Raw genomic sequence first — 111,614 nt, 5'->3', positions numbered from 1 at the left:
GCGTCCCGCATCGCTCGGCAAGCCGTCTCACCATGAATCAACTGCAAGCGATGCGCGTCTTCCTCAAAGTCGCCGAAACCGAGTCGTTCGGGCGCGCGGCGGCGGCGCTCGATCTTTCGAACGCGGTCGTCACGCGCTATGTTTCGCTGCTCGAAGCGCATCTCAATACGCGCCTGTTGAACCGCACGACGCGCAGCGTGTCGCTGACCGAGGCCGGAAGGAGCTACGCCGATGGCTGTCGCGCGGTCATCGAACAGGTGGAGACGATCGAGGCATCCGTTGCGAACAGCTCGGTCGATCCGTCGGGGACATTGAAGCTCGTGGCGTCGGCATCGTTCTCGTTGCTGGAACTCACGCCCATGTTGCGCGCCTTTCGCGACCGCTATCCGAGCGTGAAGCTGCGTCTGACGCTGCTGCACCGTCCGGTCGATCTCGTCGATGAAGGCTTCGACGCCGGCATTGTCGTGCCGCATCTCGTCAACAGCGGAACGCTCATCAGCCGACCGCTCTTCAAGGTCGCGGCGGCGGTCGTCGCGTCGCCGGACTATCTGGAGCGCCACGGCACGCCTGCGCGGCCGTCATCGCTCGCCAAGCACGACTTCCTTGCGCCGTCAGCGGACATACACGGCTCGACGTGGACCTTCGCTGGTCCTTCGGGCGTGCCGGAAGAGGTCTCGCTGGATCCGGCGTACACGGTGAACAGCTCGCCGATGTTGCGTCAGGCTGCGATGTCCGGCATGGGCATCGCCGTGCTGCCCGAAAGCTACGTGGAACGCGATATCCAGGCCGGTGCGCTCGTGCGGCTCTTCGCCGGCTATCGGCTCAAGGATGCCGACAAGGAAGTTTCCATCGTCTATCCGGGCCGCAGGCACGTCTCGGCGAAGACGCGTTCATTCGTGGACTTCGCCTTGTCGTACTTTCGGGACCGCGCGCCTATGGAAGCGGGTCCCGTCCCTGCATCGGAATGAGCATGTTTACTGGATAGCGGCGCACTGCGCCTCGATGCGCCCGAGGAGTTCGGTGCATCGCGCGATCAACGCGAGCCCTTCGCGCCGTCTGACTTCACGGCTCTTGTTCGGCAGATCGCGCCGGGATTCTTCGATCGCGTCCAGCAACGGCCTGTATTGCAGCACGCTCGCCGCGCCCAGCACCCGGTGATGCCATTCGCGCAGATGCTCGACCGTGCCGCGCTCCAGCAACGGCTCGAGCGCCTTGAGGTCGTCGCGGAACGAGGTGACGAAGGCATCCAGCAATGCCTTTACGGTAGCCTCGCTGCCCCAGAGTTGCGCCATGCCGCTCAGGTCTATCTCGGCGTCGCGGTCGAGGGTTGCTTCCACCGCGCGTTGCTTCTGCGCTTCGTGTCTGCGCTCCGGACGCGTCGACGCCTTCCAGCGATTCAGATGCTCGCGCAATGTCGCGAGCCGCGTCGGTTTGATGAGGAAATCGTCCATCCCGGCTTCGCGGCATCGCGTCGCCTCGCTGGAACATGTACTCGCGGTGATGGCGAGAATCGGCAAGTGATGCGACGTGCCCTGTTCTTTTGCCCGCACGCGCCGCGCCAACTCGTAGCCAGTCATGTTCGGCATGTGGCAATCGGTAATCAGGAAGCCATAACGCGTCGTCTCGAGGGCGGCCAGCGCTTCGGCACCGTCTTGCACGACATCGCACGCGAATCCAAGTAGCGAAAGCTGATGCCGTATCAGTTCCTGATTCACGGGATGGTCTTCCGCCACAAGCACGAGCTTGCCGTTGTGCAGCGCGTCTTCGCGGCCGGGCGCTTCCATGCGCGCCTCCTGGCCGAGCGTGCCGTGCGCCGCGACCTGCGGCATGCCGGTGAGTGCCGCCACGCACGCGGCGCCCAGGCCGCGCCACGATAGCGGATTCACGCTGACGCGAATGTCGTCTTCGAGAATGCGATAGCCCGTGGGCTTTGGCTTCTCGGTCACATGAATCACGCGCGAGCCGAGCGGCAGCGCGTCCTTGCGCGTATCGTTGAAAAAGACCAGATCGACGCCATCGAACGTTTCGAACCGGCGCAAGCGCGGATCGTCAGGTTCCATACGTTCGAGCTCGATTCCGAGCGCCTGGCCGTGCCCGAGCAAGGCCGCCGCGACGCGCGTGTCGTCGATCGCGACGATGCCACGCCTTCCGCGCAGGCCTTCCATCTGATACTGCTGAGTCTCGACCGGCATCTTGAGGCGAACAATCATCGACGTTCCGACGCCTACTTGGCTTTGCAGCGTGAGCGTGCCGCCCATCAGGTCGACGAGCCGGTGGCAAATCGTGAGACCGAGCCCCGTGCCGCCGAAGCGGCGCGTAATGGACGTCTCCGCCTGCACGAACGGTTCGAAGAGCCGCGCCTGCGCTGCGGGATCAATGCCGATGCCGGTATCGCTCACGCACAGCTCGATGACCTGTTCTGTCGGACGCTGCTCGACCGCTCGCACGTGGAGCGACACTTCGCCCTTGATCGTGAACTTGATCGCGTTACTCATCAGATTGAAGAGAATCTGACGCAGGCGCACGCTATCGCTGCGAACGGACGCCGCGACTTCCGGCGCGATGTCCACGCGCACCCGCAAGCCTTTCTCGTGCGCCCGCCCGGCCAGCAAGCCGACGGCACTGTCGACGAGTTCGCGCAGGTCGATCGGCGTCGATTCGATGATCAGCCGCCCCGCCTCGATCTTGGTGTAGTCGAGCAGGTCGTCGAGGATTTGCAGCAACGCGCTCGCCGAATCCTGGATCATGCCGAGCATTTGCGACTGGTCAGGATTGAGCGGCGTGTTCTCGATGACCTCGACGAGCCCCAGCACGCCATTCATCGGCGTGCGAATCTCATGGCTCATCATCGCGAGGAAGTCGTCCTTTGCGCGCGAGGCGGCTTCGGCGGCGTCGCGCGCACGGGCAAGCTCCTCGGCACGCGCGTGTTCGACGCTGGCATCGGCCCAATAGCCGCTCCAGACGACGGAGTCGTCGTCTTCGCGATGCGCGACCAGATCCGCGCGTATCCAGCGCGTGACGCCCTTCACGGTGGAACGGAATTCGGTGTGCACGGGATCCAGCGTGCGCGACGACGCCTCGATCTCGCGAAAGAGCCGCCCGCTGTCTTCTGCGTCGACGTGCCGCAGGATCGTGGTCGGATCGGCGGCGAGCGCTGCCAGATCGAGGTCGAGCAGCTGCCTCGTGTCACCGTCGATATAAGGGAGGCTGTATTTGCCGCTGCTCGTGCGGCGCAACTGGAAAACGACCGCAGGCAGGGACCGCGTCACGTCATGCAGGCGCTGTTCGGTCTGGCGCGCGTGCATTTCGGCGTCGCGAATATCGGTGATGTCGATCATCGTCCCGACGACCCCCATGCGCTCGCCGTTGGCCGCCGAGAAGGCGCCTGTCCAGAAGAGTCCGTAGCGCGAACGACCGCGATTATCGACGAATTCTGCCTCGACCTCCTGGCCTTGCCCCGACTGCAACGTGGCCGCGGATATCTTGTCCACGAGCCGGCTGTGCTTCTCGCCCCACGCGCCCGCTTCGATGCTCGTGCGCCCGATGACGTCTTCGCGCCGCACGCCGAGCGCCGCCTCGAAGGCGCGGTTCACCGCGATGTATCGGTTGCTCATGTCTTTCGCGACGAGCGGGTACGGGACGACTTCCATCATCGTCTGCTGAAAGCTCAACTGGGTGGCGAGACGCTGCTCGGTCTCGATGCGGCGGTCCATCTCGCGCTGCAGGAGGATGAAGGCCCGCAGCGTGACGACGAGCACGGCCGCGATGCCGATCAACACAGGCAGCAAACGAAGCGCGCTGATGTCCCAGGCCGCCACGAGCGGCGCGCTTGCAGGCCGCGACTGCGTTGCTTCAGCCGCGCGGCATAGCGGCGAGACTAGAAGGCTGACGACGAACCAACAGCGTGCGAGCAACGATCTCAATTCGACTCTCTCAGAAGATGCGCGTTTCGATGCGCTGCCTCATGACGCGGACTGCATCGAGCAATCGCGATGACCAACTTCAGAGTCTGATCGTGCGTGTAACAGAGGAAAATCAGAGGCGTCCGAAATACTTCTTATGACGCTCCGAAAATGCGGCTTCTTGCTTAGACGAGCCCGACCTGGCGCAAGTATTCGACGAGTTCGCCTTCCGACTCGAGCCCAAGTTTGCGCATGCCGCTGCGCTTTTGCGTGGCGATTGTCTTGCTGCTCCGGCCGAAGCGCCTGGCGATTTCATGCACCAGGAGGCCGCTCGCGTACAGCCGGAAGACTTCCCACTCGCGCTTGCTCAGTACGCCGGCCAGCGCGGGCGCCGTGCCGGGTAGCCGGGCGACCGCATCGCTCACCGAAGGCGAGAGGTAGCAGCCCCCTTTGCGCGTGGCGGCTATTGCTTCGAGAAGACAATCGAGGGAATCACGCTTGTCGACGATGCCGTCGATTCCCAATTGAATCAGACCGGCGAGCATGCGGTTATGCGACATCATGGTGACGACGATGACGCGGGGCCGGTTTTTCTGCCACAGGAAGCGCTTGAGAAATGCGATGGAATTGCTCTCGCCGTCGATGCCTTGCATGCCGATATCGGCGAAGATGTAGTCGCACGAAACCGAGTCGACCGCTTCGGCCAATTGCAACGAATTCTCGGCGGTCGCGACCACTCGAATTGCGCCGTCCCGCTCCAGATAAGTCGTGATGCCCTTGACGACCGCGGGATGATCGTCCGCAACGATGGCCGTCAGCGGCGAGTGTTCTCTCATTTCAATCTAATTGGTCTAATAGCGAGTAACCGGCCTTCCGGCGGCGCGTTGCCTCCCCGCAGTCGCTTTTATTTTCAGGCGATTACTGCTTGCTCTCAAAGCAGATCGCTGTCGGCGATGAATCGGTAAAGATCCGCGTCTGTCGACAAGTCCAGTTTGCGCATGGCCGCGCATTTTTGAGCGCTGATGGTTTTTACGCTGCGGTCCAGTTCTTTTGCGATTTCAGTCACATTCGCGCCTCGCGCGTAGCGCTCGATGACTTCGAGTTCCCGCGTCGTCAGGCGCTGCCGGATGAAGCGTGCGCGGCTTTCGACACTCGCTACCGCCATGGTTCGGCGGACGGCTGGGCCGAGATACGTTTCGTTCGCGATGGCCGACACGATGGCGACGTACACGAGATCGAGCCGGTCCTCCTTGCTCAGAAACGCATGCGCGCCGGCGTCCAATGCTTGCTTGACAAGCGCGGCATTATCATTGCGCGACAGCACGATGGTGCGAACGTCGGGATAACAATGCGCGATGTGCTGAATGAGTTGTATGCCGTCTCCGTATCGGCCACCCGGCATATGAAAGTCTACGAGAGCGACATCGCAATCGCCGCGTGCCAGCGACTCATCCAGTTGGGTGGAATTGGCGCTTCGGCTGACGACTTCCACATTTGGAAAATTCTCCGCAAGCCGCTCAATTGCCAGAATGACAAGCGGATGGTCGTCCGCTATTGCCAACCTTATCCGCCTTGCACGCGAGAAGACCTCGCTACCATTCCCGAATTCCATCGACACAAACCCTTAGTTATGAAGTCCGACACGCAGACCTGATCCCGAATATAAGCATCGGGCACTACCCCCCCAAAAGACATAAGATGCATCCGAATTGGAAATGCGGTCCTACGCAAATCAGCATAGTCCGCGTGCCCGCATGAACGCGAAGAGTCCGGGATCGTTCTTCACGCCGAGCTTGTTCATCGCATCGCGTTTTTGTCGGCTGATGGTGCGCACGTCGCGCTGCAACTCTCTCGCAATCTCGGTAATGGAGCGGCCTTTCGCGAATAGCTTCACCACTTCGATTTCCCTCGGCGAGAGGCGCGGCGCATCGGGCGAAGAATGCGCTTCGGCGCCGGCGTCCGCGAGCGCCGCGCGAAACGATGCACTCACGTAGCGGCGGCCGACGCGCGCTTGCTTCACGGCGGTCGGGACAAGTTCAATGGGCTCGGCCTTGTCGACGAGGCCCATTGCGCCGGCATTGAGGATCGAGCGAAGAATGGCGACATTGCTGACGCTGGTCAGCACGACAATGCCGATAGCTGGCCAATCCTGACGGACCTTGCGAATCAAGCAGAGTCCGTCCTGCGCGTCGCGCCCCGGCTCGGGCATGGCGAAATCGGTGACGAGCACGTCGCACGGCGTGTTGCGAAGCTCAGTGAGCAAAGTACTGGCATTTTTCGCTTCGCCCGTGACGCATAATCCGTCGTCCGCATTGATAAGCGCCCTCATTCCAAGGACTACGAAAGGATGGTCGTCGGCCAACACTACACGAAGCATCAATAGGCCCCCGGTTATATCCATGTTTTAGCGGCGCCGTTCGACGCCTACCACATCTAAACGCCCGTGAATCGCGCGCGGATTAACACCGCGACGCGCTCGGAAAACGAACGCATTCATGCGGCGTGATTCGATTGCGGTGCGCTCAGACTTGCGTTTCCGCAATAAGATGACAAAACGCAAACATAGCTCTCTCAGCATTTCAGAATATTTTTCATCAAAATAAGACGTGCGCTATTTCGAAACCATCGGACTAGTCCGATTACGCCCCATTTTGATGCATGCCATTTGACAGCGATTTACCCAGTGGCTTTTCAATCGCAGCCGATAAATAGCGAATGCTCGTCGGAATTTGCCAAAAGACACTGAGAGAAATAAAAAACGGGCCTTCTGCCAGAAGCAGAAGACCCGTTTTTCGATGCGACGCGCGCGAGCGCTTATCAGAACGGAATGTCGTCGTCCATGTCGTCGAAGCCGCCGCCGGCCGGCGCGCTCGGACGGCTCGCACCGCCACCGGAGCCACCCGCGCGTCCGCCGCCCGAGCCCGAAGGCGCCCGGCCTCCACCGCCGCCCGAGCGCTCCATCGGCGCGCTGCGGCTGTAGCCGCCGTCGTCGCCGCCGCTCGCGCCGCCGCGACCGCCCAGCATTTGCATCTGGTCAGCGACGATTTCGGTCGAATAGCGTTCTTGTCCCGATTGATCGGTCCACTTGCGCGTGCGGATGCGGCCCTCGATATACACCGACGAGCCCTTCTTCAGGTACTCGTTGACGATTTCCGCCAGCCGGCCGAAGAACGCGACACGGTGCCACTCGGTGAGCTCTTTCATCTCGCCGGACGCCTTGTCCTTGTAGCGGTCGGTCGTCGCGAGACGGATGTTGGCCACGGCGTCGCCGCTCGGAAGGTAGCGCGTTTCCGGGTCCGCGCCCAGATTGCCTACGAGAATGACCTTGTTGACAGATGCCATGATTTCTCCGGTTGATTCTTTGCCTACTGTCAGCCGTGCGGCGCTGTTCGCGCAGGCGTCGCTCTCATGCGAAGCCGGACAGCACGTCTGATTCGATTCAAATGATTAAACGTCTCGTCAAGCCGCGCGCCCGGCTTTGCGCGGCGGCGGCTTCATCCACATTGCAACGACAAGCCACGCCAGCACGAGCGCCGAGCACGAGAAGAAGACCGCGCTCGGTCCGTCCAGCTTCAGCAGCCAGCCGCCGACCACGCCGCCCAGGGCGAGGCCGATGGACTGCGTCGTGTTGTAGACGCCCGCTGCCGCGCCCTTTCGCGTGCCCGGCGCGAGCTTGGACACGAGCGACGGCTGCGACGCCTCCAGCACGTTGAAGCCCAGGAAGTACACGAACAGGATCGCGGCCACGGACCATAGCGTATGGGGAGCCGCGCCCAATAACAACTGTCCGAACAGGATAAGCCCGATTGCACCGAGCATGACGGCCTTCATCTTGCCGCGCTTCTCGGCCGCGATGATCGCCGGCACCATCATGACGAAAGCGAGCCCCATGACCGGCAGGTAGATTTTCCAGTGCGACGCCACCGGCAGCCCGCCCGCCTCCAGAATGCGCGGGACGACGAGAAAGAGCGCCGTCTGCGTCGCGTGCAGGACGAGCACGCCGAAGTTCAGGCGCAGCAGTTCGACGTTATGCAGCACTTCGCTGAAGGGCGCCTTGACGTGCACCGGGCGCGCCGGCGGATCGGGGACGATCCACAGCACCACGCCGACCGCCACGATCGACAGCGCGCCGATCACCGTGAAAAGCCCGCTCATGCCGATCCAGTGGAAGAGGATCGGCGCGCCCACGATCGCCACCGCGAACGAAACACCGATGCTGCCGCCCACCATCGCCATGGCCTTCGTGCGGTTTTCCTCGTGCGTGAGATCGGCGATGAACGCGATCACCGCCGACGACACCGCGCCCATGCCCTGAATCACGCGTCCGGCGATGATCCACGCCATGGAATGCCCGACGGCCGCGACGAAGCTGCCGATTGCAAACACCAGCAGCCCGAACGCGATGACCGGCTTGCGCCCGAGCTTGTCGGAGATCCAGCCGTAGAAGATATAGAGCATCGACTGCGTGACGCCGTAAGCGCCCAGCGCAATGCCGACGAGCAGCACGTTGTCGCCGCCGGGAATCGTTTTCGCGTAGACGGAGAACACCGGCATGATCATGAAGAGACCGAGCATGCGCAGCGCGAAGATGGCAGCGAGCGACACGGTCGCGCGCAATTCCGGCGCGGAGAGACGTGCGGACGTGGCAGACGGATTGGACATCAGAGACGGGGAATGAATGAGGGTCGCGTCTGGCCCGGCCTGTTGCGACGTCAGGCGCGGCCGCCTTGTTCTTGCTCGAAACGGCACCATATGCAGCGGACGACTCGGCGCGCATGGCCGCTGCCCGCTGCGCCGGCAAGACCGCCGCAAGGCCCGCGGCAAGCGGCCTGGGCCCGTCCGCGGCACGCGGTGCGCGGGCGCCGCGCCCTGCAAAAGTCGTTATAGTAGCAGGTTTGGCCCCCCTCATTCCCCGCTCGTCGCCGGAACAAACTCGTGGAAGAAATTCGTATTCGTGGGGCTCGCACCCACAATCTGAAGAACGTCAGTCTCGACTTGCCGCGTCACAAGCTGATCGTGATTACGGGGTTGTCCGGGTCGGGCAAGTCGTCGCTCGCGTTCGATACGCTTTACGCCGAAGGCCAACGCCGTTACGTGGAAAGTCTCTCGGCTTACGCGCGGCAATTTCTACAGCTGATGGAGAAGCCGGACGTCGATTTGATCGAAGGTTTGTCGCCGGCCATTTCCATCGAGCAGAAAGCCACGTCGCATAATCCGCGTTCGACGGTCGGCACCGTCACCGAGATTCACGATTACCTGCGTCTTCTCTATGCGCGCGTCGGCACGCCGTATTGTCCCGATCATCTGATTCCGCTCGAAGCGCAAAGCGTCTCGCAAATGGTGGACGCCGCGCTCGCGCTGCCGGAAGAAACCAAGCTGATGATTCTCGCGCCCGTGGTCGCGGACCGCAAAGGCGAGCATGTCGAACTGTTCGAGGAAATGCAGGCGCAGGGCTTCATCCGCTTTCGGATTCGCTCGGGCGGCGGCACGGCGAACGAAGGCGTCGCGAAAATCTATGAAGTCGATTCGCTGCCGAAGCTCAAGAAGAACGACAAGCACACGATCGACGTGGTGATCGACCGCCTGAAAGTGCGCCCGGACATGAAGCAGCGTCTCGCGGAATCGTTCGAGACGGCGCTGCGCCTCGCCGACGGCCGCGCGATCGCGCTCGAAATGGACACGGACCACGAGAAGCTCTTCAGCTCGAAGTTCGCGTGTCCGATCTGCTCGTACTCGCTGCAGGAACTGGAGCCGCGCCTTTTCTCGTTCAACAACCCGATGGGCGCGTGCCCCCAATGCGACGGACTCGGCCAGATCACGTTTTTCGATCCGAAGCGCGTGGTCGCGCATCCGTCGCTGTCGCTGGCCGCGGGCGCGGTGAAGGGCTGGGATCGGCGCAACCAGTTCTATTTCCAGATGCTGCAAAGCCTCGCCGCGTTCTACGAATTCGACATCGACGCGCCGTTCGAGGAGTTGCCCGAGAAAGTGCGCAAGACGCTGCTCTTCGGCTCGGGCAAGCAGGCCATTCCGTTTTCGTACATCAACGAGCGCGGTCGCGCTTCGGTGCGCGAGCATGCGTTCGAAGGCATCATCCCGAACCTTGAGCGGCGCTACCGCGAGACGGATTCGACCGCCGTGCGCGAAGAACTGGCGAAATACCAGAACAATCAGCCTTGCCCGGCGTGCGAAGGCACGCGTCTGCGGCGCGAGGCGCGGTTTGTCAAGGTCGGTTCGGGCGATCAGGCACGCGGCATCTACGAAGTGAGCGGCTGGCCGCTGCGCGATACGCTCGGCTACTTTCAGACGCTGCGTCTGGACGGCGCGAAGGGCGAGATCGCCGACAAGGTCATCAAGGAAATCGTCGCGCGTCTGTCGTTCTTGAATAATGTCGGGCTGGATTACCTGTCGCTGGAACGCAGCGCGGAGACGCTCTCCGGCGGCGAAGCGCAGCGCATCCGGCTCGCGTCGCAGATCGGCTCGGGGCTGACGGGCGTGATGTACGTGCTGGACGAGCCGTCCATCGGCCTGCATCAGCGTGACAACGACCGTCTGATCGACACGCTCAAGCATCTGCGCGACATCGGCAATTCGGTAATCGTCGTCGAGCACGACGAAGACATGATCCGCATGGCCGATTACGTGGTCGACATGGGTCCGGGCGCGGGCGAGCACGGCGGCGTGATCGTCGCGGAGGGCACGCCGCTTCAGGTGCAGAAAGACCCGAATTCCATCACGGGACAGTATTTGTCCGGCAAGCGCACGATCAGCTATCCGGAAAAGCGCAATGCGCCGGACGAGCGGCGGCTGCGCATCGTCGAGGCGCACGGCAATAACCTCAAACACGTCACGCTCGATCTTCCGGTCGGTTTGCTGACATGCGTGACGGGCGTCTCGGGTTCCGGCAAGTCGACGCTCATCAACGACACGCTCCAGCACGCGGTCGCCCAGCATTTGTATGGCTCGTCGACGGAGCCGGCGCCGTACGAATCCATCGAAGGTCTGGAGCACTTCGACAAGGTGATCGCCGTCGATCAATCGCCGATCGGCCGCACGCCGCGCTCGAATCCGGCCACTTACACCGGCCTGTTCACGCCCATTCGCGAACTGTTCGCGGGCGTGCCGGCCGCGAAGGAGCGCGGCTACGAAGCGGGCCGCTTCTCGTTCAACGTCAAGGGCGGACGCTGCGAAGCCTGTCAGGGCGACGGCGTGCTGAAGGTGGAAATGCACTTTCTGCCGGACGTTTATGTGCCTTGCGACGTGTGCCACGGCAAGCGTTACAACCGCGAGACGCTCGATATCCAGTACAAAGGCAAGAACATCAGCGAAGTGCTCGACCTCACGGTGGAAGCCGCGCACGAGTTCTTCAAGGCGGTGCCGGTCGTCGCGCGCAAGCTGAAGACGCTGCTCGAGGTGGGCCTCGGCTACATTCGCCTCGGCCAGTCGGCGACCACGCTTTCGGGCGGCGAAGCGCAGCGCGTCAAGCTTTCGCTGGAACTGAGCAAGCGCGATACCGGTCGGACGCTATATATCCTCGACGAACCGACGACCGGCCTGCACTTCCACGACATCGCGCTCTTGCTCGAAGTGATCCACCGGTTGCGAGATCAGGGCAACACGGTCGTCATCATCGAGCATAATCTGGACGTGATCAAAACCGCCGACTGGGTAATCGACCTCGGTCCGGAAGGCGGCGCGGGCGGCGGGCAGATCATCGCGCAAGGGACGCCGGAGCAGGTCGCGAAGTCGAAGGCGAGCTTCACGGGCCGCTACCTCGCGCCGCTGCTCCAGCGTCCGAAGTCGGCCGCCTGACAACCGCCGCAGCCCGGCGGCAAGAACAACCGTGGTAGGCAGCAGCGAAAAGGGAACGCAGTCATGGGGAAGCGCAACGAAGCGGCCAACGAGGAGCGACGCGTACGGGACTTGCCGGCGCGCCCCGTCAGGCTGACGAGCGACATGAGCTTGCCCAAGCTCCCCGCCGTGGAGATCGGCAGTTACATCGCGGCGTTCCTCGCCATGTTCCTCGTGCTGCATCTGAAGCTCTTGGGCGCGCTGCTCGCCGGCATGCTCGTGTTCCAGCTGGTGCACATGATCGCGCCCGTCATCGAGCGGCACGTGATGAGCAAGGGCGCGCGGCTGATCGCGGTCGTGCTGATCTCGGCCATCATCATCGGCGGGCTGACCGGCCTCACCATCGCGACCATCGAGCATTTCGAGCACGACGTTCCGAGCCTCCAGCGGCTGCTCGACCAATTGGTGAGCGTCACGTCGCATGCGCGGCTGCGCGTGCCGGACTGGATCGCCAACTATCTGCCGGTCGACGCCGGCCAGATGAAGGAGCGCGCCGCCGAACTCATGCGCAAGCACTCGGAGCAATTGCAGGAAGGCGGCCGCGACATGGCGCGCGGCTTCGGGCACATTTTGATCGGCATGATCATCGGCGCGATCATCGCGGTGGGCGCGCCGAAACAGACGCATCGGCTGCCGCTTTCGACGGCGCTCGTCACGCGCGTTTCCCGTTTCGCCGACGCGTTCCGCCGCATCGTGTTTGCGCAGATCAAGATCTCGGCGATCAACGCCGCGTTCACCGCGCTCTATCTTCTCGTCGCGCTGCCGCTCTTTCATGAGCGCCTGCCGCTCTCCAAGACGCTGGTATTGATCACGTTCATCCTCGGGCTCTTGCCCGTCGTCGGCAATCTGATCTCGAACACCATCATTGTCGCGATCTCGTTCTCGGTGTCGTTCGGCACGGCGGTCGCGTCGCTCGCGTTTCTCATCGTCATTCACAAGCTCGAATACTTCCTGAACGCGCGGATTATCGGCGGGCAGATCGAGGCGCGCGCGTGGGAACTGCTGCTCGCCATGCTGGCAATGGAAGCCGCATTCGGTTTGCCGGGCGTCATCGCCGCGCCGATTTTCTATGCGTACATCAAGCGCGAGCTGATCTATCTACGGCTCGTCTGACCACAGCCGTCCAGAAGCAAAAAGCCCGCTCGATCCGAAGATCGGCGGGCTTTCGTGCGTTTGGCGTCTAGCAGCGTCCAGCAGCGTCTAGCGGAACACGACCGTCTTGCTTCCGTTCAGCACGATGCGATGCTCCACATGCCATTTCACCGCACGCGCGAGCGTCACGCACTCGACGTCGCGGCCGATCGCCGTCAATTGATCCGGCGTCATGCTGTGGTCCACGCGCTCCACTTCCTGCTCGATGATCGGGCCTTCGTCCAGATCCGTCGTCACATAGTGCGCGGTCGCGCCGATCAGTTTCACGCCGCGGTCGAACGCCTGATAGTACGGCTTCGCGCCCTTGAAGCTCGGCAGGAACGAGTGGTGAATGTTGATCGCGCGGCCGGCGAGCTTGTCGCACATGTCGGGCGACAGAATCTGCATGTAGCGCGCGAGCACGACGAGATCGGTATCGTGCTGCTCGATGATCTCCATCACGCGCGCTTCCTGCGCGGCCTTCGCCTGCGCGGTGCCGCCGTTGAGCGGCAAGTGGTGGAACGGAATGTCGTAGCTCGCGGCGAGCTGATAAAAATCCTTGTGGTTCGAGACGATCGCCGGAATCTCGATCTGCAATTGTCCCGTGCGATAGCGGAACAGCAGGTCGTTCAGGCAGTGGCCGATCTTTGACACCATGATGACGACGCGCGGTTTCGCCAGCGCATCGTGCAATTCCCAGCGCATGCCGAACTCATCGGCGAGCGTGGCGAACGACTTGCGCAGCGCGTCGAGGCCGGGATCGCCGCCCACTTCCTGAAAATGCACCCGCATGAAGAATTCGCCGGTGCGGCTGTCGCCGAATTGCGCCGAATCCAGAATGTTCGCGCCGAGATCGAACAGAAAGCCGGAGACGGCATGCACGATTCCCGGCCGGTCCGGGCACGACAACTTCAGGATAAAACTATGTTCGGTCGACATGAACCGGTTACTCCTTCCTCAATGCGTTGATGCTCGATGATTAAACGGGCGGCGGCGCGTAGAGCGCCTCGATGCCCTGGCAGGCGTCTTCGTCGATCCAGCGATGGCGCAGCAGACAATCGAGCGTGGCGAGGCTCGCATCGACGGTCATCTCGCCTTCTTCGATCCAGCGCGCGACTTCGTCGATGCTCGCCTCGCGATGCTCGGCGACTTCACCATCCTGATTGCGCGGCGTGAAGTCCGGCGGCAGCGCGATGTCGTACACGAAGATCTGTTCGGCCTGCGTGCCTTCGGGCGCCGATTGCAGGACGTGGAACGTGCCGCCAGGCGTCGCGGTCATGGCCAGTTCTTCGGGCATGCCCGCTTCTTCCCAGCATTCTTTCGCGAGCGTCGGCATGAGGCCGTAGCCCCAGCCGATGCCGCCCGCCACCACGTTGTCCAGCATGCCGGGATCGGTCGACTTGGTGTGGCTGCGCCGCGCGATCCAGAGCCGCGGCGCGCTATCCCGATATTTTACGATGCCGTTCACATGCACCGCGTAAGTGATCGTGCCGAAGAAGCGCGAGGCCGCGCGCTCGATGAACGCGAGCGGCGCGGCGTCGAAATGATTGCGGATCGCGTACGTTTCGTCGCGCCAGCCGGGAATATTGCCCTCGGCGTGCAGCGCCGCGATGACGGTGGCGAGCGCAGCGCTGCGCTTATCGATATCGTCGAGCGACGGATTCAGGCGCACCGCGTCGTCGCCAATCACGAACGTTTCGTGCCAGCGCGCGAGCAACGGCACGTCCGTCTTGCGAATCCAGCCGACGCGTTCATCGCCGATAAAGAACGGCGCGTGCGCGGCGGCGTCGAAACGGCGGGCGGCGACGAGGCAAGGCAAAGTCATGAAAGCTCCGGCGAGACCGTGATGAACGAAGGATGCGCGCAGACGCGGTGCGGCAAAGCGAGATCAGTCGCGCAGCGCCACGCGAATGCCGAGCGCGATGAAGGTCACGCCCGCGAGCCGGTCGAGCCAGACGCCCACGCGCGGACGGCGCTTGAGCCACGCGCCGATCATCCCCGCGCCGATGCCGAAGAGCGAGAACACCGCGACGGTCTGCAACATGAACACGCCGCCCAGCTCAAACATCTGGAGCATCACGCTTTGCGCGCCGTGCGGATCGACGAACTGCGGCAGGAACACGATAAAGAACAGCGTGACTTTCGGATTCAGCATGTTGCCGAGCACGCTCTGCCGGAACACGGTCGACAGCGGCTGGCTCGGGCGCGCGTGCGCCGTCGCGAGACCGTGGCTGCGCAGCGCCTTGATGCCGATCCACACGAGATACGCCGCGCCCGCGAGCTTCACCGCCTGAAACGCGAGCGGCGACGAGCGCAAGAGCGCCGCGACGCCCAAAGCGGCGAGCGTCGTATGAAAGATCACGCCGCATGCGAAACCCAGCGCCGCGACGACGCCCGCGAGCCTGCCTTGCGAGATGCCGCGCGCGAGCACCTGGAGATTGTCGGGCCCCGGCGCGATGGTGATTGCCACCGACGTTGCGAGAAACAACAGGATGTTCGGCATCAATGGCCTCCGAACTCGCAGACCGTATAGAGCGGCAAGCCGCCGTCGCGCAGCAGCTTCGAGCCGCCGAGATCGGGCAAGTCGATGATCGCGGCCGCTTCGACCACTTCTGCGCCGAGCCGCTCCAGCAGAATCTTGCCGGCCATCATCGTGCCGCCGGTCGCCACCAGATCGTCGACGATCACGACGCGGTCGCCGGGCTGGCACGCGTCCTCGTGAATCTCGACCGTCGCGCTGCCGTACTCCAGTTCGTACGACTGCGAGAGCGTCTTGTACGGCAGCTTGCCCTTCTTGCGAATGGGCACGAATCCGAGGCTCAGTTCGTACGCGAGAATCGGCCCGATGATGAACCCGCGCGCATCCATGCCCGCGATGACATTCAGGTTCGCGTCGATGTAACGCTGCACGAACAGGTCGATGAGCGTGCGCAACGCGCGGCGGTCCTGCAACACGGGCGTGATATCGCGAAACTGCACGCCGGCTTGCGGCCAGTCTTCGACCGTGCGCACGCGCTCCTTGATGAACCGCGCCGCATCTGACGATGCAGACGGTGGGCTCGATGAAATGGTGGACATGACTTCTCCGGAAATCCGCGCTGTGAGGCCGCGCTTGCCTGATGAAGAGAACGTTAGGCTGCCCGGCGATTGCGCGAAAGCCGTTCCTCGGCCTGAGCGAGCACTTCGGGCAGGCCGCGCAACACGACGATGTCGTTCGCGCGGAGCCTGGTTTCGGGGTCCGGCTGGACGCCCCGGATGCCGTGACGGCGAATGGCGGTCACTTCGACACCGTTGCCGACGAGACCGAGATCGTCGAGCGAATGCCCGACCGCCTCCGAATGTTCGTCGATCGGTACGGATTGTAGCCGCACCTGCTCGTGGCCATCGTCGTCGTCGAGATCGTCCGCGCCGTGGAAATAGCCGCGCAACAGGCTGTAGCGCGCATCGCGCATTTCTTCCACGCGCCGCACGACGCGGCGCATCGGCACGCCCATCAGCACGAGCGTATGGGAGGCGAGCATCAGACTGCCTTCGACGATCTCCGGAATCACTTCCGTCGCGCCCGCGGCGGTCAGCTTTTCGAGATCCGCGTCGTCGACCGTGCGCACGATCACCGGCAGCGTCGGCGCGAGTTCGTGGATGTTGTGCAGCACGCGCATGGCGGACGGCGTGTTCGCGTACGTGATCGCGACCGTCGCCGCGCGGTTCAGGCCGGCAGCCACAAGCGATTCGCGCCGCCCGGCATCGCCGAACACGACCGATTCGCCTGCCGCCGCGGCCGCCGCCACGCGATCCGGGTCGAGATCGAGTGCCACGTACGAAATGCCTTCCTGTTCCAGCATGCGCGCGAGGTTCTGCCCGGCGCGGCCATAACCGCAAATGATGACGTGACCGCTCTGCTTGAGGCTTTGCGTCGCGATCTTCGTCATTTGCAGCGATTGCAGCATCCATTCCGTCGACGACAGCCGCAGCACGATTCGATCCGCGTTCTGGATGATGAATGGCGCGGCGAGCATGGAGAGCAGCATCGCGGAAAGGAGTGCCTGAAGAATGGTGGCATCGACGAGATGCGAATCCAAAATCAGGTTCAAGAGCACGAAGCCGAATTCGCCCGCCTGCGCGAGCCCGAGACCGGTGCGCATGGCGACGCCGGGCGGCGAGCCGAACAGGCGCGCGAGGCCGGTGATCATCACGGCTTTCAATAAAATGGGCACGACGAAAAACGCGAGCACGAGAAGCGGGTGCTCCCAGATCACGCGCGGATTGAGCAGCATGCCCGTCGTCACGAAGAACACGCCGAGCAGCACGTCGCGAAACGGCTTGATGTCCTCTTCCACCTGATGCCGGTACGGCGTTTCCGCGATCAGCATGCCCGCGATGAATGCGCCGAGCGCGAGCGACAGCCCGAACTTGTCCGTGATGAACGCCGCGCCGAGCGTCACCAGCAGCAGGTTCAGCATGAACAGCTCTTGCGAGCGCCGCCGCGCGACGAGATCGAACCAGCGCGTCATAAACTTCTGGCCGAGGAACAGCAAAACTGTCAGCGCGACGACGATCTTCACCGCCGCGATGCCGAGCCACATCACCAGTTGCGACGAATTGCCGTTCGCGAACGCCGCGATGATGATGAGCAGCGGCACGACCGCGAGATCCTGGAACAGCAGCACGCCGAAGATGTTGCGGCCGTGCTCCGCTTCCAGTTCGAGCCGCTCTGCGAGCAGCTTGCTCACGATCGCGGTGGAAGACATGGAAAGCGCGCCGCCGAGCGCAAAGCTCGCCTGCCACGAGATGCTCGTCCAGAAATGCGCGATCCACCCGACGACGAGCGCGAACACGATCGTCGCGCCGACCTGGCTCGCGCCGAGCCCGAAGACGATGCGCCGCATCGAGCGCAGCTTCGCGAGCGAGAATTCGAGACCGATGGAGAACATCAGGAACACGACGCCGAATTCGGCGAGGTGCTGCGCGCGCTCGGTATCCGGCGCGATACCGGCCGCGTGCGGACCAACGATGATGCCGACCGCCAAATAACCGAGCATCGGCGGCAAGTTGAAAAAGCGAAATACGACGACGCCCGCCACCGAACACAGCAGCAACAACAGCGTCATTTCGAGCGGAGAAGTCATCCGTCCAGCGTCCTCGTCGTCAGCGCGCCGATACGTGTCCGGCGCGGCGTTTTCGGTGTCGTGGGAAGCCCCTGATGCCAGGGCTCGCGGGGGCGGATAAGCGGCGGCGCGCCGCGCACCGTAAGGCGCGGCGTGGAAACGCCTTTGCTATACTCCGCGAATGATAGCGAAAATCAATGGCGACCGGGCACTGGCGCTGGCTCGCAGCGTAATCCAGATCGAAGCGGACGCGGTTCGCGGTCTCTCGGACCTTCTCGACGACAACTTCACCAACGCAGTCGAAGCCCTGCTCGGCTGTCGCGGCCGCGTGGTCGTGTCGGGCATCGGCAAGTCGGGACACGTCGCGCGCAAGTTCGCCGCCACGCTTGCGTCCACCGGCACGCCGGCGTTTTTCGTGCATCCGGCTGAAGCCAGCCACGGCGATCTCGGCATGGTCACCGCCGACGACATCTTCATCGCGCTATCGAACTCCGGCGAGACCGAAGAACTCGTCGCCATTCTTCCGCTCATCAAGCGCCTCGGCGCGAAACTCATCGCCATTACCGGCCGTCCGGAGTCGAGCCTCGCGCAACTCGCGGACATGCACCTCAACGCGCGCGTCGAAAAAGAAGCCTGCCCGATGAACCTCGCGCCGACCGCGAGCACGACCGCCGCGTTGGCGCTCGGCGACGCGCTCGCCGTCGCGGTCCTCGACGCACGCGGCTTCGGCCCCGACGACTTCGCGCGCTCGCATCCCGGCGGCGCGCTCGGCCGGCGCTTGCTGACCTACGTGCGCGACGTCATGCGCGTGGGCGACGAAGTCCCCGTCGTGCCGCTCGACGCGACCGTCTCCGACGCGCTGTTTCAAATCACGGCGAAGCGCATGGGCATGACGGCGGTCATCAACGGCAATCGTCATGTGGAAGGTATCTTCACGGACGGCGACCTCCGCCGCATTCTCCAGCGCGACGGCGATTTCCGCTCGCTCAAGCTCGCAGACGTGATGACGCGCAATCCGCGCACCATCGGTCCGGACCATCTCGCGGTCGAAGCCGTGGAACTGATGGAGCGCCATCGCATCAATCAGATGCTGGTCGTCGACGCCGATGCGACGCTGATCGGCGCACTGAACATGCACGACCTCTTCTCCAAGAAGGTAATCTGATGGCGCAGAAGCCTTTCCCCGCCGAGCGCGCGAGCCGCATCAAGCTGATGGTGTTCGACGTCGACGGCGTTTTCACCGACGGCAGCCTGTACTTCAGCGCCGAAGGCGACACCATGAAGTCGTTCAATTCCCTCGACGGCCACGGCGTGAAGCTGCTCGAACGTATCGGCGTGCAGACGGCGATCATCACCGGGCGGCAGTCGGGAATCGTCGCGGCGCGGGCCAAGGAACTGGGCATCACGCATCTTTATCAGGGCGTCGCGGACAAGACGGTGGCGCTCGCGCAATTGCTCGACGCGACCGGCATCTCCGCCGCCGAATGCGGCTACATGGGCGACGACTGGCCCGATCTCGCCGTCATGCGCCGCTGCGGATTCGCAGCCGCGCCGGCCAACGCCCATGCGGAAGTGAAAGAGCGCGTGCATTGGGTAACCGAAGCACGCGGCGGCCACGGCGCCGTGCGCGAAGTGTGCGATGCGATTCTGCGCGCGCAGAATGGCTACGACGCGCTGCTCGCGGCGGCGCTCGGAGACTGACGCCATGCCGCCGACCCGACGCCTCGCCTCGCTGTTGCCGCTTCTCGCGATGGCGGCGCTCGCGGGCATCACGTACTGGCTGTTGCAAGCCACGCTGCCTTCCGCGCCGCAAGCGCCGGAGCAGCCCAAGCGTCACACGCCCGACTACTTCGCGGATAACTTCTCCGTCTCCGAACTGGACTCCACCGGCACGACGCAGTACCGGCTGACGGCCAAATCCATGGTCCATTACGAGGACGACGAGAACAGCGACTTGACGCTGCCCGCGGTGCGCATGTTCCAGCCGCAAAAGCCTATCGTGACGGCCACCGCACAGCGCGGCACGGTGAACGGCGACGTGTCGATTGTCGATCTCTACGACAACGCCCGCATCCTGCGCGCGGCCGGTTACGGCGATCCGCAGATGCAGGCGGATTCGCAGCATTTTCGCGTGCTGGTGAACGACGATGTCATCGAAACGGAAAAGCCGGTTAAACTTCAGCGCGGTCCGTCGGTGATGACCGCCAACGGCATGAACTACAACAACGTCACCCGGGAAATGAAGCTCTTCGGTAACGTGCGCGGCGCGATCGCGGCCACGGATATCAATGGCGGCTCCTCCAAGTGAACCCGGGATTCCATCCTGATCTTGACTGCATGAACCACAGCATCTCTCGTCCCGATGGCGGCCCCGCGGGCGCAACGTTCGCGCATCGCACCTCCGCGCGCGTGAGGCGTGTGATGCGGGCCGCGCTGGCCGCCGCCGCCGCCGCGTTCGTCGCGCTGCCGCTCGCGGGCTTCGCGCCCGCCGCGCACGCCGAAAAAGCCGACCGCGACAAGCCGCTCAACATCGAAGCGGACAACATGTCCTACGACGACCTGAACCAGAAGAACGTCTTCACCGGTCACGTCGTCGCGACCAAGGGCACCATCGTCATCAAGGCGGATCGCGTGGAAGTCACGCAGGATCCGCAGGGCTATCAGTACGCGACCGGCACGTCCACCGGCAGCAATCTCTCGTACTTCCGCCAGAAGCGCGACGGCGTCGACGAATACATCGAAGGCAATGCCGTGCGCATCGACTATGACGGCAAGAACGACTTCACCAAGCTCACGACGCGCGCCGTGGTGCGCCGCCTGCAAGGTCTGACCACGGTTCAGGACGAAGTGCGCGGCAGCGTCATCACGTACGACGGGCAGAAAGACTTCTACACGGCGAGCGCCGGCAAGGACGTGGCCGGCCCCGGCAACCCGAGCGGCCGCGTTCGCGCGATGCTCGCGCCCCGCTCCGGCGGCGCCGCGCCGCTGAACGGCTCGCCCGCGACCCTCGCGCCGTCGAACACCATTCAAGGAACGCCGCAGCAGTGAATTCGCCCGCCATGTCCCCAAGCAAGCCGGACGGCAAGTCGAGTTCGCTCGTCGTCCGCAATCTGAAGAAGCGGTACGGTTCGCGCACCGTCGTGAAGGACGTCTCGCTCGACGTGAAGAGCGGCGAAGTGGTTGGTTTGCTCGGCCCGAACGGCGCGGGCAAGACGACGTCGTTCTACATGATCGTCGGCCTCGTGCCGCTCGATGCGGGCGAGATCGATCTCGACGGCAAGTCCATCAGCCTGCTGCCGATCCATCAGCGCGCGCATCTCGGGCTGTCTTATCTGCCGCAGGAAGCGTCCGTGTTTCGCAAGCTCACCGTTGAGCAGAACATTCGCGCCGTGCTGGAACTGCAGACGGACGGATCGGGCAAGCGGCTGTCGAAGGACGCCATCACGCAGCGCGCCGAGGCGCTCCTCGACGAACTGCAGATTGCGCATCTGCGGGAAAATCCGGCGCTGTCGCTGTCGGGCGGCGAGCGGCGGCGCGTCGAAATCGCACGGGCGCTCGCGACGAATCCCAGCTTCATTCTGCTCGACGAACCCTTCGCGGGCGTCGATCCGATCGCCGTGCTGGAAATTCAGAAAATCGTGAAGTTCCTGAAGCAGCGCAACATCGGCGTGCTGATCACGGACCACAACGTGCGCGAGACGCTGGGCATCTGCGATCACGCTTACATCATCAGCGACGGCAGCGTGCTGGCGGCCGGCGCGCCGAACGAGATCATCGAGAATGAGAACGTGCGACGCGTGTATCTCGGCGAGCATTTCCGCATGTAGCGCCGACGCCAGGCGCGCGGCGCATGCGGTGAATTACCGCACCGCATCGAGCGAGAACAGCAAAACTTACGTGCCGCCCTCGAGGCGGCACGCGCTTTTTTGCGCTAATTTTGGATTGGCCGCGAGGTTTCGCGCGCGTGGCAAACTCTCTACAATGAAATAAAACTTTGCCATGAAAGCCAGCCTCCAACTTCGCCTATCGCAGCATCTTGCGCTCACCCCGCAACTACAGCAGTCCATCCGGCTGCTGCAGTTGTCGACGCTCGAACTGCAGCAGGAAGTGGCGATGGCCGTCGCGCAAAATCCGCTGCTGGAAAACGACGACGACTGGATCGCGAGCCCGCTGCGCGTGGCCGCGGACGGTTCGCTGATTGCCACGGCCGGCGCGAGCAGCGCCGCGCCCGAGCCGATGATGAGCAACGGCTCCACGTCCAGTTCGTCGAGTTCCGAACGATCGGAAAGTAGCGAGCCGCAAGGCGTCGACGAGTACAACGGCCTGTCATCCGACGGCGGCACGGATTCGAGCAACTGGAATCTCGAAGACTACGGCCGCTCGAACAACGCCTCCGACGACGACGACCTCCCGCCGCTGCAAATCCACGAATCGACCACGACGCTGCGCGACCATCTCACCGCGCAACTGCGCATGACGCAGGCGAATCAGCGCGACCGCGCGCTGATCACGTTCCTGATCGAATCGCTGGATGAGGACGGGTATCTCACGTCGTCGCTGGAAGAAATTCAGGCGGATTTGCCGGACGAACTTGAAGTCGATGTCGACGAACTGAGCGCGGCATTGGCCTTGCTCCAGAGTTTCGACCCGCCGGGTGTCGGCGGCCGGTCGGCGTCGGAGTGTCTGAAGCTGCAATTGCTGCGGCTCGATCCGTCGCCCACGCGCACGCTTGCGCTCGAAATCGTCACGAACCATCTGGAATTGCTCGCCGCGCGCGACTTCACGCGCTTGCGCAAGCAACTGAAGGCAAGCGACGACGCGCTGCGGGACGCGCACGTGCTGATCCGGTCACTGGAGCCGTTTCCCGGCGCCGCGTACGGCAAGAGCGAAGCGGACTACGTGGTGCCGGACATTCTGGTGCGCAAATCCGCGAGCGGATGGACTGCGGAACTGAACCCGGAAATCGTGCCGCGGCTGCGGATCAACCATCTGTACGCGAACATTTTGCGCAACAACCGTGGCGATCCGGGCAGCGGTTCTCTGCGCCAACAGCTTCAGGAAGCACGCTGGCTGATCAAGAATATCCAGCAGCGTTTCGAGACGATTCTTCGCGTCGCGCAGGCGATCGTCGAGCGTCAGAAGAACTTTTTTGCGCATGGTGAAATCGCCATGCGGCCCTTGGTTTTGCGGGAGATTGCTGATACGCTGGGTTTACACGAATCGACGGTTTCCCGTGTGACTACCGGGAAGTACATGCTCACCCCATTCGGGACGCTTGAATTTAAGTACTTCTTTGGATCGCACGTTTCCACCGACACGGGCGGCGCCGCATCGTCCACGGCGATCCGGGCCCTCATCAAGCAACTGATAGGAGCGGAAGACCCCAAAACTCCTCTTTCAGACAGCCGCATCGCCGAACTGCTGGCGGAACAAGGCTTCGTGGTTGCGCGGCGCACCGTCGCCAAGTATCGCGAGGCGCTGAAAATCCCCGCAGTCAATCTGCGCAAGTCTCTTTGACCCGTCTCTGTGGTTCACCGCATACCGCGGTGGACTTTTACCGGCCGCATCGCGAAAGCGCGGACGAGCCGGCCAAGCGGCCCGTTCCTTGCGCGTACAAACATCGTGCACGGCGGGACGCGTAGCCGACCGGTATCGGACGAGCCGCCGTGATTCAACGGCCCTTAGCTTGGAGAGCAACTATGAATCTGAAGATCAGTGGACACCACCTCGAATTGACGCCTGCGTTGCGCGAGTTTGTGATCACGAAGCTGGACAGAGTGCTCCGTCATTTTGATCAGGTGATGGACGGCAACGTTGTCCTCTCGGTCGACACTCATAGGGACAAGGACAAGCGCAACAAGGCGGAAATCAATCTGCACCTGAAAGGCAAGGACATTTTCATCGAGAGTTGTGACGCTGATATGTACGCGGCCATCGACCTGATGGTCGACAAACTGGATCGCCAGGTGATCCGCCACAAGGACAAGATCCAGGGGCACGCGCACGAAGCCGCGAAGTACCGCGAAGAAGCGCGCGGACTGGAAGCGCCCTTGCCTTAAGCGGCAGGCGCGCGAAGCGGCGCAGCCCGCCGGGCATCGGCGGGCGCGATTCGAGGCATTCCTCGAATCGAAAAGCGCCAGAGAAACGCCCGCTTCGGACAAACGCCGCCCATTGGCGGCATTTTTGTTGCATAGTGCATGTCGGCGTGGCACAAAGCATTGATTTTCCGGGCTTTGTACTGCACATTCGATTGCGGCGACTGCAATGGCGCGCCGCACCATCGTACTTTCCCGTGTTCTATAATGAGCCGGTTATGATCGGGGTCCGCAGTACAGTACGCCGCAGGGAACGCCGCAAGCGCATCTTCCGTATCACCATCGCCGTGAGCGCTTTCAGACAGCAGCCACGATGAGGAGCTATCAGGCCACGCATCAGCCTGCCAACATGAATCGTTTAGCCAAATTTCTTCCCATCGAGAACGTGGTTCTCGGACTGTCCGTCACCAGCAAGAAGCGTGTATTCGAGCAAGCGGGCCTGATCTTCGAGAACCAGAACGGCATCGCCCGCAGCATCGTCACCGACAACCTCTTCGCCCGCGAGCGCCTGGGTTCGACCGGGCTCGGCGAAGGCGTCGCCATTCCGCACGGCCGCATCAAGGGGCTGAAGCAGCCGCTCGCCGCCTTTGTGCGCCTGGCCGAGCCGGTTGCGTTCGAATCGCCCGACGGTCAGCCGGTGTCGCTACTCATTTTCCTGCTCGTGCCCGAACAGGCCACGCAGCAGCACCTCGAAATTCTGTCGGAGATCGCGCAGTTGCTCTCCGACAGCGAAGCGCGCGAGCGTCTGCACAAGGAAGAGGACCGCGAGGCGCTGTATCAGGTGCTCACGCAATGGCAACCGTAATCGCCGCATAGACGCGGGCCGCCGCATCTCAGAAGCGTAACAAGCACGCCGCGCCGCTCGCGCGCTTTTGACGCGTCTCGCGTGCGCGGTGCTTCTGCGGCACAATCGGTCAAACGCAGCGCCATGCGGCGAATCGAAGCACAGGCTTCGTCACGCGAAGGCTGCTCCCGGCTTCCAACGGAGTTCCGGCCTCATGGATACGTCCAGCATCAACGCCCAAAGTATTTTCGACGACAACGCCGCCGCTCTGAAGCTCAGTTGGCTCACCGGGCATGAAGGCTGGGAACGCGGGTTCTCGAGCGAAACGGTGGCGAACGCAACGTCGAGCGCCGACCTCGTCGGCCACCTGAATCTCATCCACCCGAACCGCATTCAGGTGCTGGGCGACGCCGAAATCAACTACTACCAGCGTCAGTCCGACGAAGACCGCTCGCGCCACATGGCCGAACTGATCGCGCTGGAGCCGCCGTTTCTCGTGGTCGCGGGCGAAGTAGGCGCGCCGCCCGAACTCGTGCTTCGCTGCACGCGCTCGTCGACGCCGCTCTTCACCACGCGCATGTCGGCGGCGGCCGTCATCGACAGTCTGCGCGCGTATATGTCGCGCATTCTCGCGCCGCGCGCCACGCTGCACGGCGTGTTCATCGACATTCTCGGCATGGGCGTGCTGCTGACGGGCGATTCCGGCCTCGGCAAGAGCGAACTCGGCCTTGAACTCATCAGCCGCGGCCACGGACTCGTTGCCGACGACGCCGTCGATTTCGTGCGTCTCGGTCCCGATTTCGTCGAAGGACGCTGCCCGCCGCTCCTGCAAAACCTGCTGGAAGTGCGCGGCCTCGGCCTGCTCGATATCAAGACCATCTTCGGCGAGACCGCGGTGCGCCGGAAGATGAAGCTCAAGCTGATCGTGCAGCTCGTGCGCCGCCCGGACGGCGAATTCCAGCGCCTGCCGCTCGAAAGTCAGACCGTCGATGTGCTCGGCCTGCCCATCAGCAAAGTGACGATTCAGGTCGCGGCAGGCCGCAACCTTGCTGTGCTGGTCGAGGCGGCAGTGCGTAATACCATCCTGCAATTGCGCGGCATCGACACCTTGCGCGATTTCATGGACCGTCAGCGGCTTGCCATGCAGGACCCGGACAGCCAGTTTCCCGGCAAACTCATCTGAAGCACACGCATCTTCACGGAATCCGCACGAAGTCCGTACGATACGCTGGTGCTAAGATGAAGCGAACGAGCACACTTCCATGCGTATCATCCTGATTACCGGCATTTCCGGCTCCGGCAAGTCCGTCGCGCTCAATGCGCTCGAAGACGGCGGCTACTACTGCGTCGACAATCTGCCTCCGCGCTTTCTGCCCGAACTCGCCGCCTATCTCGCGAGCGAGGGGCAGCAACGTCTCGCCGTCGCGATCGACGCGCGTTCCAGCCTGTCGCTCGACGAAGTTCCGTCCATCATCGACAACCTCACGAAAGCCTACGACCTGCGCGTGCTGTTCCTCAACGCCAGCACGCAGGCGCTCATTCAACGCTTCTCGGAGACGCGCCGCCGTCATCCGCTGTCCGGTCCGCCGGGGCACGACGCGAGCGTGGGCGTGCTGAATTCGCTTGGCGAAGCCATCGAGCGGGAGCGCGAACTCGTCGCGGGTCTCGCGGAATACGGACATCAGATCGACACGAGCAATCTGCGCGCGAACGTGCTGCGCGCGTGGGTCCGGCGCTTCGTCGAAACGGACGCCGCCGATCTCACGCTGATGTTCGAATCGTTCGGATTCAAACGCGGCGTGCCGCTCGACGCCGACCTCGTCTTCGACGTGCGCACGCTGCCGAACCCGTACTACGACCGCGAGTTGCGCCCGTTCACCGGCTGCGATCAGCCGATCATCGACTATCTCTCGGGCCAGCCGATGGTCGGCGAGATGATCGACGATATCGGCGGCTTCGTCGGTAAATGGCTGCCGCGTTTTCGCGACGACAACCGCAGCTATCTCACCGTCGCAATCGGCTGCACGGGCGGGCAGCATCGCTCGGTGTATATCGCGGAGGCGCTCGCCGCGCGCTTTCGCGACGCTGCAACCGTGATCGTGCGGCATCGTGACGCGCCCATTCCCGTGGATGAGAGCGCGAGCACCACGCGAACCTGATCGCCGCGCCGGCGGTCCACCCTGGAGGGGTGCGATGTCCTCGAATCCCGCGAGTCCCGTTCTCTTCGACGTGCCGCTGTTTCCGCTGCACACCGTGCTTTTCCCCGGCGGGCTTCTGCCGCTCAAGATTTTCGAGGCACGTTATCTCGACATGGCGCGCGCCTGCCTGCGCGAGAAGACGCCGTTCGGCGTGTGTCTGCTGAAGAGCGGGCACGAGATCGCGTCGCCGGGCGATCCGTCGGTGCCCGAAAGCGTGGGCTGCCTCGCGGAAATCATCGAGTGCGATGTTGATACCTTCGGCCTGCTACTCGTGCAGGCGCGCGGCACTGAGCGATTCCGGCTGCTTTCGCATCGCGTGGAGGCGAGCAATCTGCTCGTCGGCACCGCCGAGCTATATGGCGACGACCGGCCGCTGCAAGGCGCCGAGACGCTCGCCAAGTTCGGCGCGTGCGCAGAAGTGCTGGAGCGGATCATCGACGCCATCAAGACGCGGGAGCCGGAGAACCTGCCGTTCATCGAGCCGTTTCTGCTGGACGATCCCACGTGGGTCTCGAACCGGCTCTCCGAGATCCTGCCGATTCCGATGCGCTCCCGCCAGAAGCTGATGGAACTGCTCGACGCAGGCGCACGTATCGACGTCGTGCATCACTACATGCAGCATCATCAACTGCTTTAGAGCAGCGTGCCGGTCAGCGCGTCGAGCAGCTTGCGCACGGGCGCGGGCACGCCGAACGAATCGATGCGCGAGAGCGGCGCCCAAACCGTGCGCGCGTCCTTTGCGTCCGGCGTCGAGCCGCGCATTTCGCCGAGGCGCGGCTCGATGTCGAGCTTGAAGTGCGTGAACGTGTGCGAGAAGGGCGTTAGGCGCTGCAAGTCCGTCTCGCAGCCGTTGTCTTGCGCGACTACGGCGAGCGCCGCCTCATCGGGCGCTTCGGGCAGGCTCCACAGGCCGCCCCAGATGCCCGTCGGCGGACGCTTCTCCAGCAGGATCGAATCGCCGTCCTTCAGCACCAGCATCCACGTCTTGCGCGTCGGCACCGTCTTTTTCGGGCGCGCTGCCGGCAGTTCGCGCTGCCGCCCTTCGACATTCGCGACGCAATCCGAGGCGAACGGACACCGCGCGCAGTCCGGCTTGCCGCGCACGCAGAGCGTCGCGCCGAGGTCCATCAGGCCTTGCGTGTAGGCGGTGACTTCGTTCTTGTCGGCGGCGTCGGGCAAGAGCGATTCAGCCAGCGTCCACATCGCGTTTTCGACGCGCTTCTCGCCCGGAAACCCTTCCACGCCGAAGACGCGGGCCAGCACGCGCTTCACGTTGCCATCGAGAATCGTCGCGCGCGCGCCGAACGCGAAAGACGCGATGGCCGCCGCCGTCGAGCGCCCGATGCCCGGCAACTCCGCGAGTTCATCGACCGTTCGGGGAAACTCGCCGCCATGCTCGTGCGCGACGACCTGCGCGCAGCGATGCAGATTGCGCGCGCGCGAGTAGTAGCCGAGACCGGCCCACAGCGCCATGACGTCGTCGATCGGCGCATCCGCGAGCGCGGTCACGGTCGGAAAGCGTTCGAGAAAGCGCGCGTAGTACGGAATGACGGTCGATACCTGCGTCTGCTGCAGCATGATCTCCGAGAGCCAGATGCGATAGGGATCGCGCGTGTTTTGCCACGGCAGGTCGTGCCGGCCATGAATGCGTTGCCACGCGATCAGGCGCGCGGAGAAATCGGTGAGTGCGAGCATCGGATTTAGCGTTGGCAGCGCGGACAAAAGTAAGTCGAACGCTGTCCCTGGACGATTTGGCGGATGGCCGTGCCGCAGACGTGGCACGGCAGACCCGCGCGATCATAGACGAAGTAGTCGAGCTGGAAGTATCCCGATTCGCCATTGCTGCCGACGAAATCGCGCAGCGTGCTGCCGCCTTTGTCGATCGCCGCGGCGAGCGTCACGCGCACCGCATCCGCGAGCAGATCGTAGCGCACCAGCGAAATGCGGCCAGCGGCGGTCGTCGGCCGGATGCCCGCACGAAACAGGCTCTCCGACGCATAAATATTCCCCACGCCAACGACAATGCCGCCCGCGAGCAGCGCCTGCTTCACCGAGACCTTGCGCCCGCGCGTCTCGCGAAACAGCAGCGCGCCCGAGAACTCCGGCGAGAACGGCTCGACGCCCAGACTCGCGAGCAGCGGATGCGCGAGCACGTCGCCGTCTTCGCGCGGATGCCAGAGAATCGCGCCGAAGCGGCGCGGATCGCGAAACCGCAGAATGAATTCGTCGAAGACCAGATCGACGTGATCATGCTTCGCGGCGTCAGGCGGCCGCGGCACGTTGCGCAGCACGCGCAGCGTTCCCGTCATCCCGAGATGAACGATGAGCCAGCCTTCGGCGGTCTCGAACAACAGATACTTGCCGCGCCGCTCGACCTTCTCGATTTTCAGATGCCCGAGCGTCTTCGCGAGATGCTTCGGGATGGGCCAGCGCAGCGCCGGCGTGCGAACGTCGACATGCTCGACGCGCCTTCCCGCCACGTAGGGTTCGATTCCCCGGCGGGTAACTTCGACTTCCGGAAGTTCGGGCATTTTCTGGAGAGAGACTTGCTTCAGCGGTTGTGCCGGTATTTTAGCGACCGCGTTACAATCGACCGAAACATCGTCTGGATTTCCATGAACTCGTTCGTCATGAAGCTGTTTGCGAAGCGTCAGGCCGGCTTGACGCAATCGTTCGCGATGCCAATGTCGCGCGCCGCCGGCGCGGTGGCGCTGGCACTCGCCGCACTCGCGTTTGCGCCCGCGCATGCGCAGTCGCCCAACGCGACACCCGTTCCTGGCGACGACGATTCCGCGGCCCAAACGGCCGCCGACGCGCTTACCGCGCCCGTCAGCGGCGCGGAGCAGCAAGACCTGCCGAATGTGGCGGTATCGAGCCAGATCGTGTTTCAGGTGCTGGCCGCCGAAGTCGCGTTGCAGCGCGGACAGCCCGCGCCCGCTTTCCAGACTTATCTCTCGCTCGCCCGCGACACGCACGATCCGCGCTTCGCTCAGCGCGCGACCGAGATCGCCATTGCCGCGCAAAGTCCCAACGACGCGCTCACGTCCGCCCAACTCTGGCAGCAGTTCGCGCCGCATTCGGAGCGCGCGGCGCAGCTGAGCGCATCGCTTCTGATCGTCTCCGGCAAGCCCGACGACGCGAAGCCCACGCTCGAGCGCGAACTCGCGAAGGTGTCGCCCGAGCAGCGCGGCGAGGCGCTTCTCTCGCTGCAAGCGCTGCTGGCGCGCGGCCCTAATCGCGTGGGCGGCCTCAACGTGCTGAAGGATCTCACCGCGAACGACCGCGATCGCCCGGAAGCGCAACTCGCGATCGCGCGTCAGCAGTTGCTCGCGGACGATCAGCCGGGCGCGAAGGCATCGCTCGAAAAGGCGCTGCAATTGCGGCCCGACTATTTGCCCGCCGCGTTGACGCTCGCGCGCATGGGGCCGCAGGAGCGCGCGGAAGGCATCGCTTCGTTCGAGCAGTATCTGGCGAAGAATCCGAAGTCGCATGATGCGCGGCTCGCGCTCGCGCAACTGTATCTGTCGTCCGACCGGCTCGACGACGCGCAGAAGCAGTTCGAGATCATGCGCAAGAACGATTCGAAGGACCTGACGCCGTTGATGGCGCTCGCGCTCATCGACATCCAGAAGAAGCAGTTCGACAAGGCGAAGGACTATCTGAACCAGTACGCAAAGGCTGCGGAAAGCACGCCGGGCGCGGACCCCGGTCAGGCTTATATCTATCTCGCGCAGCTCGCGCTCGAGCAGAAGGACGAAACCGCCGCCGCGCAATGGCTCGACAAGATTCCGCGCACGAGCCAGCAGTATCTGCCGGCGCAGATCACGCGGGCGCAACTGCTCGCGAAGCAGGGCAAGGTGGACGATGCCCGCGCGCTCATCAACAGTCTGCAAAGCTCTGATCCGCGCGATCTCGCGCTTCTCGCGCGCACCGATTCGGCGATTCTCTTCGAAGCGCATCGCTATCAGGAAGCCGAGGACAATCTGGCGAAGGCGGTCGCCGCGTTTCCTGACGATCCCGACCTCGTCTACGACTACGCGATGGCCGCCGAAAAGAACGGTCACTACGACGTGATGGAAACGCAATTGCGCACGCTCATGCGCACGCAGCCGAACAACCCGCAGGCGTATAACGCGCTCGGGTATTCGCTCGTCGATCGGAATCAGCGGCTCGACGAAGCGGTGCATCTGATCGAAAAGGCGGTGTCGCTCGCGCCGAACGACGCGTTCATTATGGACAGCCTCGGCTGGGCGCGCTTCCGTCAAGGAAACGCAGCAGAAGCTGAGAAGATCCTCAAGAATGCTTATGACCTTCAGCCGAATGCCGAAATCGGCGCGCATCTCGGCGAAGTGCAGTGGAAGTCCGGCCAGCAGGACCAGGCGCGCGCCACGTGGCGGCAGGCTCAGAAGCTCGAACCGGGCAACGATACGCTCGTCAAAACGCTGAAACGACTTCAGGTGAACGATCTCTAATGGCATTCGACTTCTTCGCCGGCGCGAAGCGTCCGGGGGCGCGGCGGTACGCGCTCGGATTCGCGGCGGCTGCCGCGCTGGTTTTGTCCGGCTGTGCGCTGCAACCGCGCCTGCCGACCACGTCGGAAGGCTCGACATCGCTCGCGACGCAGACGAGCCGCATGTACCACGGGCGCTTCGCCGTGCAATACGACGATCAGAACGGCGTCGCGCGTAACGCCTACGGCAACTTCGACTGGCAGGAAACGGGCGATACGGTCACGCTTCAGTTGCGCAATCCGCTCGGGCAGACCATGGCGATCGTCACGTCGTCGCCTTCGCTCGCGACGCTCGAATTGCCGAACCGCCAGCCGCTCAACGCGGACAACGTCTCCGACTTGATGCGCAACGCGCTCGGCTTCGCGCTGCCCGTCGAAGGCTTGCGCTACTGGCTGCAACCGTCGGCGGCGCCGACATCGCGCGCAGACACGACGCTCGACCCCGAATCGAACAACGGCCGTCCCAAGGAAATCAAGCAGGACGGCTGGACGATCGACTACCTCGCCTATGCCGAGCCGCCCGCCACCGGCGTCAAGCGCGTCAACCTCACGCGCAGCGAGCCGCCGCTCGACATCAAGCTCGTCATCGACCAGTAACGCTTTATCGCCTGCCGCATGTCCTCTTCCAACGATTCGATGCGCGATTGCCTCGCGCCCGCGAAGCTGAACCTGTTTCTGCACATCACGGGCCGTCGTCCGGATGGCTATCACGAGCTGCAAACCGTCTTTCAGCTGCTCGACTGGGGCGATGTCCTGCATTTCAAGCGCCGCGACGATGGCGTCGTAACGCGCAAGACCGAGGTGCCCGGCGTGGCCGAGGACGACGACCTCGTCGTGCGGGCCGCCCGATTGCTTCAAAAGCACACGGGCAGCCGTTATGGCGTCGAGATCGAGATCGACAAACGTCTGCCGATGGGCGCGGGTCTCGGCGGAGGAAGTTCCGACGCAGCGACGACTCTTTTGGCGTTGAATCGTCTATGGGGAGTTGACCTTTCGCGTGAAACTCTGCAGAATCTCGCCCTGCAACTCGGCGCGGACGTGCCGTTTTTTGTCTTCGGGCAGAATGCATTTGCAGAGGGTGTGGGCGAGGCGCTGCAGGCGGTGAAACTGCCGAAACGCTTCTTCCTGGTAGTCACGCCCGCTGTGCACGTTCCGACTGCGGCGATTTTCTCCGAAAAAAGCTTGACACGGAATACGAAAGTCGCCACAATCATGGACTTTCTTGCACAGCAAAGGTCAGACACTAACTGGCCAGACAGCTTCGGTCGGAACGACATGCAGGCTGTAGTTGCAGAAAAGTACGCGGAAGTTGCAAAGGTGCTCGAGTGGTTTTCCAATCTCGCACCGGCGCGAATGACCGGATCTGGAGCAAGCGTGTTCGCCGCTTTCCCCAGCCAGGCCGAAGCGGAGTTGGCGCAAGCCAAGCTGCCGGCAAGCTGGAGCAGCGTGGTGACAAGCAGTCTGGATTCTCATCCTCTCTTCGCTTTCGCGTCATAGATTTAGTTTTGTCGGGTATGTCCTACACTTCCCGGCAAGATTCAAGGTTAAGTGTAGGGGAGTCGCCAAGTTGGTCAAGGCACCGGATTTTGATTCCGGCATGCGAGGGTTCGAGTCCTTCCTCCCCTGCCATTCTTTCTCGCGTTTTCCTCACGCCTCCAGCCGCAGACAGGTGCACGATGAGCAGTGACGGCCTGATGGTTTTTACTGGCAACGCGAATCCCGCGCTTGCTCAGGAAGTCGTCAAGATCCTAGGAATCCCTCTCGGCAAAGCAATGGTCAGCCGTTTCTCCGACGGCGAAATCATGGTCGAGATCCAGGAAAACGTGCGAGGCAAAGACGTCTTCGTTCTTCAGTCCACGTGCGCACCGACGAACGATAACCTGATGGAACTCATGATCATGGTCGATGCGCTCAAGCGCGCATCCGCAGGCCGGATCACCGCAGCCATCCCCTACTTCGGCTATGCGCGCCAGGACCGCCGCCCGCGTTCCGCGCGCGTGGCTATCTCGGCGAAGGTCGTCGCGAACATGCTGGAAATTGCCGGCGTCGATCGCGTGATCACCATGGACCTTCACGCCGACCAGATTCAAGGTTTCTTCGACATTCCCGTCGACAACATCTACGCAACGCCCGTTCTGCTCGGCGATCTGCGCAAGCAGAACCATGATCATCTGCTGATCGTGTCGCCGGACGTCGGCGGCGTGGTGCGCGCCCGCGCGCTCGCCAAGCAGATGAACACGGATCTCGCGATCATCGACAAGCGCCGTCCGAAGGCGAACGTCGCCGAGGTGATGAACATCATCGGTGAAGTCGAAGGCCGCACCTGCGTCATCATGGACGACATGGTCGATACGGCCGGCACGCTCTGCAAGGCCGCGCAAGTGTTGAAGGATCGCGGCGCGAAGCAGGTTTTCGCCTACGCCACGCATCCGGTGCTGTCGGGTGGCGCCGCGGAACGCATCACGGCGTCGCAGTTGGACGAACTCGTCGTCACGGACACCATTCCGCTGTCGGCGGAATCGCTGGCGTGCCCGAAGATTCGTCCGCTGACGAGCGCAGGCCTGCTCGCGGAGACGTTTTCCCGCATCCGGCGCGGCGACTCGGTGATGTCGCTCTTCGCCGAAGGCTAAAGCATTGGCAATACACGCGAGGCTCAGGCTTCGCGTTCTTGCATGATCGGCGCGAACGTACGAAGGTTCGCGCCGTTTGTTATGGGATCGTCCCTTTGATGATCCGTTTTCCCTGCCTGGTCGCGGGCAGTTATAGGAGTCTGAAATGAAAGTCGTCGCTTTCGAGCGTAGCAAGCAAGGTACGGGTGCGAGCCGCCGCCTGCGTAACTCGGGCAAGACCCCGGGTATCGTGTATGGCGGTAACGCGGACGTTCAACTGGTCGAGCTCGACCACAACGCCCTGTGGCACGCCCTGAAGAAGGAAGTGTTCCATTCGTCGATTCTCGACCTGGAAGTCGGTGGCAACTCGCAGCAAGTGCTGCTGCGCGACGTGCAATATCACCCGTTCAAGCAACTCGTGCTGCACGTGGATTTCCAGCGCGTCGATTCGACGAAGAAGCTGCACACGAAGGTGCCGCTGCACTTCATGAATCAGGAAACGAATCCGGCCGTGAAGCTGGCGGGCGCCGTGATCTCGCACGTCGTCACCGAACTGGAAGTGGAATGCCTGCCGGGCGACCTGCCGGAATTCCTCGAAATCGACCTGGCGAAGATCGAAGCCGGCCAGACGATGCACGCGAAGGACATCACGCTGCCGAAGGGCGTCGCGCTTACCGCGCACGTCGAGGCGGAAAACCCGGTGGTGGCATCGGCGACCGTGCCGGCTGCGAAGCAGTCGGACGCGGCAGCCGACGCAGCGGAAGGCGAAACGCCGGCTGCCTAAGCTTCGCAAGGTGCCTGACGGCGCTGTAGTATCCTCTCGATCCGTTCACGGAACGGTCGACGTGACCCGCCGGTGTGCAAGCCCCGGCGGGTTTTTTTTCGCATGACAACACGCGGGCAGCAGCTCGCGACGATTCGACATGATCAAGCTGATCGTTGGCCTCGGCAATCCGGGCGCCGAATACACGGCGACGCGCCATAACGCGGGCTTCTGGTTCGTCGATCAACTGGCGCGCGATGCCGGCGCGACGCTGCGCGACGAACGGCGGTTTCACGGGCATTACGGCAAAGGGCGTCTGCACGGCCATGAGATTCACCTGCTGGAACCGCAGACGTTCATGAACCGCTCCGGCCAGTCGGTCGTCGCGGTCGCGCAGTTCTTCAAAATTCTGCCCGACGAGATTCTCGTCGCGCACGACGAACTCGACCTCCCGCCCGGCACCGTCAAGTTGAAGCTCGGCGGCGGCAGCGGCGGCCACAACGGGCTGAAGGACATTTCGGCGCACTTGTCGTCGCAGCAGTATTGGCGCTTGCGCATCGGCATCGGGCATCCGCGCGATCTGATTCCCGAAGGCGCGCGAGCGGGCGCGAAGCCGGATGTCGCGAATTTCGTGCTGAAGCCGCCGCGCCGCGAGGAACAGGACGTCATCGACCACTCGATCGAGCGCGCGCTCGCCGTCATGCCGTTCGTCGTCGCGGGCGAGACCGAACGCGCGATGATGAACCTGCACCGCAATTCCTGACCACGAATCTGGAGCCCAACGTGAGCCGTTTCTGGAGCGATATCGTTCATCGTCTGACGCCGTATGTGCCGGGCGAGCAGCCCGCGCTGACGCATCCGATCAAGCTGAACACGAACGAAAATCCGTATCCGCCGTCGCCGCGCGTGGTCGAGGCGATCCGCCGCGAACTCGGCGAAGACGGCGCGTCGCTGCGCAAGTATCCCGATCCGACGGCCCGCGCGCTGCGCGAGGCGGTGGCCGCGCACCACGGCGTGCGCGTCGAGCAGGTTTTCGCGGGCAACGGTTCCGATGAGGTGCTCGCGCATGCATTCCAGGCGCTGCTCAAGCGCGACCTGCCGATCCGCTTTCCCGATATCACGTACAGCTTCTACCCGGTCTACGCGCAGCTTTACGGCGTGGCGTACCAGACTGTTCCGCTCGATGCCGCTTTCGCCGTCGATATCGACGCTTACCGCGCGCCGAACGGCGGCGTGCTGCTGCCGAATCCGAACGCGCCGACCGGCCGCGCGCTGCCGCTCGCGGACATCGAAGCGTTGTTGAAGGCGAATCCGGACGTGCCGGTGATCATCGACGAGGCGTATGTCGATTTCGGCGCGCAATCCGCCGCGCGCCTGATCGACGCGTATCCGAATCTGCTCGTCGTGCAGACGACATCGAAGGCGCGCTCGCTCGCGGGCATGCGCGTGGGCTTCGCGTTCGGCGATGCAGCGCTGATCGAGGGGCTGACGCGCGTGAAGGACAGCTTCAATTCGTATCCGCTTGATCGGCTCGCGCAAGCGGCGGCGCTCGCGTCGTACGAAGACCGCGCGTGGTTCGAGGAAAGCTGCAGGAAGGTCGTGGCGAGTCGCGAAAGGCTGAACGCGCGCTTGCAGCGCCTGGGATTCGACGTGGTGCCTTCGGCGGCGAACTTCGTGTTCGCGAAGCATCCCGCTCACGATGCCGCCGCCCTCGCCGCCGCGCTCCGGCAACGCGAGATATTCGTGCGGCACTTCAAGCTGCCCCGCATCGACCAGCATTTGCGCATTTCCATCGGCACGGACGCCGAATGCGATGCGCTAACGGCTGCGCTCGAAGAGTTGATTGGCGGTTGAGTCTTATCGGCCCTTCGCCGCCATCAACGCGTGGTATTTCGTCAGCAGTTGCTCCGGCGTTTCGACGTGCGCCGGATCGCGCGGAATGCACTCGACGGGGCAAACTTGCTGGCACTGCGGTTCATCGAAGTGGCCGACGCATTCCGTGCACTTGTTCGGATCGATCACGTAGATGTCCGTACCCATCGAGATAGCGTCGTTGGGGCACTCGGGCTCGCAGACGTCACAGTTGATGCACTCGTCGGTGATGATCAGAGACATGTCGCAGCCAGCTTTGCGTTAAAAAACAAGCGATTATAACGTGCCGGCGCGTCGCGCGCCGGTGCGCGCGACCGTGAACAGCGCGCGGACCCTCAGGTTTGGCGGGCTTCCGCCGTAAACCAGCAGTGAACTATGAGTGCCCGTCGCGCGGCCGGATCGTTATAGATTTCATATCGATTCCGGCTTCGTTTTACCGATATTCATCACTGTAAGAGCGACCTATGCTTGCGCTTCTCGGTCTCGTTGGATGCTTGTCGCTGCTTTTGGTCTGCGCCACGTGCCGCCGACCCGGAGTGGCATTGTTCACCGTGATCACGTTGTCTAACCGCAAGCACACGCTTACCGCCCTGGGCAGCACGCTGTATGTCGTGTTCTGGACGTTTTGCGTGGTCATCATCACGCTTTCGCTGCTCTACCCGAACGCGTTCATGCATCACCGCGCATAGCGGCGCGTCGCCGCTAGTCTTCGAGCCGTTCTCCGCGAGGCAGCCCGTGTCTGAATACGACGGCCAGCAGCGCTTTCGCGGCGTACAGCACGATCAACGCGCCGGCCAGATCGCCTGCGACCATCACGAAAAATCGCTCGACGATATTCTGCGTGTCCCCGCGCAGCGCAAACCAGATGTGATGCAACAGCGGATTCGCGATGGAATAGGCGAGCGCGAGAGTCAACAGGCGGTTCGCGGTGAGGTTGGCCAACGACGCCTTGAGCCCGTACCACTCGCGCGCCAGCCGATACACCGCATACGGCGCGACTGTCGCGATGATGCCCCCGGCGAACGCTCGCACCGGGTCGTTCGGAAAGAAGTAGAAGAAGTCGACGAGCCAGCTCGCGATCAGCAAGCCGAGCGCGCCGTCGCCGCCCAAGAGCAGCGTGCTGAGCAGTCTCACGCCCGACGGCAGATAGATCCAGTTCACGCCCCGGACGAACTCGGTGTGCGCGAAGACGCGTTCGTTGAGCCACAAAGACAGCACGAACACGGCCGCTGTGCCGATCACGGAGACGACGTGCAAGCGCAGATTGGACATGGGAGTAGAATGGCCGCCACCCGTTGTTATCGGCTCATCTTAGCTCACACGGTTGATGCGGATCGAGCCGTCACACTGGATGAAGCACAGGCATGACCCGCCCCGCCGACATCTATCTCCGCTTTCTTCAGCTCGCCGAAGCGCTGCGCGGACTGCCCGCGCTCGATCCGCTGGAGGAGCGCATTCTCGAATTTGTCGCGCGCATGAGCCAGCAGAAAGCGCGTCTTTCCGTGCGGGACATGATGGCGCAAAGCCAGTTCGGGTCGCCCGCGACGCTGCACGCGCGCATCACGTCGATGCGCGAGAAGGGCTGGATCGTCCTCACCGATACCGAAGACGCGCGCCGCAAGCAGATCGAGCTAACGCCCGGCGCGCTACGTCATTTCGACAAGCTCGCCGAGGCATTCTCCAAAGCGGCAGACAAGCACGGCGCGCCCGACTAAGCGTCGGCCCATGCTTACGGCGCGGCGGGATCCTTTTGAGGAGCCGCGACCTTGTCGATCAGCCGCTTCTCGACGGAAGGAAACACGAACTTGCTGACGTCGCCGCCGAGTTGCGCGATTTCGCGCACGATGGTGCCCGAGATGAATTGATACTGGTCCGACGGCGTCATGAACATGGTTTCGACGTCGGGCAGCAGATAGCGGTTCATGCCGGCCATCTGAAACTCGTATTCGAAGTCCGAGACGGCGCGCAGGCCGCGCACGATCACGCGCGCATTGTTCTTGCGCACGAAGTCCTTCAGTAGCCCGGTGAAGCTGCTCACTTGCACGTTCGGATAATGCCCGAGCACGTCATGCGCGATATCGAGCCGCTCCTGCAGCGTGAAAAACGGCTTCTTCGCGCGGCTGTCGGCCACGCCCACGACCAGCGTATCGAAAATGCTCGATGCGCGCCGCACGATGTCTTCATGCCCGCGCGTCAGCGGGTCGAATGTTCCCGGGTACACGGCGACAACCATGAGCTTCTCCTCTTTTATTGACCTTGGGCCGCGCTCCGGCGACCGTCATTCCCGCGATGCCCGTTCCAGTACGCCTCGGCGCCCGGATTCGGCAGCGCATTATTCCTCATTTTGGCGGCGCAGCAAATGATACCGAACCGCGCCCGCCTTGCCCTCCCGGGCCACGGTCCAGCCGGACAGCGCGTCGATGGCGGCGGGGTCCAGCGCCTCGCCGCTTTCCACATAGATGGCGCCATCGGGCGCGGCGAGCGGCGCGGCGAGTTCGAGCGCGCGCGTGAGCAACGCTTGATCGCCGAAAGGGGGATCGAGGAAGATCACGTCGAACGAACCGGGCGCGAGGCCGGCGGCGAGTCGCAGCGCATCGGCTTCGGCCACTTCGACGTTGCGGGCGGCGAGCCGGTCCAGATTCGCGCGAAGCTGCGCGGCGGCGCGCGCGTTGCGCTCGACCATCAGCACGCGGGACGCGCCGCGCGACGCCGCCTCGAACCCGAGCGCCCCGCTGCCGGCAAAGAGATCGAGACATCGCTGGCCGTCGAGATCCTGACCGAGCCAGTTGAAGAGCGTCTCGCGCACGCGGTCGGGCGTCGGACGCAGACCTTCGAGGTCGAGCACGGGCAGCGGCGTGCGCTTCCAGTTGCCGCCGATGATGCGGATGGTATGCGGCTTGCCGCCGCGCGAAGGCGCGCGGTGAGAGGCAGCAGAAGCGGACGAGCGTGAGGCGGAGGAACGGGGCATAGAGGGAAGCGTTGGAATCGGGCGCGAGCGCCGAATGCACGGCGCGCATAGTGAAAGCCAACGTTACCACAGGCGGCTGGCGCACAAGCGCGATAGACGGCGCCTGATAAAATACGCGGCTTACCTCTTCTTGCGCGGGCCATTGCGCGGCGTTCTTCCACGAGCGCGCCGGGCCGTCGATTGACGCGCGCATCATCGTCCGAGATCATGTTCAGCTTTTTCAAACGATTCAAAAAGCCGGCTGACGCGCCGCTCGACCCATCCGCCGAGAACACGCCCGACGCCGCAGAGGACGAAGAAGCGTCCGCTCCCGTGATCGAGGCGGAGCTGGACCGCGAGCCCGCCGTCGACGCCGCCATTCCTTCGGAAGCGCCGCCTGCCGAAGTCGAGCCTGAAGCGCCCGCCGAGCCCGCTCAAGCTGCCGCGAACGACGAACCGAAGCCGTACTGGCAAGGCCGCACGCAGTCGCAATGGCTGCGCGCGCCGGAAACCGACGAGGCGAGCGAAGAAGTGCTGCCGCCGCCCGAGCCCGACGCCGCCGCGAAGAAGTCGTGGCTGTCGCGCCTGAGGAACGGCCTGTCGAAGACGAGTTCGAGCCTGACGGGCATCTTTGTCGGCGCGAAGATCGACGAGGACCTGTACGAGGAGCTCGAAACAGCGCTCTTGATGTCCGACGCGGGCGTCGATGCCACCGAATTCCTGCTCGAATCGCTGCGCGAAAAGGTGCGCGCCGAGCGGCTGACGGAGGCCACGCAGGTGAAGGCGGCGTTGCGCGAGCTGCTCGTCGATTTGCTGCGTCCGCTCGAAAAGTCGCTGATGCTCGGCCGCGCGCAGCCGCTCGTGATGATGATCGCGGGCGTGAACGGCGTCGGCAAGACGACGAGCATCGGCAAGCTGGCGAAGCATCTGCAGAGCTTCAACCAGTCGGTGCTGCTCGCCGCCGGCGACACGTTCCGCGCCGCCGCCCGAGAACAACTCACCGTCTGGGGCGAGCGCAACAACGTGACGGTCATCGCGCAGGAAAGCGGCGACGCGGCCGCCGTCATTTTCGACGCCGTGGGCGCGGCGCGCGCGCGCAAGATCGACGTGATGATGGCCGACACCGCCGGCCGTCTGCCGACGCAGCTGCATCTGATGGAAGAGTTGCGCAAGGTGCGCCGCGTGATCGCGAAGGCGATGCCGGACGCGCCTCACGAAGTGCTGCTCGTCATCGACGCGAACACGGGGCAAAACGCGCTCGCGCAAGTGAAGGCGTTCGACGATGCGCTCGGTCTGACCGGCCTCATCGTGACGAAGCTCGACGGCACGGCGAAAGGCGGCATCCTCGCCGCCATCGCGCGACAGCGGCCGATTCCGGTGTACTTCATCGGCGTCGGCGAGAAGGTCGAGGACTTGCAGCCGTTCAAGGCGGAAGAGTTCGCCGACGCGTTGCTGGGGTGATCTGGAAAGGAAGGGCGTCCGCGAGACGCCCTTTTTTTCGTCGCTTCAGCGCGAAAACACCAGCGCCGCAGCAATCCACCACATGACACAGCCGACGATTACATCGAGCACGCGCCACGACACGTCCTTCTGGAACCACGGCTCCAAAAGACGCGCCCCATAGCCAAGCGCCGTGAACCAGATGATGGACGAACACATCGCGCCGGCCGCGAACCATGCATTGCCCGGCCAAGCATGCCGCGCGCCGATGCCGCCGAGCAGCACCACCGTATCGAGATAAACGTGCGGATTCAGGAGCGAGAGCGCGACCACGGTGGACGCCGCCGCGACCGCCGTCTGCGAATCGCCGTCTGACGCGTTCAGATGCCCCGGACCGCGCCACGCCGCGATGAACGCGCGCAAGCCGTAGAGGAACAGGAAAACCGCGCCCGCCCAGCGAATCACGTCGAGTAGAAACGGCGCCCGCGCGATCAGCGCGCCCATGCCGCCGACGCCGAGCGCGATCAACATGACGTCGATGAACGCGCAGATCGACACGACGATGCCCACGTGCCGCCGCTTGAGCCCCTGCCGCAGCACGAACGCATTCTGCGCGCCGATCGCCACGATCAGGCTCGCTCCCAGTCCCGCACCCGACAAGTAACTCGACAGGGCTCCAGCAGATACCGCCGCCGTCATTCGGCGTCCGGCTGCTGCGCGGGAGCGGCGCGCATGAAGCCGTCAATCTGGTTCGCGAAATCGGCTATGCGCTCGATGGTCGGGTAAGGCGCGAGGTCGATGCCGAAGCGCCGCGCGTTGAACACCTGGGGCACGATGCACAGATCGGCGATGGTCGGCGTGTCGCCGAACGTGAGCTTGCCGACGCGCGAATCGGCCGCGAGGCGCTTTTCGAGCGATTCGAAGCCCGTTTCCACCCAATGCCGGTACCACGCGTCCTTCGCCTCGTCCGGCACCTTCACCTGATGCTTGAGGTACTTCAGCACGCGCAGGTTATCCAGCGGATGAATCTCGCAGGCAACCTGCAACGCCACCGACCGGACGAACGCGCGGTCCGAGGCGCCGCGCGGCAAAAGCGGCGGCTCGGGATGCGTCTCGTCGAGATATTCGATGATGGCGAGCGACTGCGTGAGCACGTCGCCGTCGACGACGAGCGTCGGCACGATGCCGTCCGGATTCAGCGCGCGATACTCGGGCTTCAGTTGCACGCCGCCGTCGCGCAGCAGATGAACGCCCTCGTACTCGTAGTCGAGACCCTTTAGATTCAGCGCGATGCGCACGCGATACGCCGCCGAGCTTCGAAAATAGCTGTAGAGCTTCATTGTCGGCGCGCCGCCTCAGACCACGCGCACGGAGAAGTCGCCGATGCCGTCCACGCCGCCCTTCAGCAGATCGCCCTTCACGACCGCGCCCACGCCTTCGGGCGTGCCGGTGAAGATGAGATCGCCGGGGAAAAGCTCGAAGAGCGTCGACAGATAGGCGACCGTCTCGCCGACCGACCAGATCAGCTGCGAGATGTCCGAACGCTGCTTTTCCTCACCGTTGACCGTGAGCCAGATCGCGCTCTTTTCCAGATGCCCGACCTTCGACACCGGATGAATCGGGCCGAGCGGCGCGGAGTGATCGAAGCCTTTCGCCGTATCCCACGGACGGCCGAGCTTCTTTGCTTCGGCTTGCAGGTCGCGACGCGTCATGTCGAGTCCGAGCGCGTAGCCGTACACGTAGTCGAGGCCTTTGTCGGCGGGAATGTCCTTGCCCTGCTTGCCGATAGCCGCGACGAGTTCCATCTCGAAGTGCAGGTTCTTGGTCTGCGACGGGTACGGCAACTCGCCGGTCGAACCCGGCGCGACGTACAGCACGGCGTCGGCGGGCTTGCTGAAGAAGAACGGCGGCTCGCGGTCGGGATCGTGGCCCATTTCCCGCGCGTGCGCTTCGTAGTTGCGTCCGACGCAGTAGATGCGGCGCACGGGAAACTGCTCGTTCGAACCCGCGACCGGAACGGCGGTCGCCGGCGCCGGGGGAAACACGTAAGTCATCCCGCTCTCCTGTTTGATGTTATTCGATAGCCGGCGCATCTCACGCTCGCAGCCGGAGTCGCAAAAAGCGAGTGTAACGTGCCGGCGCGAATCGTGGCGAGCCTTGTCCGGCGCGGGCGCGCGAGCTTTCGGACGGCCTGCTGCCATCCTGCGAGCCGCCGCGCAATATCGCCGGATGCCGGCCCCCGAACTTGCAAGCGGCGCTTAAATGCGATACTGAGTGTCATACCGCATCTTCCACTCGCGACGGCGCCGCTCAGGACCATGTAAATGAGCGCCCGTTCTGCGCACGCTTCCGATGACCGACACTCCACCTCCTTCTTTCCCCTGCGCGCGCTATATCAAGGAAATCGGGCGCGGCCCGAACGGCGCGCGGGCGCTTTCGCGTGACGACACCTATTCGCTCTACGAAGCCATGCTCGATGGCCGCGTCTCCGACGTCGAACTGGGCGCCGTGCTGCTCGCGTATCGCGTGAAGGGCGAGACGGCCGCCGAACTCGCCGCGATGCTGGCGGCGGCGCATCGTTCGTTCGAGCCGCTGCATGTGCAGGAAGGCCGCGAGCACGCGCGCCCCGTGTCGATCCCGAGCTACAACGGCGCGCGCAAGCAGCCGAACCTGACGCCGCTGCTCGCGCTCCTGCTCGCGCGCGAAGGCGTGCCGGTGCTGGTGCATGGCGTGGTGGACGATCCGGGTCGCGTGACGAGCGCCGCGATCTTCGCCGAAGTGGGAATCCCGCATGCGGCGTCGCCCGACGAGATCGAGGACAGCCTCGCCTCGCGCCGCCTAGCGTTCGCGCCCGTGACGGCGCTCGCGCCGAAGCTCGCGCGGCTGCTGGACCTTCGGCGCGTGATGGGCGTGCGCAATTCGACGCACACGCTCGTCAAGATTTTGCAGCCGTTCGCGGAGCCGGGCCTGCGGCTCGTCAACTACACGCACCCGGAATATCGCGACAGCCTGACCGCGCTTTTCACCGAGCATCCGGATGCCGCGCAAGGCGGCGCGCTGCTCGCGCGCGGCACCGAAGGCGAGGCGGTCGCGGACACGCGCCGCCAGGTGCAGATCGACTGGTTCCACGACGGCCACGCCGAGACGCTCGTCGCGCCCGAGCGTTCGCAGGCGGACGCCCCCGCCGTCGAACTGCCCGAATCGCTCGATGCCGCCACGACCGCGCGCTGGATCGAAGACGTGATGCGGGGCGACGTGCCGGTGCCGCCCGCTATCGCGCGTCAGGTGGAGCTGATCGCGGATGTCGTGCGCCGGCCGGTATAGGCACCGCAATCGGAAAATCCGCATTTGACACCTTCTTCAACGCTGGTTTAAAGTAGGCCAATGCGTTTCACCCAATTCTCCTCCCTCCGAATTATTTCGGGCCGCCTAGCGCGGCCCCTATCGCTACGTCTAGCGTAAGTCGCCAGACGTAGCGGCGCGCGTCGCCAGGCGCGCGTTCCCGCCAGCCGTTCCCGCAGTTCTTTCCTTACCACCTAGTAGTCGTCAGTTTTTCGTTCGCGCATCCCGCGAATCGAAAACGCGAGGGTCACATGCACGCTGCTTCGCGCACGTTCACGTTGGTCGCAGGCGTCACCGTCGCCGGTGCGCAATGGGATCGCGCGCGCGGTTCTGCTTCGCGTGCTTCATGTGCATCGCGCCGCAGCCGGCCAGCCGCCGGCGTCGGCCGCTCTCGCAGGCGCTACACAAACCGTCCTGAAAGAGATCGACGATCATGATGCCGAATCCCGCCGAGAAATACCGCCCGTTTCCGCAAGTCCGTCTGCATGGCCGCCGCTGGCCGAATCGCACGATCGAGAAAGCGCCCGTCTGGATGAGCACCGATCTGCGCGACGGCAACCAGTCGCTGATCGAGCCGATGAGCATCGCAGCCAAGCTCGAATTCTTCGAGATGTTGGTGGCAACGGGTTTCAAGGAAATCGAGGTGGGATTCCCGTCGGCGTCGCAGACCGACTTCGACTTCGTGCGCAAGCTGATCGACGAGAAGCGCATTCCCGACGACGTCACCATCGAAGTGCTTGTGCAATCGCGCCGCGAACTGATCGAGCGCACGTTCGAAGCGGTCGAAGGCGCGAGCAAGGTCATCGTGCATCTCTACAACGCGATCGCGCCGTCGTTTCGGCGCATCGTGTTCAATCAGTCGAAGGACGAAGTGAAGGCGCTGGCGGTCGAGGGCACGCGCATCATCAAGGAATGCGCGGCGGCGCGGCCGGACACGCATTGGATCTACCAGTATTCGCCCGAGACGTTCAGCATGACGGAATTGTCGTTCGCGCGCGAAGTGTGCGATGCCGTCGCGCAAGTCTGGCGTCCGACGCCCGATCACAAGATGATCGTCAATCTGCCGGCGACGGTCGAATCCGCCACGCCCAACGTCTTCGCCGATCAGGTCGAATGGATGGACCGCAACATGGGCTTTCGCGACAGCATCGTGCTCTCGGTGCATCCGCACAATGATCGCGGCACGGCGGTCGCGGCGGCGGAACTTGCGCTCCTCGCGGGCGCGGATCGCGTCGAAGGCTGTCTCTTCGGGAACGGCGAGCGCACGGGCAACGTCGATCTGGTGACGCTCGCGCTCAATCTGTACACGCAGGGCATCGATCCCGGCCTCGACTTCTCGGACATCGACGCGGTGCGGCGGGTCGTCGAACGCTGCAATCAGCTTCCGGTGCATCCGCGCCATCCTTACGCGGGCGACCTCGTGTTCACCGCGTTTTCCGGATCGCATCAAGACGCGATCCGCAAAGGCTTCGCGCAGCGCGTGCCCGGCACGCCGTGGGAAGTGCCGTATCTTCCGATCGATCCCGCCGATCTCGGCCGCAGCTACGACGCCGTGATTCGCGTGAACAGCCAGTCGGGCAAAGGCGGCGCGACTTATCTGCTCGAACGCGGACTCGGCTTCACGCCGCCGCGCCGCGTGCAGATTGAGTTCAGTCATGCGGTGCAGGCGGTGGCGGACGAATCGGGCGAGGAGATCAGCGGCGACGCCATCTGCGCCCTGTTCAAGCGCGAGTATTTCGACGCGGGCGGGCCGGTATCGCGCGTGGATGCGGCGGCGGTTTCCGTCTTCGGCCGACACATCGCGATGCCGCCTGCTTCAGGCGCCGCGAGCGAGGAACACTATGCGCAGGCGGTCGCCGCGACGCTGGACGTCGGCGCGAGCGTGAGCTGGTTCGAATCGACGGTGACGGCGAGCGGCGAGACAGCGGTGTTCGTGGGCTGCCGCGTCGCCGATGAACCGATGCGCTTCGGCGTCGCGGTGCACGCGAATCCGGCGCTCGCGGTCGTCGATGCGGTCGTGAGCGCGGTGAATCGGTCGAAGGGAATCGCGCGGAAAGTGCGCGAGGACGAGGCCGTTGAAGCCTGACGGCGCGGACGGCGACGCGCTATTCGAGCGCCACGCGCGTCGCCTGAAGCGCGAGCAGTTGCCACTGACCGCCGGTTTGCACGTGAACCGCCGTGTAGGCGATGGGAAAGAGCAGCGCGCCGTTCTTCGATTCCATTTCGATCAACGCGCGGCCGGACACGAGACAGGTCTCGGGTCCAGCAGAGAAAACGTCCTGCGTCTGAATCTCGATCTGGCGATACCGGCGGCGCCCGGCCGTGATCGCGTCGATGAACTGGCGCTTCGTTTCGCGCTTGCCGTTGGTGTGGACATAGCTGACGTTCTCGGCCAGCAGCGCTTCGAGCGCGGCGCCGTCGCCCTCGACCATCGCCCGAAAGCGGTCGCGCTCCAGGCCGCGGATGGCCTCAAAGGTTTTTGCCGGCATCTGTCGGTTCCCCTTGCGCCGGGGAACCGATGCGCCGGCGCCCCGTCAGAAGTTGTATTGCAGATATAGCTGGCTGAAATTTATACCAGGATTCGGCTCTTTGATACTCGCGTTCGAGAGATGCTGGAAGCGAAAACCGGCCTGATAGTTCTGCTTCTCGCCGAAGATCGCGCCCACGCCGACCATATCAGCGAACTGAAAGCCGCTGGAGAGCGTGTAGTCTTCCGTGATCCGGGCGTGCGAGAGCAGCCGGACGCCGATGCCTGCTTCCACGAACGGCCGAATGTAGCCGGAGCTTTTCACGAAACGCAGCACCGGTGTCACGCCGAACTCCCAGACATTTGGATTCACCGAGTTGCTTTCCTTCGTGTGCCAGTACGCGACGTGCCCCTCGCCGAGCAGCGTGAAGTGAAACCCGCCGATTTCCCACCACGTCAGGTTCGGGTCCCAGACGATGCCGACGTCGGCTTTCTTGAAGTCATGGTTAGCGACGCCGCCCGCTATCTGAAGCCCGAACCGGTCGGCATGCGCTGCCGCCGAAGCGAGACCGAGCGAAACCGCGATGGCGCCGTGAGACAAAAAACTGCGCCAGAAGGGTTGGTTTTTCTGCATGAGCGCCCCATATGAGGGTGTGGTTGTCCCGCCGAGCGGTTGTCGGCGCATTGTATTTAGGCAGACATATATTTGCACAAACCAGCGTTTGTTGCCGTTTTGGTTGAATAATTCGTTGCCTTACGGCGTTATTTCGGTAAATCGTTCGATTACCAGCTCTTCTTCGGTAATTTCGGCTTGTTCACACGGCCGCGCCGCCTATCAAACCCACAAAATCGATAGTTTTGTGGGAACTCCCACACGTCGTTACCCTCTAACACTTAGCACTCAGTTGGACGGAGTGCTAATATCGTGACTGGCCTGCCGCCGCCGTTGCGGCCGCAGCCAATTGTTGACAAGGAGCTTATGAGCGTGACCAATGCGATGACCCTTCCGAATGTTGTAGGCTCGGCACCTGCCAAGGCATCTTCGGCAGGCGCGCTGACGTACGCACAGTCGTCGATGCTGACCGGCCAGATCGGCAACATCGATTCCTACATACAAGCAGTGAACCGTATTCCGATGCTGTCGCCGGCAGAGGAACGTCAGTACGCCACCGAATTTCGCGAGCACGGCAACCTGAACGCCGCGCGTCAGCTCGTGCTGTCGCACCTGCGTCTCGTCGTGTCGATTGCCCGCAACTATCTGGGCTACGGCCTGCCGCACGCAGACCTGATTCAGGAAGGCAACATCGGTCTGATGAAGGCGGTGAAGCGCTTCGATCCGGAGCAAAACGTGCGCCTCGTGTCGTACGCCATGCACTGGATCAAGGCGGAGATCCACGAGTACATCCTGCGCAACTGGCGCATGGTGAAGGTCGCGACGACCAAGGCGCAGCGCAAGCTGTTCTTCAACCTGCGCAGCCACAAGACCGGCCATGCCGCGTTTACGCCGGACGAGATCAACGGCCTCGCAAGCGAGCTGAACGTCAAGCGCGAAGAGGTCGCGGAGATGGAAACGCGCCTTTCGGGCGGCGATATCGCGCTGGAAGGCCAGGTCGAAGACGGCGAAGAAGCGTTCGCGCCGATCGCCTATCTCGCCGACTCGCACAACGAGCCGACGAACGTGATCGCCGCGCGCCAGTTCGACAAGCTGCAAAGCGACGGCCTTTCGACCGCGCTGGAATCGCTCGACGAGCGTAGCCGCCGCATTATCAAGGCGCGCTGGCTCGACGTGCAGGACGACGGATCGGGCGGCAAGACGCTGCACGAACTGGCCGACGAGTTCGGCGTGTCGGCGGAGCGCATTCGCCAGATCGAGGCGAGCGCCATGAAGAAGATGCGCACCGCGCTGCACGACTACGCGTAACGCCGCGGCAGAACGAAGCCGAGCGTGTTCGAACCCCGCTGTCGAAAGACAGCGGGGTTTTTGTTTGCCTGCGGGGCGTGTATGAAAACAAAACGGCGCCCGAAGGCGCCGTTTCTAAGACTAACCGCTTACCGCATCAGGCCGGCATCGGCGCCGCGCCGCCGCCGTTGCCCGCGAGTCGCGTCGCCATCTGGGCGGCGTACCGCTGCGCTGCCGCGCCGACGACGATGTGGAACGTGTCCGCCGACACCCACGCCACATCGAGTTGCGACAGACGCTGACGATCCACCGACGACGGATCGCGCACGACCACGCGCAGACGCGTGTGCGCCACCGCATCGAGCGAAACGACGTTAGTCGCGCCGCCGAACACCGCGAGCCAGCGCAGCGGGTCCGGATCGAGCGGGCCCGCCGTCTGATCGGTCACGCCTGCCGTCGCAACCGAGGGCTGCGCGGGAGCCGACGAAGCCGGCGTCGCGCCGCGCGTCGACGAGTGTTCGAGTTCGCCGCGAATTTCATCGGCGATCAAGTCCGCTTCCGGTCCGATGATGACCTGCACGTTCGTCTTGCCGCGCTTCAACACGCCACGCGCGCCGATGGTCTTCAATTGCGGTTCCGATACAGCTTCCGTATCCACGACAGAGAGACGCAGGCGCGTCGTGCAGGCATCGACGAGCGTCAGATTCGACGCGCCGCCCAGCGCCGCGATGTACTTCGTGGCGCGCGTGCTTGCCGCTGCGGGCGCGACGTCGCCCGGCACATAGCCGCCGACCGGCGTGGCATCGGTTTGCGCGTCCGTCGTGGCGGGCTCGCGGCCCGGCGTCGCCATGTTGAACTTGCGGATAAAGAAGCGGAACAGGCCGTAATACACGATGCCGTACACGAGGCCGATCGGAATTGCCAGCCAGCCGCGCTGCGACAGGCCGTAGTTCAGCACGTAGTCGATCGCGCCCGCCGAGAACGTGAAGCCGAGGTGAATGCCGAGCGCCGAGCAAATGGCGAGCGACAGACCCGTCAGCACCGCGTGGATGCCGTAGAGCACCGGCGCGAGGAACATGAAGCTGTATTCGATCGGCTCGGTCACGCCCGTGAGGAACGCGGTCAGCGCCATCGAGAACAGCAGGCCGCCGACGACCGCGCGGCGCTCCTTCGGCGCTTCATGGAACATCGCGAGACACGCGGCCGGCAAGCCGAACATCATGATCGGGAAGAAGCCGGTCATGAAGCCGCCCGCCGTCTGGTCGCCTGCGAAGAAGCGATGCAAGTCGCCGTGCACCACCGCGCCGCCGCCGGGCGGCGTGAACGACCCGAACACGAACCACGCGAGCGAGTTGATGATGTGGTGCAGACCCGTCGCGAGGAGAATGCGGTTCAGCACGCCGAACACGAAGGTGCCGAGCGCGCCGGCCGTCGTCAGCCAGTTGCCGGCCGCGTCAATGCCGGATTGCACCGGCTGCCACACGTACCCCAGCACGATGCCGATGAAGAGACACGCGACGCCTGTGACGATCGGCACGAACCGCTTGCCGCCGAAGAACGCCAGATACTCGGGCAGCTTGATGTCCTTGAAGCGGTTGTACATGTACCCCGCGACCATACCCGCGATGATCCCCGACAGCACGCCCATGTTGAGCTTGTCGTTAATGTCCTTCATGACGGCCGTTTCGATCAGATAACCGATCGCGCCGGCGAGACCCGCCGTGCCGTTGTTGTCCTTCGCGAAGCCCACCGCCACACCGATTGCGAACAAGAGCGGCAGATTCGAGAAGATGGCGTCGCCCGCGTCGGCGATCATCTTGATGTTGAAGACATCGGGCTGGCCTAGACGCAACAGCAGGCCGGCCACCGGTAAAACGGCAATCGGCAGCATCAGGGCGCGGCCTAGGCGCTGCATCTTTGCAAACGGGTTAGCGTCCATCGGGGGTTCTCCAAAAGAATATAGGTCTTGTCGTTGCTGCTCGGGTTGTGGCTAGGAAAGAAGCATCAAGCGTTTAGTCCTGCGGCCAGATTTCGCGGCTGGCCGCTCTTACTGCCTGCGCCGATTCGAGCGCGAGCACGTCTTCCGCGCGCTGACGGCAAAGCTGGTAATCGAGATTGCGCACGCGCGCCTTGATGCCCGGCACCGCGGACGGATCCACCGACAGTTCCGTCACGCCGAGGCCCACGAGCAGCGGCACCGCGAGCGGATCGCCGCCGAGCGCGCCGCACACGCCAACCCACTTGCCGTGCTTTTCCGCGCCCTGCACCGTCGTTTTGATGAGCCGCAGCACGGCCGGATGCAGGCCGTCGGACTGCGCGGCGAGATCGGGCTGGCAGCGGTCCATCGCGAGCGTGTATTGCGTAAGATCGTTCGTGCCGATCGAGAAGAAATCCGCGTACTTCGCGAGTTGATCGGCCAGCATCGCCGCCGACGGCACTTCGATCATCACGCCCACTTCCACCGGCTCCGTGCGGCCGGCTTCGCGCGCCAGTTCGTCGATGCGCGCGCGCAGGCGCTGCAGTTCGCCGGCATCGGTGACCATCGGCAGGAGAATGCGGACCGCGCCCGCCGGCTTGACGGCGAGCAGGCCGCGCAGCTGGTCGTCGAGCAGTTCGGGGCGTACTTGCGCGAGCCGGATGCCGCGCAAGCCGAGCGCCGGATTCTCTTCGGGCGGCAGCGTCAGATAGTCCACTTCCTTGTCGGCGCCGACATCCAGCGTGCGAATGATCGCGCTGCGGCCGGCCAGCGCCTCGACGATTTCCTGATAGCTCGACGTGTGTTCCGCGACCGTCGGCGCAGCCTGGCGATGAATGAACAGCAGTTCGGTGCGCAAGAGGCCCACGGCGTCCGCGCCGTTCTCGACGGCGGCCTTGGCGTCGTCGAGCGTGGCGATGTTCGCTGCGATTTCGACATGACGGCCGTCGCGCGTCGATGCCGCTTGCTGCGACATCTTGCGGTTCGCCTCGCGCACGCCGGCGAGACGCTCGCGCTCGTGACGCGCCCGTTCGACATCGAGCGCGCTCGGCGCATATTCGAGGCGGCCCGCCGACGCATCCACGACCACCTGCGCGTCTTCAGCAATCCCGTGCAGCGCATCGCCGATCGCGACCAGCGCCGGAATGCCGATCTGCCGCGCGATGATCGCCGCGTGCGAGGTCGCTCCGCCGCGCGACATCACGAGCGCGGTGACGCGCGTGCGGTCGATCGACGCGAGATCCGACGGCGTGAATTCGACGGCCGCGAGCACCGCCTCTTCCGGCAGCGCGCGCGCCGCCGTATTCGTGAGACCGAGCGCGCGCAGCACGCGCTTTTCGATGTCGCGCAGGTCGGCCGCGCGTTCGGCGAGCAGCGCGTCGTTCACGTTGTTCAGTAGCGCGATCTGCGCGCGGATCGCCTCGCGCCACGCGAAGCCCGCGCTCTTGCCGAGGCTGATCAGATCGCGGGCGGCATCGACGAGCGTCGGGTCTTCCAGCAGCACGCGATGCACCGCGAAAATGCCCGCCTCGCCGACTGCGCCGCGCTGCGACGCAGTGCGCACGGTGACTTCGAGGTCGGCATCGACTTGCGCGATGGCTTTATCCAGCGCGCGGCTCTCCGCCGCCGACGGACCGCTCGCCTGTTCGGGCGGCACGATTTCCTGATCGTCCCAGCGCACCAGCTTGCCGACCGCGATGCCCGGTGCCGCGCACACGCCCGCGAGCGTGTTCGGCGGCAGCGGCTCGGCGGACGCGCGAACCGCCGCGACCGGCGCGGGAGACTTCTCACGCGCGGGCGTCTCTTCCACTTCGCCTTGCGCCGCGCGCAGCAGTTCGGTGGCGACGGCATCCACCGCTTCTTGCGCCTGCGCGCCGATGCCGACGAGTTCGATGGTCGCGCCCTCGCCCGCGCCGAGCCCGAGCAGGCCGACCACGCTTTCGACCGGCGCCTTGCGGCCTTCGAAGCGCACTTCGACCTTTGCGTCCAGGCCGCGCGCTGCTTCACGCGCCCGCGCCGCCGGCCGCGCGTGCAAGCCGCCCGCGTGGGCCAGCGTGACGGTGCGGCGCGCTTCGGTCATCACGTTGGACGACGAGCGCGCCACGTGCGCCGCCGCGCCGTCCTTCGGGCGCAGCACGAGCATGCGCGCGCCCGCCTTCAGCACGCCACGGCCGGCGCGCTGGGCGACTTCGAACGCGTCGCTATTGGCGACCGCGATCACCGAGACGAGACTCGGCGCGTGCTGTGCGACGAAATCCGCGTTGAATTCGATGAGCGGCTGGCCCGCGCGCACGGTCGCGCCTTGTTCGACCATCGGCGCGAACCCCTCGCCGCCCAGCTCGACGGTGTCGATGCCGATATGCACGAGAATTTCCGCGCCCGCTGCCGTGCGCAGCGTGACCGCGTGATGCGTGCGCGCCAGATGCGTCACCGTGCCGTCGCACGGCGCGAGAAGCACGTTATCGAGCGGATCGATGCCGATGCCGTCGCCGAACATCCCCTGCGCGAACACAGGGTCGGGCACGTCGGCGAGCGGCACGACGGGACCGGTAAACGGAGCGAGCAGAACGATATCGCTCGGGTTATCGGTGGAATGGTTCAACACGGACTCCTCGGCACGGCGCATCGTCTATCTCACTCAATGGGTTTCGGTGACCTTGTTCAGGTGGCGCGGCGCGTCGGGGTTGCGCCCGCGCGCGGCGGCAAGACCCGCGGCCATCACGTAGAACGAAAGGATCGCGGCGATCGGATCGAGCGCCGGGTGGTCGGTGGCGACGAGCGGCAACTCGGCGCCGGGCACGTCGTCGGGTGCTGCGAGCAACACGCGCGCGCCGCGCGCGCGCATGTCCGCGGCCAACTGGATGAGACCCGCCTGCTCCGGCCCGCGCGGCGCGAACACGAGCAGCGGATAGTCGCGGTCGATGATCTCCATCGGACCATGACGCACTTCCGCGCTCGAGAACGCTTCGGCCTGAATGCCGGACGTTTCCTTCAGCTTGAGCGCCGCTTCCTGTGCGATGGCGAGCCCGAGGCCGCGCCCGACGACGATCATGCGGTCGACGCCCTTCAGTTCATCCACGGCGCGCGTCCAGTCGAGCTTGCCCGCCGCGCGCAGCGCATCCGGCAGCGACTTCAGCGCGTTCAGCAGTTCGGCGTCGCGCTGAACGTGCGCGATCACGATGGCCGAAAGCGACAGCATCGCGATGTAGCTCTTGGTGGCGGCGACCGAAAGCTCGGGCCCGGCGAGGAGCGGCAGATAGTATTCGCAGGCGTTTTCCAGCGGCGAGCCGGCGACGTTGACGGCCGCGACGGTGAATGCACCCGCTTCGCGCAACGCCTGCATGGTGCCGACGAGATCCGGGCTCTTGCCCGACTGCGAGAACGCCACGGCAAGCTGGCCGGACACGCGCAGCGGCGCTTGCTGCAACGTGGCGACGGACATCGGCAGCGACGCGACCGGCACGCCGATGCGGCTCATCGTCAGGCTGGCGAAATAACTGGCGGCGTGGTCCGAACTGCCGCGAGCGACGGTCAACGCGACGTGACGCGGCTGCTCCGCGAGTTTCACGGCGAGCGCCTCGATGCGCGAGGTATCGGCGAGTTGGGCCGCGACGACATCCGCGGACTCCAGCGCCTCAGTGAGCATATTCGACAATCGATTCTCCTTCGACATAAGTGGCGGTCAGCGCGAAGTCCCGGTCGAGCACGACCATGTCGGCCCACGCGCCGCGCGCGATGCGGCCGCGGTCTTCGAGCCCGAGATAGTCGGCGGGATAGCGCGACAAGCGATTCGAAACGTCCGCGAGCGGAATGCCCAGCGAGACGAGATTGCGCAGCGCCTGATCCATGGTCAGCGTGCTGCCTGCGAGCGTGCCGTCCGCGAGACGCACGCCGCCCATGCACTTGGTGACGTGCTGGCTGCCGAGGCGGTATTCGCCGTCCGGCATGCCGGCGGCCGACGTGCTGTCGGTCACGACGTAGAGTCGCGGAATGGCGCGCATGGCGGCGCGGATCGCGCCGGGGTGAACGTGCAGCAGGTCGGGAATCAGTTCGGCGTACTCCGCATGCGCGAGCGCCGCGCCGACCATGCCGGGATCGCGATGATGCAGCGGCGACATCGCGTTGAAGAGATGCGTGAAGCCGCGCGCGCCGTGCTTCAGCGCATTTACGGCGTCGTCGTACGTGCCGAGCGAATGGCCCAGTTGCACGCGCACGCCGCGCGCCGCCATCTCCGAGATGATGTCGAGATGACCTGAGATCTCCGGCGCGATGGTCACGACGCGAATCGGCGCGAGATCCAGGTACTTGAGCACTTCGTCACGCACGGCGATAGCGGCGGCGTCCGGCTGCGCGCCGAGCTTGCCCGGATTGATGTACGGTCCTTCGAGATGCACGCCGAGCACGCGCGCACCGCTCGGCGCGCGGCGCTTCGCTTGTTCGCCGAGGCCGGCGACGACCTGCATCAATTCGTCGCGCGGCGCGGTCATCGTCGTGGCGAGCAGGCTCGTCGTGCCGTGCTGCGCGTGCTGGCGCGCGACGGTATCGGCCGCGTCGCCACCTTCCATGATGTCGCGGCCGCCGCCGCCGTGCACGTGCAAGTCGATGAAACCCGGCAGGATGTACGGCGCGTCATTCGACGACGGATCGGCTATATGGCCTTCGAGCGCCGTCACGCGGCCGTTCTCGAAACGCACGGTGCCGTGAATCCAGCCGTCGTTCGTCAGTATGTTTCCTTTCAGCATGAAGTTCTCTGGAAGTACGCAATGCGTAGGAGGTTCAGGTGCGGTTCGCGCCGTGCTGCGAGCACGCTGGCCTGCGCGGATGTTTCGGTGCGCGGCCGGCGAACGGCTTCTTTTGGTCCTCTCGTTCTCTTTGTTGCTCTCTTCTTTCGATGCCTGATGACGCCGGCCGTGCTGCACCCGCGCTCATCGATGCAACTCCGCGACGAAGTCGTAGTAGTCGTCGCGGCAATACGTATTCGTTAGTTCGATCGCCCGCCGTTGCGCCGAATAACCGATGCGCGTGATCACGAGCAGCGCGGCGCCGGGCGCGACGTCCATCAGCCGGGCGACTTCGGCGCTCGCGTTCACCGCGCGAAAGTGCTGCAACGCGCGCACCACTGCCTGACCGCGCTCCTCCAGATACCGGTACAGCGACGCGCCGATGAGCAGCGGGTCCGGCACAAGCCAAGCAGGCAGCGTGGAATGCTCGACGGCCATCACGATGCCGTCCGCCCGCCGCAATCTCCTGAGACTCGCGACGACCGCGCCGGGCGACAAACCCAGATGCACGCTCTCCTCGCGATTCGCGGGCCTCAGTCCGCGGCCGAGCCACACAGAATCGGGCAGGAAACCGCGCTGCTCCATCTTGCGCGTGAAGCCGGTCAGTCGGGACAACGGATCTTCGACGCGCGGCGTGATGAAATTGCCCGCGCCGCGCACGCGCCTGATCAACCCTTGTTCGACGAGCAAAGCGATTGCCTTGCGCGCCGTGATACGCGATACGCCGACGCCCTCCGACAACGTGCGCTCCGAAGGCAGCGCCTCTCCCGCCGACCATGTGCCTGCGTGAATGGCCGAAGCCAGACGCGCGGCAAGCTGGAGATAAAGCGGCGTATCACTGCGTTCGTCCGGGGTGAGATTCTTCCAATTTCCTCTCATGAAAGAACCCCACGCCCCGTTGAGTCGAGCCCATTATATAACCAACATAATACCAGTCAACGCGCGTCGAATGCCTCGTGGTGGAAGTCAAATTCCGTCTGGATTCAATAAGTTACAACTTGTTCAGACGGTGATGTCGCAAGAACACCGCTATCGGGACTTACCCGCATAGCGGGCAGAATGGAACCAGTCGCCGTCCACTGTCAGAAGGCGCCGGAAATTCGGGCATTTTCGTATTCGCACGATCGTGCTTTCTTTGGCACAATGCGTTCATTAGTTCGGAATCGCAACTAATTCAAATAGAACCACATATTTTTGAGAGAGCAAAGGCCAATGGGATGTTTTGATCGGAGTCGGGCTGTCGAGGCCGTGCGGCGCTTCAACCGGTTTTACGCGCGTCACGCAGGCGCTTTTCACGAACGCCTACATAAGAGCCACTTTTCCTTGACGGAAGTACGCATTCTTCACGAGCTCGCGCACGAACGCGCGCACACCGCCGCGGATCTGTCGCGCAACCTTGGGCTGGATACGGGATATCTCAGCCGTCTCATCACCAATTTCCAGAAGCTCGGTCTCGTCGTGCGCCGAAAGAACGAATCGGACGGCCGCGCGCATCTGCTCACCATGACGCCCGAAGCGAAGGCCAAGGTCGACGAGCTCGATCTGCACGTCTCCTCCGAAACGGCGTCGCTATTGAATGCGCTCGCGCCGGGCGAGATCGAGCAATTGTCGCTGGCCATGGCGGACATCGAGCGGCTGTTGTCGCCGGCTTCACACGTTGCGCCCACGCGCCTGCGCAGTCCCCGCTGCGGCGACTTCGGCTGGATGATCGAACGTCACGCGCACCTCGACGTCTCGGACCGCGCGAGTCTCTCCTACGAGGCCCACGCAGCAAGGGTCGTGTCGCGCTTTCTCGGCGCCATGCAGACGAACACCCCGCGTATTGCGTGCTGGGTCGCGGAGCAGGAAGGCGACGCGCGCGTTGGCGCCGCGTTGCTGACCGCCGCTTCAGACGGCCGGGCGAGCATCGAGTTGTTGTTCGTGGAGCCGGGCGCGCGCCGCCGGGGTCTCGGCGAACAGCTCGTCGCCGCGTGCACGAACTTCGCGCAGGGCGCGGGCTACGCGAGCGTCGTGTGCCGGCTCGATCAAGCGCGCGAAGATTTGTGCGGGCTTTTCATGCGCACCGGATTCAAAGCGCAACAGGGCGTGGACGCAAGCCTCGTCTGGGAGCGCGAGTTGCGGCGCATCTACGCCGATTAGACCTCGCAAATGAAAACGGCGTCTCCAGGAGACGCCGTTTCGCTCATGACTTTGCCGTCGCTTAGAACGAAGGCACAACCGAGCCCTTGAACTCGCTCTTCAGGAACTGGCGCACGTCGTCGGACTGGTACGCGGCGACCAGCTTCTTCACCCACGGCTGATCCTTGTCCTTCGTGCGCACCGCGATCAGGTTCGCGTACGGGCTATGCACGTCTTCGAGCGCGATCGCATCTTTCGTCGGCTGCAGGCCCGCGGCCAGCGCGAAGTTCGTATTGATGGCGGCGGCGTCCACATCAGCAAGCGTGCGCGGCAGTTGCGCCGCGTCGAGTTCGACCAGCTTGATCTTCTTCGGGTTCTCCGCGACATCGAGCGCCGTCGCGTTGTTGCCGTTTGCGCCCGCGCCCGCCTTCAGCTTGATGACGCCTTGCGACTGCAGAAGCAACAGCGCGCGATTCTCGTTCGACGGATCGTTCGGCACCGCGACCTTCGCGCCTTGCGGCAAGTCCTTCAGCGACTTCAGCTTCTTCGAGTACACGCCGAGCGGCGAGATGTAGGTGAGTCCCGCGCTCACGATCTTGTAGCCGCGCTGCTTGATCTGGCTGTCCAGATACGGCTGATGCTGAAAGCTGTTCGCATCGAGATCGCCGGCGTCGAGCGCGGCGTTCGGCTGAACGTAGTCGTTGAACTCGACCACCTTCACGTTGAGGCCCTCGCGTTTGGCGACCTTCTGCACGACTTGCCAAATCTGAGCGTCAGGGCCGCTGATGGTGCCGACTTTGATGACCTTGTCGTCGGCGTGTGCCGAGAGACTCGTGACGAACGCGGCCGACGCGACGACGGCTGCCAGGCCTTTAAGCATATTTCTGCGCTGCATGGTCTTCCTGTTTCAAATGCAAATGACTGCGGGATAACTTCGTGCCGGCTCCGGCGCGAGCGTCGGGCCGGCGTGCCGGCGTGCCGCATGTTCGCACAGCGTTGGTGCGAGCGGAAATACAGTTTCCTCATGTGAATATCCGGCGCGCTGTCCGCTTAGAATCGGGCCTGGGACCTACTTTCGGACGGCGGTAACATGTATGTGATCAACCTGCGATACACCGGCGCACTCGCGGAAATCGACGATGCGCTCGAAGAACACCGCCTCTTCCTCGAACGCTATTTCGCGGCGGGCGTTTTCGTGATGGCGGGGCCGAAGGTTCCGCGCGACGGCGGCGTGATCATTGCGTCGGGCATCGACCGCGCGTGGCTCGACGAGATCATCGCGGAAGATCCGTTCGCCCGGCAGCAACTCGCGCATTACGAGATCATCGAATTCAAGGCGACGCGTCTTGCGCCGGGATGGAGCCTGCCGCGGCCGTCGAAGCCATAACGCAGAACGCAAAAGCGGCCCGCAGGCCGCTTCTCATGATCAGTCGGTCAGCAACTTCAGATCGTGGACCCACGGTTCGACGCCTTGTCCGTCGCGGGCGAAAAGCCGCAGCTCTCCGTCCTTGTCGAACACGTAGCTCGCGGCGGTGTGATCCATCGTGTAGTCGCCGGGCGTCTTGCCTGCCGCCCTCGCGTAGTACACGCGGAAGTCCTTCGCGACCTTCTGCAGTTCAGCGTCATTGGCCGGGCGCAAACCGATGTAGCTCGGATTAAACGCGGTCACGTACTGGCCGAGCAGGTTGGGCGTATCGCGCGCAGGATCGACGGTGACCATCAGCACTTGCACGTCCTTTGCCTTGTCGCCGAGTTGCTGCATGGCTTGCGACAGTTCCGCGAGCGTCGTCGGGCAAACGTCCGGGCAATGCGTGTAGCCGAAGAACAGCACGACCGCCTTGCCTTTGAAGTCGGCAAGCGTGCGCGTCTTTCCGGTCGTATCCGGCAACGAAAAGTCGCTGCCGAACTGCTTGTTGCCGGTGATGTCCAGGTTCTTGAAATCGGGCGCCTTATCGCATGCGCACAAGGCCAACGCGCAGACCAACAGCGCGAACAGCCGACGGACGATCTGCCTCATGCGCCGATCACCGTGCGAACGTAGTGATCGACGAGCAACGCGCCGAAGAGCAACGACAAATACACGATGGAATAGCGGAAGGTCTTGCGCGCGAGGGCGTCCGAGTATTCGCGATACAGCTTCCACGTGTAGCCCAAGAACACCGCACCGAGTCCGACCGCGCTTGCCAGATACACGACGCCGCTCATGCCGGAAACGAACGGCATCAACGTGACCGCAAACAGCACGATGGTGTACAGAAAAATGTTCAGCAGCGTGTACTTTTCGCCATGCGTGACGGGCAGCATCGGCAGGCCGGCGTTCTCGTAGTCTTTGCGGCGATACAGCGCGAGCGCCCAGAAATGCGGCGGCGTCCAGACGAAGATGATGAGCACGAGTATCCACGCGTCGCCGGGCACCGCGCCCGTGACCGCCGCCCAGCCGAGCGCGGGCGGCATGGCGCCCGACGCGCCGCCGATCACGATGTTCTGCGGCGTGTACGGCTTGAGCAGCAGCGTGTAAATGACCGCGTAGCCGACGAAAGTCGCGAGCGTGAGCCACATCGTCAGCGGATTGGTGAAGCGGTACAGCGTCCACATGCCGATGCCGCCGAGCACCGCGGAGAAGGTCAGAATCTGCGTGCTCGTGATTTGCCCGCGCGCCGACGGACGCCATGCGGTGCGGCGCATCTTCGCATCCACTTTCTGCTCGACGAGGCAGTTGATGGCGAACGCCGCGCCCGCCAGCAGCCAGATGCCGATGCCGCCGCCGAGCAACTTCGTCCACGGAACCATGCCGGGCGTCGAGAGAAACATGCCGATGACGGCGCAGAACACGGCGAGCTGCGTGACGCGCGGCTTCGTCAGCGCAATGTATTGCGAGACGCGGCTGCCGAGAGGGGAATTGAGTGTCGTGCTATCCATGGGAAGGCGCCATCACGCTGAAACGACGTCGCGTGCGGGAAGCGCGGCGCGGCCGGGACGGCTGGAAGAGATTCGAAAGTTTAGCATGACGAGCAGGAGCAGCAGGATCGCGGCCCCGCCGTTATGGGCGACGGCAATAGGCAGCGGCCATTGCAGCACGATGTTCGACATGCCGGTCAAGAACTGGATGACGATGACCGCGAGCACGCCGTTCGCCGGCTTGCGCAGCGATTCGAAGCGGCGCAATCTCGCGGCCAGCCACAGCAGATACAGCACGACGACGACCGCGAACGTGCGATGCGTCCAGTGGATCGCGACGAGCGCGTCCTGCGAGATCACATCGCCTTCGCCCGTCATGCCGAGCGCGCGCCACAGGTGAAAGCCGTGTTCGAAGTTCATCGGCGGAATCCATTGGCCGTTGCAAAGTGGAAAGTCCGTGCAGGCCAGTACAGCATAGTTCGTGCTCACCCAGCCGCCGAGCGCGATTTGCACCACGAGCAACGCGAGGCCGAAGAGCGCGGCCGGCATCCAGCGCGCGGCTGCGGGATCGAGCGACGGAATCGGCGTCTGGCGTGCCGCGAGCCAGCCGAGCGCGCCGAGCAGCGCGAGTCCGAGCAGCAAATGCGTCGTGACGATGACCGGTTGCAGCTTCAACGTGACGGTCCACGCGCCGAACGCGCCTTGCAGGCAGATCAGCAGCAGGATGCCGGTGGGCCACCACGGCGACACGTGCAGCGGACGACGCTTGATGCGCGCCGTCCACGCAATGATGACCTGCGCGATGATCAGCACGCCGATCGCCATCGCGAAGTAGCGGTGCAGCATTTCGATCCACGCCTTGACCATGCTGACCGGGCCGGTGGGCATCGCCTGATATGCGGCAGCAATCTGCGCGTGCGCGATGAACGGCGACGACGTGCCGTAGCAGCCCGGCCAGTCCGGGCAGCCGAGGCCGGAATCGGTCAGGCGCGTAAAGCCGCCGAACATGATCAGATCGAGCGTCAGAAACGTGGTCAGCCAGACGAGCTTGCGGAACTTGTTGTCATCGGCTTTTACCCAGACGAAGGACAGCGGCAGCAGCGCAATGCACAAGCCGATCATCCCCAATTGCAATACATAACTCATGTTTCACCTTCAACCCGCGTGTTAGCCGATCCGCGACCACTTCAGCAGCTTCGCCAGATCCGCGTTGATCTTCTTGGGATCGGGGTTCTTCGGGAAGCGCATCATCAGATTGCCGTTCGGGTCCACCAGATAGATGTGGTCCGTGATGCTGCCGCCGTCAGCGACCGGCAGCCAGTCCGCGACCGCGCGCGGATCGGCGATCAGCATGCGCGTGTCCGGCTGCGGATACGCCGTCTTGATGACGTCGGCCACGGGCTTGTCATCCGTGCGCAGCCAGACGTTGACCACGCGCTCGCGTTCCGCCGATTGCAGCACGCGCACTTGCCGCATGTAATAGAGGCGCGTGACGCATTGCTCGTCGCAAGCGCTGCCGTTGACCGTGATCATCAGCCACTTGCCTTCGAGTGACTTGAGCGGCATGGCCTGCCCTTTCTCGTCGGTGACGACGAGTTGCGAAGGAATCGGCCGCTGCGGATCGATCAGCGCGCCATAGCTCGATGTGCCGCCCGCAGGCTTGAACACGTAGTACATGAGATACGAAGCGATGACCGGCGCCGCGCAGACGAGCGCGAGCAGCACGAGCATCCAGCGCCCGCTGATCCACGATCCTTTCGGGGGCGTGCGGGGCTTGTCGGCAGTCGTGGGACGTTGAGATGGCATCAAGAATTCGGTGAGAGTTGAGTCACGCCTGGCCGGCGGCTTCGTCGTCGGGGTCGTCTACGACACGCGTGTCGTCTTTCTTCGCGGCGCGGCGGGCCGCATACAGCCCGAAGCCCACGGCGGCGGCGGCCATGCCCCACCACTGGAGCATGTAGCCGTAATTGCGCTCGACGCCCATCGTCGGCGCGGGCCAGTCGCGCACGAGCCGGTCGTGCGTGTCGTTCGTCTGCTGGATCACGAACGGCTGAAACGCGAGCCCGGTTTCGGCGGCATAGGCCGGAATGCTGAGATTCTGGCGAATCTGCTGGTGCCCGGCCGACCCGCCCGTTCCCAGTTCGAACGCCTGCGACGGATTGGCGCGGGCAATGCCTTCGACGTCGACGACGCCCTTCGGCGTCTCGTACGGCTCGATGCCCGTGCGATCAGCCAGATTGCGCGGCAGCCATCCACGATTGACGAGCACGTAGCCGCCGCCCTCGAGTTTAAGCGGCATCACGACATAAAAGCCCGGCTGGTCGTTATATGGACGATTATCGAGATAGACGACGCGCTCCGGCATGAACTCGCCGCGCGCCTGCACCCGGTGGAATTCGACGGATTGCAGCGGAATCGGATCGACGCCCACGCGCGTGGCCGGCGCATTCGCGAAGGCCGTGATGCGCGCGTTGAGCGCCTCTTTCTGATGCGCGCGGTCGCGCTGCCAGAATCCGAGGCGCACCGTCACGGCAACGACGATCAAGATGACGAGCGTGGGCCAGAAGCGAATCTTCATGACCGCAGCCGCCGCGCGACGGCGCGCGCCGCCGCGCGGCGCGATCCGTCGAGTGAGATAATGAGATGACTCGTTTCCATACTGCTCGATGCGTTATCCGGGCAAGTTGAGCAACTTTGCCGGCTGGTTTATGCACATTATCGTCGCCATCGCTTTCATCCTCATTCTCGGCAGCCTCGCCTCGGCGCTGTACTTCATGATGACCGACCGCGGCAAGACCAAGCGGATGGTGTGGTCGCTCGCCATGCGCGTCGGGCTGTCCATCTCGCTCTTCCTGTTCATCCTGTTCGCTCACTGGATGGGCTGGATTCAGTCGACGGGCATTCCCCTCGGACGATAACCCGCCGCGAAGGTTCGCAAGAACGAGGCGTATTGTCGCGGCAACGTCGCGAAACAAAACAAAACGCCGCCCTCGAACGTCAGGGCGGCGTGCTTGCGCGGCGGGCCTTGAGCCCGCGGAGACGCGCAGTTACAGCCAGTAGACGACGACGTACAACCCGAGCCACACGACGTCCACGAAGTGCCAGTACCACGCGGCGCCTTCGAACGCGAAGTGATGCTCTGGCGTGAAGTGTCCGCGAATCAGCCGGACCATCACCACAGCCAGCATCGTGCCGCCCAGGAACACGTGGAAGCCGTGGAAGCCCGTGAGCAGGAAGAACGTCGAGCCGTACACGCCGGATGCGAGCGTCAGGTTCAGTTCGTTGTACGCGTGGAAGTATTCGTAGCCCTGGCAGAACAGGAAGATGACGCCGAGCAGCACGGTCGCGGCGAGCCAGCCGATCGCCTTCTTGCGATGATCTTCCCGCAGCGCGTGGTGCGCCACCGTCAGCGTCGCGCCGGACGAAAGCAGCAGCGCCGTGTTGATGGTCGGCAGGGGCCACGGCACCATCGCGCGGAAATGCGGAACCAGCGCGGCGGGACCGTTGTTCGGCCACACGGCGGAGAAGTCCGGCCAGATCAGCTTGTAGTCGAGGCTGCCCAATTCGTGCAGCGCGATGGCGCGCGCGTAAAACAGCGCGCCGAAGAACGCGCCGAAGAACATGACTTCGGAGAAGATGAACCAGCTCATGCTCCAGCGGTACGACACATCCACGCGCTTGCCGTACATGCCGCCTTCGGATTCCGAGATCGCGTCGCCGAACCAGTGCCACAGCACGAACAGCAAAAACAGCAGGCCGAGCAGCGTGCCGAACGGCGCCAAGGAATGCCCGTTGACCCACGCCGCCAGCGACGACAGCATTACCAGCAAGCCGCACGCAGCCATGATCGGATGCCGTGACGGATGCGGCACGAAATAGTACGGGCTCTCGTTTTGACCGCTCATCGTTGATTCTCCACTTCGATCCAGTTGCTTGAATTATTTTGCCGCAGCGCCGTTCGGCGCGAGCGCGCTTTGGGTTGCCCTACCGAACCACCGCGCGCACGATCACCAGCAGCACGACGATGAAAAGCGCAGCACCAATCACGCCAGCCGCGATCAGATGCAGCGGATTCAGCTGCGCGGCGTCGTTTTCCAGGTCGGCCCGCCGCCGCACGCCGAAGAACGACCAGAACACGGCCTTCACCAGCTTCACGAACCCGCCGCCCTTCTGCGTCCGTCCGTTCATGATGTTCACGTTCCCTTCGCGACCGTCTTCGGCGCGTCGAGTTCGAAGAACGTGTACGACAGCGTGATGGTCTTCACGTCCTTCGGCAGCTTCGGATCGACGACGAACACCACCGGCATGCGCTTCGTCTCGTTCGGCGCGAGCGTCTGCTGGGTGAAACAGAAGCATTCGATCTTCTTGAAATACTCGGTGGCCTGCTTCGGCGCGTAGCTCGGAATGGCCTGCGCCTTCACCGTGCGCCCCTGCTCGTTCGTCACCTGATACATCACCGTCATCACTTCGCCGGGGTGGATGTCGAGATTCGACTGCTCCGGCTTGAACTGCAGCGGCCCGCGCGCATTCGCATCGAATTCGATGGACACGGTGCGGCTGGCATCGACCTGCGTGTTCTTCGCCTCGCGCGCGCCGACATCGCGCTGCACGAGATTGTTGATGCCCGTGATCTGGCAGATCGCGCGGTACATCGGCACGAGCGCGAAGCCGAAGCCGAACATCATCGCCGCGACGACGAACAACTTGAGCAGCATCGACCGGTTGAACGAGCGGTCGATATGAGAATCTTCCTGCTGAGTGGACACGTTAGCCTCGCGACAACAGGTATTGCCTGACGACGATACCCAGAAAAAAGACGGCGGCGATCAGCACCATGATGAAACCGAGCCGCTTGTTGCCCGCGCGGATGTCCTCGCGGGAGCGTCTTTTTTGTGGATTCGGGGCCATGCGTTTCTTGCTCGGGAGTCTGTGAGGCTTCGCGCGGAAGCCTCACAGAACGGAGAGACGACTTATTCAACGGTCGGCGGGTTCTCGAACGTATGGAACGGCGCCGGGCTCGGCACGGTCCATTCGAGTCCTTCCGCGCCATCCCACGGCTTGTCGCTGGCCTTTTCATGCTCGCCGCCGCCGCGATACGTCGGCAGCGCGACCGCGAACAGGAAGTACACCTGCGCGAGACCGAAACCGAACGCGCCGATGGTCGCGATCTGGTTGAAGTCCGTGAACTGCGCCGGGTAGTCCGCATAGCGGCGCGGCATGCCCGCGAGACCCAGGAAGTGCATCGGGAAGAACGTGATGTTGAAGAAGATCATCGACGCCCAGAAGTGGATCTTCCCGCGCATTTCGTTGTACATCCAGCCGGTCCACTTCGGCGACCAGTAGTACCAGCCCGCGAACAGCGCAAACAGCGAACCGGCCACCAGCACGTAGTGGAAGTGCGCGACCACGTAGTACGTGCCGTGCATCTGGATGTCGAGCGGGGCCATCGAAAGGATCAGGCCCGTGAAGCCGCCCATCGTGAACACGAACAGGAAGCCGATCGCGAAGAGCATCGGCGTTTCGAAGGTCAGCGCGCCGCGCCACATCGTCGCGACCCAGTTGAACACCTTCACGCCCGTCGGCACGGCGATCAGCATCGTCGCGTACATGAAGAACAGCTGGCCCGTCACCGGCATGCCGGTGGCGAACATGTGGTGCGCCCACACCATGAACGAGAGAATCGCGATCGACGCGGTCGCGTACACCATCGAGCTATAGCCGAAGAGCGGCTTGCGCGAGAACGCCGGGATCACCTGCGACACGATCCCGAACGCCGGCAAGATCATGATGTACACCTCGGGGTGGCCGAAGAACCAGAAGATGTGCTGGTACATGACCGGATCGCCGCCGCCCGCCGCGTTGAAGAACGACGTGCCGAAGTGACGGTCGAACAGCACCATCGTGATGGCGCCTGCCAGAACCGGCATCACGGCGATCAGCAGGTACGCGGTGATGAGCCACGTCCACGCGAACATCGGCATCTTCATGAGCGTCATGCCCGGCGCGCGCATGTTCAGGATGGTCACGACGATGTTGATGCCGCCCATGATCGACGACGCGCCCATGATGTGGACGGCGAAAATCGCGAAGTCCATGCCGGGGCCCATCTGCGTCGAGAGCGGCGCGTACAGCGTCCAGCCCGCGGCGGTCGCGCCGCCCGGCACGAAGAACGAGCCGACGAGCAGCACGGCCGCGACCGGCAGCAGCCAGAAGCTGAAGTTGTTCATGCGCGCGAACGCCATGTCCGATGCGCCGATCTGCAGCGGCACCATCCAGTTCGCGAAGCCGACGAACGCCGGCATGATCGCGCCGAACACCATGATGAGGCCGTGCATGGTGGTCAGCTGATTGAAGAACTCGGGGCGCATGATCTGCAGGCCCGGTTCGAACAGCTCGGCGCGAATGCCGAGCGCCATCACGCCCCCGGAGAGGAACATGATGAACGAGAACAGCAGATACAAGGTACCGATGTCCTTGTGGTTGGTGGCGAAAAGCCACCGGCGCCAACCATGCGGCGTTTCGTGCGCATGGTCGTCGTGCGCGTGGTCGTGACCCGCGACTACATCGTGTCCGATGCTAGACATGACAATCATCTCCTAAAGCGAATACTCGAGGCACTTGGCGTTGCCCGCGTGCTTCTCCGTTGCCTTGAGCGAAGGAGAAACGCACGCGCGACATGTCAAGCAGCCGGACTGATTTCTACGCGGCGTGCTTCTTTCGCATCCGTGCCGCCCGTGACCGACTCGGGCTTCTTCAACACGATGCGTTCTTCCGAGACACCGGCCGCCTTGAGCGCGTCGCGAACGGCTTGCGCGCGCTTCTTGGCGAGGTCCGCGTTGAGGTCGGCGCCGCCGGTTGCATCCGTGAAGCCGGAAAGCGCGATCTTCGCGTCCGGATGTGCCTTGACGTAAGCGGCGGCCGCCTGCACTGCGTTGTTTGCGTCAGCGGGCAGGTCGCTCTTGCCCGTTTCGAAGTAGATGCTGGCCGGCAGCGCGCCCTGCGCCGACTGCTCGCCAGACGCCGCAGCCGGCGCGCTGGCTTCCGCCGCGCCGCTTGCCGCCGCGCCGCTCGCTGCTTCGCCGCCCGCTGCCGCCGTGTGATCGCCGCCTTCGGGCATCTTGCCGTTGCGCGCGTCCGCGACCTGCTTCGGCTGCAGAACGTCGCCGGTGTGGTTGCCCCACGTGTTGCGTTCGTACGTAACGACCGACGCGATTTCGACGTCGTTCAGCGTCGTCTGCCACGGCGGCATCGCGCCCTTGCCATGCAGCACGATATTCACGTGACCGGCGATCGGACCGTTCGCCACCTTGCTGCCGTCGAGCGCCGGGAACTGGCCCGCGCCCTTGCCGGTCGGCTGGTGGCAGACCGCGCAGTTCGACGCGTAGATCTGCGCGCCGCGCGTCTTCAGCTCGTCCATCGTGTAGGTCTTGTTGGGATCGTCGGCGGAAGAAGCCATTTTCTTCTTCTGCGTGTCGACCCACTTCGCGTAGTCGTCGGTGGACAGCACTTCCACGACGACCGGCATGTACGCGTGCTCCTTGCCGCACAGTTCCGTGCAGAAGCCGCGATACGTGCCCACCTTCTCCGCCTTGAACCACGTGTCGCGCACGAAGCCGGGAATCGCGTCCTGCTTCACGCCGAACGCCGGCACGTACCACGAGTGAACGACGTCGTTCGCGGTGGTGATGATGCGGATCTTCTTGTCGACCGGCACGACGAGCGGGTTGTCGACTTCCTGCAGATACGTATCGGAAATCGGCGTCTGGCCGTTGACCTGGCTGCGCGGCGTGGAGAGCGTCGAGAGGAAGCTGATGCCTTCGCCCGGGCCCTTCACGTAGTCGTAGCCCCACTTCCACTGGTAGCCCGTGACCTTCACGGTCAGATCGGCGTTGGTGGTGTCCTTCATCGCGACGACGGCCTTGGTGGCCGGCAGCGCCATCAGAATGACGATGATGAACGGCACGATCGTCCAGATGATTTCGACCGTGGTGCTTTCATGGAAGTGCGCGGGCTTGAAACCCTTGGACTTGCGATGCTTGACGACCGAATAGAACATCACCCCGAACACGCCGATGAAGATGACGGTACAGATGATGAGCATGAAGATATGGAGGCCGTAGAGCTCCTCGGCGATCTTCGTCACTGGCTGCTGGAAATTGATCTCATTCACAGCGGGACCGCCAGGACTGTCGTTGACCGCCAGGGCTACGCCGGCATTGAGCAGTGCGCCCGCCGCCAGCACGCCCGAGAGGGCTCGCTTGATTGTTTTCATAGCATCCTTACCCAAAATTTCCATTCAAACCCTCGACCCCGTTGCGCATCGCGCCTGCCACACCCGGTTCCTCCTCAAGCGAGGCGCCTCAGTGACGCCTGCAGTTCGGCAGCAAATTGTTTGCGACGATGCTGTGCAAGGTGTTGTCCGACTTTCACCGATTGCCCGCGCGATACGATCGTGAGCGGTTCCCTCGGCGTCGCGCCCGTTTCGACCCGCACCCAGCGCGGATTGAACTCGAAGCGCGTCAATTCTTCGGCGTTCATCTGTTCGATCAACAACCGGTTCTGAAACAGCCGGATTCGTTCGTAATCGACGGCGTGTCGCGCATGAATCAGGAACGCGACCGTCACGACCGTCAACTCGACTCCGGTGAACGGCAGCACCAGCCAGGCGCCGTTCAGAAAAAGCGGCGTCGCGACGGCAAGGGAAAAGAGCGCCAGCGACACATAGAAGCCCACGAACTGACGCGGCGACACCGAGCAGTTGCGTTTCATCAGCCAGTCCTTGATGACCGGCTCAGACTCCGTCAGCGTCTGGCTGACCTGCATCGCTGCCTCCATCCATCCGCACACGCAATCACATACTTTTGCTCGGATTTTGCCCAAATTTGTGTCAGTTCAGGCGACAAACTGACGCATTATAGGCGGGTTGGGTGGCATCCACAAGCAAGGGCGCAAACGTCGCAAAGCCAGATGGCACAAGCCTCTGCGCCGAATTGACGCACCTTTCGGCGTGTCCTTCGCGCGCAAATTTATGACATAACACGCACCCTCTTTACCGCCTCGCCGATCTGCCTCCCGAACTCCTTTCCGACGCGTTAGCGGTTCCTTCTCGGACCGCGTCCGATGTCTTCCAGCCGAACGATCCCATGTCCCTCCGCCGTCGTTCGCGGCACCGCTTTCCACGCGTGACCATAGATCACTTCGAACGTGAGCGGGATGGTGCCGTCGTCGCGGCGCAGCGCTTCGAGCGCCTCGTGCACCGCTTGGCGCAAGGCTTTCGCGTCCGCGCGGGCGCTCGCGGCCTCGCGTTCGAACGGATAGGCGCCCCAGCGCGTGACATCCGCGAGCAGCGATTCGGGCGAACGGTAGGTGATCGTCAGCACTTCCTGATCCATCACCGGAATTTCGAAGCCGCTCTCGACGAGCATGTCGCCCAGATCGTGCATGTCGACGAAGTCGATGGTGTGCGGCATCGGCGCGAGGCCGAGCGTGCGTTCGGCTTCGCGATAGGCCGCTGCCAGCTCGCGAAGCGTGTCCGGCCCGAAGGTGCTGAACATCAGCAAGCCGTTGACTTTGAGCACGCGCTGCCATTCCGGAAACACGAGATCCGGCCGCGAATGCCAGTGCAGCGCGAGGTTCGACCACAGCAATTCGAATGCAGCCGATGCGAACGGCAACGCCGAGAAGTCGGCCTGCGCGAGTTGCGGACCGCGCGCGCCGAACGCTTTGGCGAGCGTGGCCGGCAACAAGCGCCGCCAGCCCGCGCCGCTTTCTGCTTCCGCGGTCTCGGCCGTGCGCGCGCGCGCGAGCATTCCGGAGGAAATATCGACGCCCAGCACCGACGCCTCCGGGAACCGCTCACGCAAGCGCGGCAGGTCCGCGCCCGCGCCGCAGGCCGCATCGAGGACGCGCGCCGGCGCCACCTTGATGTATTCGAGACGCTCGCGCATGCGGTCCGCGATCTCGCGCGGCAGGAACGCGACGTCGTCGAAAGCGGCGGCGCGACGGTCGAAGATCTCGCGCAAACGGCGCGGATCATAGGCCGGTCGGCCAGTTCTGGGAGACGTTGGGGACATGACGATCTGTTCGCGAAGAGTGCGAAGTATACTCGGTCGTCTTGAAATAGGCCCGCCGCAGCCTTCCCGCGTGCCGTTGCAACCGATCACCCGAGCCCGCCTCACGCGCTTTCAGCCATGTACGTCCTCCGCGATTTGCTGCCGTCTTCGGCGCGCGCCTTCGCGGCTCTCGCGAAGCGCGCGTTCGAACTCGCGCTGCCCAACCAGTGCGCGTTATGCGGCAATGTGTCGCAGCAATTGCTGTGCGCCGGCTGCGATGAGCAATACTGGAACGAGCCGCGTTTCCGATGCGCGACCTGCGCGATACCGCTCGCGCCTTCCTATCTCCGACGCGATCGCGATGACACGCGCGCGCACTGCGCCGCGTGCCTCGAGAACCCGCCCGCGTTCAATGACACGCTCGCCATCGCCGACTATCGCGCGCCGCTCGATACACTGGCGGTCGAATTGAAGTTCCGCGTGCGTCTCGCGGCGGGCGCGGAGTTCGCGCGGCACTTGCACGCGATCTTCGAAGACAGCGGCCTGCCGACGCCCGACGTGATCGCGCCGGTACCGCTTTCGCGCAAGCGGCTCGTCGAGCGCGGCTACAACCAGGCGTGGGAAATCGCGCGTCCGCTCGCGCGGCGCCTATGCGTGCCGGCCGATGCGATGCTCGTCGCGCGCACCGTCCACACCGCGCAGCAGTCGCGGCTGGATGCCGAGACGCGCAGGCGCAATGTCGCATCCGCGTTCGTCGTCGGAGGCGATGTTCGCGGCAAACATATCGGCGTCGTGGACGACGTGCTGACATCGGGCGCCACGCTCGATGCCCTCGCCCGCACGCTCAAGCTCGCGGGCGCGCGGCGCGTGACGAACTTCGTCGCGCTGCGCACCCCGAAAGACTAACCCCGTCAGCCAGAAGCACTGCCATCCATGTTCAACGTCGTACTGGTCGAACCCGAAATCCCGCCGAATACCGGCAACGTCATCCGCCTGTGCGCGAACACGGGCGCGCGACTGCATCTGATCGAGCCGCTCGGCTTTCCGCTCGACGACGCGAAGATGCGCCGCGCCGGTCTCGACTATCACGAGTACGCCGAAATGAATGTTCACGCGAACTGGGATGCGTTCATCGCGAAGGAATCGCCCGAGGCCACGCGCATGTTCGCCTTCACGACGCGCGGCTCGACGCCGTTCTTCGATCATGCGTTCAAGCCCGGCGACTGGTTTGTATTTGGCGCGGAGACGCGCGGCCTTTCGGCGGAATTGCTGGAACGCTTTCCGACGGAGCAGCGCGTGCGGCTGCCGATGCGTCCTGGCAATCGCAGTCTGAACTTGTCGAACACGGTGGCGATCGTGACGTTCGAAGCGTGGCGTCAGTCGGGCTTCGAGGGCGGCGCGTGAGCGTCGAGTTCGGCGCGATAGAGCGCGAGCATGTCGTCGCTGAAGCACGCAAAGACGACGTGTTCGATTGAAGGCGCAAGCGGCAACGTCTCGATGACCGTCGACACGGCGATCTTCACCGCGTCCTCGACAGGAAAGCGATAGATGCCGCAGCTAATAGCCGGAAACGCGACGGACGCGCACCGCGCATCGGCGGCGAGTTCGAGCGAACGCCGGTAGCAGTTCGCGAGCAGTTGCGCCTCGTTGCGTTTCCCGCCGCTCCAGCGCGGACCGACGGCGTGAATCACGTACTTGGCGGGAAGATCGTAGGCGCCGGTGATCTTCGCATCGCCGGTTTCGCAGCCGCCGAGCGTTTCGCATTCACGCAAGAGACCTTTGCCGGCCTTGCGATGAATCGCGCCATCGACGCCGCCGCCACCCAGCAGCGATTTGTTCGCCGCGTTGACAATGGCATCGACGTGAAGTGTGGTGATGTCGGCGAGAACGGCTTCGAGCTTCGCCATGCGCGTCTCCGAGAGAAACGTCGCGCTATTCCGCCTTCGAATCGCGGCTGAGCAGCGCCTGCACCGCGTCGCGCGGCGCGACATTTTCGAAGAGCACGCGGCATACCGCGTGCGTGATCGGCATGTCGATTCCGCGGGACTGCGCGAGCGACAACACCGCGCGGGCGCAGCGCACGCCTTCGGCCACATGACCGAGCGCAGCAAGAATCTCGTCGAGCGTGCGGCCGGACGCCAGTTGCACGCCGACCGTGCGGTTGCGCGACAGGTCGCCGGTCGCGGTCAGAATCAGATCGCCCAAGCCGGTGAGGCCGGTGAACGTCTCGGCGCGCCCGCCCAGCGCCACGCCGAGCCGCGACATTTCCGCGAGCCCGCGCGTGATGAGCGCGGCGCGGGCGTTCAGACCAAGGCCGAGGCCATCGGAGATGCCGGTGGCGATCGCGAGCACGTTCTTTACCGCGCCGCCCACTTCGACGCCGATGACGTCGTCGCCCGTATAGATTCGCATGGCGCCGTGATGAAACGCCGCGACGGTCTGCGCGCATAGTTGCGCCGATGCGCTCGCCACCGTCAACGCGACCGGCAGGCCGCGCCCCACTTCCCACGCGAAGCTCGGGCCTGAAAGCGTGCCGTTGCTGCGATGCTCGGCCAGCTCCGCCGCGACGACCTCGTTCGGCAGACATTGCGTGTCCGCCTCGAAGCCTTTGCACAGCCAGACGATATGCGCGGGAACGACGCCGGCCTGCCGCATCGCACGACACAGCGCGCGCAGACCCGCGACGGGCGTGGCGACGACGCAGAGTGCATCAGGCGCGGCGGCATGCGCGAGCGCGACGTCAAGATCCGCTTCGAACGACAGCGCGCGCGGCAATACGACGCCCGCCAGATAGCGCGTGTTTTCGTGCGAAGAAGAGAGAGATTCGATGAGCGCGGCGTCGCGCGCCCAAAGCAGGGTGTCGTGCCGCGTCGCGAGGTGGCCCGCCAATGCGGTGCCCCACGCGCCGGCGCCGAGAACGGCTACTTTCATGCTCGGCTCCGGTTCGGCAGAGTCAGTGCGGGTGACGCTCAGTGCGTCGCGCCGTTCGCTGCGCCTTCCTGCGCGCTCGCGAGCTGGGCGATGCGCTGTTCGTACAGCGCCTGGAAGTTGATTTCCGCCAGGTGGATCGGCGGGAAGCCTGCGCGCGTGATCGCGTCGGCGATGTTCGAGCGCAGATACGGGAACAGAATGGTCGGGCACGCAATGCCGACGAGCGGATCGATCTGCTCAGCCGGGATGTTGCGAATGTCGAAGATGCCGGCTTGCTTGGCTTCGATCAGGAACGCGACCTTGTCGGCGACCTTCGCCGTGACCGTGCCCGTGACCAGCACTTCGAAGACGCTTTCCGCGAGACGGTCGGCCTTCACGTCGACTTCGACCTCAACCGACGGCATTTCCTGTTCGAGGAAAATGGCGGGCGAGTTCGGCTGCTCGAGCGACATATCCTTCAGGTAAATGCGCTGGATGTTGAAAAACGGCTGGTTGTTCTCGTCGGACATAGTGATTTCCTAGGTAAATCAATTGCCCGGAGCGTGGCCGGGCAGCGTGTGGTGATGTCAGGCCGACTCGAGCAGCGGCACGAGACCACCCTTGCGGTCGAGCGCCGAAAGATCGTCGTAACCGCCGACGTGCGTGTCGCCGATATAAACCTGCGGCACGGTGCGGCGCCCGGTGCGCTGCATCATCTCCTCGCGGCGCCCCGGCTCACGGTCGATCAGCACCTTCTCGATGGTTTCGACCCCGCGGGACTTTAAAAGACGTTCGGCCATCTGGCAATACGGGCACACTTGCGTGCTGTACATGACGACTTTTTTCACTTGACGGCTCCTTGTTTCACGACCGGCATTCCTGCCTTCTGCCAGGCATCAACCCCGCCTTGCAAGACGTGGACCTCAGCGTAGCCGGCTTCCGACACGGCGCGGCTGGCACGCTGCGACTGTTGGCCGGTCTGGCAGACAAGCACGACCGGATTGCTCTTATTCTTCGCGATCTGGCCGATTTTTGCTTGAAGCTCCGCCGCCTCGATGTTTCGGGCGGACGGCAAATGTCCCTTCGCGAACTCCGCGGCCGGCCGCAAGTCCACGACGACGGCGTTGCGACGGTTGATGAGCGTGGTGGCTTCCGCAGCGGAGACGCCGCCGCGACCGCGTCGCGTGATGGCCGGCCAGAGCAGCAGCGCGCCGGAAACCAGCGCAATGACGATGAGTGCAATATTCGAGTAATCGGTGAAGAACTTCACGTCTAGGGCCGCCGAAAGATAGTGGAGAAGGGAGAAAGAGAAATGAGGGCAATCCGAGCATTATAAAATATCCCTTTCCCGCGATGGCCCTGGCCATCCGGCCGATGGCGGCACTCCACGCGTGAGGGCAGGATGGCGGAGTGCGATCGGGCACCCGATTTCTCAACTGACCGACCTATCAAACATGTACAAGCTAGTGCTCATCCGCCACGGCGAATCGACGTGGAACAAGGAAAACCGCTTCACCGGCTGGGTCGACGTGGATCTCACCGAACAGGGCAACCGCGAGGCTCGTCAGGCAGGCGTGCTGCTGCGCGAGGCCGGCTACACGTTCGACATCGCGTACACGTCGGTGCTCAAGCGCGCCATTCGCACGCTGTGGCACGTGCAGGACGAAATGGACCTGATGTATATCCCGGTCGTCCATTCGTGGCGTCTGAACGAGCGCCACTACGGCGCGCTTGCCGGTCTGAACAAGGCCGAGACCGCGAAAAAGTACGGCGACGAACAGGTTCTCATCTGGCGCCGCAGCTACGACACGCCGCCGCCCGCGCTCGATCCGAACGACGAGCGCGCGTCCTTCAACGATCCGCGCTACGCCAAGGTTCCGCGCGAGCAACTGCCGCTGACCGAATGCCTGAAAGACACGGTCGCGCGCGTGCTGCCGGTGTGGAACGAGTCCATCGCGCCGGCCATAAAGGCAGGCAAGCAGGTGCTGATCGCCGCTCACGGCAACTCCATGCGCGCGCTCGTGAAGTATCTCGACAATATTTCCGACGCGGACATCGTCGGGCTCAACATTCCGAACGGCGTGCCGCTCGTCTATGAACTCGACGAAAACCTGAAGCCGATCAAGCACTACTATCTCGGCGACGCGGACGCCATTGCTGCGGCGCAAGCTGCCGTCGCGAAGCAGGGCAAGGCGGGCTAAAGCGCGCATCAGCGCCGAAGTTGGCGTTGGCGGGCGTCGCCTCGCGGCGCCCGTTTCGCATCCGAACGCCCAGGATGGCGCGTGCCTGACCGCGCGCCGTCGCCGCCGACAGGCGCGTGCGTCGCCCGCAGCGAGCGATAGTTGTCGCGGCGCGCGGCGCCGGGCATTTAAGTTGCGTTTAAGTCGCCTTCGAAAGCGAGCGGGTATACTGACCCGTCACCCACGATGCAGCCCATTCGATTCCGCACGCACTCCTCTATGCGAAAGAACCTGAAAAACTTCAGCCTGATCGCCGCAGGCGTTGCTGTCGGCGCTCTCGCAACTCTGCAGATTTCCGCGTCCGCGCAGCAAGCCGCATCGTCACCGCTTCCGCTCGATCAACTGCGGCTCTTCGCCGAAGTGTTCGGGCAAATCAAGCACGAATACGTCGAGCCCGTCGACGACAAGAAGCTGCTCACCGCCGCGATCAAGGGCATGGTGTCGAGCCTCGATCCGCACTCGTCGTATCTCGACAAGACGGACTACGAAGAGCTTCAGGAACAGACCAAGGGCCGCTTCGCGGGCTTGGGCATCGAGATTTCGTCGGAAGACGGGCTCATCAAGGTGATCTCGCCGATCGAAGACACGCCCGCGTTCCGCGCCGGCATTCGTCCGGGCGACCTCATCACGCGCATCAACGACAAGCCGGTGCGCGGCATGACGCTCGACAAAGCCGTGAAGCAGATGCGCGGCGAACCGGGCACGAAGGTCACGCTCACCATCTTCCGGAAGAGCGACGACCGCACGTTCCCGCTCACCGTCACGCGCGCGTTGATTCGCGTGCAGTCGGTCAAGATGAAGGTGCCGGAGCCGGGTTATGGCTATATCCGCATCACGAGTTTCCAGGAACGCACCGTGCCGGATCTCGCGGCGAAGCTGCAAGACCTCGCGCGTCAGCAGCCGGACCTGAAGGGTATCGTCCTCGACCTGCGCAATAACGGCGGTGGCCTGCTGCAGAGCGCGGTCGGCGTGGCGGGCGCGTTCCTGCCGGATAACGCGGTCGTCGTGTCGACGAATGGACAAATCGCGGACGCCAAGCAGACGTTCCGGGATACCTACGACAACTATCGTCTGCCGTCCTTCGATTCCGATCCGCTGAAGAACGTGCCGGACATCTTCAAGAAGGTGCCGATGGTCGTGCTGACCAACGCGTATTCGGCTTCCGCTTCGGAGATCGTCGCGGGCGCGCTGCAGGATCATCATCGCGCGCTGATCGTCGGCAAGACGACGTTCGGCAAGGGCTCGGTGCAGACGGTTCGTCCGATGACCGCCGACACCGCGCTGCGTCTGACGACGGCGTATTACTACACGCCGAGCGGCAAGTCGATCCAGAATCAGGGCGTGCGCCCGGACGTGCCGGTCGATCAATACGCGGAGGGCGATCCGGACGACGCGCTCGTGACCCGCGAAGTGGATTATTCGAATCACCTCGCGAACACTCAGGATCCGAACGAGAAGAAGGAACAGGAGCAGCGCGAGCAGGATCGTCTGGATCAACTGCGTCTGCTGGAAGAGCAGAACGACAAGAAGACGCCCGAGCAGCGCCGCAAGGACCGCGACCGCAAGCCGGTGGAGTTCGGCAGCAACGACGACTTCATGCTCCAGCAAGCGCTGAACAAGCTGGAAGGCAAGCCGGTCGTCGAGTCGAAGTCGTTCAGCGAACGCAAGCTCGCGCAGAACAAGCCGGCGCGTTCGGCATCGGCGCCGGTGGTGGCTCAGCCGGCATTGCCCGCGACGCCGGGTTCGTCGCCGGCATCGGGCGCGGCGCCGGCTTCGTCGCCTACGGCCCAGCAGTCGAAGTAATCTTGGTCTGGGGCTTCGCGGCGTGAGTGCCGCGAAGCTCGCGCAGCACCCCAAGCCGATGAACGACGACCAACTCCTCCGTTATTCCCGCCATATCCTCGTCGATGAAATCGGCATCGAAGCGCAGCAGCGTTTTCTCGATGCGCACGCGATCATCGTCGGCGCGGGCGGACTGGGCGCGCCGGCGGCGATGTATCTGGCCGCGGCGGGTGTCGGCAAGCTGACGCTCGTCGACGCCGATACCGTCGACCTCACGAACCTCCAGCGGCAGATCGTTCATGCGACGCAATCCGTCGGGCAACCGAAAGTGGAATCCGCGCGACAGACGCTGCACGCGCTGAACCCGGACATCGAAATTCAGGCAGTCAACGCCCGCGCCGACGCGGCGTGGCTGAACGCGAGCGTGCCGCACGCCAGCGTCGTGCTCGATTGCAGCGACAACTTCGCCACGCGGCACGCGATCAACGCCGCGTGCGTCGCGCACGGCGTGCCGCTCGTGTCGGGCGCGGCCTTGCGCTTCGACGGACAAATCAGCACCTTCGACTTTCGCTCTACGGCGTCGCCCTGCTACGCATGCGTGTTTCCGCCGGATCAGGCGTTCGAGGAAGTCGCGTGCTCGACGATGGGCGTGTTCTCGCCGACAGTCGGCATCATCGGCGCGATGCAGGCGGCCGAAGCCCTGCGCGTGATCGGCGGCTTCGGCGAAACGCTCGCGGGCCGGCTGATGATGCTCGACTCGCTGCGCATGGAATGGAACACGATGAAGATCGCGCGGCAGCCGGATTGCCCGGTCTGCGGCACGCGTCATCTATAAAGCTCAGGCTTTCTGCAAACGCGCGAGCGCAGCCTGAAGCTCGGCCGGCTCGTAAGCCGCGAGCACGTCGGCAACCGGCTTCTCCAGCGCCTTTAGATTCGAGCGCAAAATCTCCTGCTTCACGACGAGCAATTGGCTCGGATGCATCGAGAATTCGGTAAGTCCCAGTCCGAGCAGCAGACGCGTGACGGCCGGATCGCCCGCCATTTCGCCGCACACCGAGACCGGCACGCCCGCGCGCTTCGCCTCGCGCAAGGTCAGCGCGATCAGATGCAGCACCGCCGGATGCAGCGGATCGTACAGATGCGCGACGGAGTTGTCCGCGCGGTCGATGGCGAGCGTGTACTGGATCAAATCGTTCGTGCCGATCGACAGGAAATCGAGCCGGCTCAAGAACAGCCGCACCGCGATAGCCGCCGCCGGAATCTCGATCATCGCGCCGATCTGCACCTTGCGGTCGTAGGCAATGCCCGCGTCGTCGAGCTGGCGCTTCGCTTCGCGGATCAAATCGAGCGTCTGATCGATCTCCTGAGCGTGCGCCAGCATCGGAATCAGAATCTTCGTCGGGCCGAACGCCGACGCGCGCAGAATCGCGCGCAGTTGCGTCACGAACATTTGCGGCTCGGACAGGCTCCAGCGAATCGCGCGCAAGCCGAGCGCCGGGTTCGGCGCGGTTTCGTAGCCGTCGCCGCCGGTCATCGAATCGAGCGGCTTGTCCGCGCCCACGTCGATGGTGCGGATCGTCACCGGCTTGCCGTTCATCAGCTCGATCGCGCGCTTGTACGCCTCGAACTGCTCTTCCTCTTCCGGCAGCCGGTCCTTGTGATTCATGAACAGGAATTCGGTGCGGAAGAGGCCGACGCCCATCGCGCCCGCATCGACTGCCACTTGCGCGTCGTCAGGCAATTCGATGTTCGCGCACAGTTCGATCTTCGTCCCGCAAAGCGTCTGCGTCGGCGAAAACTTGAGGCGCTGGAGCTTGCGCTGCTCCAGCAGCTTTTCGCTTTGCCGATACGAATACTCTTCGAGAACGATGGGCGCCGGATCGACGATCACGATGCCGTGATCGCCGTCCACGATGATCAGATCGTTCTGGCGAATCAGCACGCTCGCCTGCTGCACGCCGACCGACGCCGGAATGCCGAGGCTGCGCGCGACGATCGCCGTATGCGACGTGCGCCCGCCGAGATCGGTCACGAAGCCTTTGAACGCCTGCGTCTTGAACTGGAGCATGTCGGCCGGCGCGATATCGTGCGCGACCACGATCATCTCGTTGTGTCCGTTGCTCGCGGCCGTGTGCACGACGAGCGACGCCGCCGTCGGCGCGCCCGCGAGCGCCTTCAGCAAGCGCTCGACGACTTGCTGAATGTCCGCCTTGCGCTCGCGCAGGTATTCGTCTTCGATGTCGTCGAAGAAGCTGCCCAGAATTTCGAGTTGCTCGGTGAGCGCCCACTCGACGTTGTAGCGGCGCGCGCGAATGAGGTCGATGGTTTCCTGCACGAGCATGGCGTCGTTCAGGATCATCATGTGGACGTCGATGAACGCGCCCATTTCGGTGGGCGCGTCGGCGGCGAGGTCTTCCCGCAGTGCTTCGAGTTCCTGGGCTACGGCGGCCTGCGCCGCATGAAAACGCGCGATCTCCGCGTCGATCTGATCCGGCTCGATCAGATAATGAGCGACGTCGAGCGCGGCCGGCGCAATGAGATACGCTCGCCCGATGGCGATGCCTCGTGATACGGGAATTCCATGCAGCGTGAAGGACACGCGCACCTCCTCTAGTTGTGATGTATCCGCGTTTCTCCCAGACCCGCGGCGGGCGCTTGGCCGCACAGGCAATTATAAGTTCGAACTATTCGAAAGTCCCTGCACGGCCTGTCGCGGCGGCAGCGAGCCGATTGCGCCGCGTTACCGCGCCACTGAATGGAGCAGACGCAAAAAAGCCGCGTCGATGCGCGGCTTTTCGTTGCGTGCATGCAGTTCCCGATGAGGCGCTTACTGCCCTTCTCCGAACTTGTCTGCGATCAGGCCGAGTATCGCCTGCATGGCTTCTGCTTCGTCTGGACCTTCGGTTTCGATCGTCACCGTGCTGCCAATGCCCGCTGCCAGCATCATCACGCCCATGATGCTCTTCGCGTTGATGCGGCGGCCGTTGCGACTCATCCAGATCTCGGACTGATAGTTGCCGGCGAGTTGCGTGAGCTTCGCGGATGCCCGCGCATGCAGCCCGAGCTTGTTCACGATGGTTGTTTCTTGTTGCTGCATGATGCTCCGAAACGCGAGTGGATGAGGGAAGCGGCGTCAGTGGCTCGCGGCTTTAGCGGCAGCGAGATCGGCGCTCGCGGAACAGGCGGGATCCGGCGAGCCGGCCACTGTCGTTGCGAGCGCGCAGGGATTGAGCGGCGTGGACGAATCGAGTTCCTGAATGCCCTTCGACCCGCCTTGCAGAATCTTTTCCGTGAGCGTATCGAGCGGCGTGGCGCGATAGCAGACGGCGCGCACGAGCATCGGCAGATTGACGCCCGCGAGCACGCGCACGTCGGCTTCCGCGAGGCTCGCCGCGATGTTGGCGGGCGTCGCGCCGAAGACGTCGGTAAGCACGATCGCGCCGTTGTCTTCCTTCAGGCGGTCGATTTCCGAGCGGGCGAATGCGCGGACCTCGACGGGATCGCAGTCGGCGGTCACGTCGATGACGCCGATGCGCGCGGGCAAGCCGCCGTAGATATGAGCGACGCACTCACGAAGCGCGGTGGCGAATGGTGCGTGCGCGATGATCAGAATGCCAGCCATGTCGGGATTGCTACCTCTGTAGCGACAAAAACGTCAGACATCGCTCGGAAACGCGCGAGCGTCGCGTGTTACAGCCCATATATGCATTCGCCCGGTCGGGAAATCAACCGGCGGCGCGGGCGGCCTTCCCGTCATGCAGGCTTGCAGAAGCTGTTCCAGCCCCAGTTAGCAAGCCGACGGGAAGTCAATTGTAACAGTGCTGGCAGCGAGCGTTTTGCAGTGCGCCAAATGCCCGGATCAGCCGACCGCGCGCTCCAGCGCGTCGATGAACATGCCCGCCACGTCGAAGCCCGTCTGATCCATGATCTCTCGAAAGCACGTGGGGCTCGTCACGTTGACTTCCGTGAGATAGTCGCCGATGGCGTCCAGCCCGGCGAGCAGCAGTCCGCGCGCCTTCAGCACCGGACCGAGCGTTTCGGCAATCTCGCGGTCGCGCGCCGTCAACGGCTGCGCACGGCCGAGCCCGCCCGCCGCGAGATTGCCGCGCACTTCGCTGCCTTGAGGAATGCGTGCGAGCGAATACGGCACGGGCTCGCCGCCGATTACCAGAATGCGCTTGTCGCCCGCCGAAATCTCGGGGATGAACTTCTGCGCCATCACCATGCGCGCGCCGTTCTCGCTCAGCATCTCGATGATCGAACCGAGATTCATGCCGTCCGCCTTCACGCGGAACACGCCCATGCCGCCCATGCCGTCGAGCGGCTTGAGAATGACATCGCCGTGCTCGGCGTGGAATGCGCGCAAACGCGCCGGGTCGCGCGTGACGAGCGTCGGCGCGACGAACTGCGGCCATTCCGCGATGGCGAGCTTCTCCGAATGATCGCGAATGGCCTGCGGCTTGTTGAAGACGCGCGCGCCCGAGCGCTCCGCGATTTCGAGCAGCCAGGTCGCGTTCACGTATTCGAGGTCGAACGGCGGGTCCTTGCGCATGAGCACCGCGCCGAACCTCGCGAGCGGCAGGTTCTCGGACTCCGCCGCCGAAAACCACGGCGAGCGATGGCTGTCCGCTTCGTCGCCGACAATCTCGATGCGACGCACGTTCGCCTCGACCGCGCTGCCCGTCCATGCGAGATGCTGCGGCTCGCACGCGTAGAGCACGTGGCCGCGGCGCGCGGCTTCCGCCATCATCGCGTAGGTCGTGTCCTTGTAGATCTTGAAGTGATCGAGGGGGTCGGCGATAAAAAGAATGTCCATAGTCTTCGCTTGGGTTCACGCGGCCTGCGAGCTTACCGCAAGCCGCGCGCTTACACCTGAATGGCTTCCGGGTCCGTCTTTTCGAGTTCCACCGACGCCGCGAGCAGCCCGAGCCGCGCCACCACGCCGTACATGTAGAAGCGGTTCGGCGGCGCGGCGCCCGGCTTCGCGTGCGCGTCCGGCAGCGCCGTGTGCTCGAAGCCGAGCGGCACGAAGTGCATGCCCGGCGCGTTCAGGTTTTGATCGCGCTCGCGAGAATCGTGCACGCGATAAAAGCCGCCCACGACATACCGGTCGATCATGTACACGACCGGCTCCGCCACCGCGTTCTCCACGCGCTCGAACGTATGCACGCCTTCTTGCACGATCACGTCATGCACTTGCAGGCCGTCCTTCGCGTCGTTCATCTTCGCGCGCTCGCGCTTCGTGAGCGCGGCCACTTCGCTTGCGTCGTGCACGGTCATCACGCCCTTGCCGTAGGTGCCGGCGTCCGCCTTGATGACCACGTACGGCTTTTCGCTGATGCCGTATTCGCGATACTTCTTCGCAATCTTCTTGATGACGCCGTCGATGGCGTCGGCGAGCGCCTCTTCGCCCGTGCGCGCCTCGTAATCCACGCCTTCCACATGCGCGAAATACGGGTTCACCATCCACGGATCGATCTCGACCATCTTCGCGAACTTCTTCGCCACGTCGTCGTAACAGGCGAAGTGCGTCGATTTGCGGCGCACGGCCCAGCCCGCATGCAGCGGCGGCAGCAGATACTGCTCGTGCAGGTTCTCGAGAACCGGTGGAATGCCCGCCGACAGGTCGTTGTTGAGCAGAATCGAGCAGGGATCGAAGTTCTTCAGCCCGAGCCTGCGCGGCGTGCGTTCGAGCGGTTCCAGCACGATCTTCTGGCCGTCGGCGAGCGGAATCGTCACCGGGCCGTGGATGTTTTCATCGAGCGTGCCGAAGCGGACGTTCAGTCCCGCCTGCCGCATGATCGTGGCGAGCCGCGCGACGTTTTCCAGATAGAACGCGTTGCGCGTGTGGCGCTCCGGAATCACGAGCAGATTCTTCGCGTCGGGACAGATCTTCTCGATCGACGCCATGGCCGCTTGCACGGCGAGCGGCAGCACTTCCTGCGGCAGATTGTTGAATCCGCCGGGAAAAAGGTTGGTGTCGACGGGCGCGAGCTTGAACCCTGCGTTACGCAGATCGACGGAACAGTAAAACGGCGGCGTGTGCTCTTGCCATTCGAGACGGAACCACCGTTCGATGGCAGGCGTGGCCTCGAGGATTTTCCGCTCGAGATCGAGCAGAGGGCCACTCAACGCCGTAACTAAGTGCGGGACCATTGATTTCTCGCGGACAGCTTTGCACGGGACCGGAGCGTTACGCCCGGCCGATAGAAGACCAAAGATTGTAGAGCAATTGTTTTGCCTAATTGGGGATGAGCCGCCAATTACCAAGGTCTCATGCGCCCCGTCAGGCAATGCAAGACGATCCTCAATGGACGAAACCCGGACGCGCAGTGTTTATTCCGCTTCAAACGAAAAAAACCCGCCATGAAGGCGGGCCAAGTCGCTGCGCTCGTTCTTGTAGCCGCAGCGCGCGCGATCGATACGCGCACGCTTGCGGCACATTCGTCATTCGACGTGTTCGCCGTGCAGCGTCACGTCGAGACCTTCGCGTTCCTGTTCTTCCGTGACGCGCAGGCCCATGGTCATGTCGATGATCTTCAGCAGGACAAAGCTGACGACGCCCGAGTAGATCAGCGTGACGAGCACGCCCTTCGCCTGCACGAGCACCGAGCCGTCGAACCCGCCGATGTCCTTCACCGCGAACACGCCCGTCAGCAGCGCGCCGATGATCCCGCCCACGCCGTGCACGCCGAACGCGTCGAGCGAGTCGTCGTAGTTGAACTTGTGCTTGAGCCACGTCGCCGACCAGAAGCAGACCACGCCCGCGACGATGCCGATCACGATCGCGCCCGGCACGCCGACGAAGCCCGATGCAGGCGTCACGGCCACGAGACCCGCCACCGCGCCCGAAATGATGCCGAGCACCGACGGCTTGCCCTTCGTGAGCCACTCCGCGAACATCCAGCCAAACGCGGCGAAGGCGGTCGCGATTTGCGTGGTGAGCATCGCGAAGCCGGCACGGCCGTCAGCCGCGACCGCCGAACCCGCGTTGAAGCCGAACCAGCCGACCCACAGCATCGACGCGCCGATCAGCGAGAGCACGAGGTTGTGCGGCGCCATCACTTCGCGGCCATAGCCGACGCGCTTGCCGAGCACGAGACAGCACATCAGACCCGCGATACCCGCGTTGATGTGCACCACCGTGCCGCCCGCGAAGTCGAGCACGCCTGCCGTCGCCAGCCAGCCGGTCGGTTCCCAGACCATGTGCGCGATAGGCGAGTAGACGATGAGCGACCACAGCGCCATGAACACGAGCATCGCGGAGAACTTCATGCGGTCCGCGAACGCGCCGGTGATGAGCGCGGGCGTGATGATCGCGAACGTCAACTGGAACGCGAAGTAGACCGACTCCGGAATCGTCGAGGCGAGATGGCTGACGGTGAGCGTCGTCGCCTTGTCGCCCTTGATGTAGGCCATGCCGTGCAGGAACACGCGCGAGAAGCCGCCGATGAACGACCCGCCCGGCGTGAACGCGATGCTGTAGCCCACCACCGTCCAGAGGATCGTCACGAGACAGCAGATCGCGAAGCTCTGCATGACCGTCGCGAGCACGTTCTTCTTGCGCACCATGCCCGCGTAGAAGAGTGCGAGACCGGGGATCGTCATGAACAGCACCAGCGCGACGGAGGTCAGCATCCACGCGGTGTCGCCGGAGCTGATCTTGGATGAATCGACCGAGAACGGCTCGGTCGGCGCGGCAGGCGCAGCTTCAGACGCGCCCGATGCGGCAGCGGCCGCTTCTGCCGACGAAGCCATCGCCGTGTTCGCGCTGGCAGGCGCGCTTGCCGCCGAAGCGGCGTCGGATGCGCTCGCCGCAGCGGCGTCGGACGCGGGTGCCGAGGCGGCGACCGGAGCGGACGCGTCCTCTGCGAGTGCGGTGCCGACATTCGCGCCGATCAGCGCGCCCGCCACCATCAATGACATCAAAAAGTTGCGCATTCTTCTGGTTCCTCTTATCGCCGATTTTTCTTAGAGCGCGTCCGCGCCGGTCTCGCCGGTACGAATGCGAATCACCTGTTCGATTGCGGTGACGAAGATCTTGCCGTCGCCGATCTTGCCCGTGCGGGCCGCGCGTTCGACGGCTTCGATTGCCTGATCCACGATGTCGTCCGAAACGGCTGCCTCGATCTTCACCTTCGGCAGGAAGTCGACGACGTACTCCGCGCCGCGATACAGCTCGGTGTGCCCCTTCTGGCGGCCGAAGCCCTTCACTTCCGTGACGGTGATACCCGAAACGCCGATGGCCGAAAGCGCCTCGCGCGCTTCGTCGAGCTTGAACGGCTTGATGATTGCGGTGATGAGTTTCATGTGTCCCTCGCTGTGGTTGCCTGATCCTTCCGCCTGCCGTTCCGCTGAGAACGCGTTGAGAAAAGGTCGCGCCACTTATGCAACTCGTATGCCAACCGAGTATCGGCAAGGCTTTCAGCGATATTGCGTCGGACAGCACCGCGCCCCTCTGCCGAACGGCTAACGCGCGCGGCGTGCGCTGGCGCAGGGGCCGGTTCATTGCTAGAGTGGTCGCGAGGTCCGCAAAAAGGGCATGGACGGCCAACGCAGCCGCGAGCCGGCGCTAAAATCGCGTCGCCTGTGAGATGTCCCCGGCGTGCGTTCGCGGAGCACGCGCGCGCACCAACATCGACCATTCGATGTTTCGGGGCACTGACCTAACAATGAATGCACTTTATTTGTGCAGAAGGGAGAAACGATGAAGCAGCCCAACGACGTGTTCAACGACCTGCAGCAGAAGATGAGCGAGCTTTTCAAGAACTCGCCCGCGAAGGACGTCGAAAGAAACATGAAGGCGATGCTTTCTCAAGGCTTCTCGAAGCTCGATCTCGTCACGCGCGAAGAATTCGATACGCAGACGCAAGTGCTCGTGCGCACGCGCGCGCGGCTCGAAGAACTGGAAAAGCGCGTCGCGCAACTGGAGCAGCGGATGACAAGCACCGGCGCGGCGCAAGACTAAGCCCGCTGTTTCTCTGGTACCCGGCCGGCGAGCCGTGAAGTTCTAGTCTTATTGCCGGCGCCGCCGTTTTCGGCGCGCGCCGTTTCAGGTGAAATCATGTCGCTTGCCGTGGTACGCAGCCGCGCGCCCGCCCCTGGGCGCGCGCCGGAAGTTGTCGTCGAAGTCCACCTTGCCAACGGGCTGCCGTCGTTCTCCATCGTCGGCCTTCCCGATCTCGAAGTCCGCGAAAGCCGCGAGCGCGTACGCGCCGCGTTGCAGAACTGCGGCTTCGATTTTCCCGTCAGCCGTATCACCGTCAATCTCGCGCCCGCCGATCTGCCGAAGGAATCGGGACGCTTCGATCTGCCGATCGCGCTCGGCATTCTCGCCGCGAGCGGGCAAATTCCTGCGGAATCGCTCGCGAATCGTGAATTCGCGGGCGAGCTATCGCTGACCGGCGCGCTGCGCCCGATGCGCGGCGCGTTCGCGATGGTCTGCGGCGCGGCGCGTCAGTACGCGGGCAGCGCCGGTGTTCCCGAGATATACGTGCCGCTCGCGAGCGCCGCCGAGGCCGCGCTCGTGCCAGGCATCGACGTGTACGGCGCAGCTGACTTGCCTGAACTGTGCGCCCATCTCAACGGCGTGCCCGACGCGCGGCTGCGGCCCGCGCAAGCCGCTACGCTTTCGGACGCGTCGTCGGCGCCGTCGCCCGATCTCGCCGATGTGATCGGTCATCCGGGCGCGCGGCGGGCGCTCGAAGTGGCGGCGGCGGGCGGGCATCATCTGCTGATGGTCGGGCCGCCGGGCGCGGGCAAGTCGATGCTCGCCGCACGTCTGCCCGGCCTTCTGCCGCCGATGTCGGACGACGAAGCGCTCACGTCCGCCGCCATTCTCTCGGCAAGCTCGCTGGGCTTTCACCCGGCGCAGTGGCGGCAGCGGCCGTTTCGCGCGCCGCATCATTCGTCGAGTTCGGTCGCGCTCGTCGGCGGGCGCAATCCGCCGCAACCGGGCGAAATCACGCTAGCGCATCTCGGCGTGCTCTTTCTCGACGAGCTCCCCGTTTTGCTTTATGCAATGCGTTGTCAAAACCTGGTAACCGTATGACTTTGAAAAGGAAAACGCCAAGAAGAACAGGGAACTAGGGCTGACAATCGTCAAACTGGAACGGAAGTCGAAGGCCCGGGCAAGGGCCCCAGAAATGTGGGTGGAACGGAGCAATCCTAGACATCAATCCTCGCTGGCAAGCACGGTGGCATGCTGTCTCGCTGCCTCAACGGAGGATTGGTAAATACGAAACGAAACCAGTTGTGGTATTCCCTCTGCCACTCTCTGCTCATGTTGCTCCCCACATACCTTGAGAGACTCAGCGAGGAGGTCGGCTCGCACGCTCTGCTTAGTTTGTTGCAAGTTGGCCAACTTCGCCTCAGCGCCCTCTAGGTAGTGCAAGATGGTCTTCATGCTTTTCTGCCCAGTTTGCTTCATTACCTCCCTCAGCATCGCACCTTTGTTCAACATCAAGCGATGGAAGTCATCCTTCGACAGCGCGTTATGTTTCTCCATCAGGCGGGTAAGCTGCTCGACGATGAACACCCCTCTAAACATGTGATGACATGTCTGCTCAGAGATGCCAGCCGCTTTTCGAAGGTCTCGCATGAGCTGGGTTATGGTGTTTTCGGCCAGCTGCTTCCCAGTGGTGGCACTCACAAACAAGAATCCGTCGTCGTTCGCCGCGCCGCACGTGGCGTCTATGACTACCGACCGAAATACTTTCACGAAGCTTAGAATTTCGTTGATTTCGACGCGATTGATTTCAACATTTCGCCTTTCGGGCCGTCCCTGTTTCAGCGTAATCACGCTCAACGAAGGTGTGGCCATTCGCCCAGCATTCTCAAAGTCCTCCACGCGTAGCATCAGGAGTTCGGTCCTACGACATCCGAGTATGCGAGACAGCCGCAGAATGACGTGGAGACGGCGCTTTCTGTAAATAGCAAATCTGCCGTTACCGACCACATCGCTGACTGCGCCGGCAAGCTTTTTGATGTTTCCGTCGCTAATAGCACCCCTGCTCCGAACCACTCCCCGGTCAGGCAAAGCAGCGTGCTCCCAACAATCAAACGAACGCGGAGGGCCGCCCTGTTCCGGCGCACGCAGTTTAGTGACCTTCTCAGCTCTTACTGCGCCAGTGGCGGAAACAAAATCGGGGCGACAATGCAGTACCCCTACATGAAACAAAAAATCCAAGACGTCGCGACAGATATTCCTTGGCGTTGAGCCATCCCGTATCAAGCCGCTGGCGACGTTGCCCGGTACTTTCGACTCGTGAAGAATATTGTTGACGAACAACTTAAACTTCGCGTCCGACATATCTATGAAATTCGTTTTTGTCTGATAACAAAATCGAACAAAATGAGAAACGTTGTAGGCCTTCAGCCTAACCGTTCCCCCTCGGACAGCAGTCGCATTCCCAGCTTCTATCTGGGCCTGAAGATATGACGTCGCCTCGAAACAAAGTCGCCCGTCCGGCCAATTCAGATATGACCCGTTGTCGAGTTCACTGAAGTGCGCCACTCCGCCATGGTCCAAATGGGAGAAGTACCGAAAATGGCGCGGCAACGTGACAACAAGCTGCCGCTCCTCTCTAACTTCACTCCCCTTCCGCCTCTTCATTGCGCCTCACGACAGGTTGATTCAACAGACTGAACATCGCCATTATTTCCGCCCGTTCGGTCTTGACTTGCTTTTCCACGCCTTCGTCGGAATATTGTTGCACAATGCTGTCCAAAGTACTTAACAAGGCCCGAATCCCCTTAACGAGTTGCCAGTTATCGCTTTGCAATTGATGATAGTCAGCACGAAGGTTCTTCAACTTTAGCTCAAGGTCTGCTTTAGAGCCTCGGCCCGGTCGCGAGGTTCGAGCCGGTGTCCTCTCCTTTGAGAATTCCAATACAAGCTTCGCCCTGATTGCATCTAAGGTGGCCCACTGCATACCAATTTCACTGTTTGCTCTTTTCTTTAAAGTATTCAAGCTACAAGGAAAAATGCCAAGACTTTCGTCTTTGAAGCCGGCGAGCGCCGCCTGGGAACTCACAGCTGCCACGAGTCCCGGCCACTCCCTAAAATCCGAAATGCTCCGTTCCGCATGCTCCAACAGCTTTAGCAAGCGTATCGTCGAGCTTCTCTCCAGCTTGATTGCCTGCACGAAGTCGCTTTTGATAGCCAACGTATCTTCACCTTGTGACATGCAGCGCGAGTTTTCTACCGCAAGGGAAGCTCAGTACCTCGTCGACCGCCTGGCCGTCGCCCTCCCGTCGCTTTGAGCATAAGAACATCTCCACAGCGTCGGACTCATCCACGACCACACACGCTGAGCCGAACCTTGACTCAATCACAGCACGCAATCGCTCATACGCGCTGTCGCTCGAAGTCTTCAACGCCTCGACGGCAACGTGTGCTTGAACCCTCTCCCGCTCCTCGACAGAAAAATCAAAATCGATGTACGCGTCAACTTCTTTTAGACTAACATGACCAAGATACCAGCTTAGGGCATCAAGCGTGCCGGCTCGACGCATGTAATAGCTAGTGACAAAAAATCTTCGCAACTGATGTTGCCGAATATAAGCTCTCTCTCCCGACGCTCTCAGTGGCATCTCGATGTAGTCATAAAATCTGTCTAGCAACCGGTTCATGCTTGAATGAGATAGGACACACTCGCCATCTTCGCTGAATGAACAAAACACACCTACAATTTTCGGCATTCCCTCTATCTCGGATAGTTCCTTGTGAAATTGTCTTATTTGACTTATGACCTGAATCGCCAACTTCGGAATCGGTCTGGAGATGATTTGACGACTGCCTAAGTAGCCCGTTTTTCTGTTGGCAAAAACGAGCAGGCGGTTGTCAACGTCCAGGCAAGTGGCCGCAACCAAATCTTGCAATTCGCCTTGCCGTCGGCCGGAAACGGCGCCGACGATAAACAAGCACGCCCCGATTGCGATATGCAGAAGCTCCAACAGCCCTTCGTTTTTACGCATTCTGTCAAAAAAATCCGAGGCCGATGGCCGCATCTTTTCGTTATTCAAGCCCGGCCACGACCGACCCAAAGCTCTAGCAAGGCTCCAAACCGCAACCCCGATTTCTCGAGTCTCCTTCTTCACTAACTCCTTTATGCGAAGAGGAGTGGCATATGCTCGCCATCCTTCCTCTTTGGCGTTGCACGCTGCGCGCGCGACACTTACGTAGCTTGAAAAAATATGACTAACTTCGCGCTTAAAAAAATCTACAGCTCTTGCAAATGCGAAATTGACTTCGGCCGTGGACGGAATCACATAGTGGCCCGTCGAGGTTTGGGCAAGGTACAGTTCAGCACTTGCATCGGTGAGTTCACGAAGGGCGGCTCTTGGGATACCTTTGCCCGCGTCTGCAACATGCCGCAATCGGCGAACAACTCTAAGATATAGCCGTAATGTCGCAATGCTCGCTGGCTGGTCGTCTTCATACGGCGCCGCCTGGACAGATGCCCGTGGGTACTCACACGTGTAGGTTTCTTTTGGTGCCCAGCACAGCTCCTCTAGCATTTTTCGCCGTACCGCGCCAGCGATAGTATTCTTGTATATACGTGAACTGAGCGCGACCGTGTTGGGCTTAATGCTGTAGGGTGCACCAGACGATTCGGACACACACAAGCCCTCTCGATGAATCCAAATGCGCGCGTAGATTAACTCACGGTCGCTCAGGTTCAATTCCCGTTCGTCCGCGTTTAAGTCAATCGATGCGATATTGGGACTACGCTTCATAGCGCTGCACACGTCATCCCAAGTTACCGACGCCGACTCACCTCGGAGATAATCACCAAGCCGTTCTCTCCAATTGTAAATATCCGCGGCCGCGCCCGACGCTGCTAGCGTTGAAAGCATTCGCTTAACATCAGAAGCAGTCAGGGCATTCAGTGCAAACCGGTGAATTCTCAAGGTTTCACCGTTGAGCAAGAAGTAGTCTATTATCCGCATCGCTGAGCGAACGTTGTAATAGGTTGACCTTCCAGCCTTTTCCCTTCCTTTATTCTCTTCTGCATGTTCTTGGGCACACAAGAACATGCGACATTCATCCCAAAGCTCGTCGTTCTTAGGGTCTGTAAGCAACGACCCGTCGTTTAGCCGCACTTGCCAATCAATTTGAAATTCATGTCGGTCTTCGAAGAAGCAAGTCCAAACTGGCGACTCGTAGCTGGACTTTAAAAAGCGGGCTCGGCGAAGTCGTTTCGCCTTCTCGGCAATATCTTCGTCAATCCATTTTTGTATATCAGCCGGGAGATTACTCATATAGAACTCCTTCGACCAAAGAAACACTGGCCGCACTGCGACCGCGGTCAAGGTAAGCAAACAGGTCTGGCCGCGTCTCCTTGATTGCCTCGATGTGTTCAATTATCGGGGAGGAGGCCTCGGCCCAAAGTTCTGCGGCCGGTCGAAGACTTCTCGTAAGATGCGCCTTTTTCGATAATTCAATGCTGCACAGTATCGTCATCACTGATTCGTCTATCCCTATTAGCGTTGTTGAGCCGCTCATTTGTTCCGTTCGTTCAACAGATTGACCGGGAAATCTATTGTCCGCGTCGTCGACTCTCAGACAGTGATTTTTCATGAATCTTTCAAGTTCGGCAGCCGATTCAAACCCGCTCGCCTCAAGTCTGTATGGGCTGTTTTTCAGCGCCTCTACGATAAATCGAGTCTGGTGAATCCTCACCCAGCGCTCCATAAAAAAAACCATTAGCGGCTGCGGTACATAGCGCACGACAAGCTTGTAGTTGAAGCGCACATGACCGAGAGCGCGAGCTACCTCGGCCGTATCTTGTCTTTCCAAATAATTTGAGACGACCACCTGCGCTCGAAGTTTCGTCAGACTGAAGTTCGCAGCAATTTTTGATGCCTGCTCCAGCGAACATAGAGTAAGCTCTTGGAGTTCCCTAATGAACTGTTGCGATTGATTTCGTTTAGTCGAAATCTTGTGTGTAACGGCGCCAAATTTGGTTGGGTAGCCAAAACCGCCTCCCGTGCTAAGAAACATGTATCTGTACGCGTCGTCCCCCCGGCTTTTCAGGAATCTTCGGCATATTCCCGTGATGCACAAGACTCTGAGAACCATCCGAGCGGATTCACTTGTTATCTGAATAGTCTGTTGTGCCTTTTCCTTTCCTCGACGCCGCTTAAAACCCCGCAGGAAATATCCTGCCTGGTTTGTCCCAAAACCGACCCTTGAGTTGTACTTGTCATACAGCTCAAGTGTCGCTAGAAAACTGTCCGTAATCTCTGGGTGACGTATCACCAGGATAGTCATAAACGGGAAAATTGCCGTTAACGTGGGCATGCCCAATTGACTAGCCATGTCCCCTCTCTTGCGGCCGAAAAGCTCTCGCTGACTCGGCCCTTTGTTGTTGAGATAGTCGTAATTAGCCACCAACCCGTATTTTCTTAGCGTGGCAGCTCTATTTTCGAGCTTTTCCCTGTCTTCCATACGCATCTTCGGAGAATCCAGCGCTCCATGGTGCCTCAAGGTAACCGGAACCCCTATCATCGCGAGCGCCAATCTGTTCTTGTAGGCAACCCATACTTGGTTAGCCTTTGCTTCGGCCCATCTTGCAATCACGTCTAAATCACTGGAAACTTCTTGCGTTTTTTGCCTAATTGCTTCTTCGTCTGTGAATGACTCGGTAGAAAACGGAGTGACGCTTTTAAAGCGGAGCAGACTGCCACCAATGCGTCTAACGTGCGTGTCCGACGGCGGAACAAAATGAGCTGGTGGAAGTGGCAAACCGCCAACTGGCTCAACGAATATTCCCGATTTGTCGAGCGCCTTCAAGAATTTGGGCACCCGCGACCGCCATGCCGCAATAATAGTTGTAACCGCCGAGCCCGTGGTTCGGGTTTGCAACAAATACCTTATTAACCCCTTCCAGAATTCTTGACTAGCATTGTGGTCTGAACGAGCACTAAGCGCGAGTTCGGAATTCATCACCATGTAACTAGGCAGTTCGGTTCTGAGCGGAATAGCGGCTCGACCAATCAGCGCATGATAGCTGGCGCACGCCAAATAGAACTCCCGCGTATATTCACGTCCGAACGTGTCATATACGCCTGCGAGGTCAAACCATGTTGTAGTGCCTGTCGAGTTGGTGCTCGCCCAGTTCATCCAGTAAGCGACTCGTTCTTTATCCAGAATGAGGCACTCAAATCTACACCGAAACTCCTCTAATGTAGGCGACGTGCTTCGCACACTTGGAAATGCGGCTGAGACCCAGCTGTCTGGGGCCGACAAATCGGATGCTGCCAGGATACGTAGCGTAGCCCTTGCTTTTCTGTGCCTTGTGTAAAGTGTCGCGGCGAAAAACTTAGTCGAGTACACTGCGCCGAGAAAAAGTTCAAGGGTTACTCTATTTTTCGCCCAATCGCCTCGAACAAATCTCAATCCAGTAATCTGCAGAAAGCACTCGAGTAACAATAATATTGATTTAACCGAATCTTGGACTGGCGCCCCAATCTTCGCTGCCGCTTTGGTGAACAAATCGGTTATCCAACCATCCGTTGCGGGTCTCGGATACGAACCATAGGCGCCTAATTCTTCAACAACCGCTCGCGCGTCTGCAGATGTGTATGGTCCTAGCAGCGGACGCACCCCAATTTTCTTCCTCGCCATGTACGCTCCCAGTCTTCGTCGCCCGCCAACGTCGGGGCTCCTTAGGAGTCCCGAGGGTGTCATGTGCGCCGGTGCGCCGCAACCAAGTCCGGGTTGAGTCGTCACCGGCCCGGACACTCCGATTTCGCGCCCCGTCGTCCTTCACCGGTCAAGACGAGGCAGCAAGCACCGCCAACGGCACAAACTTATCAAGAAAATGAATTTTATTCAACGAGGTTCGCGTTTTCCCGATTTTATTACGCGGGTATTAGACAAAAGTAGCATTTCACACTATACGGAAATAGTGAGGGTCGGACTCACAGGCTTCACTCAGTCGTGTCACCCGATGTCCGGTAGACTCGAGTTCCTGTCCAGTTCTTACCCTAAATCTTCTGAAAGGCCGTTCACGCGCTCAGTAAGTGTATTGACCGTCGGCTAAAATACGCCTGCATTTGCGTCCAATCGCCCTCGCAACGCCTGTGGCTACTCGTCGGCATGCCGCCCATGACCATGGCGTTCAGAGCGAAGGATGCTGGGATGCTCAAGCGGGTGCAGGAGGGCGATAAGGTCAAGGTCCGCGTCGAGAATGTCAACGGCGGGATGACCATCGTAAAAATGGAAAAGCAGTCGTGAGCGGAGTCGATGACTGGTCGCTTGCAGTCTGACCACGAGCGGCCGGGCTGCGGCTAGGCGAGCAATGCGGAGTAATGCAGTATCGATGAATCGGCCCTGCCAAACTGCGACAACGCGGTGAGCTGGCCATGTCTGCCAAAACTTGGTGAAAAAACGCCCGCACGGGGGCCGGGCGGGCCCAGGTCCACGTCCGAGAGAGAGGGGAAGGACGCGGAGGAGACATTGTCGGCTTGCAATCGTCATACCTGACTACCGGCCCGCTCCCGCTCGCATCGATTCTTACCCCTATATCACGGGGAAGTCGGTGGTCCGCGCGTCGGCTCGCCGACGAATGGGGGCCTGAAGGCCGAAATGCCAATGCCTTGGACGACTGTTAGAATCCGCTCTTGTTTCCTAGATACACGGACATGGGCTTCGAACAACTCGCTGCTCTAAAGCAGCAACTCGCGCAACAGGCTAAGAGTGCTGCCAAGCGGCAGGCCGGAAAGAAGCAAGTTAGCCGGGCTGACCGACCGCCGGACACCAGCGCGACGCCACCGGTGGACCCGGTCGTGCATACTATCGGCAAGCTACAGAAGCGTTTTCCGAAAGCGTTCCCAAGAAATCCCGCACCGAAGGTCGCGCTGAAAGTAGGCATCCTCAACGACCTTCTGGCACAGCGCGCTGACCTTTCCCTTTCTGAGCGCGAGCTGAAAGACGCAATCAAGCTTTGGTGCAGAGGAAACCGTTACTGGAACAGCTTGGTCGAGGGTGCGCCGCGAGTAGACTTGACGGGCAATCCGACGGGACAAGTGTCTACCGCAGACGCGATGCGCGCGCGACAGTTGCAGGCAGGAAGGTCCGCGCGCGTTGGGTCACCTGGTGGCGCTGACGGCCAGACTTTGCAAGCCGGCAAAAAGTAACGGTCCCGAACTGACAGCACCGACGCCTCCGCATCTTTCCCGGACCCGCTAGACCACATCGCCGTCGACTCGGAAGCCCAAAGCGCCGCCAACCCTTCGATAGCTCCCGGCCTCGGATGTCGACGTGACGCTGATTAAGGACTTCTTGCTCGCGGGAAACGAAAACGGAGAGATTGCTGGATGCATTGGCCTCGAGCGGTTTGGTTATTCCGCGCTCTCAAGGTCGCTAGTCGTCGCACCGACATCTCGTAGCAAGCAACTCAGTTCCACGCTATTGCTCGCGGCCGAACAAAGAGCGCGAATGCAGGGCATTCGCGATTTGTGGCTGCTGACCACGACCGCAGCTGCAATGTTCCGCCGCTACGGATACGCCGATGCTGACCGACTTACGGCGCCTCGAGAAGTCCAGGGGAGCGCACAGTTTCGGAAGCTTTGTATTGCAACGGCCGCTTGCATGAGGAAGGTCATGTAGCGTGCTTTTGCTTATCGCCCGAGAAACGCAGCCCTTCGACCTTCTCTGGGCAGCCAAAGCCTATGTTGAATTGTCGTCGGCTGCAATGCTCGTGCTGTCTCACCATAGGCATTGGTGCGGCCGCTTAGCTTGGCGGTCACTCCGGCCACAGCCCACGCGATACCGGCGTGGATTGCAGCCTGTTCATGACCGAGAACTCCTTATCCTCTTCTACCCGCTTCGCGTTGACGCGTTTTGGCGTGGTCGTGGCGGTGACGCGAAACTGCAGCTTGCGAGCCGTGGCCTGAGTGGGCCTCATGGTCATGCTCACCACCTTGCATCATCCGCATCATCTCAGGGCCGCCCGTCCGTAGAAAGACGACCAGCAAGACGATGAACACGGCACCGAAGATGATGTCGAGAACCGATGTGTAGTTGAAGGTAATCGTTGCGTCGACGACTGCCGTATGTCGCTGCGTCGGAACCCAGCCAAACAACTGAAACAGCGCTTCAACCAACAGGGCGGCGGAAACCATCGCAACATAGAAGGTCACGGCAAGGAAAATAGTCATCCTGCCGCCGTAGTATTTTCGGTATATGTCTAGGATGGGGACTATGATGAGGTCGCCGAAGATAAACGATGCAACGCCCCCAAAACTAATGCCGCCGTTCCACAGCACCGCCGCGAGGGGTACGTTGCCCACCGAACAGGTGAATGACGCAACGGCAATAAGCGGTCCAATAAAGGCACCCCAAATCATGGCCAGCGTGGGATGACTTACGAGGAAGAATTTCTGCCAAAAGCTGCCGGGTACCCAGGCGCCGAGAGCGCCGGCAACAATCAGCCCGATACCAATGTCCCGCCACAACATGGTCCAATTCATCACGTAGTTGTGGCTGATGGCTATCCAACCCTCTTTTGAGACCAGGCGCTGCTTCCAGGAGCCGTGCTGTTCGCCCATTGACATGGCCGCATGTCCCTCCATGCTGCCCGCGATGCCTTTGTCAGCCTGCTCAATGGCTTTTTTCTCCAGCGAGTCCTTGAGGAAGAGCCGGAAAAGGAGGACCAGGACGACAATCATGATTGGGCCGCCTATGAACTCAGCGGCGGCAAACTGCCACGAAATCAGCACCCACATCAGCACGCCGAGTTCCAAGACAAGATTCGTCGCCGCAAATTGAAACGCCATGGCGGCCGTGAAGTCACCACCTTTACGCACGATTGAGCGGGCCATGGCCACTGCGGCGTATGAGCACGACGACGATGCGGCGCCCAGCAGGCTCGCGATGGCAAGCGAGCGTGGAGAAGCACTCGGTAGTAACTTGGACATCTCGGACTTCGAGACGGCAACTTCAATCGCGGCAGAGAACAGAAAGCCCAGGCTTAGTCCCCAGAAAATCTGCCATAGCATCGTGAAGGCCATCCAGAGCGCATGGCCTAAAGCAGTGACAATCTGCATCGCAATCTCCGGTATCGAGACGTCTGCGCAAGCCGTGAGCAACTGAGCACGGTTGAGCTGGGCGGCGACTACCCCGTTAGCATTTTCATCTTTCCTGGCGGACGATGTGACTACGCGCTGACGGTTGGATGAAACCCTGCGGCCTCAATGGCGGCGACGAGACGTTCGGAAGGCAGGACCGACTCGACCTTGACGATTTTGCTAGCGATGTCTATTTCGACCTTGGCCGCGGGGTCCACGGCGGTGACCGCACGCGCAATCGACTTCGCGCACCCACCGCATGACATGTCGTTGACTTTGAGTTCCATCTCTTGCCCCCAGTAGCAAATCGAAAGCCCAAGCATGAACCTTCCCAAGGTGGGAATGTCAAGCGACGAAGCTCGCCAGTTAGTCGCTCGGCAAAGCGGCCCAGGGAGCGACAGGAATGCGAGGCCCACATGAAACGGCTCCCTTATCCGTCGCGACAGCGGTGAGCTTCATTGCGCTCGCTGGCGTCGCAGCCGAATTCGCGTTGTGATGCTTCAAAATGCGTCATTTCGTTGCCACCGTCGTCGGTTGCTCGCGTATTTAGTAAGTCGTCAGCCGATACGGACGCAAGCGCCAATACCTAGAATATGTCGTGCACCGTGATAGCGTGCCGCGTTTCTCGTATAAGCTCCCCGTAAGCGCTCATTACGTTAGCGGGCTTTCTATCGACAACGTTCCTGAGTGCAATCGCTGCGGGTGACACCTTCGATAGAACTGAGGATTAAGCTGGAAGTTATGTTCAACTGGCGCCGGTTGATTGCGGTTCTGCTACTAGCGTTGAGCGTACTCGCTCAGACGTCGGCGGCCGCATTCGTACCGCTGGGTCTTGTTGGGTGCGATGACCCGGGCCAGAGCCAAGTTGAAGGAAACCAAGCTTCATTGTCCGCCCAGCGCTTTCGGCAAAGGTCCATCAGTGTCGAAGAGTCGCAGAAGACGCAAGGGCATTGCCACGCCTGCCATGCGGCTAATTGCTGTAGCGAACTCCTTTGCTTCGGTGCAGTTCTCCCGTCAAAAGATGCATTTATCGGCCCGAGCGTCTATCTTGGGCGAGCCCCATTGACGCACGCGGCGAATCCCCGAGCGTCATTTCTTACAGGTGGCATAGAACGGCCGCCTCGCCCTCTCGACGTCTAGCGGCTGCGCTAACTCAACCATCGGCCTGCGCCCATTTCCGGCCGTTCCGCTGGTTCGCGCGAGCCGTCAAAACCGTTTACCCGAACAGGCCAAGTGCCGAACAGCCAGCCCCTGTGCAGTGACTCGGGCCCCAGCCGTTCCGCACTTGCCTACGCGCCCCTTGGCCTTAGCGTCTCATTCGGAATCACCGGTCGTTCCGCGACGCGCGAGTGTCGGGTCCGTGGCAGACAGCGAGCCACCAGACGCGAGATTCAGTCGACGGATGATGCCGCCAAAAAATTGCAGGAGACCTTGATGAAGAAGTTCGTCGGTTTGGACCTACTTCGCTTCGGACTAGCCGTGTACCTCATGATTTTCCACACGGTACGCGAATATCCTCAAAACGTAAGGATTCCGCTCATTGAACTAACGAACCTTGGTGGGTTCGCAACCAGCACTTTCTTTATTCTGTCGGGATTCATTCTCTCGCACGTCTACTTCGGACGCACCACTGAACTTCGGGGTGGGACAAGAGAATTCTTTGTCAAGCGACTCTCTAACCTATATCCGGTCCACCTCATCTCGCTGATTCTCTTGCTCGTAGTCTCAGCCACCGGCACGCAAACGCTGAACAGCTTTTACCTGATGTCGCTGGACGACGGGGACGCGCACGTCGTACTCGACGGCGCCGGTACAGCAATCAACTTTGTCCTCAACACTCTTCTGCTACAGGTATGGAACCCCTTGTATGCGTCAATCAATGCTCCGTCGTGGTCGCTGTCGACCTTGCTATGCTTTTACATCGCCTTTCCCTTCGTTGCTCCTCGGCTCTTGAGGGCTGACCGAAAGGTGCGACTGCTAGTCGTACTGTGGGTGCTGTATCTCATCCCGCCGGCCGTCGCCACTTTGATGCATTGGTACGGCCCAGCAGCTGTCGGTTTAATCACCCGTAACCCGCTGCTTCGCCTGCCCGAATTTCTCGCAGGCATTCTCCTGTATGGCCTATACCGCGAAGGGCTGCTCGCTAGCGCCTGCAACCACCCTGGTAAGGTCATCGGTGCGCTGCTTTTCGTCACCGCCTCTTTTGTCTCCTGTGCGTGGCTCGAGTCTCACGGCCCGCTTTACTCGCGCTACCTCATCCACAACGGTGCTTTGATGCCGGCAGAATTGCTGCTCGTTGCCGTTTTCGCCTTCGTTTCAATCGGCCCAAGGTACGAGAACCTCAGCGTGCGGCTAGGCAACTCAGCGCTGTCAATCTTCGCCATTCACGTGCCGTTGTTCTTCATAATGATGAAGGTCTTGAAGCTCTTGCAGATGGGCGAGTCTCCTCTTTGGTGCGCGTCGCATTTTTCAGCGTGCGTTTCCGCGTCGAAGCAGGTAGTTCCCAGCATGGCAACGTATCCGCTGTATCTCATTGCCACTGTTATCGTCGCCGTCTATTTCCAGGAACGACTTCTGGTGCCGGTCCGCGCGCTGTTGCGCGCACGGCTTCTCGCAAAGCCGCCGCAGCAATCAACTAATGTAGCTCAGCAGCGCGGAGCGCAGAGCAATTGATGCGGCGTCGGCTGGCCGCCGGGCCTGGCGGGCCCGGCGGAAGATGTGCCACTGCGGCGAGGCGTCGACGGGCGGTAGCTCCCGCTGCCAGCTACCATCTACTCACGCCCCGACGCATCTTTTTGTTGGCAGTCTCTATAGCATACCCATCTCAGGGCCGCGCAAATCCGCCGCTGGGTCTTACCATCGCTTGGCTTGGGCGCCGTCCTCGTCCAAAGCTGCAGGCGCTCGCAGACGCACTCAAGAGAGCGGCGCTCGGTTGTGGAAGTAGATGCCGTGAGGTGACTTTCCAACTTTGACTGTGTTGACGAGCTTCAGTGTCTTCATGTCGATGACGCCGACGTACCGAGTAAATCGGAAAGTCACCCAGAGGTATCGCCTGTCCTCGCTCAGTTCCATGTCATCGGGACCTGGCAATAGGCCGCTAATGGTCCCGACTGTAGTCAGGTTGTCTTGGTCAAGGATACTGATGGTATTGCCGACACGGTTGCTGACGAGGATGTGATGACCATCAGCAAGGGACCGAAAGTTGTGCGCGCCCTTGTCTGTATGAATCGTCTTCACCACCTTACGAGCGCGCCAGTCGACAACCGCGACATAGTCCGCACCGGTCATCCCAACGAGCAGGTATTTGTCGCCAGGCGTGAGCCAAAGCCCCGCTGGGGCTTTGCCCACAGGCATTTTCCATAGAACCGTTTGACTCGCGAGGTCGATAGCAGCCACTTCTCCGGACTCTTGCAGAGTGACGAACACAATCTTGCTGTCGCCCGTAAAAATCATGTGGCTAGGCATCTTGGCGAGCGGAACCCGCTTCGCCAACGAGAAGTCTTTCCCGTCGTACCTGTATATGTCGATGCGGTCAAGCCGCAATCCATTGGTGACAAACCATTTTCGGTCGTTCGAGAAGCCGAGCTGGTACGGGTCTTCGATGTTTGGAATCCATCGCTGAACCTTCCCGTTCTCCGGGTCGAGCAACACCAGATTGTTTGCCACCGAATTGGCGACAATGAGCGACCGGTTATCAGGCGTCGCCATCAGGTGGTGCGGCTCCTTGCCGACCGGATAGGTGTCTAAGACCTTCTGTGTCCCTTGGTCGATGAGGCTGATGCTTGCATCGGCCGAGTTCAATACGATGACGTCATCAGCGTGCGCCGTCGCCTGCGCGAGCCCAATCACCGCGACACTCAGATGCCGCACAGCGTTATGCAGCAATAGTCGAATGACGCTCATGCTTGGGCCTCGGTCGCACTGTAGCCAACTGATTGGAGGGCATCTCTAATCATGCGCTCAGACGCGGTTGTTTCGACCTCAACCGTCTTCGAGGCCACGTCGACACTCACTCGCGCGACGTTGTCTACCTGTGCGATGCCCCTCCGGACGGTCTGGGCGCATCCGCCGCAAGATATTTTCTCGACATGAAATTTCATCATCGTCTCCAAAAAGGAATTCGGGCACAGACGTCTTGAGCGCCTCATGGTGGGAACGTCAAGTCGGCTGGGTTTTCTCGAGCTTTGTTCTGGCGCGAGGGAAATGAAGCAAGAATGAAGTACGACCAGCGGCGCTGTGAACGTCGACCGTTCCGCGATGCAACTGCATAATCGACTTCACTATCGCGAGCCCCAGCCCGGTGTTCTTCGCCGACCCATGCCTTGATGCGTCGGCTCGGTAGAACCGCTCAAAGATTTTCGGCAGATGTTCGGGCGCTATCGCGTTGCCAACATTCACGACCTCAATGGATGCCTGTCGCGACGTCTCGGAAGCACGTAGCTCTACGGTCGAGCCCGGTGTCGCGTGTTGTAGCGCATTCGAAATCAGATTACTGACGGCGCGGCGAAAGAGATTCGTGTCAGCTTCCACGACGGCGCTGCCTTCAACGCTGATGTGAATGCTCGATTCATCTGCTAGACCTTGAAAATATGAGGCCAACCGCCCGAGTTCGCTTCTCGCGTCAATCGTCGAAGCGTTGAGCAATGGCTGGGCATTGTCAGTTCGAGCGAGAAACAGCATGTTTTCAATCATGCGTTGGAGTCGTTCATACTCTTCTATGTTCGACTCGATGAGCGCTTCATACTCGTCAATCGTGCGCGGCCGCGAAAGAGTTATCTGCGATGCACTGAGCAGATTCGCCAGCGGAGTGCGCATGTCATGCGCGAGGTCAGAGGAAAACTGCGACAGACGGACAAACGCTCGCTCGAGCCTGTCGAGCATGCGGTTCACCGACGTCGCTATCTCCTCCAGTTCTACAGGTCCCCCCTCGATGTCAAGCCTTTCGCTCAAATTGTGCGCCTCAATGCGGGACGCTTGGCGGCCAATGCTCTTGACAGGTACGAGCCCACGCCGAGTAATCAAGTACCCGAGACCGCCGACGAGAAGGGAACCGATTGCTACGGCGACCAAGATGTCAATACGGTAGCTCTCGAGCAGCGATTGCCTGTCAAGCGCGCTACGCGAGAGCAGAACCTGCGCGACCTCGCCCGAGCGAAGCCTCTGCGGCGCCATCACGCAGCGCGCTTGGCCTATCGCGGCGGACTCGCAACCGTATGGGACGCCCGGCGAGTGCTTCTGACGAATCAGCGCCTGGAAGTCCATCGTCGTTGTCAGTCCGTGCTGCACTAACACATCACCGCTTTCACCGATGATAGCCAGATAGACCCCAGGGTGCGAAAGGAGCACCTCATGGAAGATGGACGGGTCGCGACGCACAGCGTCGAGCGCGCCCGCGTCGCTGATTAACTGCCGGAATTGGGCGAGTTTTCCCGCAATCTCGACATCGTCGCGCCGCTCTAATTCATGCGCGAGAGACCGGTAAAGGTACGCCCCCATCAGCGAAAATACGAGGAGCGCGGCTAATGCAAAGGCGCCCGCCAATCGCAGAAGCAGCACATATGCGGACTTGGCTGACGCAGGTTGGTTCACGACCGGTCCTCGAGTACGTAACCCATCCCTCTAACGGTGTGCAGCAGCTTGTTGCCATACGAGTTATCGATTTTGGCGCGCAAGCGCTTCACTGCTGCATCGACCACATTTGTATCGCTATCGAAGTTCATGTCCCAAATCTGGGAAGTAATGAACTGTCGCGTCAGGACCTCGCCGTGCCGCTCGGCGAGCAATTGCAGCAAGGCGAATTCTTGTGCAGTTAGCTCCAGCCGCGTTTCCCCGCGTTTCACGCGGCGCTTGATAAGGTCAATTTCGAGGTCGCCGATACGCAGGATATCCTTGACTGCGCGAGGTGCGCGGCGAAGCAATGAGCGTATGCGGGCCAGTAGCTCGGCATACGCGAAGGGCTTCGATAGATAGTCGTCGGCACCGGCTTCCAATCCCTCGACTTTGTCATCGACTGTGTCACGCGCTGTGAGCAGCAAGACAGGCGTTTGTTTCTGCTTGCGCAATTCCCTAAGCACCTTCAGGCCATCTATACCCGGCAGCATGACATCTAGTACAACGAGGTCGAAGTCCTCATTGAGCGCAAGGAAGAGACCGTCCTCTCCGTTGTCGGCAATGTAGACGGTATAGCTGGCCTCCGTGAGCCCTTTGCGAAGATAGGACGTCATCTTCGGCTCGTCTTCTATCAGCAGGATGCGCATGGGTTCACGATGACTTGAGAATTGGAACCATATTAGGTCTCCCCTCGCAGCTTACCGGGTGCTCCATGCGCGGCACATGACGGCAAGATGAAAAAATTTTCATGTTGAAGATGAAAAAACCGTCATGTTCCGCGCATCTTGCTGTCAGGCGGCATGCAGTAATCTTCGCACGCTCCTCCGGCTAGTCACTTGGGCGACTACGGCTTACAATTGTCAAACGCATGCTACGTTCCAAAGCCATGTCTTACTGGCGCAAGTTCATCCTCGTTGTCGTTTTGGCGCTGAGCCTTCCGGTTCAGTCGTTCGCGGCCGCGTCGATGAACTGTAGTCTCGGCATGGGTCATGGTGGCAATGCGTCTTCTCACATGCACCGCCATCTGCATGAGTCGGCCGATGGCTTCAGCTATGACAAGACTGCAGACGCTCACGGAACCGAAGCGAGCGGCCAAACGACTCACTCCAACGGCCATCATCACGCTTGCTCCAGCTGCGCATCTTGTTGTCTCGGCGCAGCCGTCGTCGGCCTCTCGGCGCCAACGCACTTCGCTGAGACTGCGCACTCCGTCATTCTTTCGTCAATGCCGCTTCCGGTCGTTTCTTTCCTGACTGGCGGCATCGAGCGACCGCCCAGGCCGCTTCTCGTCTAGTCCGCTAACTCGCAGCCAATAGCTGCGGCAGGCACTTGTCCAGGTCACACGACCTCGACGATTCATGACGAGAAAAATTCATGCGAAAACTCCTTGCGGCGTTCGTAGGCGCTTGCACGATGCCGTTACTTGCACATGCAGCGACGGCGACAATCCTCGACCCGGTGGACGCTACTGCGTCGGCAACACCCACCGAAGCACCCTCGGCGTTCGATAAGTACTTGCCTTTCAACGATAGCGACAACGCGAGCTGGCAACAACTCAACTGTGACGTTGCTCCGAAGCGCAATGGCGCGATGCAGCACTCCACAGCTACTGGAAGTGCTTCGGCTGAGATGAGCGAACACCAACACGGGAGCCAGGCGAAATGACGCGGCACCTCGCACATACCCGGGCAACCTGTGTCGCAATGGCTGCGGTGTTCCTCGCTGGATGCACCACATTCTCGAAGGATGGCGGCTTCAGCAGCGTGTCGTCTGTTGCGTCCGAGCGCCTCGGGAAGGATGCTGTCTACCTCAAGACTCATGAAGACCGAGAGGCTGCTTATAAGCGCACCCAAGAGCTTCTAGCCAAACCGCTCGGCATGGACGACGCGGTCCAGATTGCGCTACTCAACAATCGTGGACTCCAAGCCGCGTACGGCGAGCTCGGTGTTTCGGAAGCCGACCTCGTCCAAGCAGGCCGTCTGCCCAATCCGAGCTTTTCTTTCAGCCGGACACATTGGAGCGATGGCATCGGCATCGGCCGGACGTTTTCGATGGCGGTTCTCGGTGTGCTGACACTGCCCGTGGCCTCGCGTATCGAAGCGCGTCGGTTCGAGCAGACGAAGGTCGAGACGGCCAACGCCATGTTGAAGGTGGCGGCCGACGCGCGAAAGGCTTACGTCGAAGCGGTCGCAGCCGGGCAGTCAGCGTTGTATGCCGAGCAGGTCAAGGATTCTGCCGAAGCAGGCGCTGAACTCGCATCGCGCATGCGTCAGGCGGGTAACTTCAGCAAGCTCGACTACGCGCGGGAGCAAGCCTTCTACGCGGAATCCGCTGCTCAATTGGCCAAGGCTCGACAGCAGAAGGTTTCCGCCCGTGAAAAGCTGACTCGTGCGATGGGCCTTTGGGGTTCTGGTGCGCAATATCAGCTTCCCGACCGGCTCCCCGACCTGCCGAAAGATAGACCCCAGTTAAGCGAGCTCGAGACGTTCGCAATGCAAAACCGCCTAGATATCCAGGCCGGAAAACTTCAAGTTCAGGGGCTCGCCACATCGCTGGGTCTCGGAAAGGCGACTCGGTTCGTCAATGCGCTGGAGGTCGGGTACCAGAACAACTTCGAAACGGACAAGGGCAAAGAGCGCGGCTATGAGATAAGCGTTGAGATTCCCATCTTCGATTGGGGCAGCGCGAAAGTGGCGCGCGCAGAAGCCATATACATGCAATCGGCGAACCGCCTTGCGCAGACAGCTATCGACGCCCGGTCGGAAGTCCGCGAAGCATACTCCGCATATGTGACCAGCTACGACGTTGCCAAGCACTACCGCGACAACGTCGTGCCTGTGCGCAAGACCATCTCCGACGAGATGCTATTGCGCTACAACGGCATGCTCGCAAGCGTATTTGAATTGCTGGCGGACTCACGCGACCAAGTTGGTGCGGTCAACGGATACATCGACGCACTCAAAGACTATTGGCTTGCAGAAACCGACCTGCAGCAGTCGCTTGGCGGCCAACTTCCGCCGACAACGACTGCACCGGCGCGAAGTCCCGCTGATAACAACACCGAGCCAAGCTCGGCAGAGCCCGCGTCGCATACGCCGGGCGTAGGTGCGCCGTCGACGCCGTCCGCGACGCCAACACAATCTGAAGGTAAATGAAGATGGTCTCTCGTCGAAATTTTATCGGCGGCTCGGGTGCTGCGCTGTTAGGTGCGGCCCTCGTCAGCAAGGCTGGCGCCGCGTCGCTGCCAGAAGCCCCAACGATGGGTAATGCCGTCACGCAGCCTCCTCTCGCACCGCCCAACGGACGCCCATATACGCCTGTTGCGACGCTGAATGGGTGGACGTTGCCGTGGCGTATGAAGAACGGATGGAAGGAGTTTCATCTCATTGCCGAGCCGGTGGTACGCGAGATGGCGCCCGGCATGAACGCCAATCTCTGGGGTTACAACGGTCAGACCCCGGGGCCGACCATCGAAGCAGTCGAAGGTGACAAGGTACGCATCTTCGTGACAAACAAGTTGCCTGAACACACTACGGTTCACTGGCACGGCATGCTGCTGCCTTCGGGAATGGACGGCGTCGGCGGTCTCACGCAGCCCCATATCCCGCCGGGAAAGACGTTCGTCTATGAGTTCCAGCTCGAGAGGCACGGAACGTTCATGTACCACCCGCATGCCGACGAAATGGTTCAGATGGCCATGGGCATGATGGGCACGTTCATCGTGCATCCGAAAGACCGCAGTGTCATGCCTGTGGACCGCGACTTCGTCTTTCTGCTAGCCGCATACGACATTGACCCAGGCAGCTTTACTCCGCGCGTCAACGAGATGACGGACTTCAACATGTGGACGTTCAATTCCAGGGTCTTTCCTGGAATCGACCCCATGCCCGTTCGCGCGGGCGACAGAGTGCGCATCCGCTTTGGCAACCTGACCATGACGAATCACCCGATTCACCTGCACGGGTACAGCTTCGAGGTCGCAGGCACCGATGGCGGCTGGATTCCTCCGGCCGCGCGCTGGCCCGAAGTCACTGCTGACGTCGCTGTCGGGCAGATGCGCGCCATCGAGTTCACCGCGAATCGTCCTGGCGATTGGGCATTTCACTGCCATAAGTCTCATCACACCATGAATGCAATGGGGCATCAGGTCCCCAACATGATTGGCGTGCCGCAGAAGGACCTCGCCAAGCGCATCAATAAGCTGGTTCCCGACTACATGGCCATGGGCAGCACCGGCGGAGCGATGGGTGAGATGGAGATGCCCCTGCCCGACAACACGTTGCCCATGATGACGGGCAGCGGTCCCTTCGGGCCAGTCGAGATGGGCGGAATGTTCACCGTAGTCAAGGTTCGGCAGGGCCTCGGTAGGAACGATTACCGCGACCCGGGCTGGTTCAAACACCCCAAAGGGACGGTGGCATACGAGTACACCGGCGAACTGCCGGAAAGCTGATTCAAGAAGTGCCGTGCAGGTGCACGGCCCAATTTCGTCAACCAATGGAGAGAATGTGATGAAGAAGGCAATTGCTTTGATGGCACTGGGTTTCGCAGCGTCGCTGTCCGCGACCGCATATGCGGCGGGCGATATGAGCAACATGAACATGGCGAGCGGCACCCAACAGAACGCTGATGCCAAAAACAGCATGTCGCATGGCGAAGTCAAGAAGGTCGACAACGCCGCCGGCAAGCTCACCATCAAACACGGTCCGCTCGAAAACCTCGGCATGGAAGGTATGACGATGGCGTTCAAGGTGAAAGACCCCGCGATGCTCTCGCAAGTCAAAGTGGGCGACAAGATTGATTTCGTTGCCGAGGAGGTGAACGGGACCCTCACGGTCACCAAGCTGCAGAAGCAGTGACGGCTTGACGAAGAACTACGCAATCACCGGCATCTGCCAAGGAAGGCAAGTATGAACAACGTATTTCGCAGGAGCCTGGCGCCTGTTTTGGCGACCGCTGTAATGGGCCTCTCGCCCGTTGCTGCGTTGGCACACGGAAAACTTGAAAGCGCGGCACCGGCCGCCGGCAGCACGGTCGACGTGTCGCCAGACGCGTTGCGGCTGACGTTTAACGAGAACATCGAATCGTCTTTCAGCACCATCAAGGTCATCAACCCTGCTGGCGCGCCCGCAACGAAGGAGAAAGCCACGGTTGATTCGACGAATCCGCGCGTTCTTAAGGTTTCCCTGCCGAAGCTCGAATCCGGCTCGTACACCGTCCAGTGGGCCGTGATGACGAGTGACTCCCACAAGACAAAGGGCACCTACACTTTCACGGTGAAGTGATGAACGACGGTTTCCTGGGCGTGCTACGACTGGCGCTGGTCGCGCTGCAGAACATCAGCTTCGCGACACTGGTCGGCGCACTCATTTGCGACAGGTGGCTTGTCCGCAGCACATCCCACTGGCAGGCAAGCGTCAGCGCGCGGTTGCTGCTTGCCGCTCGCGTGGCGGGCGTGGCATTGTTGCTATCCACAACTGCCGCCTTCTGGATTCACTGCGCGCTCATGAGCGAGTCGACACTTGCTGAAGCCGGACCGGCCGTCTACTCGATGCTGAAGGAAACCGGATATGGTCACGCGTGGGCTGCCAGCGCGTTGCTCACTTGCGTAGCACTCGGTTTGCTCTTCTCCTCGGCTTCCATGCGCGGCCGACTCATGCCGCTCACCGCGATATGTCTTCTCGGAATCGCGCTTGGAAGAAGCAACACCGGGCACTCCGTGGAAGCTGGCTTCTTCTCACTGCCGGTATGGGCCGACTGGATTCACCTGCTTGCAATCAGCGTCTGGGTCGGGCTCGTAGTCGCGACCACCTACATAGTCGCTCCGAGCCTTATCGCTGCGGGTGAGCCCGACCGCAAGAACGGTGCATCCTTCATTCAGTCGCTGTCCGACACCGCCACGATGGCACTAATTGTTCTCTTTGCCACCGGCGCATACAACGGATGGCGTAGCGTGAACTCGCCGGTCGGCTTCGTCACCTCGGCGTATGGCCAGGTACTCATGCTGAAGCTCGGGCTTGTATTAGTCGCTGCCGCCCTAGGCGGTCACAACCGATTTTTCGAGATGCCGCAACTGCTGGCCTCCCTCAAGGGCGGCAGCAGGCGTAATGCTGCGCCTGCCCTGAAGCGCTTCTCAAGGGTGCTGCATATCGAGTCAATCGTACTTGTGGCTGTTCTTATCGCTGCCGCAGTTCTCGTTTCGAGCCCACTGCCAGGCACTGCATAGTCACCACTTCTCGTCGTCCGTCCACGGTGGACGGTCCTGCAGTGAATCTGTAGCCCTCTTGGCGCGTCACTCAGGACTGTCTTTTTGGCCCGCGCAACTTGCGGGCCTTTTTTTCGTCGATGGGCACGTTGGATGCGAAACTGCTGCGCTGGCTCCCCAGCATCTAACGTTCTAGGAGGACGATATGGCTCACCAACAGCATCAGTCATGTATCGACGCGTGCGACGCTTGCGCCGCAGCATGCGACCATTGTGCAACTGCGTGCCTGTCTGAAAGCAACGTGTCCGCGATGGCCGAATGCATTAGGCAGGACATGGATTGCGCGGATGCATGTCGTCTTGCTTCCGCAGCGATGGCTCGCGGTAGCAAACACATTAAAGAGATATGCGCCCTCTGCGCATCGCTATGTGAAGCATGCGCTGCCGAATGCGAGAAACACGAGCACGAGCATTGCAAGCAATGCGCCGAAGCGTGCCGTGCATGCGCCAACGAGTGCCGGGCGATGGCCTAACCCCCCGGTCCCATTTGGTTCGCGAATGACTGCGACTTCCGCCGTACGGAAACGGCGGAAGCATCTAAGAGCGCTATGCGTTATTGAAGTCGCCGCTGCTAGCCACCGCTGTGCTGACCACGTAGCCTCCCGCCTTCGGGTTGCAACGGGCTAGCGTCGGAGAACGGCTGGTAGTCGGCTATACCGAAGTCCTTCTCTAGCAATTCCCTCATATCATCGACCGCACTCGTCTGAGCGTGCCACATTTGATTGCAAAGCCGGATGAGTTGGTCGTGGCGCCGGTCTACCCCGGTCATGCATCCATTCAGCGGCTTGAAGAGCTGGTAGTGGTGATGGCTGAATACTTCCAGATAGGCTCGGTCGAACGACTTGCCAGGCTGCGCATGTTCAAGTATGCCGATGGCTGCTTGTTGCTCGGGGCGAAGTTGCGGCTGATAGTTGATGCCGTACCAGTCGTGCAAGAGGGACTGTAGCTGGAGAATCTGCTCGCGTTGTGTACGATTTTCCATGCGCGCATTCGACTTGATTTCATCGATAGTGGCCTTCGCCTGTGTAGGAGGAAAGCCCGGCGAAGGCGAAGTCCCCTCAGTCGGAGACAAGTTTCCGGTCCTTCGGACATCTGTGCCGGCGGCCAGCTCTGTCATCCTTAGCGCGGAAAAATGGTGGTCAATGATGGTCTCCATCAGTGCCACTTCAAACTCTGCCGTAAGCCCCCGGCCCGGTCCGTCGGCATATGCAGGTATGGCAGCCATCGCTGCAAACGCCGCCACAGCTGCCACAGTGACGCGGGAGGCGCGCCGCAAATTTCCCAGGCAAACCTCGGCCCGCCCCGAATCCTTTCGCTTCCGATTTTCCACCGTTTCCTCCGTTATAACGCCATGACCATGCGTCTCCGCACCCGATACAGCGATTCATGGCCAGCATCGCTCGCGCCTATGAGCGAAAGATGACGAAGATTTCACGTCGCAGTCACGGGCAGTTCAGGGGCTTCCATCCAGAATGACGCTCGTCATCAACGCTGATGACGCGCAGTGTACTTTTGGAGTCCAGAATGAAAACACGATATCTCGTACTTTTCGCCGCACTCGCTGCGGTGACAAACAGCTCGTTCGCCGACGCCGGACATAACTTTCCCTCGGCATCAAGGGCCGAACCAGCGTCAAGCAGCCAAACGCTCTCTTCGCGCAGTGCTCACGCTACCGCGATGCAGGCGCCACCTGAAGGAAAGACGCGCGCCCAAGTCATGCAAGAATTGATTGAAGCCCAGAGGGCCGGACTCGTTCCTACCAGCCGCTCCGACTATCCTCCGAGTGAAGCGACAATCGAACGGAATCGCGCTCGCTACGGTTCCGATTCCGGAAGAACGGCCGGACACTGACACATGTCGACTCGAAAGCCTAAAGCTGTCCTGACGACGGGTTCACAATTCCCGCTCAGCGAAGGCTCGAGTCGACGTCGCTTCCACGACCTCAGCGTAGCCCGCACGTTGGCCGTCCACCAATCGAATTCAAGTCTCCTG

General features: G+C 62.3%; 110 protein-coding genes, 1 tRNA gene and 2 pseudogenes. 48 read left to right on the top strand and 65 right to left on the bottom strand.

Going from position 1 to position 111,614, the window contains the following annotated elements; all coding sequences use genetic code 11:
• Positions 1–32: 32 nt before the first annotated feature.
• Complete coding sequence (locus HWX53_RS03215) at positions 33–968, top strand: LysR family transcriptional regulator (protein WP_175939366.1); 936 nt, start codon at positions 33–35, stop codon at positions 966–968.
• Positions 969–974: 6 nt separating this feature from the next.
• On the opposite strand, the gene HWX53_RS03210 is transcribed toward HWX53_RS03215, so the two are convergent.
• The 6 genes from HWX53_RS03210 to HWX53_RS03185 all read right to left on the bottom strand — a co-directional run bounded on the left by HWX53_RS03210 (position 975) and on the right by HWX53_RS03185 (position 8,564).
• Entirely contained in the window at positions 975–3,818 is a 2,844-nt protein-coding gene (locus HWX53_RS03210; RefSeq protein WP_347879146.1) for an ATP-binding protein, read from the bottom strand.
• A 269-nt stretch (positions 3,819–4,087) separates the two neighbouring features.
• Positions 4,088–4,738 carry a response regulator transcription factor gene (locus HWX53_RS03205; protein ID WP_175939362.1) on the bottom strand — a complete coding sequence of 217 codons (651 nt, stop codon included), beginning with the start codon at positions 4,736–4,738 and terminating at the stop codon, positions 4,088–4,090.
• 95 nt (positions 4,739–4,833) lie between these two features.
• Positions 4,834–5,514 (bottom strand): response regulator transcription factor, encoded by a 681-nt coding sequence (locus HWX53_RS03200; protein WP_175939360.1) that lies wholly within the window; start codon positions 5,512–5,514, stop codon positions 4,834–4,836.
• 120 nt (positions 5,515–5,634) lie between these two features.
• Complete coding sequence (locus HWX53_RS03195) at positions 5,635–6,279, bottom strand: response regulator transcription factor (RefSeq protein ID WP_175939358.1); 645 nt, start codon at positions 6,277–6,279, stop codon at positions 5,635–5,637.
• A 440-nt stretch (positions 6,280–6,719) separates the two neighbouring features.
• Positions 6,720–7,244 (bottom strand): single-stranded DNA-binding protein, encoded by a 525-nt coding sequence (locus HWX53_RS03190; protein ID WP_175939356.1) that lies wholly within the window; start codon positions 7,242–7,244, stop codon positions 6,720–6,722.
• 117 nt (positions 7,245–7,361) lie between these two features.
• Positions 7,362–8,564, bottom strand: coding sequence for an MFS transporter (locus HWX53_RS03185; protein WP_175939354.1), 1,203 nt, complete (start codon positions 8,562–8,564; stop codon positions 7,362–7,364).
• 273 nt (positions 8,565–8,837) lie between these two features.
• Between HWX53_RS03185 and uvrA the strand changes: the two genes are divergently transcribed.
• Both uvrA and HWX53_RS03175 read left to right on the top strand, forming a co-directional pair.
• Positions 8,838–11,711, top strand: coding sequence for an excinuclease ABC subunit UvrA (uvrA, locus tag HWX53_RS03180; RefSeq protein WP_175939352.1), 2,874 nt, complete (start codon positions 8,838–8,840; stop codon positions 11,709–11,711).
• 63 nt (positions 11,712–11,774) lie between these two features.
• On the top strand, positions 11,775–12,863 hold the full coding sequence (locus tag HWX53_RS03175) for an AI-2E family transporter (RefSeq protein ID WP_175939350.1): 1,089 nt from the start codon (positions 11,775–11,777) through the stop codon (positions 12,861–12,863).
• An 87-nt stretch (positions 12,864–12,950) separates the two neighbouring features.
• Here HWX53_RS03175 and purU read toward each other — a convergent pair whose 3' ends face one another.
• The 5 genes from purU to HWX53_RS03150 form a co-directional block, all read right to left on the bottom strand.
• Positions 12,951–13,820, bottom strand: a complete 870-nt coding sequence (gene purU, locus HWX53_RS03170; RefSeq protein WP_175939348.1) for a formyltetrahydrofolate deformylase — start codon at positions 13,818–13,820, stop codon at positions 12,951–12,953.
• A 40-nt stretch (positions 13,821–13,860) separates the two neighbouring features.
• Positions 13,861–14,706 carry an NUDIX hydrolase family protein gene (locus tag HWX53_RS03165; RefSeq protein ID WP_175939346.1) on the bottom strand — a complete coding sequence of 282 codons (846 nt, stop codon included), beginning with the start codon at positions 14,704–14,706 and terminating at the stop codon, positions 13,861–13,863.
• Positions 14,707–14,769: 63 nt separating this feature from the next.
• Positions 14,770–15,384, bottom strand: a complete 615-nt coding sequence (locus tag HWX53_RS03160; protein WP_175939344.1) for a LysE family translocator — start codon at positions 15,382–15,384, stop codon at positions 14,770–14,772.
• The gene (locus HWX53_RS03155; protein ID WP_175940584.1) at positions 15,384–15,950 is read right to left on the bottom strand and encodes an adenine phosphoribosyltransferase; all 567 of its coding nucleotides are present in this window, start codon (positions 15,948–15,950) and stop codon (positions 15,384–15,386) included. Before HWX53_RS03155 ends, HWX53_RS03160 begins: the two co-directional genes overlap by 1 nt.
• 62 nt (positions 15,951–16,012) lie before the next feature.
• A complete protein-coding gene (locus HWX53_RS03150; protein WP_175939342.1) occupies positions 16,013–18,007 on the bottom strand; it encodes a cation:proton antiporter in 1,995 nt (664 codons plus the stop codon).
• Between the two features lie 160 nt (positions 18,008–18,167).
• Between HWX53_RS03150 and kdsD the strand changes: the two genes are divergently transcribed.
• From kdsD to HWX53_RS03095, 11 genes are all read left to right on the top strand, one after another.
• Entirely contained in the window at positions 18,168–19,151 is a 984-nt protein-coding gene (gene kdsD, locus HWX53_RS03145; RefSeq protein WP_175939340.1) for an arabinose 5-phosphate isomerase KdsD, read from the top strand.
• Positions 19,151–19,687, top strand: coding sequence for an HAD hydrolase family protein (locus tag HWX53_RS03140; protein WP_175939338.1), 537 nt, complete (start codon positions 19,151–19,153; stop codon positions 19,685–19,687). Before kdsD ends, HWX53_RS03140 begins: the two co-directional genes overlap by 1 nt.
• A 4-nt stretch (positions 19,688–19,691) precedes the next feature.
• Positions 19,692–20,294 (top strand): LPS export ABC transporter periplasmic protein LptC, encoded by a 603-nt coding sequence (gene lptC, locus HWX53_RS03135; protein ID WP_175939336.1) that lies wholly within the window; start codon positions 19,692–19,694, stop codon positions 20,292–20,294.
• A gap of 113 nt (positions 20,295–20,407) precedes the next feature.
• Positions 20,408–21,034 (top strand): lipopolysaccharide transport periplasmic protein LptA, encoded by a 627-nt coding sequence (gene lptA / locus HWX53_RS03130; protein ID WP_175940583.1) that lies wholly within the window; start codon positions 20,408–20,410, stop codon positions 21,032–21,034.
• Positions 21,035–21,045: 11 nt separating this feature from the next.
• Entirely contained in the window at positions 21,046–21,813 is a 768-nt protein-coding gene (lptB, locus tag HWX53_RS03125; RefSeq protein WP_175939335.1) for an LPS export ABC transporter ATP-binding protein, read from the top strand.
• A 172-nt stretch (positions 21,814–21,985) separates the two neighbouring features.
• Entirely contained in the window at positions 21,986–23,503 is a 1,518-nt protein-coding gene (locus tag HWX53_RS03120; protein WP_175939332.1) for an RNA polymerase factor sigma-54, read from the top strand.
• 182 nt (positions 23,504–23,685) lie between these two features.
• Positions 23,686–24,045 carry a ribosome-associated translation inhibitor RaiA gene (gene raiA / locus HWX53_RS03115; RefSeq protein WP_175939330.1) on the top strand — a complete coding sequence of 120 codons (360 nt, stop codon included), beginning with the start codon at positions 23,686–23,688 and terminating at the stop codon, positions 24,043–24,045.
• Between the two features lie 385 nt (positions 24,046–24,430).
• Entirely contained in the window at positions 24,431–24,886 is a 456-nt protein-coding gene (gene ptsN / locus HWX53_RS03110) for a PTS IIA-like nitrogen regulatory protein PtsN (RefSeq protein ID WP_175939328.1), read from the top strand.
• 193 nt (positions 24,887–25,079) lie between these two features.
• Positions 25,080–26,048 (top strand): HPr(Ser) kinase/phosphatase, encoded by a 969-nt coding sequence (hprK, locus tag HWX53_RS03105; RefSeq protein ID WP_008351692.1) that lies wholly within the window; start codon positions 25,080–25,082, stop codon positions 26,046–26,048.
• Positions 26,049–26,127: 79 nt separating this feature from the next.
• Positions 26,128–27,024, top strand: a complete 897-nt coding sequence (gene rapZ / locus HWX53_RS03100) for an RNase adapter RapZ (RefSeq protein WP_175939326.1) — start codon at positions 26,128–26,130, stop codon at positions 27,022–27,024.
• Positions 27,025–27,058: 34 nt separating this feature from the next.
• The gene (locus HWX53_RS03095) at positions 27,059–27,700 is read left to right on the top strand and encodes an LON peptidase substrate-binding domain-containing protein (protein WP_175939324.1); all 642 of its coding nucleotides are present in this window, start codon (positions 27,059–27,061) and stop codon (positions 27,698–27,700) included.
• On the opposite strand, the gene mutY is transcribed toward HWX53_RS03095, so the two are convergent.
• Both mutY and mutM read right to left on the bottom strand, forming a co-directional pair.
• A complete protein-coding gene (gene mutY / locus HWX53_RS03090) occupies positions 27,697–28,758 on the bottom strand; it encodes an A/G-specific adenine glycosylase (protein WP_175939321.1) in 1,062 nt (353 codons plus the stop codon). The two genes, HWX53_RS03095 and mutY, sit on opposite strands and share 4 nt — an antisense overlap.
• A gap of 5 nt (positions 28,759–28,763) precedes the next feature.
• A complete protein-coding gene (mutM, locus tag HWX53_RS03085; RefSeq protein WP_175939319.1) occupies positions 28,764–29,594 on the bottom strand; it encodes a bifunctional DNA-formamidopyrimidine glycosylase/DNA-(apurinic or apyrimidinic site) lyase in 831 nt (276 codons plus the stop codon).
• A gap of 84 nt (positions 29,595–29,678) precedes the next feature.
• Here mutM and HWX53_RS03080 point away from each other — a divergent pair, with 84 nt between their 5' ends.
• The 8 genes from HWX53_RS03080 (at position 29,679) to hisC (ending at position 36,799) form a co-directional block, all read left to right on the top strand.
• Positions 29,679–31,535 (top strand): tetratricopeptide repeat protein, encoded by a 1,857-nt coding sequence (locus tag HWX53_RS03080; protein WP_175939317.1) that lies wholly within the window; start codon positions 29,679–29,681, stop codon positions 31,533–31,535.
• Positions 31,535–32,170, top strand: coding sequence for a lipoprotein insertase outer membrane protein LolB (gene lolB / locus HWX53_RS03075; protein WP_175939315.1), 636 nt, complete (start codon positions 31,535–31,537; stop codon positions 32,168–32,170). The genes HWX53_RS03080 and lolB overlap by 1 nt, the downstream gene beginning before the upstream one ends.
• A gap of 18 nt (positions 32,171–32,188) precedes the next feature.
• The gene (gene ispE, locus HWX53_RS03070) at positions 32,189–33,070 is read left to right on the top strand and encodes a 4-(cytidine 5'-diphospho)-2-C-methyl-D-erythritol kinase (protein ID WP_175939313.1); all 882 of its coding nucleotides are present in this window, start codon (positions 32,189–32,191) and stop codon (positions 33,068–33,070) included.
• Between the two features lie 55 nt (positions 33,071–33,125).
• Positions 33,126–33,202, top strand: a tRNA-Gln gene (locus HWX53_RS03065).
• Between the two features lie 47 nt (positions 33,203–33,249).
• Complete coding sequence (locus tag HWX53_RS03060) at positions 33,250–34,203, top strand: ribose-phosphate pyrophosphokinase (protein ID WP_175939311.1); 954 nt, start codon at positions 33,250–33,252, stop codon at positions 34,201–34,203.
• Between the two features lie 145 nt (positions 34,204–34,348).
• The gene (locus tag HWX53_RS03055) at positions 34,349–34,966 is read left to right on the top strand and encodes a 50S ribosomal protein L25/general stress protein Ctc (protein ID WP_175939310.1); all 618 of its coding nucleotides are present in this window, start codon (positions 34,349–34,351) and stop codon (positions 34,964–34,966) included.
• A gap of 139 nt (positions 34,967–35,105) precedes the next feature.
• Positions 35,106–35,708 carry an aminoacyl-tRNA hydrolase gene (gene pth / locus HWX53_RS03050; RefSeq protein WP_175939308.1) on the top strand — a complete coding sequence of 201 codons (603 nt, stop codon included), beginning with the start codon at positions 35,106–35,108 and terminating at the stop codon, positions 35,706–35,708.
• A gap of 20 nt (positions 35,709–35,728) precedes the next feature.
• On the top strand, positions 35,729–36,799 hold the full coding sequence (gene hisC / locus HWX53_RS03045; RefSeq protein WP_175939306.1) for a histidinol-phosphate transaminase: 1,071 nt from the start codon (positions 35,729–35,731) through the stop codon (positions 36,797–36,799).
• 3 nt (positions 36,800–36,802) lie between these two features.
• Here the strand turns inward: hisC and HWX53_RS03040 are convergent, their stop codons facing one another.
• Positions 36,803–37,060, bottom strand: a complete 258-nt coding sequence (locus HWX53_RS03040) for a YfhL family 4Fe-4S dicluster ferredoxin (protein WP_159835144.1) — start codon at positions 37,058–37,060, stop codon at positions 36,803–36,805.
• Positions 37,061–37,359: 299 nt separating this feature from the next.
• Here HWX53_RS03040 and HWX53_RS03035 point away from each other — a divergent pair, with 299 nt between their 5' ends.
• Positions 37,360–37,506 (top strand): hypothetical protein, encoded by a 147-nt coding sequence (locus tag HWX53_RS03035; RefSeq protein ID WP_175939304.1) that lies wholly within the window; start codon positions 37,360–37,362, stop codon positions 37,504–37,506.
• 13 nt (positions 37,507–37,519) lie between these two features.
• Here HWX53_RS03035 and HWX53_RS03030 read toward each other — a convergent pair whose 3' ends face one another.
• Entirely contained in the window at positions 37,520–38,089 is a 570-nt protein-coding gene (locus HWX53_RS03030; RefSeq protein ID WP_175939303.1) for a hypothetical protein, read from the bottom strand.
• Positions 38,090–38,181: 92 nt separating this feature from the next.
• On the opposite strand from HWX53_RS03030, the gene HWX53_RS03025 reads away from it, so the two are divergent.
• On the top strand, positions 38,182–38,532 hold the full coding sequence (locus HWX53_RS03025) for a winged helix-turn-helix domain-containing protein (RefSeq protein WP_175939301.1): 351 nt from the start codon (positions 38,182–38,184) through the stop codon (positions 38,530–38,532).
• Positions 38,533–38,546: 14 nt separating this feature from the next.
• Here HWX53_RS03025 and coaD read toward each other — a convergent pair whose 3' ends face one another.
• A complete protein-coding gene (coaD, locus tag HWX53_RS03020) occupies positions 38,547–39,050 on the bottom strand; it encodes a pantetheine-phosphate adenylyltransferase (RefSeq protein ID WP_175939299.1) in 504 nt (167 codons plus the stop codon).
• A 99-nt stretch (positions 39,051–39,149) separates the two neighbouring features.
• Positions 39,150–39,785 carry a 16S rRNA (guanine(966)-N(2))-methyltransferase RsmD gene (gene rsmD / locus HWX53_RS03015; protein WP_175939297.1) on the bottom strand — a complete coding sequence of 212 codons (636 nt, stop codon included), beginning with the start codon at positions 39,783–39,785 and terminating at the stop codon, positions 39,150–39,152.
• Between the two features lie 207 nt (positions 39,786–39,992).
• Between rsmD and ftsY the strand changes: the two genes are divergently transcribed.
• Positions 39,993–41,225 carry a signal recognition particle-docking protein FtsY gene (ftsY, locus tag HWX53_RS03010; RefSeq protein ID WP_175939295.1) on the top strand — a complete coding sequence of 411 codons (1,233 nt, stop codon included), beginning with the start codon at positions 39,993–39,995 and terminating at the stop codon, positions 41,223–41,225.
• A 45-nt stretch (positions 41,226–41,270) separates the two neighbouring features.
• On the opposite strand, the gene HWX53_RS03005 is transcribed toward ftsY, so the two are convergent.
• The 3 genes from HWX53_RS03005 to HWX53_RS02995 are packed head-to-tail and all read right to left on the bottom strand — an operon-like array spanning position 41,271 to position 43,258.
• Positions 41,271–41,903, bottom strand: a complete 633-nt coding sequence (locus tag HWX53_RS03005; RefSeq protein ID WP_175939293.1) for a LysE/ArgO family amino acid transporter — start codon at positions 41,901–41,903, stop codon at positions 41,271–41,273.
• Positions 41,900–42,544, bottom strand: coding sequence for a maleylacetoacetate isomerase (gene maiA / locus HWX53_RS03000; RefSeq protein WP_175939292.1), 645 nt, complete (start codon positions 42,542–42,544; stop codon positions 41,900–41,902). The genes HWX53_RS03005 and maiA overlap by 4 nt, the downstream gene beginning before the upstream one ends.
• A gap of 15 nt (positions 42,545–42,559) precedes the next feature.
• Positions 42,560–43,258, bottom strand: coding sequence for a fumarylacetoacetate hydrolase family protein (locus HWX53_RS02995; protein WP_175939290.1), 699 nt, complete (start codon positions 43,256–43,258; stop codon positions 42,560–42,562).
• A gap of 298 nt (positions 43,259–43,556) precedes the next feature.
• Here HWX53_RS02995 and ybiB point away from each other — a divergent pair, with 298 nt between their 5' ends.
• Positions 43,557–44,528 carry a DNA-binding protein YbiB gene (gene ybiB / locus HWX53_RS02990; RefSeq protein ID WP_175939288.1) on the top strand — a complete coding sequence of 324 codons (972 nt, stop codon included), beginning with the start codon at positions 43,557–43,559 and terminating at the stop codon, positions 44,526–44,528.
• A 309-nt stretch (positions 44,529–44,837) separates the two neighbouring features.
• On the opposite strand, the gene HWX53_RS02985 is transcribed toward ybiB, so the two are convergent.
• A complete protein-coding gene (locus tag HWX53_RS02985) occupies positions 44,838–44,981 on the bottom strand; it encodes a hypothetical protein (RefSeq protein WP_175939286.1) in 144 nt (47 codons plus the stop codon).
• Here HWX53_RS02985 and leuA point away from each other — a divergent pair.
• Complete coding sequence (gene leuA, locus HWX53_RS02980) at positions 44,980–46,632, top strand: 2-isopropylmalate synthase (RefSeq protein WP_175939284.1); 1,653 nt, start codon at positions 44,980–44,982, stop codon at positions 46,630–46,632. The genes HWX53_RS02985 and leuA overlap by 2 nt on opposite strands.
• Before the next feature lie 19 nt (positions 46,633–46,651).
• Here the strand turns inward: leuA and HWX53_RS02975 are convergent, their stop codons facing one another.
• Positions 46,652–47,035 carry a nuclear transport factor 2 family protein gene (locus HWX53_RS02975; RefSeq protein ID WP_175939282.1) on the bottom strand — a complete coding sequence of 128 codons (384 nt, stop codon included), beginning with the start codon at positions 47,033–47,035 and terminating at the stop codon, positions 46,652–46,654.
• 45 nt (positions 47,036–47,080) lie between these two features.
• A complete protein-coding gene (locus tag HWX53_RS02970; RefSeq protein ID WP_175939280.1) occupies positions 47,081–47,647 on the bottom strand; it encodes an acyloxyacyl hydrolase in 567 nt (188 codons plus the stop codon).
• 351 nt (positions 47,648–47,998) lie between these two features.
• On the opposite strand from HWX53_RS02970, the gene rpoH reads away from it, so the two are divergent.
• On the top strand, positions 47,999–48,934 hold the full coding sequence (rpoH, locus tag HWX53_RS02965) for an RNA polymerase sigma factor RpoH (RefSeq protein ID WP_175940582.1): 936 nt from the start codon (positions 47,999–48,001) through the stop codon (positions 48,932–48,934).
• 136 nt (positions 48,935–49,070) lie between these two features.
• Here the strand turns inward: rpoH and nagE are convergent, their stop codons facing one another.
• The 5 genes from nagE to HWX53_RS02940 all read right to left on the bottom strand — a co-directional run bounded on the left by nagE (position 49,071) and on the right by HWX53_RS02940 (position 56,548).
• Positions 49,071–50,852, bottom strand: coding sequence for an N-acetylglucosamine-specific PTS transporter subunit IIBC (nagE, locus tag HWX53_RS02960; RefSeq protein WP_175939278.1), 1,782 nt, complete (start codon positions 50,850–50,852; stop codon positions 49,071–49,073).
• A gap of 73 nt (positions 50,853–50,925) precedes the next feature.
• Positions 50,926–53,514, bottom strand: a complete 2,589-nt coding sequence (gene ptsP / locus HWX53_RS02955) for a phosphoenolpyruvate--protein phosphotransferase (RefSeq protein WP_175939276.1) — start codon at positions 53,512–53,514, stop codon at positions 50,926–50,928.
• Positions 53,515–53,526: 12 nt separating this feature from the next.
• Positions 53,527–54,534, bottom strand: coding sequence for an SIS domain-containing protein (locus HWX53_RS02950; RefSeq protein WP_175940581.1), 1,008 nt, complete (start codon positions 54,532–54,534; stop codon positions 53,527–53,529).
• Positions 54,524–55,630: an N-acetylglucosamine-6-phosphate deacetylase gene (nagA, locus tag HWX53_RS02945; RefSeq protein WP_175939274.1), complete on the bottom strand. Its 1,107-nt coding sequence runs from the start codon at positions 55,628–55,630 to the stop codon at positions 54,524–54,526. Before nagA ends, HWX53_RS02950 begins: the two co-directional genes overlap by 11 nt.
• A gap of 183 nt (positions 55,631–55,813) precedes the next feature.
• Positions 55,814–56,548: a GntR family transcriptional regulator gene (locus HWX53_RS02940; RefSeq protein ID WP_175939272.1), complete on the bottom strand. Its 735-nt coding sequence runs from the start codon at positions 56,546–56,548 to the stop codon at positions 55,814–55,816.
• Between the two features lie 444 nt (positions 56,549–56,992).
• Between HWX53_RS02940 and HWX53_RS02935 the strand changes: the two genes are divergently transcribed.
• Positions 56,993–57,808: a bifunctional helix-turn-helix transcriptional regulator/GNAT family N-acetyltransferase gene (locus HWX53_RS02935; RefSeq protein ID WP_244139989.1), complete on the top strand. Its 816-nt coding sequence runs from the start codon at positions 56,993–56,995 to the stop codon at positions 57,806–57,808.
• Between the two features lie 61 nt (positions 57,809–57,869).
• Here HWX53_RS02935 and HWX53_RS02930 read toward each other — a convergent pair whose 3' ends face one another.
• A complete protein-coding gene (locus HWX53_RS02930) occupies positions 57,870–58,682 on the bottom strand; it encodes a MetQ/NlpA family ABC transporter substrate-binding protein (RefSeq protein WP_175939268.1) in 813 nt (270 codons plus the stop codon).
• Between the two features lie 195 nt (positions 58,683–58,877).
• Between HWX53_RS02930 and HWX53_RS02925 the strand changes: the two genes are divergently transcribed.
• The gene (locus HWX53_RS02925; RefSeq protein WP_175939266.1) at positions 58,878–59,174 is read left to right on the top strand and encodes a YciI family protein; all 297 of its coding nucleotides are present in this window, start codon (positions 58,878–58,880) and stop codon (positions 59,172–59,174) included.
• Positions 59,175–59,213: 39 nt separating this feature from the next.
• Here the strand turns inward: HWX53_RS02925 and HWX53_RS02920 are convergent, their stop codons facing one another.
• Genes HWX53_RS02920 through HWX53_RS02900 form a run of 5 tightly spaced genes read right to left on the bottom strand, consistent with a single transcriptional unit; the run spans position 59,214 to position 63,263 of the window.
• Complete coding sequence (locus HWX53_RS02920; protein ID WP_175939264.1) at positions 59,214–59,804, bottom strand: SCO family protein; 591 nt, start codon at positions 59,802–59,804, stop codon at positions 59,214–59,216.
• A complete protein-coding gene (gene cyoE / locus HWX53_RS02915) occupies positions 59,801–60,706 on the bottom strand; it encodes a heme o synthase (protein WP_175939263.1) in 906 nt (301 codons plus the stop codon). The genes HWX53_RS02920 and cyoE overlap by 4 nt, the downstream gene beginning before the upstream one ends.
• Positions 60,707–60,718: 12 nt before the next feature.
• Positions 60,719–61,831, bottom strand: coding sequence for a COX15/CtaA family protein (locus HWX53_RS02910; RefSeq protein ID WP_175939260.1), 1,113 nt, complete (start codon positions 61,829–61,831; stop codon positions 60,719–60,721).
• Between the two features lie 21 nt (positions 61,832–61,852).
• A complete protein-coding gene (locus HWX53_RS02905) occupies positions 61,853–62,491 on the bottom strand; it encodes a cytochrome C oxidase subunit I (RefSeq protein WP_175939258.1) in 639 nt (212 codons plus the stop codon).
• A gap of 22 nt (positions 62,492–62,513) precedes the next feature.
• Positions 62,514–63,263 (bottom strand): SURF1 family protein, encoded by a 750-nt coding sequence (locus HWX53_RS02900; RefSeq protein ID WP_175939256.1) that lies wholly within the window; start codon positions 63,261–63,263, stop codon positions 62,514–62,516.
• 130 nt (positions 63,264–63,393) lie between these two features.
• Here HWX53_RS02900 and HWX53_RS02895 point away from each other — a divergent pair, with 130 nt between their 5' ends.
• Positions 63,394–63,603, top strand: a complete 210-nt coding sequence (locus HWX53_RS02895; protein WP_175939254.1) for a twin transmembrane helix small protein — start codon at positions 63,394–63,396, stop codon at positions 63,601–63,603.
• Positions 63,604–63,732: 129 nt separating this feature from the next.
• Here the strand turns inward: HWX53_RS02895 and HWX53_RS02890 are convergent, their stop codons facing one another.
• From HWX53_RS02890 to HWX53_RS02855, 8 genes are all read right to left on the bottom strand, one after another.
• Positions 63,733–64,590, bottom strand: a complete 858-nt coding sequence (locus tag HWX53_RS02890) for a cytochrome c oxidase subunit 3 (protein WP_175939252.1) — start codon at positions 64,588–64,590, stop codon at positions 63,733–63,735.
• 79 nt (positions 64,591–64,669) lie between these two features.
• Positions 64,670–64,873 carry a DUF2970 domain-containing protein gene (locus tag HWX53_RS02885; RefSeq protein ID WP_175939251.1) on the bottom strand — a complete coding sequence of 68 codons (204 nt, stop codon included), beginning with the start codon at positions 64,871–64,873 and terminating at the stop codon, positions 64,670–64,672.
• A gap of 5 nt (positions 64,874–64,878) precedes the next feature.
• Entirely contained in the window at positions 64,879–65,451 is a 573-nt protein-coding gene (locus HWX53_RS02880; RefSeq protein WP_175939249.1) for a cytochrome c oxidase assembly protein, read from the bottom strand.
• 1 nt (position 65,452) lies between these two features.
• Positions 65,453–65,593, bottom strand: coding sequence for a cytochrome oxidase small assembly protein (locus tag HWX53_RS02875; protein ID WP_175939247.1), 141 nt, complete (start codon positions 65,591–65,593; stop codon positions 65,453–65,455).
• 62 nt (positions 65,594–65,655) lie between these two features.
• Entirely contained in the window at positions 65,656–67,269 is a 1,614-nt protein-coding gene (gene ctaD, locus HWX53_RS02870) for a cytochrome c oxidase subunit I (RefSeq protein ID WP_175939245.1), read from the bottom strand.
• Positions 67,270–67,364: 95 nt separating this feature from the next.
• A complete protein-coding gene (gene coxB / locus HWX53_RS02865) occupies positions 67,365–68,981 on the bottom strand; it encodes a cytochrome c oxidase subunit II (protein ID WP_175939244.1) in 1,617 nt (538 codons plus the stop codon).
• 50 nt (positions 68,982–69,031) lie between these two features.
• Positions 69,032–69,508, bottom strand: a complete 477-nt coding sequence (locus tag HWX53_RS02860; protein WP_175939242.1) for a DUF2244 domain-containing protein — start codon at positions 69,506–69,508, stop codon at positions 69,032–69,034.
• Positions 69,509–69,777: 269 nt separating this feature from the next.
• The gene (locus tag HWX53_RS02855; protein WP_175939241.1) at positions 69,778–70,758 is read right to left on the bottom strand and encodes a methyltransferase domain-containing protein; all 981 of its coding nucleotides are present in this window, start codon (positions 70,756–70,758) and stop codon (positions 69,778–69,780) included.
• Positions 70,759–70,875: 117 nt separating this feature from the next.
• Here HWX53_RS02855 and HWX53_RS02850 point away from each other — a divergent pair, with 117 nt between their 5' ends.
• Complete coding sequence (locus HWX53_RS02850; RefSeq protein ID WP_175939239.1) at positions 70,876–71,643, top strand: ComF family protein; 768 nt, start codon at positions 70,876–70,878, stop codon at positions 71,641–71,643.
• Positions 71,644–71,670: 27 nt separating this feature from the next.
• The gene (gene trmL / locus HWX53_RS02845) at positions 71,671–72,141 is read left to right on the top strand and encodes a tRNA (uridine(34)/cytosine(34)/5-carboxymethylaminomethyluridine(34)-2'-O)-methyltransferase TrmL (RefSeq protein WP_175939237.1); all 471 of its coding nucleotides are present in this window, start codon (positions 71,671–71,673) and stop codon (positions 72,139–72,141) included.
• Here trmL and HWX53_RS02840 read toward each other — a convergent pair.
• From HWX53_RS02840 to HWX53_RS02820, 5 genes are read right to left on the bottom strand one after another with little or no spacing between them, the layout of a single operon-like run.
• Entirely contained in the window at positions 72,114–72,644 is a 531-nt protein-coding gene (locus HWX53_RS02840; RefSeq protein WP_175939235.1) for an O-acetyl-ADP-ribose deacetylase, read from the bottom strand. The two genes, trmL and HWX53_RS02840, sit on opposite strands and share 28 nt — an antisense overlap.
• 25 nt (positions 72,645–72,669) lie before the next feature.
• Positions 72,670–73,668 carry an NAD(P)H-dependent glycerol-3-phosphate dehydrogenase gene (locus tag HWX53_RS02835; RefSeq protein ID WP_175939233.1) on the bottom strand — a complete coding sequence of 333 codons (999 nt, stop codon included), beginning with the start codon at positions 73,666–73,668 and terminating at the stop codon, positions 72,670–72,672.
• Positions 73,669–73,706: 38 nt separating this feature from the next.
• Entirely contained in the window at positions 73,707–74,177 is a 471-nt protein-coding gene (gene secB, locus HWX53_RS02830) for a protein-export chaperone SecB (protein WP_175939231.1), read from the bottom strand.
• 57 nt (positions 74,178–74,234) lie between these two features.
• On the bottom strand, positions 74,235–74,495 hold the full coding sequence (gene grxC / locus HWX53_RS02825) for a glutaredoxin 3 (RefSeq protein ID WP_175939229.1): 261 nt from the start codon (positions 74,493–74,495) through the stop codon (positions 74,235–74,237).
• Positions 74,492–74,917 carry a rhodanese-like domain-containing protein gene (locus HWX53_RS02820; RefSeq protein WP_175939227.1) on the bottom strand — a complete coding sequence of 142 codons (426 nt, stop codon included), beginning with the start codon at positions 74,915–74,917 and terminating at the stop codon, positions 74,492–74,494. Before HWX53_RS02820 ends, grxC begins: the two co-directional genes overlap by 4 nt.
• A 184-nt stretch (positions 74,918–75,101) precedes the next feature.
• On the opposite strand from HWX53_RS02820, the gene gpmA reads away from it, so the two are divergent.
• The 3 genes from gpmA (at position 75,102) to moeB (ending at position 78,504) form a co-directional block, all read left to right on the top strand.
• Positions 75,102–75,848 (top strand): 2,3-diphosphoglycerate-dependent phosphoglycerate mutase, encoded by a 747-nt coding sequence (gene gpmA, locus HWX53_RS02815; RefSeq protein ID WP_175939225.1) that lies wholly within the window; start codon positions 75,102–75,104, stop codon positions 75,846–75,848.
• Positions 75,849–76,106: 258 nt separating this feature from the next.
• The gene (locus tag HWX53_RS02810; protein ID WP_175939223.1) at positions 76,107–77,690 is read left to right on the top strand and encodes a S41 family peptidase; all 1,584 of its coding nucleotides are present in this window, start codon (positions 76,107–76,109) and stop codon (positions 77,688–77,690) included.
• A 58-nt stretch (positions 77,691–77,748) separates the two neighbouring features.
• Positions 77,749–78,504, top strand: coding sequence for a molybdopterin-synthase adenylyltransferase MoeB (gene moeB, locus HWX53_RS02805; RefSeq protein ID WP_175939222.1), 756 nt, complete (start codon positions 77,749–77,751; stop codon positions 78,502–78,504).
• Between the two features lie 3 nt (positions 78,505–78,507).
• Here the strand turns inward: moeB and ptsP (HWX53_RS02800) are convergent, their stop codons facing one another.
• The 7 genes from ptsP (HWX53_RS02800) to HWX53_RS02770 form a co-directional block, all read right to left on the bottom strand.
• Positions 78,508–80,268 carry a phosphoenolpyruvate--protein phosphotransferase gene (gene ptsP, locus HWX53_RS02800; protein WP_175939220.1) on the bottom strand — a complete coding sequence of 587 codons (1,761 nt, stop codon included), beginning with the start codon at positions 80,266–80,268 and terminating at the stop codon, positions 78,508–78,510.
• Positions 80,269–80,496: 228 nt separating this feature from the next.
• On the bottom strand, positions 80,497–80,766 hold the full coding sequence (locus HWX53_RS02795; protein ID WP_159835102.1) for an HPr family phosphocarrier protein: 270 nt from the start codon (positions 80,764–80,766) through the stop codon (positions 80,497–80,499).
• A gap of 36 nt (positions 80,767–80,802) precedes the next feature.
• Positions 80,803–81,291, bottom strand: a complete 489-nt coding sequence (locus tag HWX53_RS02790) for a PTS sugar transporter subunit IIB (RefSeq protein ID WP_175939218.1) — start codon at positions 81,289–81,291, stop codon at positions 80,803–80,805.
• Positions 81,292–81,528: 237 nt separating this feature from the next.
• Positions 81,529–82,485, bottom strand: coding sequence for a glutathione synthase (gene gshB, locus HWX53_RS02785; RefSeq protein WP_175939216.1), 957 nt, complete (start codon positions 82,483–82,485; stop codon positions 81,529–81,531).
• A 50-nt stretch (positions 82,486–82,535) separates the two neighbouring features.
• Complete coding sequence (gene gshA / locus HWX53_RS02780) at positions 82,536–83,825, bottom strand: glutamate--cysteine ligase (protein ID WP_175939214.1); 1,290 nt, start codon at positions 83,823–83,825, stop codon at positions 82,536–82,538.
• A 291-nt stretch (positions 83,826–84,116) separates the two neighbouring features.
• Positions 84,117–85,610: an ammonium transporter gene (locus HWX53_RS02775; RefSeq protein WP_175939212.1), complete on the bottom strand. Its 1,494-nt coding sequence runs from the start codon at positions 85,608–85,610 to the stop codon at positions 84,117–84,119.
• Between the two features lie 30 nt (positions 85,611–85,640).
• On the bottom strand, positions 85,641–85,979 hold the full coding sequence (locus HWX53_RS02770; protein ID WP_014190273.1) for a P-II family nitrogen regulator: 339 nt from the start codon (positions 85,977–85,979) through the stop codon (positions 85,641–85,643).
• A gap of 397 nt (positions 85,980–86,376) precedes the next feature.
• Between HWX53_RS02770 and HWX53_RS02765 the strand changes: the two genes are divergently transcribed.
• Both HWX53_RS02765 and HWX53_RS02760 read left to right on the top strand, forming a co-directional pair.
• Positions 86,377–86,637: an accessory factor UbiK family protein gene (locus HWX53_RS02765; protein WP_175939211.1), complete on the top strand. Its 261-nt coding sequence runs from the start codon at positions 86,377–86,379 to the stop codon at positions 86,635–86,637.
• Positions 86,638–86,733: 96 nt separating this feature from the next.
• Positions 86,734–87,675, top strand: a pseudogene (locus HWX53_RS02760) (ATP-binding protein); the annotation flags it as partial.
• Between the two features lie 168 nt (positions 87,676–87,843).
• On the opposite strand, the gene HWX53_RS02755 reads toward HWX53_RS02760, so the two are convergent.
• The 4 genes from HWX53_RS02755 to HWX53_RS02740 form a co-directional block, all read right to left on the bottom strand.
• Positions 87,844–88,980 (bottom strand): site-specific integrase, encoded by a 1,137-nt coding sequence (locus HWX53_RS02755; protein WP_175939206.1) that lies wholly within the window; start codon positions 88,978–88,980, stop codon positions 87,844–87,846.
• A 280-nt stretch (positions 88,981–89,260) separates the two neighbouring features.
• Entirely contained in the window at positions 89,261–89,857 is a 597-nt protein-coding gene (locus tag HWX53_RS02750; protein ID WP_175939204.1) for a hypothetical protein, read from the bottom strand.
• Positions 89,844–91,934: a site-specific integrase gene (locus tag HWX53_RS02745; RefSeq protein WP_175939202.1), complete on the bottom strand. Its 2,091-nt coding sequence runs from the start codon at positions 91,932–91,934 to the stop codon at positions 89,844–89,846. The genes HWX53_RS02750 and HWX53_RS02745 overlap by 14 nt, the downstream gene beginning before the upstream one ends.
• Positions 91,927–93,798: a hypothetical protein gene (locus HWX53_RS02740; protein WP_175939200.1), complete on the bottom strand. Its 1,872-nt coding sequence runs from the start codon at positions 93,796–93,798 to the stop codon at positions 91,927–91,929. Before HWX53_RS02740 ends, HWX53_RS02745 begins: the two co-directional genes overlap by 8 nt.
• Positions 93,799–94,770: 972 nt before the next feature.
• On the opposite strand from HWX53_RS02740, the pseudogene HWX53_RS02735 reads away from it, so the two are divergent.
• Both HWX53_RS02735 and HWX53_RS02730 read left to right on the top strand, forming a co-directional pair.
• A pseudogene (locus HWX53_RS02735) lies at positions 94,771–94,914 on the top strand (copper-binding protein); the annotation flags it as partial.
• A gap of 407 nt (positions 94,915–95,321) precedes the next feature.
• A complete protein-coding gene (locus HWX53_RS02730) occupies positions 95,322–95,816 on the top strand; it encodes a ProQ/FinO family protein (protein ID WP_175939198.1) in 495 nt (164 codons plus the stop codon).
• A gap of 672 nt (positions 95,817–96,488) precedes the next feature.
• On the opposite strand, the gene HWX53_RS02720 is transcribed toward HWX53_RS02730, so the two are convergent.
• Together HWX53_RS02720 and HWX53_RS02715 are read right to left on the bottom strand one after the other, a co-directional pair.
• Positions 96,489–97,727: a permease gene (locus tag HWX53_RS02720; RefSeq protein ID WP_175939194.1), complete on the bottom strand. Its 1,239-nt coding sequence runs from the start codon at positions 97,725–97,727 to the stop codon at positions 96,489–96,491.
• A 110-nt stretch (positions 97,728–97,837) separates the two neighbouring features.
• Positions 97,838–98,035 carry a heavy-metal-associated domain-containing protein gene (locus HWX53_RS02715; RefSeq protein ID WP_175939192.1) on the bottom strand — a complete coding sequence of 66 codons (198 nt, stop codon included), beginning with the start codon at positions 98,033–98,035 and terminating at the stop codon, positions 97,838–97,840.
• Positions 98,036–99,182: 1,147 nt separating this feature from the next.
• Between HWX53_RS02715 and HWX53_RS02710 the strand changes: the two genes are divergently transcribed.
• Positions 99,183–100,421: an acyltransferase gene (locus HWX53_RS02710; protein ID WP_175939190.1), complete on the top strand. Its 1,239-nt coding sequence runs from the start codon at positions 99,183–99,185 to the stop codon at positions 100,419–100,421.
• Positions 100,422–100,661: 240 nt separating this feature from the next.
• On the opposite strand, the gene HWX53_RS02705 is transcribed toward HWX53_RS02710, so the two are convergent.
• From HWX53_RS02705 to HWX53_RS02690, 4 genes are read right to left on the bottom strand one after another with little or no spacing between them, the layout of a single operon-like run.
• The gene (locus tag HWX53_RS02705) at positions 100,662–101,651 is read right to left on the bottom strand and encodes a beta-propeller fold lactonase family protein (RefSeq protein ID WP_244139986.1); all 990 of its coding nucleotides are present in this window, start codon (positions 101,649–101,651) and stop codon (positions 100,662–100,664) included.
• Positions 101,648–101,848, bottom strand: a complete 201-nt coding sequence (locus tag HWX53_RS28015; RefSeq protein ID WP_175940578.1) for a heavy-metal-associated domain-containing protein — start codon at positions 101,846–101,848, stop codon at positions 101,648–101,650. Before HWX53_RS28015 ends, HWX53_RS02705 begins: the two co-directional genes overlap by 4 nt.
• Positions 101,849–101,906: 58 nt before the next feature.
• Positions 101,907–103,337: a heavy metal sensor histidine kinase gene (locus HWX53_RS02695; RefSeq protein ID WP_175939188.1), complete on the bottom strand. Its 1,431-nt coding sequence runs from the start codon at positions 103,335–103,337 to the stop codon at positions 101,907–101,909.
• On the bottom strand, positions 103,334–104,005 hold the full coding sequence (locus tag HWX53_RS02690) for a heavy metal response regulator transcription factor (protein ID WP_175939186.1): 672 nt from the start codon (positions 104,003–104,005) through the stop codon (positions 103,334–103,336). The genes HWX53_RS02695 and HWX53_RS02690 overlap by 4 nt, the downstream gene beginning before the upstream one ends.
• 1,014 nt (positions 104,006–105,019) lie before the next feature.
• On the opposite strand from HWX53_RS02690, the gene HWX53_RS02685 reads away from it, so the two are divergent.
• From HWX53_RS02685 to HWX53_RS02660, 6 genes are all read left to right on the top strand, one after another.
• Positions 105,020–106,513, top strand: coding sequence for a TolC family protein (locus HWX53_RS02685; protein ID WP_175939184.1), 1,494 nt, complete (start codon positions 105,020–105,022; stop codon positions 106,511–106,513).
• A gap of 2 nt (positions 106,514–106,515) precedes the next feature.
• Complete coding sequence (locus HWX53_RS02680; RefSeq protein WP_175940577.1) at positions 106,516–107,811, top strand: copper oxidase; 1,296 nt, start codon at positions 106,516–106,518, stop codon at positions 107,809–107,811.
• A 58-nt stretch (positions 107,812–107,869) separates the two neighbouring features.
• On the top strand, positions 107,870–108,217 hold the full coding sequence (locus HWX53_RS02675; RefSeq protein ID WP_175939182.1) for a copper-binding protein: 348 nt from the start codon (positions 107,870–107,872) through the stop codon (positions 108,215–108,217).
• A gap of 51 nt (positions 108,218–108,268) precedes the next feature.
• On the top strand, positions 108,269–108,643 hold the full coding sequence (gene copC / locus HWX53_RS02670) for a copper homeostasis periplasmic binding protein CopC (protein WP_175939180.1): 375 nt from the start codon (positions 108,269–108,271) through the stop codon (positions 108,641–108,643).
• The gene (locus HWX53_RS02665) at positions 108,643–109,584 is read left to right on the top strand and encodes a CopD family protein (RefSeq protein WP_175939178.1); all 942 of its coding nucleotides are present in this window, start codon (positions 108,643–108,645) and stop codon (positions 109,582–109,584) included. Before copC ends, HWX53_RS02665 begins: the two co-directional genes overlap by 1 nt.
• Positions 109,585–109,768: 184 nt before the next feature.
• A complete protein-coding gene (locus tag HWX53_RS02660) occupies positions 109,769–110,095 on the top strand; it encodes a four-helix bundle copper-binding protein (RefSeq protein ID WP_175939177.1) in 327 nt (108 codons plus the stop codon).
• A 98-nt stretch (positions 110,096–110,193) separates the two neighbouring features.
• On the opposite strand, the gene HWX53_RS02655 is transcribed toward HWX53_RS02660, so the two are convergent.
• Positions 110,194–110,952, bottom strand: a complete 759-nt coding sequence (locus tag HWX53_RS02655; protein WP_244139985.1) for a DUF305 domain-containing protein — start codon at positions 110,950–110,952, stop codon at positions 110,194–110,196.
• Positions 110,953–111,116: 164 nt separating this feature from the next.
• Here HWX53_RS02655 and HWX53_RS02650 point away from each other — a divergent pair, with 164 nt between their 5' ends.
• Positions 111,117–111,473, top strand: coding sequence for a DUF4148 domain-containing protein (locus HWX53_RS02650; protein WP_347879144.1), 357 nt, complete (start codon positions 111,117–111,119; stop codon positions 111,471–111,473).
• The last annotated feature ends 141 nt before the right edge of the window (positions 111,474–111,614 follow it).

The organism is Caballeronia sp. BCC1704 (assembly GCF_902833455.1).
Classification (GTDB): Bacteria; Pseudomonadota; Gammaproteobacteria; order Burkholderiales; family Burkholderiaceae; genus Caballeronia.
Note: the sequence above shows the minus strand (reverse complement) of the source record. Positions and strands in the feature narration are given on the sequence as shown.

What these genes read in the sequence shown, in the direction of transcription:
- maiA (WP_175939292.1), bottom strand. Translation starts at nt 42,544, where the DNA reads ATGAAGCTCTACAGCTATTTTCGAAGCTCGGCGGCGTATCGCGTGCGC.
- HWX53_RS02860 (WP_175939242.1), bottom strand. Translation starts at nt 69,508, where the DNA reads ATGCAGGTCAGCCAGACGCTGACGGAGTCTGAGCCGGTCATCAAGGAC.
- HWX53_RS02740 (WP_175939200.1), bottom strand. Translation starts at nt 93,798, where the DNA reads ATGAACTGGGCGAGCACCAACTCGACAGGCACTACAACATGGTTTGAC.
- HWX53_RS02940 (WP_175939272.1), bottom strand. Translation starts at nt 56,548, where the DNA reads ATGAGAGGAAATTGGAAGAATCTCACCCCGGACGAACGCAGTGATACG.
- HWX53_RS03160 (WP_175939344.1), bottom strand. Translation starts at nt 15,384, where the DNA reads ATGCCGAACATCCTGTTGTTTCTCGCAACGTCGGTGGCAATCACCATC.
- HWX53_RS02920 (WP_175939264.1), bottom strand. Translation starts at nt 59,804, where the DNA reads ATGAGGCAGATCGTCCGTCGGCTGTTCGCGCTGTTGGTCTGCGCGTTG.
- HWX53_RS03080 (WP_175939317.1), top strand. Translation starts at nt 29,679, where the DNA reads ATGAACTCGTTCGTCATGAAGCTGTTTGCGAAGCGTCAGGCCGGCTTG.
- ctaD (WP_175939245.1), bottom strand. Translation starts at nt 67,269, where the DNA reads ATGTCTAGCATCGGACACGATGTAGTCGCGGGTCACGACCACGCGCAC.
- HWX53_RS03215 (WP_175939366.1), top strand. Translation starts at nt 33, where the DNA reads ATGAATCAACTGCAAGCGATGCGCGTCTTCCTCAAAGTCGCCGAAACC.
- moeB (WP_175939222.1), top strand. Translation starts at nt 77,749, where the DNA reads ATGAACGACGACCAACTCCTCCGTTATTCCCGCCATATCCTCGTCGAT.
- HWX53_RS02745 (WP_175939202.1), bottom strand. Translation starts at nt 91,934, where the DNA reads ATGAGTAATCTCCCGGCTGATATACAAAAATGGATTGACGAAGATATT.
- HWX53_RS02660 (WP_175939177.1), top strand. Translation starts at nt 109,769, where the DNA reads ATGGCTCACCAACAGCATCAGTCATGTATCGACGCGTGCGACGCTTGC.
- ptsN (WP_175939328.1), top strand. Translation starts at nt 24,431, where the DNA reads ATGAATCGTTTAGCCAAATTTCTTCCCATCGAGAACGTGGTTCTCGGA.
- HWX53_RS02775 (WP_175939212.1), bottom strand. Translation starts at nt 85,610, where the DNA reads ATGCGCAACTTTTTGATGTCATTGATGGTGGCGGGCGCGCTGATCGGC.
- gpmA (WP_175939225.1), top strand. Translation starts at nt 75,102, where the DNA reads ATGTACAAGCTAGTGCTCATCCGCCACGGCGAATCGACGTGGAACAAG.
- HWX53_RS02690 (WP_175939186.1), bottom strand. Translation starts at nt 104,005, where the DNA reads ATGCGCATCCTGCTGATAGAAGACGAGCCGAAGATGACGTCCTATCTT.
- lptC (WP_175939336.1), top strand. Translation starts at nt 19,692, where the DNA reads ATGCCGCCGACCCGACGCCTCGCCTCGCTGTTGCCGCTTCTCGCGATG.
- HWX53_RS02910 (WP_175939260.1), bottom strand. Translation starts at nt 61,831, where the DNA reads ATGAGTTATGTATTGCAATTGGGGATGATCGGCTTGTGCATTGCGCTG.
- HWX53_RS03030 (WP_175939303.1), bottom strand. Translation starts at nt 38,089, where the DNA reads ATGTCCAATCTGCGCTTGCACGTCGTCTCCGTGATCGGCACAGCGGCC.
- rapZ (WP_175939326.1), top strand. Translation starts at nt 26,128, where the DNA reads ATGCGTATCATCCTGATTACCGGCATTTCCGGCTCCGGCAAGTCCGTC.
- copC (WP_175939180.1), top strand. Translation starts at nt 108,269, where the DNA reads ATGAACAACGTATTTCGCAGGAGCCTGGCGCCTGTTTTGGCGACCGCT.
- HWX53_RS03200 (WP_175939360.1), bottom strand. Translation starts at nt 5,514, where the DNA reads ATGGAATTCGGGAATGGTAGCGAGGTCTTCTCGCGTGCAAGGCGGATA.
- raiA (WP_175939330.1), top strand. Translation starts at nt 23,686, where the DNA reads ATGAATCTGAAGATCAGTGGACACCACCTCGAATTGACGCCTGCGTTG.
- lptB (WP_175939335.1), top strand. Translation starts at nt 21,046, where the DNA reads ATGTCCCCAAGCAAGCCGGACGGCAAGTCGAGTTCGCTCGTCGTCCGC.
- HWX53_RS02930 (WP_175939268.1), bottom strand. Translation starts at nt 58,682, where the DNA reads ATGCAGCGCAGAAATATGCTTAAAGGCCTGGCAGCCGTCGTCGCGTCG.
- HWX53_RS02680 (WP_175940577.1), top strand. Translation starts at nt 106,516, where the DNA reads ATGGTCTCTCGTCGAAATTTTATCGGCGGCTCGGGTGCTGCGCTGTTA.
- ftsY (WP_175939295.1), top strand. Translation starts at nt 39,993, where the DNA reads ATGTTCAGCTTTTTCAAACGATTCAAAAAGCCGGCTGACGCGCCGCTC.
- HWX53_RS02895 (WP_175939254.1), top strand. Translation starts at nt 63,394, where the DNA reads ATGCACATTATCGTCGCCATCGCTTTCATCCTCATTCTCGGCAGCCTC.
- HWX53_RS02790 (WP_175939218.1), bottom strand. Translation starts at nt 81,291, where the DNA reads ATGGCTGGCATTCTGATCATCGCGCACGCACCATTCGCCACCGCGCTT.
- HWX53_RS02835 (WP_175939233.1), bottom strand. Translation starts at nt 73,668, where the DNA reads ATGAAAGTAGCCGTTCTCGGCGCCGGCGCGTGGGGCACCGCATTGGCG.
- nagE (WP_175939278.1), bottom strand. Translation starts at nt 50,852, where the DNA reads ATGGACGCTAACCCGTTTGCAAAGATGCAGCGCCTAGGCCGCGCCCTG.
- HWX53_RS03140 (WP_175939338.1), top strand. Translation starts at nt 19,151, where the DNA reads ATGGCGCAGAAGCCTTTCCCCGCCGAGCGCGCGAGCCGCATCAAGCTG.
- rsmD (WP_175939297.1), bottom strand. Translation starts at nt 39,785, where the DNA reads ATGCCCCGTTCCTCCGCCTCACGCTCGTCCGCTTCTGCTGCCTCTCAC.
- coaD (WP_175939299.1), bottom strand. Translation starts at nt 39,050, where the DNA reads ATGGTTGTCGCCGTGTACCCGGGAACATTCGACCCGCTGACGCGCGGG.
- HWX53_RS02925 (WP_175939266.1), top strand. Translation starts at nt 58,878, where the DNA reads ATGTATGTGATCAACCTGCGATACACCGGCGCACTCGCGGAAATCGAC.
- HWX53_RS03040 (WP_159835144.1), bottom strand. Translation starts at nt 37,060, where the DNA reads ATGTCTCTGATCATCACCGACGAGTGCATCAACTGTGACGTCTGCGAG.
- ybiB (WP_175939288.1), top strand. Translation starts at nt 43,557, where the DNA reads ATGACCGACACTCCACCTCCTTCTTTCCCCTGCGCGCGCTATATCAAG.
- HWX53_RS28015 (WP_175940578.1), bottom strand. Translation starts at nt 101,848, where the DNA reads ATGAAATTTCATGTCGAGAAAATATCTTGCGGCGGATGCGCCCAGACC.
- HWX53_RS02900 (WP_175939256.1), bottom strand. Translation starts at nt 63,263, where the DNA reads ATGAAGATTCGCTTCTGGCCCACGCTCGTCATCTTGATCGTCGTTGCC.
- ptsP (WP_175939276.1), bottom strand. Translation starts at nt 53,514, where the DNA reads ATGCGCCGTGCCGAGGAGTCCGTGTTGAACCATTCCACCGATAACCCG.
- HWX53_RS02710 (WP_175939190.1), top strand. Translation starts at nt 99,183, where the DNA reads ATGAAGAAGTTCGTCGGTTTGGACCTACTTCGCTTCGGACTAGCCGTG.
- HWX53_RS03095 (WP_175939324.1), top strand. Translation starts at nt 27,059, where the DNA reads ATGTCCTCGAATCCCGCGAGTCCCGTTCTCTTCGACGTGCCGCTGTTT.
- HWX53_RS03205 (WP_175939362.1), bottom strand. Translation starts at nt 4,738, where the DNA reads ATGAGAGAACACTCGCCGCTGACGGCCATCGTTGCGGACGATCATCCC.
- nagA (WP_175939274.1), bottom strand. Translation starts at nt 55,630, where the DNA reads ATGCTGAAAGGAAACATACTGACGAACGACGGCTGGATTCACGGCACC.
- HWX53_RS02970 (WP_175939280.1), bottom strand. Translation starts at nt 47,647, where the DNA reads ATGCAGAAAAACCAACCCTTCTGGCGCAGTTTTTTGTCTCACGGCGCC.
- cyoE (WP_175939263.1), bottom strand. Translation starts at nt 60,706, where the DNA reads ATGGATAGCACGACACTCAATTCCCCTCTCGGCAGCCGCGTCTCGCAA.
- mutY (WP_175939321.1), bottom strand. Translation starts at nt 28,758, where the DNA reads ATGCTCGCACTCACCGATTTCTCCGCGCGCCTGATCGCGTGGCAACGC.
- HWX53_RS02905 (WP_175939258.1), bottom strand. Translation starts at nt 62,491, where the DNA reads ATGCCATCTCAACGTCCCACGACTGCCGACAAGCCCCGCACGCCCCCG.
- HWX53_RS02720 (WP_175939194.1), bottom strand. Translation starts at nt 97,727, where the DNA reads ATGCAGATTGTCACTGCTTTAGGCCATGCGCTCTGGATGGCCTTCACG.
- HWX53_RS02705 (WP_244139986.1), bottom strand. Translation starts at nt 101,651, where the DNA reads ATGAGCGTCATTCGACTATTGCTGCATAACGCTGTGCGGCATCTGAGT.
- HWX53_RS02755 (WP_175939206.1), bottom strand. Translation starts at nt 88,980, where the DNA reads ATGTCGGACGCGAAGTTTAAGTTGTTCGTCAACAATATTCTTCACGAG.
- HWX53_RS03060 (WP_175939311.1), top strand. Translation starts at nt 33,250, where the DNA reads ATGAGCAGTGACGGCCTGATGGTTTTTACTGGCAACGCGAATCCCGCG.
- HWX53_RS02750 (WP_175939204.1), bottom strand. Translation starts at nt 89,857, where the DNA reads ATGTCACAAGGTGAAGATACGTTGGCTATCAAAAGCGACTTCGTGCAG.
- HWX53_RS02995 (WP_175939290.1), bottom strand. Translation starts at nt 43,258, where the DNA reads ATGACTTACGTGTTTCCCCCGGCGCCGGCGACCGCCGTTCCGGTCGCG.
- HWX53_RS03055 (WP_175939310.1), top strand. Translation starts at nt 34,349, where the DNA reads ATGAAAGTCGTCGCTTTCGAGCGTAGCAAGCAAGGTACGGGTGCGAGC.
- HWX53_RS02885 (WP_175939251.1), bottom strand. Translation starts at nt 64,873, where the DNA reads ATGAACGGACGGACGCAGAAGGGCGGCGGGTTCGTGAAGCTGGTGAAG.
- HWX53_RS03175 (WP_175939350.1), top strand. Translation starts at nt 11,775, where the DNA reads ATGGGGAAGCGCAACGAAGCGGCCAACGAGGAGCGACGCGTACGGGAC.
- kdsD (WP_175939340.1), top strand. Translation starts at nt 18,168, where the DNA reads ATGATAGCGAAAATCAATGGCGACCGGGCACTGGCGCTGGCTCGCAGC.
- HWX53_RS02985 (WP_175939286.1), bottom strand. Translation starts at nt 44,981, where the DNA reads ATGATCGTCGATCTCTTTCAGGACGGTTTGTGTAGCGCCTGCGAGAGC.
- HWX53_RS02810 (WP_175939223.1), top strand. Translation starts at nt 76,107, where the DNA reads ATGCGAAAGAACCTGAAAAACTTCAGCCTGATCGCCGCAGGCGTTGCT.
- gshA (WP_175939214.1), bottom strand. Translation starts at nt 83,825, where the DNA reads ATGGTCCCGCACTTAGTTACGGCGTTGAGTGGCCCTCTGCTCGATCTC.
- HWX53_RS02795 (WP_159835102.1), bottom strand. Translation starts at nt 80,766, where the DNA reads ATGCAGCAACAAGAAACAACCATCGTGAACAAGCTCGGGCTGCATGCG.
- HWX53_RS02665 (WP_175939178.1), top strand. Translation starts at nt 108,643, where the DNA reads ATGAACGACGGTTTCCTGGGCGTGCTACGACTGGCGCTGGTCGCGCTG.
- pth (WP_175939308.1), top strand. Translation starts at nt 35,106, where the DNA reads ATGATCAAGCTGATCGTTGGCCTCGGCAATCCGGGCGCCGAATACACG.
- HWX53_RS02730 (WP_175939198.1), top strand. Translation starts at nt 95,322, where the DNA reads ATGGGCTTCGAACAACTCGCTGCTCTAAAGCAGCAACTCGCGCAACAG.
- leuA (WP_175939284.1), top strand. Translation starts at nt 44,980, where the DNA reads ATGATGCCGAATCCCGCCGAGAAATACCGCCCGTTTCCGCAAGTCCGT.
- gshB (WP_175939216.1), bottom strand. Translation starts at nt 82,485, where the DNA reads ATGGACATTCTTTTTATCGCCGACCCCCTCGATCACTTCAAGATCTAC.
- HWX53_RS03190 (WP_175939356.1), bottom strand. Translation starts at nt 7,244, where the DNA reads ATGGCATCTGTCAACAAGGTCATTCTCGTAGGCAATCTGGGCGCGGAC.
- HWX53_RS03185 (WP_175939354.1), bottom strand. Translation starts at nt 8,564, where the DNA reads ATGTCCAATCCGTCTGCCACGTCCGCACGTCTCTCCGCGCCGGAATTG.
- HWX53_RS02685 (WP_175939184.1), top strand. Translation starts at nt 105,020, where the DNA reads ATGACGCGGCACCTCGCACATACCCGGGCAACCTGTGTCGCAATGGCT.
- HWX53_RS03165 (WP_175939346.1), bottom strand. Translation starts at nt 14,706, where the DNA reads ATGACTTTGCCTTGCCTCGTCGCCGCCCGCCGTTTCGACGCCGCCGCG.
- HWX53_RS02855 (WP_175939241.1), bottom strand. Translation starts at nt 70,758, where the DNA reads ATGTCCCCAACGTCTCCCAGAACTGGCCGACCGGCCTATGATCCGCGC.
- HWX53_RS02765 (WP_175939211.1), top strand. Translation starts at nt 86,377, where the DNA reads ATGAAGCAGCCCAACGACGTGTTCAACGACCTGCAGCAGAAGATGAGC.
- HWX53_RS03025 (WP_175939301.1), top strand. Translation starts at nt 38,182, where the DNA reads ATGACCCGCCCCGCCGACATCTATCTCCGCTTTCTTCAGCTCGCCGAA.
- coxB (WP_175939244.1), bottom strand. Translation starts at nt 68,981, where the DNA reads ATGGAAATTTTGGGTAAGGATGCTATGAAAACAATCAAGCGAGCCCTC.
- HWX53_RS02715 (WP_175939192.1), bottom strand. Translation starts at nt 98,035, where the DNA reads ATGGAACTCAAAGTCAACGACATGTCATGCGGTGGGTGCGCGAAGTCG.
- HWX53_RS02975 (WP_175939282.1), bottom strand. Translation starts at nt 47,035, where the DNA reads ATGCCGGCAAAAACCTTTGAGGCCATCCGCGGCCTGGAGCGCGACCGC.
- HWX53_RS02850 (WP_175939239.1), top strand. Translation starts at nt 70,876, where the DNA reads ATGTACGTCCTCCGCGATTTGCTGCCGTCTTCGGCGCGCGCCTTCGCG.
- hprK (WP_008351692.1), top strand. Translation starts at nt 25,080, where the DNA reads ATGGATACGTCCAGCATCAACGCCCAAAGTATTTTCGACGACAACGCC.
- trmL (WP_175939237.1), top strand. Translation starts at nt 71,671, where the DNA reads ATGTTCAACGTCGTACTGGTCGAACCCGAAATCCCGCCGAATACCGGC.
- lptA (WP_175940583.1), top strand. Translation starts at nt 20,408, where the DNA reads ATGCGGGCCGCGCTGGCCGCCGCCGCCGCCGCGTTCGTCGCGCTGCCG.
- lolB (WP_175939315.1), top strand. Translation starts at nt 31,535, where the DNA reads ATGGCATTCGACTTCTTCGCCGGCGCGAAGCGTCCGGGGGCGCGGCGG.
- HWX53_RS02950 (WP_175940581.1), bottom strand. Translation starts at nt 54,534, where the DNA reads ATGCTCACTGAGGCGCTGGAGTCCGCGGATGTCGTCGCGGCCCAACTC.
- HWX53_RS03150 (WP_175939342.1), bottom strand. Translation starts at nt 18,007, where the DNA reads ATGACTTCTCCGCTCGAAATGACGCTGTTGTTGCTGCTGTGTTCGGTG.
- HWX53_RS02890 (WP_175939252.1), bottom strand. Translation starts at nt 64,590, where the DNA reads ATGAGCGGTCAAAACGAGAGCCCGTACTATTTCGTGCCGCATCCGTCA.
- secB (WP_175939231.1), bottom strand. Translation starts at nt 74,177, where the DNA reads ATGTCCGACGAGAACAACCAGCCGTTTTTCAACATCCAGCGCATTTAC.
- HWX53_RS02675 (WP_175939182.1), top strand. Translation starts at nt 107,870, where the DNA reads ATGAAGAAGGCAATTGCTTTGATGGCACTGGGTTTCGCAGCGTCGCTG.
- mutM (WP_175939319.1), bottom strand. Translation starts at nt 29,594, where the DNA reads ATGCCCGAACTTCCGGAAGTCGAAGTTACCCGCCGGGGAATCGAACCC.
- purU (WP_175939348.1), bottom strand. Translation starts at nt 13,820, where the DNA reads ATGTCGACCGAACATAGTTTTATCCTGAAGTTGTCGTGCCCGGACCGG.
- HWX53_RS03120 (WP_175939332.1), top strand. Translation starts at nt 21,986, where the DNA reads ATGAAAGCCAGCCTCCAACTTCGCCTATCGCAGCATCTTGCGCTCACC.
- HWX53_RS02650 (WP_347879144.1), top strand. Translation starts at nt 111,117, where the DNA reads ATGACGCGCAGTGTACTTTTGGAGTCCAGAATGAAAACACGATATCTC.
- HWX53_RS02770 (WP_014190273.1), bottom strand. Translation starts at nt 85,979, where the DNA reads ATGAAACTCATCACCGCAATCATCAAGCCGTTCAAGCTCGACGAAGCG.
- HWX53_RS02840 (WP_175939235.1), bottom strand. Translation starts at nt 72,644, where the DNA reads ATGGCGAAGCTCGAAGCCGTTCTCGCCGACATCACCACACTTCACGTC.
- ispE (WP_175939313.1), top strand. Translation starts at nt 32,189, where the DNA reads ATGTCCTCTTCCAACGATTCGATGCGCGATTGCCTCGCGCCCGCGAAG.
- HWX53_RS02875 (WP_175939247.1), bottom strand. Translation starts at nt 65,593, where the DNA reads ATGGCCCCGAATCCACAAAAAAGACGCTCCCGCGAGGACATCCGCGCG.
- HWX53_RS03195 (WP_175939358.1), bottom strand. Translation starts at nt 6,279, where the DNA reads ATGCTTCGTGTAGTGTTGGCCGACGACCATCCTTTCGTAGTCCTTGGA.
- HWX53_RS03005 (WP_175939293.1), bottom strand. Translation starts at nt 41,903, where the DNA reads ATGACGGCGGCGGTATCTGCTGGAGCCCTGTCGAGTTACTTGTCGGGT.